Origin of the sequence: Rhodococcus sp. MS13 (assembly GCF_013277835.1) — a bacterium.
Classification (GTDB): domain Bacteria; phylum Actinomycetota; class Actinomycetes; order Mycobacteriales; family Mycobacteriaceae; genus Rhodococcus_F; species Rhodococcus_F erythropolis.
In genome coordinates this window covers 112,281-226,660 of sequence record NZ_VBTL01000013.1, presented here as the reverse complement: position 1 = coordinate 226,660, position 114,380 = coordinate 112,281, and the positions used below count along the sequence as shown (strand labels likewise).

General features: G+C 62.5%; 112 protein-coding genes and 2 riboswitches (2 of these 114 cut by a window edge). Of the genes, 59 read left to right on the top strand and 53 right to left on the bottom strand.

Features of this window, described 5'->3' with window-relative positions:
• The 3 genes from FEZ59_RS26780 to FEZ59_RS26770 form a co-directional block, all read left to right on the top strand.
• Window positions 1–341: the 3' portion of an oxygenase MpaB family protein gene (locus FEZ59_RS26780; RefSeq protein ID WP_019747720.1), read on the top strand. The gene continues 601 nt to the left of window position 1, outside the view; only the last 341 of its 942 coding nucleotides appear in the window; its start codon lies beyond the left edge, outside the window; its stop codon occupies window positions 339–341.
• Window positions 342–358: 17 nt separating this feature from the next.
• On the top strand, window positions 359–895 hold the full coding sequence (locus FEZ59_RS26775) for a hypothetical protein (protein ID WP_019747719.1): 537 nt from the start codon (window positions 359–361) through the stop codon (window positions 893–895).
• A 100-nt stretch (window positions 896–995) separates the two neighbouring features.
• Window positions 996–1,880, top strand: coding sequence for an aldo/keto reductase (locus tag FEZ59_RS26770; RefSeq protein WP_172933443.1), 885 nt, complete (start codon window positions 996–998; stop codon window positions 1,878–1,880).
• A 22-nt stretch (window positions 1,881–1,902) separates the two neighbouring features.
• Here FEZ59_RS26770 and FEZ59_RS26765 read toward each other — a convergent pair whose 3' ends face one another.
• A complete protein-coding gene (locus FEZ59_RS26765) occupies window positions 1,903–2,646 on the bottom strand; it encodes a 3-hydroxybutyrate dehydrogenase (RefSeq protein WP_020907052.1) in 744 nt (247 codons plus the stop codon).
• A complete protein-coding gene (locus tag FEZ59_RS26760; RefSeq protein ID WP_020969173.1) occupies window positions 2,643–4,019 on the bottom strand; it encodes an MFS transporter in 1,377 nt (458 codons plus the stop codon). Before FEZ59_RS26760 ends, FEZ59_RS26765 begins: the two co-directional genes overlap by 4 nt.
• A 153-nt stretch (window positions 4,020–4,172) precedes the next feature.
• On the opposite strand from FEZ59_RS26760, the gene FEZ59_RS26755 reads away from it, so the two are divergent.
• Window positions 4,173–5,120: a LysR family transcriptional regulator gene (locus FEZ59_RS26755; protein WP_172933442.1), complete on the top strand. Its 948-nt coding sequence runs from the start codon at window positions 4,173–4,175 to the stop codon at window positions 5,118–5,120.
• Here the strand turns inward: FEZ59_RS26755 and FEZ59_RS26750 are convergent.
• The 3 genes from FEZ59_RS26750 to FEZ59_RS26740 all read right to left on the bottom strand — a co-directional run bounded on the left by FEZ59_RS26750 (window position 5,089) and on the right by FEZ59_RS26740 (window position 8,240).
• Window positions 5,089–5,805 (bottom strand): GAF and ANTAR domain-containing protein, encoded by a 717-nt coding sequence (locus tag FEZ59_RS26750; protein WP_019747714.1) that lies wholly within the window; start codon window positions 5,803–5,805, stop codon window positions 5,089–5,091. The genes FEZ59_RS26755 and FEZ59_RS26750 overlap by 32 nt on opposite strands.
• A gap of 50 nt (window positions 5,806–5,855) precedes the next feature.
• Entirely contained in the window at window positions 5,856–6,398 is a 543-nt protein-coding gene (locus FEZ59_RS26745) for a hypothetical protein (protein ID WP_172933441.1), read from the bottom strand.
• Window positions 6,399–6,497: 99 nt separating this feature from the next.
• Window positions 6,498–8,240, bottom strand: coding sequence for a glycerol-3-phosphate dehydrogenase/oxidase (locus FEZ59_RS26740; protein WP_047890264.1), 1,743 nt, complete (start codon window positions 8,238–8,240; stop codon window positions 6,498–6,500).
• 108 nt (window positions 8,241–8,348) lie between these two features.
• Between FEZ59_RS26740 and glpK the strand changes: the two genes are divergently transcribed.
• Window positions 8,349–9,839, top strand: a complete 1,491-nt coding sequence (glpK, locus tag FEZ59_RS26735; RefSeq protein WP_172933440.1) for a glycerol kinase GlpK — start codon at window positions 8,349–8,351, stop codon at window positions 9,837–9,839.
• A 171-nt stretch (window positions 9,840–10,010) separates the two neighbouring features.
• Entirely contained in the window at window positions 10,011–11,426 is a 1,416-nt protein-coding gene (locus FEZ59_RS26730; protein ID WP_019747710.1) for an MFS transporter, read from the top strand.
• Here FEZ59_RS26730 and FEZ59_RS26725 read toward each other — a convergent pair.
• Window positions 11,423–12,319 (bottom strand): LysR substrate-binding domain-containing protein, encoded by an 897-nt coding sequence (locus tag FEZ59_RS26725; protein WP_020907047.1) that lies wholly within the window; start codon window positions 12,317–12,319, stop codon window positions 11,423–11,425. The genes FEZ59_RS26730 and FEZ59_RS26725 overlap by 4 nt on opposite strands.
• An 84-nt stretch (window positions 12,320–12,403) precedes the next feature.
• On the opposite strand from FEZ59_RS26725, the gene FEZ59_RS26720 reads away from it, so the two are divergent.
• Window positions 12,404–13,318: a CoA-transferase gene (locus FEZ59_RS26720; protein WP_020907046.1), complete on the top strand. Its 915-nt coding sequence runs from the start codon at window positions 12,404–12,406 to the stop codon at window positions 13,316–13,318.
• Entirely contained in the window at window positions 13,315–14,100 is a 786-nt protein-coding gene (locus tag FEZ59_RS26715; protein ID WP_020907045.1) for a CoA-transferase, read from the top strand. The genes FEZ59_RS26720 and FEZ59_RS26715 overlap by 4 nt, the downstream gene beginning before the upstream one ends.
• On the opposite strand, the gene FEZ59_RS26710 is transcribed toward FEZ59_RS26715, so the two are convergent.
• Both FEZ59_RS26710 and FEZ59_RS26705 read right to left on the bottom strand, forming a co-directional pair.
• Window positions 14,081–15,262 (bottom strand): PLP-dependent aminotransferase family protein, encoded by a 1,182-nt coding sequence (locus FEZ59_RS26710; protein WP_020907044.1) that lies wholly within the window; start codon window positions 15,260–15,262, stop codon window positions 14,081–14,083. The two genes, FEZ59_RS26715 and FEZ59_RS26710, sit on opposite strands and share 20 nt — an antisense overlap.
• A gap of 180 nt (window positions 15,263–15,442) precedes the next feature.
• Window positions 15,443–16,846, bottom strand: coding sequence for an NAD(P)H-quinone dehydrogenase (locus FEZ59_RS26705; protein ID WP_020969166.1), 1,404 nt, complete (start codon window positions 16,844–16,846; stop codon window positions 15,443–15,445).
• A gap of 154 nt (window positions 16,847–17,000) precedes the next feature.
• Between FEZ59_RS26705 and FEZ59_RS26700 the strand changes: the two genes are divergently transcribed.
• The gene (locus tag FEZ59_RS26700; RefSeq protein ID WP_003940753.1) at window positions 17,001–17,471 is read left to right on the top strand and encodes a gamma-glutamylcyclotransferase; all 471 of its coding nucleotides are present in this window, start codon (window positions 17,001–17,003) and stop codon (window positions 17,469–17,471) included.
• Window positions 17,472–17,484: 13 nt separating this feature from the next.
• On the opposite strand, the gene FEZ59_RS26695 is transcribed toward FEZ59_RS26700, so the two are convergent.
• From FEZ59_RS26695 to FEZ59_RS26680, 4 genes are read right to left on the bottom strand one after another with little or no spacing between them, the layout of a single operon-like run.
• Window positions 17,485–18,561 carry a hypothetical protein gene (locus FEZ59_RS26695; RefSeq protein ID WP_020907043.1) on the bottom strand — a complete coding sequence of 359 codons (1,077 nt, stop codon included), beginning with the start codon at window positions 18,559–18,561 and terminating at the stop codon, window positions 17,485–17,487.
• Between the two features lie 55 nt (window positions 18,562–18,616).
• A complete protein-coding gene (locus FEZ59_RS26690) occupies window positions 18,617–19,765 on the bottom strand; it encodes a M20 family metallopeptidase (protein ID WP_099697327.1) in 1,149 nt (382 codons plus the stop codon).
• On the bottom strand, window positions 19,762–20,922 hold the full coding sequence (locus FEZ59_RS26685) for an amidohydrolase (RefSeq protein WP_172933439.1): 1,161 nt from the start codon (window positions 20,920–20,922) through the stop codon (window positions 19,762–19,764). The genes FEZ59_RS26690 and FEZ59_RS26685 overlap by 4 nt, the downstream gene beginning before the upstream one ends.
• A 12-nt stretch (window positions 20,923–20,934) precedes the next feature.
• On the bottom strand, window positions 20,935–21,633 hold the full coding sequence (locus FEZ59_RS26680; protein WP_003940710.1) for an enoyl-CoA hydratase-related protein: 699 nt from the start codon (window positions 21,631–21,633) through the stop codon (window positions 20,935–20,937).
• Between the two features lie 67 nt (window positions 21,634–21,700).
• Here FEZ59_RS26680 and FEZ59_RS26675 point away from each other — a divergent pair, with 67 nt between their 5' ends.
• Together FEZ59_RS26675 and FEZ59_RS26670 are read left to right on the top strand one after the other, a co-directional pair.
• Window positions 21,701–22,498: a purine-nucleoside phosphorylase gene (locus FEZ59_RS26675; RefSeq protein WP_046378310.1), complete on the top strand. Its 798-nt coding sequence runs from the start codon at window positions 21,701–21,703 to the stop codon at window positions 22,496–22,498.
• Window positions 22,495–24,087 carry a phospho-sugar mutase gene (locus FEZ59_RS26670; RefSeq protein WP_092763731.1) on the top strand — a complete coding sequence of 531 codons (1,593 nt, stop codon included), beginning with the start codon at window positions 22,495–22,497 and terminating at the stop codon, window positions 24,085–24,087. Before FEZ59_RS26675 ends, FEZ59_RS26670 begins: the two co-directional genes overlap by 4 nt.
• Here FEZ59_RS26670 and upp read toward each other — a convergent pair.
• Window positions 24,084–24,707, bottom strand: coding sequence for a uracil phosphoribosyltransferase (upp, locus tag FEZ59_RS26665; protein WP_007727319.1), 624 nt, complete (start codon window positions 24,705–24,707; stop codon window positions 24,084–24,086). The two genes, FEZ59_RS26670 and upp, sit on opposite strands and share 4 nt — an antisense overlap.
• An 81-nt stretch (window positions 24,708–24,788) precedes the next feature.
• Here upp and FEZ59_RS26660 point away from each other — a divergent pair, with 81 nt between their 5' ends.
• Genes FEZ59_RS26660 through FEZ59_RS26640 form a run of 5 tightly spaced genes read left to right on the top strand, consistent with a single transcriptional unit; the run spans window position 24,789 to window position 28,024 of the window.
• On the top strand, window positions 24,789–25,103 hold the full coding sequence (locus FEZ59_RS26660) for a type VII secretion target (RefSeq protein ID WP_020969162.1): 315 nt from the start codon (window positions 24,789–24,791) through the stop codon (window positions 25,101–25,103).
• The gene (locus FEZ59_RS26655) at window positions 25,100–26,092 is read left to right on the top strand and encodes a C40 family peptidase (protein WP_092763733.1); all 993 of its coding nucleotides are present in this window, start codon (window positions 25,100–25,102) and stop codon (window positions 26,090–26,092) included. The genes FEZ59_RS26660 and FEZ59_RS26655 overlap by 4 nt, the downstream gene beginning before the upstream one ends.
• 8 nt (window positions 26,093–26,100) lie before the next feature.
• The gene (locus tag FEZ59_RS26650) at window positions 26,101–26,442 is read left to right on the top strand and encodes a hypothetical protein (protein WP_092763890.1); all 342 of its coding nucleotides are present in this window, start codon (window positions 26,101–26,103) and stop codon (window positions 26,440–26,442) included.
• Window positions 26,439–26,738 (top strand): YbaB/EbfC family nucleoid-associated protein, encoded by a 300-nt coding sequence (locus tag FEZ59_RS26645; RefSeq protein WP_020969159.1) that lies wholly within the window; start codon window positions 26,439–26,441, stop codon window positions 26,736–26,738. The genes FEZ59_RS26650 and FEZ59_RS26645 overlap by 4 nt, the downstream gene beginning before the upstream one ends.
• A gap of 47 nt (window positions 26,739–26,785) precedes the next feature.
• Window positions 26,786–28,024: a hypothetical protein gene (locus FEZ59_RS26640; protein WP_020969158.1), complete on the top strand. Its 1,239-nt coding sequence runs from the start codon at window positions 26,786–26,788 to the stop codon at window positions 28,022–28,024.
• 15 nt (window positions 28,025–28,039) lie between these two features.
• On the opposite strand, the gene FEZ59_RS26635 is transcribed toward FEZ59_RS26640, so the two are convergent.
• Genes FEZ59_RS26635 through FEZ59_RS26625 form a run of 3 tightly spaced genes read right to left on the bottom strand, consistent with a single transcriptional unit; the run spans window position 28,040 to window position 30,827 of the window.
• Complete coding sequence (locus tag FEZ59_RS26635; RefSeq protein ID WP_020907018.1) at window positions 28,040–29,125, bottom strand: adenosine deaminase; 1,086 nt, start codon at window positions 29,123–29,125, stop codon at window positions 28,040–28,042.
• Window positions 29,126–29,134: 9 nt separating this feature from the next.
• Window positions 29,135–30,430, bottom strand: coding sequence for a thymidine phosphorylase (locus FEZ59_RS26630; RefSeq protein WP_092763735.1), 1,296 nt, complete (start codon window positions 30,428–30,430; stop codon window positions 29,135–29,137).
• The gene (locus FEZ59_RS26625; protein ID WP_019747693.1) at window positions 30,423–30,827 is read right to left on the bottom strand and encodes a cytidine deaminase; all 405 of its coding nucleotides are present in this window, start codon (window positions 30,825–30,827) and stop codon (window positions 30,423–30,425) included. The genes FEZ59_RS26630 and FEZ59_RS26625 overlap by 8 nt, the downstream gene beginning before the upstream one ends.
• 253 nt (window positions 30,828–31,080) lie before the next feature.
• Here FEZ59_RS26625 and sdhC point away from each other — a divergent pair, with 253 nt between their 5' ends.
• The 4 genes from sdhC to FEZ59_RS26605 are packed head-to-tail and all read left to right on the top strand — an operon-like array spanning window position 31,081 to window position 34,476.
• Entirely contained in the window at window positions 31,081–31,485 is a 405-nt protein-coding gene (sdhC, locus tag FEZ59_RS26620; RefSeq protein ID WP_020969155.1) for a succinate dehydrogenase, cytochrome b556 subunit, read from the top strand.
• 1 nt (window position 31,486) lies between these two features.
• Window positions 31,487–31,942 carry a succinate dehydrogenase hydrophobic membrane anchor subunit gene (locus FEZ59_RS26615; RefSeq protein WP_003940699.1) on the top strand — a complete coding sequence of 152 codons (456 nt, stop codon included), beginning with the start codon at window positions 31,487–31,489 and terminating at the stop codon, window positions 31,940–31,942.
• A gap of 15 nt (window positions 31,943–31,957) precedes the next feature.
• Window positions 31,958–33,709 carry a succinate dehydrogenase flavoprotein subunit gene (gene sdhA / locus FEZ59_RS26610; protein ID WP_019747692.1) on the top strand — a complete coding sequence of 584 codons (1,752 nt, stop codon included), beginning with the start codon at window positions 31,958–31,960 and terminating at the stop codon, window positions 33,707–33,709.
• Window positions 33,709–34,476: a succinate dehydrogenase iron-sulfur subunit gene (locus FEZ59_RS26605; RefSeq protein WP_003940925.1), complete on the top strand. Its 768-nt coding sequence runs from the start codon at window positions 33,709–33,711 to the stop codon at window positions 34,474–34,476. Before sdhA ends, FEZ59_RS26605 begins: the two co-directional genes overlap by 1 nt.
• A 58-nt stretch (window positions 34,477–34,534) precedes the next feature.
• Here FEZ59_RS26605 and FEZ59_RS26600 read toward each other — a convergent pair whose 3' ends face one another.
• Window positions 34,535–35,557 (bottom strand): LacI family DNA-binding transcriptional regulator, encoded by a 1,023-nt coding sequence (locus FEZ59_RS26600; RefSeq protein ID WP_092763737.1) that lies wholly within the window; start codon window positions 35,555–35,557, stop codon window positions 34,535–34,537.
• Between the two features lie 75 nt (window positions 35,558–35,632).
• Between FEZ59_RS26600 and FEZ59_RS26595 the strand changes: the two genes are divergently transcribed.
• From FEZ59_RS26595 to FEZ59_RS26580, 4 genes are read left to right on the top strand one after another with little or no spacing between them, the layout of a single operon-like run.
• Window positions 35,633–36,424: an SDR family oxidoreductase gene (locus FEZ59_RS26595; RefSeq protein ID WP_019747690.1), complete on the top strand. Its 792-nt coding sequence runs from the start codon at window positions 35,633–35,635 to the stop codon at window positions 36,422–36,424.
• Window positions 36,424–37,464, top strand: coding sequence for a Gfo/Idh/MocA family oxidoreductase (locus FEZ59_RS26590; RefSeq protein ID WP_172933438.1), 1,041 nt, complete (start codon window positions 36,424–36,426; stop codon window positions 37,462–37,464). Before FEZ59_RS26595 ends, FEZ59_RS26590 begins: the two co-directional genes overlap by 1 nt.
• Entirely contained in the window at window positions 37,461–38,327 is an 867-nt protein-coding gene (locus FEZ59_RS26585; protein WP_029254998.1) for a TIM barrel protein, read from the top strand. The genes FEZ59_RS26590 and FEZ59_RS26585 overlap by 4 nt, the downstream gene beginning before the upstream one ends.
• On the top strand, window positions 38,324–39,325 hold the full coding sequence (locus FEZ59_RS26580; protein ID WP_172933437.1) for a Gfo/Idh/MocA family oxidoreductase: 1,002 nt from the start codon (window positions 38,324–38,326) through the stop codon (window positions 39,323–39,325). Before FEZ59_RS26585 ends, FEZ59_RS26580 begins: the two co-directional genes overlap by 4 nt.
• 58 nt (window positions 39,326–39,383) lie before the next feature.
• Here the strand turns inward: FEZ59_RS26580 and FEZ59_RS26575 are convergent, their stop codons facing one another.
• The 4 genes from FEZ59_RS26575 to FEZ59_RS26560 all read right to left on the bottom strand — a co-directional run bounded on the left by FEZ59_RS26575 (window position 39,384) and on the right by FEZ59_RS26560 (window position 43,479).
• Entirely contained in the window at window positions 39,384–40,196 is an 813-nt protein-coding gene (locus FEZ59_RS26575) for an ATP-binding cassette domain-containing protein (RefSeq protein WP_007727336.1), read from the bottom strand.
• A gap of 3 nt (window positions 40,197–40,199) precedes the next feature.
• Window positions 40,200–41,258 (bottom strand): ABC transporter permease, encoded by a 1,059-nt coding sequence (locus tag FEZ59_RS26570; protein WP_003940759.1) that lies wholly within the window; start codon window positions 41,256–41,258, stop codon window positions 40,200–40,202.
• Between the two features lie 63 nt (window positions 41,259–41,321).
• Complete coding sequence (locus FEZ59_RS26565) at window positions 41,322–42,323, bottom strand: substrate-binding domain-containing protein (protein WP_172933436.1); 1,002 nt, start codon at window positions 42,321–42,323, stop codon at window positions 41,322–41,324.
• A 160-nt stretch (window positions 42,324–42,483) separates the two neighbouring features.
• Entirely contained in the window at window positions 42,484–43,479 is a 996-nt protein-coding gene (locus tag FEZ59_RS26560; RefSeq protein WP_223258044.1) for a LacI family DNA-binding transcriptional regulator, read from the bottom strand.
• Window positions 43,480–43,601: 122 nt separating this feature from the next.
• On the opposite strand from FEZ59_RS26560, the gene FEZ59_RS26555 reads away from it, so the two are divergent.
• Together FEZ59_RS26555 and FEZ59_RS26550 are read left to right on the top strand one after the other, a co-directional pair.
• A complete protein-coding gene (locus FEZ59_RS26555) occupies window positions 43,602–44,627 on the top strand; it encodes a Gfo/Idh/MocA family oxidoreductase (protein WP_047890273.1) in 1,026 nt (341 codons plus the stop codon).
• Window positions 44,624–45,400 (top strand): TIM barrel protein, encoded by a 777-nt coding sequence (locus tag FEZ59_RS26550; RefSeq protein WP_081098366.1) that lies wholly within the window; start codon window positions 44,624–44,626, stop codon window positions 45,398–45,400. Before FEZ59_RS26555 ends, FEZ59_RS26550 begins: the two co-directional genes overlap by 4 nt.
• Here the strand turns inward: FEZ59_RS26550 and FEZ59_RS26545 are convergent.
• Window positions 45,397–46,437 carry a Gfo/Idh/MocA family oxidoreductase gene (locus FEZ59_RS26545; RefSeq protein ID WP_172933435.1) on the bottom strand — a complete coding sequence of 347 codons (1,041 nt, stop codon included), beginning with the start codon at window positions 46,435–46,437 and terminating at the stop codon, window positions 45,397–45,399. The two genes, FEZ59_RS26550 and FEZ59_RS26545, sit on opposite strands and share 4 nt — an antisense overlap.
• A gap of 80 nt (window positions 46,438–46,517) precedes the next feature.
• Between FEZ59_RS26545 and FEZ59_RS26540 the strand changes: the two genes are divergently transcribed.
• The 4 genes from FEZ59_RS26540 (at window position 46,518) to def (ending at window position 49,880) form a co-directional block, all read left to right on the top strand.
• Complete coding sequence (locus FEZ59_RS26540; RefSeq protein WP_172933434.1) at window positions 46,518–47,651, top strand: Gfo/Idh/MocA family oxidoreductase; 1,134 nt, start codon at window positions 46,518–46,520, stop codon at window positions 47,649–47,651.
• Window positions 47,608–48,792, top strand: a complete 1,185-nt coding sequence (locus FEZ59_RS26535) for a phytanoyl-CoA dioxygenase family protein (protein ID WP_141487485.1) — start codon at window positions 47,608–47,610, stop codon at window positions 48,790–48,792. The genes FEZ59_RS26540 and FEZ59_RS26535 overlap by 44 nt, the downstream gene beginning before the upstream one ends.
• 61 nt (window positions 48,793–48,853) lie before the next feature.
• The gene (locus tag FEZ59_RS26530; protein WP_242459942.1) at window positions 48,854–49,171 is read left to right on the top strand and encodes a hypothetical protein; all 318 of its coding nucleotides are present in this window, start codon (window positions 48,854–48,856) and stop codon (window positions 49,169–49,171) included.
• A 133-nt stretch (window positions 49,172–49,304) separates the two neighbouring features.
• Window positions 49,305–49,880, top strand: a complete 576-nt coding sequence (gene def, locus FEZ59_RS26525) for a peptide deformylase (protein ID WP_242459941.1) — start codon at window positions 49,305–49,307, stop codon at window positions 49,878–49,880.
• Window positions 49,881–49,915: 35 nt separating this feature from the next.
• Here the strand turns inward: def and iri are convergent, their stop codons facing one another.
• The 4 genes from iri to FEZ59_RS26505 all read right to left on the bottom strand — a co-directional run bounded on the left by iri (window position 49,916) and on the right by FEZ59_RS26505 (window position 54,873).
• Complete coding sequence (iri, locus tag FEZ59_RS26520; protein WP_172933432.1) at window positions 49,916–51,343, bottom strand: rifampin monooxygenase Iri; 1,428 nt, start codon at window positions 51,341–51,343, stop codon at window positions 49,916–49,918.
• A gap of 121 nt (window positions 51,344–51,464) precedes the next feature.
• Window positions 51,465–52,850: an MFS transporter gene (locus FEZ59_RS26515; RefSeq protein WP_134998747.1), complete on the bottom strand. Its 1,386-nt coding sequence runs from the start codon at window positions 52,848–52,850 to the stop codon at window positions 51,465–51,467.
• A gap of 30 nt (window positions 52,851–52,880) precedes the next feature.
• Window positions 52,881–54,029, bottom strand: a complete 1,149-nt coding sequence (locus FEZ59_RS26510) for a Gfo/Idh/MocA family oxidoreductase (RefSeq protein WP_046378299.1) — start codon at window positions 54,027–54,029, stop codon at window positions 52,881–52,883.
• Window positions 54,030–54,135: 106 nt separating this feature from the next.
• Complete coding sequence (locus tag FEZ59_RS26505; protein ID WP_003941006.1) at window positions 54,136–54,873, bottom strand: GntR family transcriptional regulator; 738 nt, start codon at window positions 54,871–54,873, stop codon at window positions 54,136–54,138.
• Between the two features lie 199 nt (window positions 54,874–55,072).
• Here FEZ59_RS26505 and iolC point away from each other — a divergent pair, with 199 nt between their 5' ends.
• The 8 genes from iolC to FEZ59_RS26465 are packed head-to-tail and all read left to right on the top strand — an operon-like array spanning window position 55,073 to window position 64,275.
• Window positions 55,073–56,077 (top strand): 5-dehydro-2-deoxygluconokinase, encoded by a 1,005-nt coding sequence (gene iolC, locus FEZ59_RS26500; RefSeq protein ID WP_172933431.1) that lies wholly within the window; start codon window positions 55,073–55,075, stop codon window positions 56,075–56,077.
• Window positions 56,070–56,969, top strand: a complete 900-nt coding sequence (locus tag FEZ59_RS26495; RefSeq protein ID WP_046378298.1) for a hypothetical protein — start codon at window positions 56,070–56,072, stop codon at window positions 56,967–56,969. The genes iolC and FEZ59_RS26495 overlap by 8 nt, the downstream gene beginning before the upstream one ends.
• A gap of 21 nt (window positions 56,970–56,990) precedes the next feature.
• Window positions 56,991–57,863, top strand: coding sequence for a 5-deoxy-glucuronate isomerase (iolB, locus tag FEZ59_RS26490; protein WP_084325076.1), 873 nt, complete (start codon window positions 56,991–56,993; stop codon window positions 57,861–57,863).
• A 14-nt stretch (window positions 57,864–57,877) separates the two neighbouring features.
• Window positions 57,878–59,833, top strand: a complete 1,956-nt coding sequence (gene iolD / locus FEZ59_RS26485; protein ID WP_172933430.1) for a 3D-(3,5/4)-trihydroxycyclohexane-1,2-dione acylhydrolase (decyclizing) — start codon at window positions 57,878–57,880, stop codon at window positions 59,831–59,833.
• Between the two features lie 52 nt (window positions 59,834–59,885).
• Complete coding sequence (locus FEZ59_RS26480; RefSeq protein WP_069145857.1) at window positions 59,886–60,791, top strand: sugar phosphate isomerase/epimerase; 906 nt, start codon at window positions 59,886–59,888, stop codon at window positions 60,789–60,791.
• 26 nt (window positions 60,792–60,817) lie between these two features.
• Entirely contained in the window at window positions 60,818–61,858 is a 1,041-nt protein-coding gene (locus FEZ59_RS26475; RefSeq protein ID WP_019747669.1) for a Gfo/Idh/MocA family oxidoreductase, read from the top strand.
• A 2-nt stretch (window positions 61,859–61,860) separates the two neighbouring features.
• Window positions 61,861–62,745 carry a sugar phosphate isomerase/epimerase family protein gene (locus FEZ59_RS26470; RefSeq protein WP_172933429.1) on the top strand — a complete coding sequence of 295 codons (885 nt, stop codon included), beginning with the start codon at window positions 61,861–61,863 and terminating at the stop codon, window positions 62,743–62,745.
• A 24-nt stretch (window positions 62,746–62,769) separates the two neighbouring features.
• Window positions 62,770–64,275, top strand: coding sequence for a CoA-acylating methylmalonate-semialdehyde dehydrogenase (locus tag FEZ59_RS26465; RefSeq protein WP_019747667.1), 1,506 nt, complete (start codon window positions 62,770–62,772; stop codon window positions 64,273–64,275).
• 62 nt (window positions 64,276–64,337) lie between these two features.
• On the opposite strand, the gene FEZ59_RS26460 is transcribed toward FEZ59_RS26465, so the two are convergent.
• The gene (locus tag FEZ59_RS26460; RefSeq protein ID WP_172933428.1) at window positions 64,338–64,910 is read right to left on the bottom strand and encodes a dihydrofolate reductase family protein; all 573 of its coding nucleotides are present in this window, start codon (window positions 64,908–64,910) and stop codon (window positions 64,338–64,340) included.
• Window positions 64,911–65,108: 198 nt separating this feature from the next.
• On the opposite strand from FEZ59_RS26460, the gene FEZ59_RS26455 reads away from it, so the two are divergent.
• Window positions 65,109–66,422, top strand: coding sequence for a D-alanyl-D-alanine carboxypeptidase family protein (locus FEZ59_RS26455; protein WP_029254980.1), 1,314 nt, complete (start codon window positions 65,109–65,111; stop codon window positions 66,420–66,422).
• Here FEZ59_RS26455 and yhjD read toward each other — a convergent pair.
• The 7 genes from yhjD to FEZ59_RS26420 form a co-directional block, all read right to left on the bottom strand.
• Entirely contained in the window at window positions 66,419–67,453 is a 1,035-nt protein-coding gene (gene yhjD, locus FEZ59_RS26450; protein WP_172933427.1) for an inner membrane protein YhjD, read from the bottom strand. The two genes, FEZ59_RS26455 and yhjD, sit on opposite strands and share 4 nt — an antisense overlap.
• A 51-nt stretch (window positions 67,454–67,504) precedes the next feature.
• On the bottom strand, window positions 67,505–68,539 hold the full coding sequence (trpS, locus tag FEZ59_RS26445; protein WP_003941025.1) for a tryptophan--tRNA ligase: 1,035 nt from the start codon (window positions 68,537–68,539) through the stop codon (window positions 67,505–67,507).
• 26 nt (window positions 68,540–68,565) lie between these two features.
• Complete coding sequence (locus FEZ59_RS26440; protein WP_019747663.1) at window positions 68,566–69,060, bottom strand: barstar family protein; 495 nt, start codon at window positions 69,058–69,060, stop codon at window positions 68,566–68,568.
• On the bottom strand, window positions 69,060–69,608 hold the full coding sequence (locus tag FEZ59_RS26435; RefSeq protein ID WP_021343644.1) for a ribonuclease domain-containing protein: 549 nt from the start codon (window positions 69,606–69,608) through the stop codon (window positions 69,060–69,062). Before FEZ59_RS26435 ends, FEZ59_RS26440 begins: the two co-directional genes overlap by 1 nt.
• A 26-nt stretch (window positions 69,609–69,634) precedes the next feature.
• Window positions 69,635–70,480 (bottom strand): exodeoxyribonuclease III, encoded by an 846-nt coding sequence (locus FEZ59_RS26430; RefSeq protein WP_080726638.1) that lies wholly within the window; start codon window positions 70,478–70,480, stop codon window positions 69,635–69,637.
• Between the two features lie 36 nt (window positions 70,481–70,516).
• Window positions 70,517–71,656: an MFS transporter gene (locus FEZ59_RS26425; protein ID WP_020969127.1), complete on the bottom strand. Its 1,140-nt coding sequence runs from the start codon at window positions 71,654–71,656 to the stop codon at window positions 70,517–70,519.
• Window positions 71,657–71,854: 198 nt separating this feature from the next.
• Window positions 71,855–73,078, bottom strand: coding sequence for an NADP-dependent isocitrate dehydrogenase (locus tag FEZ59_RS26420; protein ID WP_019747659.1), 1,224 nt, complete (start codon window positions 73,076–73,078; stop codon window positions 71,855–71,857).
• 305 nt (window positions 73,079–73,383) lie between these two features.
• Window positions 73,384–73,524, top strand: a riboswitch (SAM riboswitch).
• A 143-nt stretch (window positions 73,525–73,667) separates the two neighbouring features.
• On the opposite strand from FEZ59_RS26420, the gene FEZ59_RS26415 reads away from it, so the two are divergent.
• The 4 genes from FEZ59_RS26415 (at window position 73,668) to FEZ59_RS26400 (ending at window position 78,649) form a co-directional block, all read left to right on the top strand.
• On the top strand, window positions 73,668–74,993 hold the full coding sequence (locus FEZ59_RS26415) for a bifunctional o-acetylhomoserine/o-acetylserine sulfhydrylase (RefSeq protein ID WP_060938831.1): 1,326 nt from the start codon (window positions 73,668–73,670) through the stop codon (window positions 74,991–74,993).
• Window positions 74,990–76,126, top strand: coding sequence for a homoserine O-acetyltransferase (locus FEZ59_RS26410; protein WP_021343641.1), 1,137 nt, complete (start codon window positions 74,990–74,992; stop codon window positions 76,124–76,126). Before FEZ59_RS26415 ends, FEZ59_RS26410 begins: the two co-directional genes overlap by 4 nt.
• Before the next feature lie 118 nt (window positions 76,127–76,244).
• Window positions 76,245–78,074, top strand: coding sequence for a DEAD/DEAH box helicase (locus FEZ59_RS26405; RefSeq protein WP_238076683.1), 1,830 nt, complete (start codon window positions 76,245–76,247; stop codon window positions 78,072–78,074).
• Entirely contained in the window at window positions 78,074–78,649 is a 576-nt protein-coding gene (locus FEZ59_RS26400; RefSeq protein ID WP_172933426.1) for a hypothetical protein, read from the top strand. Before FEZ59_RS26405 ends, FEZ59_RS26400 begins: the two co-directional genes overlap by 1 nt.
• A 5-nt stretch (window positions 78,650–78,654) precedes the next feature.
• On the opposite strand, the gene FEZ59_RS26395 is transcribed toward FEZ59_RS26400, so the two are convergent.
• Window positions 78,655–78,939: a DUF3017 domain-containing protein gene (locus tag FEZ59_RS26395; protein WP_003940740.1), complete on the bottom strand. Its 285-nt coding sequence runs from the start codon at window positions 78,937–78,939 to the stop codon at window positions 78,655–78,657.
• Window positions 78,940–78,944: 5 nt separating this feature from the next.
• Window positions 78,945–79,802, bottom strand: a complete 858-nt coding sequence (locus FEZ59_RS26390; protein WP_007727401.1) for a bifunctional methylenetetrahydrofolate dehydrogenase/methenyltetrahydrofolate cyclohydrolase — start codon at window positions 79,800–79,802, stop codon at window positions 78,945–78,947.
• Window positions 79,803–79,833: 31 nt separating this feature from the next.
• Between FEZ59_RS26390 and FEZ59_RS26385 the strand changes: the two genes are divergently transcribed.
• Window positions 79,834–80,346, top strand: coding sequence for a GNAT family protein (locus FEZ59_RS26385; protein ID WP_069145850.1), 513 nt, complete (start codon window positions 79,834–79,836; stop codon window positions 80,344–80,346).
• Between the two features lie 31 nt (window positions 80,347–80,377).
• Window positions 80,378–80,653, top strand: a complete 276-nt coding sequence (locus FEZ59_RS26380; protein ID WP_020969121.1) for a DUF1905 domain-containing protein — start codon at window positions 80,378–80,380, stop codon at window positions 80,651–80,653.
• A gap of 6 nt (window positions 80,654–80,659) precedes the next feature.
• Here the strand turns inward: FEZ59_RS26380 and FEZ59_RS26375 are convergent, their stop codons facing one another.
• Together FEZ59_RS26375 and FEZ59_RS26370 are read right to left on the bottom strand one after the other, a co-directional pair.
• Entirely contained in the window at window positions 80,660–81,280 is a 621-nt protein-coding gene (locus FEZ59_RS26375) for a pentapeptide repeat-containing protein (RefSeq protein ID WP_003940770.1), read from the bottom strand.
• A 33-nt stretch (window positions 81,281–81,313) separates the two neighbouring features.
• On the bottom strand, window positions 81,314–81,994 hold the full coding sequence (locus FEZ59_RS26370; protein WP_020969120.1) for an excalibur calcium-binding domain-containing protein: 681 nt from the start codon (window positions 81,992–81,994) through the stop codon (window positions 81,314–81,316).
• 136 nt (window positions 81,995–82,130) lie between these two features.
• On the opposite strand from FEZ59_RS26370, the gene FEZ59_RS26365 reads away from it, so the two are divergent.
• On the top strand, window positions 82,131–82,595 hold the full coding sequence (locus tag FEZ59_RS26365; RefSeq protein ID WP_019747649.1) for a tRNA (cytidine(34)-2'-O)-methyltransferase: 465 nt from the start codon (window positions 82,131–82,133) through the stop codon (window positions 82,593–82,595).
• Window positions 82,596–82,601: 6 nt separating this feature from the next.
• Here FEZ59_RS26365 and FEZ59_RS26360 read toward each other — a convergent pair whose 3' ends face one another.
• A complete protein-coding gene (locus FEZ59_RS26360) occupies window positions 82,602–86,786 on the bottom strand; it encodes a bifunctional nitrate reductase/sulfite reductase flavoprotein subunit alpha (protein WP_069146063.1) in 4,185 nt (1,394 codons plus the stop codon).
• Window positions 86,787–86,996: 210 nt separating this feature from the next.
• On the opposite strand from FEZ59_RS26360, the gene FEZ59_RS26355 reads away from it, so the two are divergent.
• The gene (locus tag FEZ59_RS26355; protein WP_172933425.1) at window positions 86,997–87,230 is read left to right on the top strand and encodes a hypothetical protein; all 234 of its coding nucleotides are present in this window, start codon (window positions 86,997–86,999) and stop codon (window positions 87,228–87,230) included.
• Here the strand turns inward: FEZ59_RS26355 and FEZ59_RS26350 are convergent.
• Window positions 87,186–88,349, bottom strand: a complete 1,164-nt coding sequence (locus FEZ59_RS26350) for an NAD(P)/FAD-dependent oxidoreductase (RefSeq protein WP_069145848.1) — start codon at window positions 88,347–88,349, stop codon at window positions 87,186–87,188. The genes FEZ59_RS26355 and FEZ59_RS26350 overlap by 45 nt on opposite strands.
• Window positions 88,350–88,424: 75 nt before the next feature.
• Between FEZ59_RS26350 and FEZ59_RS26345 the strand changes: the two genes are divergently transcribed.
• On the top strand, window positions 88,425–89,105 hold the full coding sequence (locus FEZ59_RS26345; RefSeq protein ID WP_172933495.1) for a TetR family transcriptional regulator: 681 nt from the start codon (window positions 88,425–88,427) through the stop codon (window positions 89,103–89,105).
• A 25-nt stretch (window positions 89,106–89,130) separates the two neighbouring features.
• Here the strand turns inward: FEZ59_RS26345 and FEZ59_RS26340 are convergent, their stop codons facing one another.
• Window positions 89,131–90,042, bottom strand: a complete 912-nt coding sequence (locus tag FEZ59_RS26340) for a LysR family transcriptional regulator (protein ID WP_019747644.1) — start codon at window positions 90,040–90,042, stop codon at window positions 89,131–89,133.
• A 90-nt stretch (window positions 90,043–90,132) separates the two neighbouring features.
• Here FEZ59_RS26340 and FEZ59_RS26335 point away from each other — a divergent pair, with 90 nt between their 5' ends.
• Together FEZ59_RS26335 and FEZ59_RS26330 are read left to right on the top strand one after the other, a co-directional pair.
• Entirely contained in the window at window positions 90,133–91,218 is a 1,086-nt protein-coding gene (locus tag FEZ59_RS26335) for a TDT family transporter (RefSeq protein ID WP_044480105.1), read from the top strand.
• A gap of 74 nt (window positions 91,219–91,292) precedes the next feature.
• Window positions 91,293–91,934: a dihydrofolate reductase family protein gene (locus FEZ59_RS26330; RefSeq protein WP_172933424.1), complete on the top strand. Its 642-nt coding sequence runs from the start codon at window positions 91,293–91,295 to the stop codon at window positions 91,932–91,934.
• Window positions 91,935–91,983: 49 nt separating this feature from the next.
• Here FEZ59_RS26330 and FEZ59_RS26325 read toward each other — a convergent pair whose 3' ends face one another.
• A complete protein-coding gene (locus FEZ59_RS26325; RefSeq protein ID WP_019747641.1) occupies window positions 91,984–92,292 on the bottom strand; it encodes a rhodanese-like domain-containing protein in 309 nt (102 codons plus the stop codon).
• An 85-nt stretch (window positions 92,293–92,377) separates the two neighbouring features.
• Between FEZ59_RS26325 and FEZ59_RS26320 the strand changes: the two genes are divergently transcribed.
• The gene (locus FEZ59_RS26320) at window positions 92,378–93,217 is read left to right on the top strand and encodes a CPBP family intramembrane glutamic endopeptidase (RefSeq protein ID WP_031330946.1); all 840 of its coding nucleotides are present in this window, start codon (window positions 92,378–92,380) and stop codon (window positions 93,215–93,217) included.
• A gap of 33 nt (window positions 93,218–93,250) precedes the next feature.
• Complete coding sequence (locus tag FEZ59_RS26315) at window positions 93,251–94,141, top strand: alpha/beta hydrolase (protein WP_172933423.1); 891 nt, start codon at window positions 93,251–93,253, stop codon at window positions 94,139–94,141.
• Here the strand turns inward: FEZ59_RS26315 and FEZ59_RS26310 are convergent.
• From FEZ59_RS26310 to FEZ59_RS26295, 4 genes are all read right to left on the bottom strand, one after another.
• Entirely contained in the window at window positions 94,128–95,135 is a 1,008-nt protein-coding gene (locus tag FEZ59_RS26310; protein WP_172933422.1) for an NAD(P)-dependent alcohol dehydrogenase, read from the bottom strand. The genes FEZ59_RS26315 and FEZ59_RS26310 overlap by 14 nt on opposite strands.
• A 58-nt stretch (window positions 95,136–95,193) precedes the next feature.
• Window positions 95,194–95,964, bottom strand: a complete 771-nt coding sequence (locus tag FEZ59_RS26305) for a glucose 1-dehydrogenase (RefSeq protein ID WP_172933421.1) — start codon at window positions 95,962–95,964, stop codon at window positions 95,194–95,196.
• 14 nt (window positions 95,965–95,978) lie between these two features.
• Entirely contained in the window at window positions 95,979–96,326 is a 348-nt protein-coding gene (locus FEZ59_RS26300) for a hypothetical protein (protein WP_007727425.1), read from the bottom strand.
• A gap of 216 nt (window positions 96,327–96,542) precedes the next feature.
• Window positions 96,543–99,830, bottom strand: a complete 3,288-nt coding sequence (locus tag FEZ59_RS26295) for an error-prone DNA polymerase (protein ID WP_070386977.1) — start codon at window positions 99,828–99,830, stop codon at window positions 96,543–96,545.
• Between the two features lie 269 nt (window positions 99,831–100,099).
• On the opposite strand from FEZ59_RS26295, the gene phoA reads away from it, so the two are divergent.
• Window positions 100,100–101,632: an alkaline phosphatase gene (phoA, locus tag FEZ59_RS26290; protein WP_019747635.1), complete on the top strand. Its 1,533-nt coding sequence runs from the start codon at window positions 100,100–100,102 to the stop codon at window positions 101,630–101,632.
• Window positions 101,633–101,669: 37 nt separating this feature from the next.
• On the opposite strand, the gene FEZ59_RS26285 is transcribed toward phoA, so the two are convergent.
• From FEZ59_RS26285 to FEZ59_RS26270, 4 genes are read right to left on the bottom strand one after another with little or no spacing between them, the layout of a single operon-like run.
• Complete coding sequence (locus FEZ59_RS26285; protein ID WP_172933420.1) at window positions 101,670–102,440, bottom strand: (2Fe-2S)-binding protein; 771 nt, start codon at window positions 102,438–102,440, stop codon at window positions 101,670–101,672.
• A complete protein-coding gene (locus tag FEZ59_RS26280; RefSeq protein ID WP_020969107.1) occupies window positions 102,437–103,270 on the bottom strand; it encodes an ABC transporter ATP-binding protein in 834 nt (277 codons plus the stop codon). The genes FEZ59_RS26285 and FEZ59_RS26280 overlap by 4 nt, the downstream gene beginning before the upstream one ends.
• Window positions 103,267–104,307, bottom strand: coding sequence for an iron chelate uptake ABC transporter family permease subunit (locus FEZ59_RS26275; RefSeq protein WP_172933419.1), 1,041 nt, complete (start codon window positions 104,305–104,307; stop codon window positions 103,267–103,269). Before FEZ59_RS26275 ends, FEZ59_RS26280 begins: the two co-directional genes overlap by 4 nt.
• On the bottom strand, window positions 104,304–105,299 hold the full coding sequence (locus tag FEZ59_RS26270) for an ABC transporter substrate-binding protein (protein ID WP_029254958.1): 996 nt from the start codon (window positions 105,297–105,299) through the stop codon (window positions 104,304–104,306). Before FEZ59_RS26270 ends, FEZ59_RS26275 begins: the two co-directional genes overlap by 4 nt.
• A gap of 115 nt (window positions 105,300–105,414) precedes the next feature.
• Window positions 105,415–105,561: riboswitch (cobalamin riboswitch) on the bottom strand.
• Window positions 105,562–105,632: 71 nt separating this feature from the next.
• Between FEZ59_RS26270 and FEZ59_RS26265 the strand changes: the two genes are divergently transcribed.
• The 4 genes from FEZ59_RS26265 (at window position 105,633) to FEZ59_RS26255 (ending at window position 110,543) form a co-directional block, all read left to right on the top strand.
• Window positions 105,633–107,753, top strand: a complete 2,121-nt coding sequence (locus FEZ59_RS26265; protein ID WP_020906965.1) for an MMPL family transporter — start codon at window positions 105,633–105,635, stop codon at window positions 107,751–107,753.
• A gap of 129 nt (window positions 107,754–107,882) precedes the next feature.
• A complete protein-coding gene (locus FEZ59_RS30340) occupies window positions 107,883–108,005 on the top strand; it encodes a hypothetical protein (RefSeq protein WP_019747629.1) in 123 nt (40 codons plus the stop codon).
• A 50-nt stretch (window positions 108,006–108,055) separates the two neighbouring features.
• Window positions 108,056–110,050, top strand: a complete 1,995-nt coding sequence (locus tag FEZ59_RS26260; RefSeq protein ID WP_172933418.1) for an SDR family oxidoreductase — start codon at window positions 108,056–108,058, stop codon at window positions 110,048–110,050.
• Window positions 110,051–110,219: 169 nt separating this feature from the next.
• A complete protein-coding gene (locus tag FEZ59_RS26255) occupies window positions 110,220–110,543 on the top strand; it encodes a hypothetical protein (RefSeq protein WP_019747627.1) in 324 nt (107 codons plus the stop codon).
• A 380-nt stretch (window positions 110,544–110,923) separates the two neighbouring features.
• Here the strand turns inward: FEZ59_RS26255 and FEZ59_RS26250 are convergent, their stop codons facing one another.
• On the bottom strand, window positions 110,924–111,913 hold the full coding sequence (locus tag FEZ59_RS26250) for a pyridoxal-phosphate dependent enzyme (RefSeq protein ID WP_172933417.1): 990 nt from the start codon (window positions 111,911–111,913) through the stop codon (window positions 110,924–110,926).
• A gap of 81 nt (window positions 111,914–111,994) precedes the next feature.
• Between FEZ59_RS26250 and FEZ59_RS26245 the strand changes: the two genes are divergently transcribed.
• On the top strand, window positions 111,995–112,909 hold the full coding sequence (locus tag FEZ59_RS26245) for a LysR family transcriptional regulator (RefSeq protein ID WP_172933416.1): 915 nt from the start codon (window positions 111,995–111,997) through the stop codon (window positions 112,907–112,909).
• A 25-nt stretch (window positions 112,910–112,934) separates the two neighbouring features.
• Here the strand turns inward: FEZ59_RS26245 and FEZ59_RS26240 are convergent, their stop codons facing one another.
• Window positions 112,935–113,519 (bottom strand): TetR/AcrR family transcriptional regulator, encoded by a 585-nt coding sequence (locus FEZ59_RS26240; RefSeq protein ID WP_172933415.1) that lies wholly within the window; start codon window positions 113,517–113,519, stop codon window positions 112,935–112,937.
• Between the two features lie 77 nt (window positions 113,520–113,596).
• Here FEZ59_RS26240 and FEZ59_RS26235 point away from each other — a divergent pair, with 77 nt between their 5' ends.
• The gene (locus FEZ59_RS26235; protein ID WP_046378276.1) at window positions 113,597–114,211 is read left to right on the top strand and encodes an NAD(P)H-dependent oxidoreductase; all 615 of its coding nucleotides are present in this window, start codon (window positions 113,597–113,599) and stop codon (window positions 114,209–114,211) included.
• Window positions 114,212–114,225: 14 nt separating this feature from the next.
• Here FEZ59_RS26235 and FEZ59_RS26230 read toward each other — a convergent pair whose 3' ends face one another.
• Window positions 114,226–114,380, bottom strand: the final stretch of a protein-coding gene (locus FEZ59_RS26230) for a GNAT family N-acetyltransferase (protein ID WP_153213046.1). 427 nt of this gene lie beyond the right edge of the window; 155 of the gene's 582 nt are visible here — the last part of the coding sequence; its start codon lies beyond the right edge, outside the window; it ends in the stop codon at window positions 114,226–114,228.

Below are 114,380 nucleotides of genomic sequence, written 5' to 3'. Positions count from 1 at the left end.
TGACGTGGCTACCCGATCCGTTGTGGCGGCTCACGCGGATTCCCCTCGCCCGCGGATTCGTGTGGCTGACAGTGGGCATGTACGACCAACCGGTTCGCGACCTTCTCGGCTACTCGTGGACCAGTCGCGATCAGAAAATTCACAACGCTGTCGGCCGCACCGTCAACGCCGTCTTCCGCCTGGTGCCGTGGCGATACCGGTATCAACCGCGCGCTCGCGCGGGATGGGACCGAGCCAGCGGCAGAATTCCCGCCGGGGCTCCACTGGTCCACACGCCGGCCCGCAATCTACCGCCGCTCGAGCAGCGAGATAATCCGATGCACTACAGCCCGAGGGTCTGATCTGCCATGCTCTGAGCATGGAGTGGGACCTGCGAACACTGCTGAACCGGCCGATCACGTCTCACGGTGCGCCGCTGGGACAAGAACGTGTGGCGGCGAGAACCACCGCGTACATCTACGGCAACATTCTTGTCCTCGCCGCACTCGTCCCGGTGACAAAATCTCAGGAATCACTGGGTGCCGCGATTGTGGTCGGCACGGCATTGTCGACGTACATCGCCCACACATTTGCCGAGAGCGTCGGCGAGAGCATTCGCAACGACCGCCGTCTCACCACCGCGGAGAGAATCGACTCGCTGCGCGATTCTGTCCCGATCCTCACCTCCGCGGTTGTGCCTGTCGCCATTCTCGCGACGGCGTGGTTCAACTTCCTGGAACCACGGACGGCGCAGTTGATCGCGGAAATCGTCTTGATCCTGCGCATCGGATCCACCAGTTACGTGATCAGCCGTCTTCACGGCGAGAAAGTCAGCACGAACACACATCTGGCAGCCTTCGGCCTCGCTGCCGTCGCCACCCTCATAGTCGGCTTGAAGATAGTGCTCACTCATTGACGAGCCACAAGTGCAAATTGCCAGGCCTGAAGGGGTACTGCCGTTACCCGGCTGAGCAGTCACTCCCACCGAACCAGTGGCCGCCGCTACCGTGGACGACATGAGCATCCCGAGCCTGAAACTGAACAACGGCGTCGACATCCCCGCGCTGGGCTTCGGCGTCTACCAGACCCCGCCGGACGAAACTCTCGCCGCAGTCGAGTCCGCGCTGTCGGTGGGTTATCGCCATATCGATACGGCCGCGGCCTACGGCAACGAGAAGGGCGTCGGCGAGGCGATCCGGCGATCCGGTCTCGATCGCGGTGAGATCTTCGTCGAAACGAAAGTCTGGATCACCGACTACGGATACGACGAGACCTTGCACGCCTTCGACAAGAGCGCAGGCAAACTCGGAGTCGAGCAACTTGACCTCCTCATCCTTCACCAGGCGTTGCCGAGCGAGTTCGAGCGCACCATCGACGCATACAAGGCGCTGGAAACACTTCTCGCAGACGGCAAGGTTCGTGCCATCGGAGTCAGTAACTTCATGCCGGATCACCTCACCCGACTATTGGACGCAACGTCCGTGGTGCCGGCGGTCAACCAGATCGAGGTCCATCCGTACTTCAGGCAGTCGACCTTGCTCGAGGCCGACGCCGATCACGGCATTCTGTCTCAGGCATGGTCACCGATCGGCGGAATCACGTTCTATCGCGACGGCTCTCACGGCTCAACCCTCGAGGACGCCACCATCGGCGCTATCGCTTCCTCTCACGGCAAGTCTCCCGCACAGGTGATGCTCCGCTGGCACCTCCAGCAGGGCCGCCAGGTGATCCCCAAGTCGGTGACTCCCTCACGCATTGCGGAGAACTTCGACGTGTTCGACTTCGAACTCACCACCGAAGAACTCTCCGCAATCGACGCACTCGACACCGGAGTTCGCGGCGGTCCCGAACCCGAGGTCATCACTCGCGAGAAGTTCGGAATCGAGATCCCCGAAGCGTGAAAGACCCAGCAGCTCGGGTGGTCTAGCTGGCGCTCCACCCTCCGTCGATGGTGTACGACGCCCCCGTCACCATCGACGCCTCGGTCGATGCCAACCAGCCCACCAGCGATGCCACCTCCGCAGGCTCGACCATCCGTTTGATTGCGCTCTCGGTGAGCATCACCTTTTCGACAACCTCGGATTCACTGATTCCGTGAACCTTTGCCTGGTCGGAGATCTGGGATCGCACCAGTGGCGTCAGGACGTAGCCCGGATTGACGCAGTTGCTGGTGACACCGTGTGGGGCGCCTTCGAGCGCAACAACTTTCGACAGTCCTTCGAGTCCGTGCTTAGCCGTGACGTATGCACTCTTGAATGCCGAAGCGCGGAGCCCGTGGACCGAGGAAATGTTCACGATGCGACCGAAACTGTTGCGGTACATGTACGGCAGGGCGGCCCGAGCGAGGAGGAATGGCGCTTCGACCATGAGGCGCTGAATCTTCCGGAAGTCCTCGACGTCGAAATCCTCGATAGGACTGACCCGTTGTATGCCGGCGTTGTTGACGAGTATGTCCGTCTCGAGTGACAGATCCACGAGTTGGTCGGTGTCGAGGAGATCGACGGCCCACGCAGTGCCGTCGATCTCCTCGGCCAGGGACTTCGCGGCGACGTCGTCGAGATCGGCGACGGTCACGTGCGCGCCGCGGGCGGCGAGGAGTCGAGCACACGCCTCGCCGATCCCGCTGGCACCACCGGTGACCAGAGCAGACTTTCCGGTCAGCGTCATACAGACACACCGGCCCGCTCGTCGGCGAGAACACGGGCGTCAGCGGCGTCGACGGACTCGAGCGAGATTCCCTTGGTCTCCCGCGCGAAAATGACTGCAACGATGGTGACCAGGGATGCCAGCAGGAGATAGATCGCGATGGGGACCGAGGAGTCGAACTTGCTCAGCAATCCGGTCGCGATGATCGGAGCCAGTGAACCCGCCACGATGGACGTGACCTGATAACCCAGGGAGACACCGGAGTAGCGCATCCGAGTCGGGAACATCTCGGCCATGATCGCGGGTTGGCCTGCGTACATGAACGCGTGGAACACGAGCCCGATGATGATTGCCGACAAGATGACTGCATTGTGCCCGCTGTTCATCATCGGGAAGGCGAAGAATCCCCACGTTCCGGCGGTGACGGCGCCGATCATGTACACCGGGCGTCGACCGATCGTGTCGGACAGTTTGCCTACCAACGGAATCACTGCGAAGTGCACGGCATGTGCCATCAGCATCCACCAGAGGATGTGCGCCGTGTCCGCATGAACGACGACCTTGAGGTAAGTGATCGAGAAGGTCACCACGAGGTAGTACATGACGTTTTCGGCGAAACGCAGCCCCATCGCGGTCAACACTCCGCGCGGGTAACGCTTGACGACCTCGAAAACGCTGTACGAGGTTGCCTTGACCAGTTCTGCTTCCTTCTGCGCCGCAATGAAAATGGGAGCATCGGTGACCTTGGTGCGAACGTAGTACCCGACCAGAACGATCACCGCGGAGAGCCAGAAGGCAACGCGCCAGCCCCAACTCATGAAGGATTCGTCCGAGAGCGTCGACGTCAGGATCAACAGCACGACCGTCGCCACCAGGTTGCCCATCGGCACGCCGGCCTGAGGCCACGACGACCAGAATCCGCGCGATCGATTCGGGCTGTGCTCGGCGACCAGGAGTACCGCCCCACCCCATTCGCCGCCGACCGCGAATCCTTGGATGAAGCGCAGCGTGACCAGCATTGCCGGCGCCCAGTAGCCGATCTGACCGTAGGTAGGCAGGCAGCCCATCAAGAACGTTGCGGCGCCGACCAACAGCAAACTGAACTGCAGCAACTGCTTTCGGCCGAATTTGTCTCCGAAGTATCCGAAGACGATTCCGCCGAGTGGCCGGGCGGCGAATCCGACGGCGTAGGTGATGAAAGCCGCGATGATCGCATCCAGCTCGTTGCCGCCGCCGGGGAAGAAGACCTTGCTGAAGACCAGCGTGGCCGCCGTGCCGTACAGAAAGAACTCGTACCACTCGACCACGGTGCCCGCCATCGAGGCGCCGACCACCTTCTTCAGCCCCGATGGTGGGGCTTGGCTCTCAGGTTTCGGCATGTTGTCGACGCTCATCGTGGACTCCCTCGTCTTCAGTTCGCGATTCGCCTGCTCTTCACGATCAGGAATGTGACCGCTCGCACATTTTTTGTGACTCGATGAGTATCAGTGCAGATTGATGGCACGACAATGACAAATCTCGCACCATATAGGTGCAAAAATGCAGATATGACTCTCGGACTGAGCCCGGACGACCTACTAGTGCTTCTCGCGGTCGGTCGCACCGGTCGCTTCAACACCGCCGCCGACGACCTCGGCCTCAATCACACCACCATCTCGCGCCGCATTTCCTCGCTCGAGAAGTGTCTCGGCGGCCGTGTCCTGGTTCGCTCGTCCGGCGGCTGGGAGCTGACCGACCTGGGCAGACAAGCCCTCAGCGCGGCCGAGCGCATCGAGGCCGCGGTGAACGAACTGGCGCTCGACTCCACCGGTCAGCAGCAACTCGACGGCGTCGTGCGAGTCTCGGCGACCGACGGATTCAGCGCATACATCGCGGCGCCCGCCGGCGCCGCGGTTCGCAGACGCCATCCCCGCGTCAGCGTCGAGATTGTTGTCGCAACCAGAAAGGCGTCGCAGATACGCTCGGGCCTCGACATCGAGGTTGTGGTCGGCAAGCCTCAGGTTCACCGCGCCGAAGCAGTCCATCTGGCCGACTACGCGCTGGGTTTGTACGCGTCCCGAGACTATCTACGTCAGAATGCTGTTCCCGAGAGTGCCGCAGATCTGGCCGATCACTCGCTCGTGTACTTCATCGACTCGATGCTGCAGGTCGACGAACTCGATCTGGCTCGCAAGCTCACAGTTTCCATGCCCGAGGCCGTCACGTCCACCAACGTGTTCGTCCACATCGAGGCAACGCGCGCGGGTGCCGGCATCGGCCTTCTCCCCTGTTTCATGGCCGAGCAGCACGACGATTTGATTCGCGTTCTACCGGCTCACATCGAGGTGAGACTTTCCTATTGGTTGGTGGCCCGTTCGGAATCCTTGCGACGCCCGGAGGTCGCAGCGGTGGTGACAGCTCTTCGAGAGACGGTGGATCGCAAGCGATCTCAACTCCTCGGTTCTCCCGGGACGAACGAAGCGCTCAGTCCAGAGTCGAACGATGCTGGACGATGACCTTGCGCGCCAATTCGGCGATCTTGACGTTCATGTTTTGTGAGGTTCGCACCAGAATGTCGAAGGCCTCGTCGTCGGACACACGATGCAGTGCCATCAGCAGACCGACGGCCTGACCGATTTCGCGGCTGCTTGCCAGACCACGTCGCAGCGAGTCGGCATCCTCGCCTCGCGTCAGCGCAGTGACGGCCACGGATGCAAATGACGCCAACATGATCGCGTGGTCGGCAACGGTTTCGGTGAAAGCCCCCGGAGTGTCCGAGAAGAGGTTGAGGGCACCGAACTTCTGACGATCGACCATCAGCCGGAACCCCATCGATCCGCGAATGGGTGTCTCTGCCACTACTTTCCGAGCGAACTCGGGCCACTGATTCGGGGTGCGAAGGTCCGACTCGAGTTGCGGCGCCTCCGTATCGAGGGCGTCGATGCACGGCCCCTCACCGGTGGCACGCTCGAGATCGTCTGCATAATCGGCGATCTCGTCGCTCGCCGCTACGGTGACGTTGGTGTTTCCACGTCGCAGCATCAGACTTGCGTGGTCGCAACCGGGAATCAACTCGACAGCCGCCGAACAGATCGCGGAGTACACCTCGGCGCTGTCTGCCGCGGAGTAGAGGATCTCCGCCAACGCCGCGAACACTGCCTTGGGTTCTGTCAGTGCTTGGTCGCGCTCAGCCATCTCCATACACCTCGGGGTCTACCGTTCATCGAATTCTTCATCGAACGGTACAAACCTTACTTACTCAACCTGATGGGGTCGCCGCCGCTCGCCGATTCCCGCCCGTCCGTCCCCTGAAAAGCCTCCGTAGCTGCGCGGTGATGCAGCGCCGTGACCGTGGTGATCTGCTTGGACACCAGGTCGTTGAGTTCGCGGTACTGCTCCTCGGTCTCCCCGGCCGGAATGTCTCGCAGGACCTCCCACATCGCACTCTTGCCGCACAGCGCGGTCCGCATGATCTCGAGCGTTGCCAACTTCACGAGGCGATTACGCCAGATGGCGTCGACATGGACGAGACGTCTGATCCGATTGACCGTCGCGTCGATCTTGGAGTACCGCGGCAGAGATATGCCCTGGGTGTCCTCGATCAGTTGCAGCAGCTGCTCGATCTCGTACTCGAGCTCACCCGGCAACGAATCCAGCTCACCGTCGGCCCAGACGCCGTACGAGTCCGAGAGTGACCGCGAGAGTTGCAGCCCCACCATCGCCCCGCACAGGTGAGTGACCAGATAGCCGGTAGCTATGTGTTCCTCAGCAGATCGCGACCGATTACCGAACATTGAGATCCTCCTGGGCGACGCTCGACCGGTCTGTGCTGACTCGGGTGGTGATTCGCCATCCGCCTACCCGCGACAGACCGAGAACAAACGACAGGCGACTCAGACCCGATCCGGCACCACGACGACGGGCTCGAGGATCTCGGCCCGCGACTCCGGCGCTGCGGCGCGCAATGCGTCGGCCGACTCGTCGTCCGGCTGGGTCTGAGACTCGATTTCGGCTTCGACACGCGCTCGGTACGTGTCGACCTCGCGTTCGACGGTGGCGGCATCCCAACCGAGAATCGGGGCAACCAATCCGGCGACCTGCTGTGCGCAGTTGACACCACGATGCGGATATTCGATTGCGATACGCGTACGGCGAGCCAGAATGTCGTCGAGGTGCAGTGCCCCCTCGGCCGCGGCGGCGTACACAGCTTCGACCTGAAGGTAATCGGGCGCGTCCGTGATGGGCTGCAACAACTCCGGTGTCTGCCGGCCGAGTTCGAGGACCTCGGTGATGAGCGAACCGTAGCGGTCGAGCAGGTGCTTGACGCGATACGGATGCAAGCCGTACTGCTCGCCCAGTTGCACGGTCTGGTTGATCAACGCGAAGTATCCGTCGGCGCCGACGAGCGGTACCTTCTCCGTGATCGACGACGCAACCCGCGCCGGAATGTCTTCTGCTGCGACGTCGACGGCGTCTTCCGCCATGACCCGATACGTCGTGTACTTTCCGCCGGCGATGGCGACCAGACCTGGAGCCACACGGGCAACGGCGTGCTCGCGCGAGAGTTTCGACGTCTCGTCGCTTTCACCGGCAAGCAGCGGGCGCAGGCCGGCGTACACACCGTCGATGTCGGCGTGCGTCAACGGCGTGACCAGGACGGAGTTCACGTGGCCGAGGATGTAGTCGATATCTGCTTTGGTTGCCGCCGGATGTGCGAGATCCAGGTTCCAGTCGGTATCAGTGGTGCCGATGATCCAGTGACTGCCCCACGGAATGACGAACAGCACCGACTTCTCGGTACGCAGGATGATGGCGGCTTCACTGACGATGCGATCGCGCGGGACGACGATGTGTACGCCCTTCGACGCTCGCACCCGGAACCGTCCGCGCTGACGTGAGAGCGCTTGGATCTCGTCCGTCCAGACACCGGTCGCATTGATGACGACGTGACCCTTGACCTCGGCGGTACGGCCGTCTTCGCAGTCCCGAACACGAACTCCCGAGACCCGATCCGCTTCCCGCAGAAAGCCGACGACCTGCGTCGACGTTCGGACGACCGCGCCGTAGTGTGCAGCGGTCCGTGCGACGGTCATGGTGTGCCGAGCGTCGTCGACGACGGTGTCGTAGTACTGGATGCCACCGGTCAGCGAACTGCGCTTGAGGCTCGGCGACATGCGTAGTGCGCCCGCCCGCGTCAAGTGCTTCTGGGAGGGGACCGACTTTGCGCCGCCCATTCGGTCGTAGAGGAAGATTCCCGCCGCCATGTACGGGCGCTCCCACACTCGGTGAGCCAGAGGGAACAGGAACTTCAGCGGCTTGACCAGGTGCGGAGCGAGCGTGGTCAGCGAGAGTTCGCGCTCACGCAATGCTTCACGAACGAGGCCGAATTCGAGTTGCTCTAGATAGCGGAGACCGCCGTGGAACATCTTCGACGAGCGACTGGACGTGCCGGATGCGTAGTCGCGGGCCTCGACCAACGCAACCTTGAGTCCGCGGGTGGCCGCATCGAGCGCAGCTCCGACACCGACAACACCGCCGCCGACAACGACGACGTCGAATTGCTCGGTCTGAAGCTGTTCCCAAGCAGCTTCACGCTGCTGCGGGCCGAGAAACTGCGCACCTTGCTGCTTACTCAACCCGGTCTCCTGTAAGTCGACGACGAATCCGTTTACAGGCTAGTAGCTTGATCCACATACTGCGACAGCGCACGGATAACTGCGAACGCGCCCGAACATAGGAGCACAGTGAATCAATACATCGCCGCCATCGACCAAGGCACGACGTCGAGCCGCTGCATGATCTTCGATCACGACGGCGCCGTGGTGAGCGTTGCGCAGAAAGAACACGAACAGATTTTCCCGCGTGCCGGTTGGGTCGAGCACGACCCGGTTGCGCTGTGGATCAACACCCGGGAGGTGGTGGCCGGTGCTCTCGCGAAGGTCGACCTCACGCGAGCCGACATCGCGGCCGTCGGAATCACGAATCAGCGTGAGACGGCCGTCGTTTGGGAGCGTTCGACGGGCAAGCCGATCTACAACGCGATCGTGTGGCAGGACACGCGCACGGATCAACTGTGTGTCGAACTGGGCGGCGACGAGGGTCCGGACAAGTACCGAGACAAGACCGGACTGCCGCTCTCGACCTACTTCGCCGGGCCGAAGATCCGGTGGATTCTCGACAACGTGGACGGCGCGAGAGCCAAAGCGGAGGCCGGAGAATTGTGCTTCGGCACCGTCGACACGTGGATCGTATGGAACCTGACCGACGGTGTTCACGTGACAGATGTCACCAATGCGTCACGCACGATGCTGATGGATCTCGAGACCCTTCATTGGGACGAATCGATCTGCGCGGACTTCGGAATCCCGATGTCGATGCTCCCGGAAATCCGTAGTTCGTCCGAGGTCTACGGCACCGGCCGTCCTCGCGGCAATCTCGCCGGTGTGCCGGTCGCCGGAATCCTCGGTGACCAGCAGGCAGCCACATTCGGCCAGGCCTGCCTCTCCGAGGGTGAAGCCAAGAACACCTACGGCACCGGCAATTTCATGCTTCTCAACACCGGAACGAAGCCGGTGCACAGCAAGCACGGACTGCTGACGACCGTCTGCTACAAACTCGGCGAAGCCCCTGCCGTCTACGCACTCGAAGGTTCCGTCGCGGTGACCGGCTCCTTGGTCCAGTGGCTTCGGGACAATCTCGGAATCATTCAGAACGCCAAGGACATCGAGCCACTCGCCGCAAGTGTCGACGACAACGGCGGCGCCTACTTCGTACCCGCGTTCTCCGGACTGTTCGCACCCCGGTGGCGACCGGATGCACGCGGCGTGATCGTCGGCCTGACGCGGTTCGTCAACAAGGGACACCTGGCTCGCGCGGCGCTCGAGGCGACGGCATACCAAACCCGTGAGGTCATCGACGCCATGCGTGCGGATTCGGGAGTCGAACTGTCCGCGCTGAAGGTCGACGGCGGCATGGTGGTCAACGAAACCCTGATGCAGTTCCAGTCGGACATCCTCGGAGTTCCCGTCATCCGTCCGGTGGTCAACGAAACGACAGCACTCGGCGCTGCGTATGCAGCGGGCCTCGCCATCGGTTATTGGGCCGACACCGAAGACATCCGCAACAACTGGGCCGTCGGCCAAACCTGGGAACCGGCGATGGACGAATCCGAAAGGTCACGGCTGTACGCGGAGTGGAACAAGGCCGTCGAGCGGACGTACAACTGGTCCGAGTAATCACCCCGATCCTTCCATACCGGAAGAGCTGATCATGGTCGCCTATTGATACTCCTGAGGTATCAATAGGCGACCAAGTTGGTATTGGACGTGACCTACACCACTCTGCGAATCTCATTCAGGCGCGCCACGTTTCGGCGCCGCGAATGTTGCAGAGAAAGGTCGCCACGCATGAGTTCACCCACTCGCAGTTCCGAGGAGATCAACGCCAAGGCACGAAGAGCCGGTATCGCTTCATTCATCGGAACCACCATCGAGTGGTACGACTTCTATATCTACGGCACCGCGGCTGCCCTGGTATTCGGCGAGATCTTCTTCTCCGACACGCTGCCGAACGGAGTCGGCACGCTCCTCGCCTTCATCACCCTGTGGGCAGGGTTCCTCGCCAGGCCGATCGGCGGGATCATCTTCGGTCATCTCGGAGACCGGATCGGGCGCAAGAACACTCTGGTCATCACCTTGATGATGATGGGCGTCGCCACTGTCGGGATCGGACTCCTCCCCACCTACGCGCAGGTCGGCATGTGGGCCCCGATCGGTCTGGTCACCCTTCGCGTGATCCAAGGAATTGCGGTCGGTGGTGAGTGGGGTGGCGCGGTACTCATCGCCAGCGAGAACGCGCCGAAGGGCAAGAGCATCCTCTACTCCGCGTTCGCTCAGCAGGGCTCCCCCGCGGGAAATCTGTTGGCAACCATCGCATTCTTCCTGCTGTCCTCGATGCCGACGCCGTCATTCCTTCTCTACGGCTGGCGAATCCCTTTTCTCGTTTCGGCAGGCCTGGTCATCCTCGGCATGATCATTCGCCTGAAACTCGAAGAGTCCGACGAGATGAAGGCCGTTCTCGCCCGCAAGAAGGTCGTCAAACTTCCGCTCGCCGAAGTATTGCGCAAGCACTGGGTGCTGGTTCTCCTCGGCGCCGGCGCACTCCCCCTCGCCCAGGTCACCTATTTCAAGAACACCTTCGCATTGTCCTGGGCTACAAAAGAACTCGGATACGACCGCGGCACATTCCTCGCCGCTATCGCGATCGCACTTGTCGTGCAGTTCATCGTCCAACCGTTCGGGGCCGTTCTGGTTTCCAAGATAGACATGCGGAAGGCCATGTGCCTGATGGTGATACCGGAGTTCGTTCTCATGCCCGCGATGTTCTTTGCCATCAGAACCGGGAACTTCACCATCGCAGTCGTTGCGATGTGTCTCGCCACGATCCCGCACTCGATGTTCTACGGCGCCATCGCCGGCGTTCTCGCTCGCGCCTTCCCTGCGAACATCCGTTACACGGGTCTGTCGACGGCGTATCAACTGTGTTCCCTTGTCGTCGGCGGCGGAACTCCGGTACTGGCGCAGTGGATGCTCAACACGTCAGGCAACATCGTCGGGGTCGCGATCGTGTCCGGACTGTACGCACTTGTCTCGCTGATCTGCACCCTTCTCTTGCTCCGACGTACCGGCTACAACGCAAGCGAACTCTCGACGGCCGAGCAAGCGGATTACGACGAGCTCGAACTCGAGAACGCTCTTGCCGATACTGCAAACTCGCCGAAGTCCGAAGCGGGTGAAATTCCTACCGGGAGGGCAACCGTCTAAGCCAGGGACGGCAGCGCCTGCTCGGACAATTTCAACACTTCGAGAAGAGCAGGTCTGTCGTCTCCATCTCGCCAGGCGATACGCAGTTGAAGGGGAGGAGGTGGATCCATGACGGGAACAAAGACAACATCAGGGTTCACGATGCTTTGGGCCACCGACGAAATAGTCAACGAGCATCCGATTTCCGCGGACACCAGCGCGATCAACGACATCGAATCCGGTGCCGTCTGCACGATTCGAGCCAGGAACCCTGCGTTCTTCGATGCAGTGAGCAGAGACTCCCGCAGAATCGAACCCGGCTCCGCCGGAAGCGTCACCCAATTCTCGGACTCCAATTCGATCAACCGAACCGATTCCCTCGACGCCAACGGATGGTCTTTCGACATGGCAACCAGAAAGTTCTCCTCGGCGATCAATCTCGACGTGATCCCGAGCGGCGGGACGGTCCACCGGACCATCCCGATGTCGAGGCGTCGATCGAGCAACATCAACAACGCCTCGTTCGCGAAAGCGGAACTGTCGAGCACGAATTCGATACCGGGATTCGTCTTTCTCACCAATTTCGCCCACCGCCCGACGAGTAGGTGCGACGAGGTTCCCGCGAAGCCCAGGCGAACGCGACCTGTCGTTCCCTGGCCTGCCGCGGATACCGCGATCTCGGCCATCCGGCACGCGTCCAGAATTTCGCGCGCCGGAAGCAGCAGTGCTTCACCGGCAGCAGTCAACCGCACAGTTCGAGTACTTCGATCGAACAACGGCGAACCGAGCTGTTTCTCGAATTGCCTGATCGTTCGACTCAGCGGCGGTTGCGCAATCCGAAGGCGCTGAGCCGCACGGCCGAAATGTAGCTCCTCAGCCACCGCGAGAAATGCGTTGATCTGATGAATTTCCACCCGACATTGTTGCGCCACACCGGCCGACCATGTCAAGTTTCCGAAACCGACCAAGTGCGCGAGAACGTAAGAAGAGGTACACACGTGGACAAGACGCTCTCGATGAAAGAGGCCATCGGTCGATACGTCGGCGACGGAATGACTGTTGCGTTGGAGGGCTTTTCGCATCTCATTCCATTTGCCGCGGCACACGAGATCATCCGGCAGGGCAGGAAGGACCTCACGCTGTGCCGGATGACGCCGGACATCGTTTCCGACCAACTCGTCGCCGCCGGCTGCGTCCGAAAGCTGGTCGCTTCGTTCTTCGCCAGCGGCTCCGCAGGTTCTCTGTACGAGTTACGCAGACGCATCGAGAACCAGGACCCGCTCCCCCTCGAAGTCGAGGAATACAGCCATTACGGCATGGTGTGCCGGTATCAGGCGGGAGCCGCCAGGCTTCCCTTCTTCCCGCTACGGTCGTACGCCGGTAGTGATCTACCCGCACTCAACCCACAACTGAGACTCGTCGAGGACCCGTACGGCGGCGGGAGCGTCTACGTTGTGCCGCCATTGAATCCGGATGTCACGATCATCGGCGCACAGCGAGCGGACACGTCCGGGAACGCGCAGATCTGGGGCATCGCCGGGGTGCAGCAAGAGGCCGTGTACGCCGCGAAGAAGGCAATCGTCGTTGTCGAAGAACTGGTCGACGACGAGGTCATCAGGTCAGACCCGAGCCGAACTCTGATTCCCTCGCATGCAGTCGACGCGGTTGTCGTCTGCCCGCGCGGCGCACACCCGTCGTACGCGCAGGGATACTACGACCGCGATTGCGGCTTCTACCGACGCTGGACCGAAATCTCCAAAGACCCTTCACGGCTGAGAAATTGGCTCGACGAATGGGTGTACGCACTCGACAGTCACGGCGAGTATCTCGCCAAACTCGGAGCCGACTACTGGTCGGATCTCGAGGTCGGACCAAAACTCTCCACACCAGTCGACTACGGGAGCAGACTATGACCACCACGATCGACACCGGTAGCACCACCTCCACCGAAACGATCGTCGCCGTCGCGGCACGCGAATTGGCGGGTAAGCGCCGGGTCTTCGCCGGAGTTGGACTACCCACGCTCGCAGTCGATCTCGCGCGGCACACGTCGAATCCGGACGTCGAGCTGATCTACGAATCCGGAGTGTGCGGTGCACATCCGTCGGCAATGGCCGAGGGTATCGCGGACTCCGTGGTTGTCTCCGGTGCCGAATCCGTGCTGAGCATGGCCGCGCTCTTCGGTTACGTCCTGCAAGGTGGCAACGTCGACGTCGGATTTCTCGGGGCCGCCCAAATCGATCGAACGGGCAGTCTGAACACAAGTTTCATCGGTGACTGGAAGAACCCGACGGTCAGACTGCCCGGAGCGGGCGGGGCCGTCGAGATCATCGCGAACGCCGCCGAGATCTTCGTCGTGATGCGTCGCCACGACCTCAGTTCCTTTCCGGCCGAGCTCGACTTCTGCACCTCACCCAGCCCCGCCCGCGCCCACGCCAGCGGTAAGGGCATCATGCCGGCAGGTGCAGGAGTGACAAAGGTATTCACCAACCTCGGCGTCCTGACACACCAGGGCCCCGGCGGCGAATTGGAGTTGACCAGCGTCCACGAGGGAATCTCCGTCGATCAAGTCCGAGAGTCGACGGGATGGGACCTCGCCGTCGCCGAGCACGTCACCATCACCACCCCACCATCGAGCACGGAGATCGATCTGCTCCGCAACACTATCGACAAGGTCAGGCTGTACCTGCGGTAACACTCTTCCGGAGCCTGCCGACGGCATCGACCAGCAGGGCTTCGGGATACGTCGCGAAACACAATCGAGCGCTTCGACCGAGGTCAGCTTCGACCGCGAAGGCCGAACCTGGGACAAATGCCACGCCATGCTCGAGCGCGGCACCCAGGAGTTCGGTGGTGTCGACGTCGTCGACGAAATCCATCCAACAGAACATCCCGCCGCGGACCTCGGAAAAGCGTGCACGCCCACTCAATTCCGTCTCGGCGGCCGTGACCAACGCCTTCGCTCTGGCGCCGTAACCCTCCCGGAGCTTGTCGAGGTGCGTTTCGAACCATTCGACGTCGGAGAAGAGGTCTGCGGCGATCTGCTGGGTGAGCGAAGACCCGCACAGGTCAGCGCCTTGCTTGATCAGTTCGACCGCCTCGCAGACCTTTCGGTCGCCGTGCAGCCAGCCGACGCGCAGCGCCGGTGCCAACACTTTGGAAGCACTGGACAGCCGAATCACCCTGTCCGACAACGCCGCCAGCGGTGCGGGCGGTTTCTCGCCGAAGTACAGTTCGCCGTACGGGTCGTCCTCGAGAACCCAGAACCCGTATCGGTCCGCCAGCGCCGCCAAGTGCGCTCGCCGCTGCGCCGAAAGCACCGCGCCCCGCGGGTTGTGGAAATTGCTCACGGTGTGCACAACTTTGGGCCGAAGACCGGCGGCGAGTTTCGCCTCGAGCGCGTCGGTGTCCATTCCGTCCTCGTCCAACTGGACGGGAACGAGACGAGCCTGCGCCGTCCGAAAGACCTGCAGCGCACCGGTATATGCCGGTTCCTCCACGACCACAACGTCACCGGCGTCGAGGAGGACCTGCGCGAGCAGGCTCAAACCTTGCTGAGAACCGTGTGTGATCACAACTTCGGACACGTCGAGTGCCCGCCCGATCTTGGAGGATTCGCGCTCGGCAATCACCTCACGGAGGCGCCGCAGGCCTGACGTCTCGCCGTATTGAACGGACGAGGGGTCACCGAGTGCGTCGTGGGCTGCCTTCGAGATTCGTTCCCGCGGAATGAAATCAGGATCGGGTAGTCCGCCGGCCAAGCTGATGACGTCGGGTCGGGCAGTCAAGGTGAGCAGATCGCGAATTGCAGAACTACGGAGTCCGTCCATACGAGCGGACAGCGCGGCGTGTGTCATGTGAAGCTCCCAGGCACGCAGAATGAAGGTCAGAGGAAAACACCCTGAGCCGTCCTGGGTCAACGGGGCGGGAGAGCGCCGAGATACCGACCCTTGATTCGGTCGGTATCTCGACTATCTCACCAATACTTCAGTATGTGAAACAGACTTCTCACATTGTAAGAAGACTCTGGTCCGTTCTCAGTCCAGGTCGTCGTGACGCATGAGCTGACGAGCTGCCTCGGTGATCGATCCGGTCAACGACGGGTACACCGAGAACGTCTGAGCCAGGTCGTTGACCGTCAGGTTGTTCTGCACGGCGATCGCAATCGGCAGGATGAGTTCCGAAGCGGTGGGCGCGACCACAACACCGCCGATGACCACGCCGGTAGCCGGGCGGCAGAAGATTTTCACGAAGCCGCGGCGCAAACCGGACATCTTGGCGCGCGGGTTGGTGTTGAGCGGCAACATGACGGTGCGAGCAGGCACCTCTCCGTTGTCGATCGCGGCCTGCGAAACACCCACCGTTGCAATTTCGGGGCGCGTGAAGACGGCCGATGCGACGGTCTTCAACTTGATCGGGCTGACGCCTTCACCGAGTGCGTGGTACATCGCGATACGTCCCTGCATCGCAGCCACCGACGCGAGCGGGAGCAGTCCGGTGCAGTCACCGGCAGCGTAGATACCGGAAACCGTGGTGCGCGAGACCCGGTCGACACGCAGGTATCCACCCTTGTCCAACTCGATGCCGACCCGCTCCAGGCCGAGACCGTTGGTGTTGGGGACGGAACCGACGGTCATCAAAGCGTGACTTCCTTCGACCGTGCGGCCGTCGGAGAGCTTGACGATGATGCCCTTCTCGGTGCGCTCGACGGCGTCTGCGCGGGCGTGCTTGACGAGGGTGACACCGCGCTCGGCGAGGGCGTCCTCGAGCACGAGCGCCGCATCGGCATCCTCGCCGGGCAGAACACGGTCACGACTGGACACGAGTGTGACCTTGACGCCCATCTCGGTGTACGCGGAGACGAACTCGGCACCGGTGACACCGGAACCGACCACGACCAGGTGCTCGGGCAGCTCGTCCAAGTCGTAGAGCTGACGCCACGTCATGATTCGCTCACCGTCGGGCTCGGCTCCCGGGATGATGCGGGGGCTGGCGCCGGTGGCGATCAACACGACGTCTGCGTCGATGGTCTTCTGCTCGCCGCTTCCGAGCGTCGCGCGAACCTGGTGTGCTGCCATACCGAGGAGCGGATCGGTCAGTTCGGCGGTGCCGGAGAGAACCTCGACGCCAACCGTCTGCAACCGTGCGCGAATGTCCGAGGACTGGGACAACGCGAGACTCTTGACTCGGGAGTGGATCTTCGGCAGTGACACCGAAGCCTGCTCCGGATCCAGAGTGATGCCGAGGTCGGATGCACGACGCATGTCGGTGCGGATTCCGGTGGACGCGATGAACGTCTTCGACGGGACACAGTCGAACAGCACACACGCGCCGCCGACGCCGTCCGAATCGACCAGGGTGACCGTGGCCCCGTGCTGCGCGGCTACCAGTGCCGCCTCGTAGCCGGCGGGTCCGCCACCGATGATCACGATCCGGGTCATGTGTCCTCCAAGTCCTCGCGTGGCCGGCAGGGGTCTCCCGTCGACCAGTGTCACGCTATTCGAGCACCACGTGTCGCGCAGTGCTTGTACCAGATTACTTGCGTCCGGTGGTCCGCTTCGCCACACCCTCGGACCACGGTTTAGGCTTGCGCCCGTGTCGATTTATGCCGCCTACGGTTCCAACATGCATCCCGAGCAGATGTTGTTGCGCTGCCCACACTCGCCCATGTCCGGGACAGGGTGGCTGCGAGGCTGGCGCCTGACCTTCAGCGGCGAGGACCTCGGCTGGGAGGGGGCTCTCGCCACCGTGGTCGAAGACCCCGATTCCAGTGTTTTCGTGGTCCTCTACGACGTCCCGGAAGAGGACGAAGTGAGTCTGGACCGCTGGGAAGGTGCCGAACTCGGTCTGCACCGCAAGATCCGCGTGCGGGTCGACACCGCAGGCGATGCGGTGCTCGCTTGGCTCTACGTCATGGATGCGTACGAAGGCGGACTGCCGTCGGCCCGCTACATCGGCGTGATGGCCGACGCCGCCGAGATTGCCGGAGCGCCGGCCGAGTACGTGCGAGAGTTGCGGACGAGAAACAGCCGCAACGTGGGTCCGGGTAACGGTGTTACCGATTAGATAGCTGTCCTGCTCAAAGCAGCAGGAAATACGCGAGCACTGCAAGTGCTGCGAGTACCACCACAATCGTCAGGCCGATGAGCACACGCTTGGAACCGCGTGACTCCGATTCGCCTGCGGCAACTGCAGTCTCCGGCTCGACTGTTGCCACCCCGGTTGCAGTTTCAGCCGCCACCTTCTCACGTCCGAGAGTGTCGAACACCTCCGTCACGTCGTGTGAAGGCGGCAAACCGATCGGCACGATCGTGTGCGACGTCGAGGTGAATCCGGCAGCCAGAATTGCGGCTCCCAGCGCGGCCGACTGCTCCGGTCCGGGCCCGAGTTCACATCTGACACCGAGCTTTTCGGCGATTCCGGCCGCTATGGACATCATGGCTGCTTTGTCTGTCGCCGGTTCTCCGTCACCGGTGACGACTACGGCGTCCAGGTTCTCCGGCATCCAACCGAACGCACCCAGTGCCGTCGCGAGGCGTGAACTCGGTGAACTCCCGTCGCCGGCGAAGCCGAATGCGCGGCCGGCGGCGACGCCCGAACGCACCAGCGTGACCGCTGCCCCGGTGTCGTCGACGTGATAGATGCCGATGAGTGTGCCGGCGAGTGCCGCGATTTCCGACTCGAACCACGCCGAGACCGCCTCGGCGTCCGAGACGAGAGTGACCCGCTCGAGGCCTGCATAGACCAGTGAATCCTGCATGAGGGCCGCTGTGGACGAGTCCCAGCGCGACGGGTAGGTCGCGACGATGTCGGGCGCTCCCCCACTTCGACCACCACGATCGGGCAGCGGCTCGCATTCCTGCAACAGGCAGCGAATCGACGTCGCCACCAAATCCTCGGCGCGGTAACGGGTATCGGCCGTTCCGGAGACGCCACTCGGGTCCCCCACACGGCCGACAAAACCTGACCATGATTCCGAGAATTCACGGCCGGCACCCAATTGCTCGGTACCGCCGAGCACGGTCGTTCCGTCCTTGCGTTGATTGAGAATCGTGTCCCTGACCAACACCACCGGATCGGCCGAACCCGGATCGTTGGACGCAACTACAGCCGTCGACACCAATGTGCCGATTCGCACTCCCACACCTATGGACATGCCCGTACCTTCACTCGAACGACACGAAAAACGGTACCCCCGACGGGAACCGGAACTATCCCAGAACCAGGCTCGTCAGAACCTTCACACCGACGCCGAGTGCACGCTCGTCGAGATCGAAAGTGGGTTGGTGGATGTCGAGCTGATCGCCTTCACCCGACCACACGCCGAGCCGCGCCATGGCACCCGGCACGGTTTCGAGGTACCACGAAAAGTCTTCGCCACCACCGGATTGCGGGGTGTCCGCCAAAGCATCTTGTCCGACGGTCGCGATGGCGTCCTCGAACATCCGAGTGGACACCTCGTCGTTGACGACCGGTGGCACTCCGCGACGATAGTTGAGTTGGTAGCGAACTCCGGTGGGCGCGAGCAGTCCGTGGACGATTTCTTCCACGAGCGGTTCGAGCAACTCCCACGTGTCGTGATCGCCGGTACGTACCGTGCCCGTCATCATGCCGGTCTGCGGAATCGCGTTGGGCGCCTGACCTGCACTGACCGCACCCCACACCATCACGGTGCCGGTACGCGGATCGATACGACGGCTGAGCATTCCCGGCAGCCCGGTCACGACTGTGCCGAGTGCGTAGATGAGGTCCGTGGTCAGGTGCGGCCTCGACGTGTGCCCACCCGGAGAGTCGAGAACGACCTCGATCGTGTCTGCAGCAGAGGTGATCGCGCCAAGACGCATTCCGACCTGGCCTGCCTCGAGTCGCGGATCGCAGTGCAGAGCAAAGATTCTGGACACGCCGTCGAGCGCGCCGGCAGCGATGACGTCGAGTGCACCACCAGGCATGACTTCCTCGGCGGGCTGGAAGATCAGCCGAACCCCGACGGGAAGTTCGGGCAGCGTGGCCAGAGCCAATCCGGCGCCGAGCAGGATGGTGGTGTGGGCGTCGTGCCCGCATGCATGAGACACACCGGGGACCGTGGACGAGTACGTCGCCCCGGTCGCCTCCTGCATCGGCAAAGCGTCCATGTCGGCGCGAAGTGCGATTCGCGGCCCCTCAGGTCCGATGTCGCACGTGAGCCCGGTGCCACCGGGAAGGAGCTTCGGCGACAGCCCAGCGGCGGTGAGGCGGGTCGCGACGAATTCGGTGGTCGCGTATTCGCGGCGAGCCAACTCCGGGTTGGCATGGATGTGTCGACGCCACGCGACGAGGTCGTCGGTGTGCGCGTGAATCCACGTGTCGATTGCCGCGTTCACCGGCGATCTACCCCTTCCAACAGACGGGTGCGTTGTTCTGGATCGGACGCTACCCGGACAGCAGTGCGGGCCAACGCAATTGCACCGTCGACTACCGCTCGATCTGCGGAGGTGGTGATACACGCGGCCGCGAACTCCGGCTGATGTGTCACTGCCCCCGATGAATCCAAGCCTATGACCGGGTGAATTCCCGGAATCACATTGGTCACATTACCCATATCCGTACTACCCAGTGGACGGGAGCGCTCCCATTCCGCTGCCAGTGGCACCCGCCCGAGGTCGACGATCTGTTCACGGTACGCCGCCGCCAGCCACGGATCGGGGGTCAACTCGGTGTAAGTGGGCGATACCGTGCGGATTTCGTGGGTGCATCCGGTGCCGAGTGCGCCCGAGGCGAAGCAGGCGTCGGCACGCTCGGACAGATTGGCCAACGACGCGGCCGTCTCGGCACGCAGGTAGTACAGCAGTTCGGACCGAGCCGGAACGATGTTGGGAGCAGTGCCGCCATCACTGACGATTCCGTGAATCTGTTGCCCTGGCTGGAGGTGCTGGCGCAACAGTCCGACCGCCACCTGCGCGAGCGTCGCGGCATCGGCGGCATTACGACCGAATTCCGGCGCAGCAGAGGCGTGCGCTTCGCGACCGTGATAGCTGACGGCGATGTCCGCCAGGGCCAGCGAGGTGGCACCGATGATGTCGATCGGTCCTGGATGAACCATCATGGCCGCGCCGACGCCGTCGAATGCACCACGCTCGAGCATCAGAACTTTGCCGCCACCGGTTTCCTCCGCGGGAGTACCGATCACTCGGACGGTGATCCCCAGTTCGTCGGCCACGGTAGCCAACGCGATGCCGGCCCCGACCGCGGCGGCGGCAATGATGTTGTGCCCACAGGCATGACCGATCTCGGGCAGCGCGTCGTACTCAGCGCAGATCGCGATGACCAACTCTCCACTGCCGTAGGTGGCATCGAAGGCCGTCGGCAGATCGACGATCCCGTGAGTGACCGCGAAACCGTGCTGCGCCAGCAGGTCCGACACTTTGGCAGCGCTGCGGAACTCCTCGAAGGCAAGTTCCGGATCGCTGTGAATCGAATGCGACAGCGCAATCAGATCGGCCCCTACGGACCTGACTGCGCTGTCGACATTCTGGTTCACGCGATCATTGTCTCACCCGAAGGAGAAGTTGCTCTTGTCAGTCACCTGAGCGAGGTCCGCAAGCGCATCGCGGTGGATGCCTGCCTTGATTCCCGCCAAGTTCTTGCCGTGAGTCGACGTCAGTGCCGATGCCTTGGCCACTGCTGCGGCGAGTACTCCGTCGCCGTCGACCGTTTCCTGCACGATGCCGGCAGCAAGTGCGTCGGCGCCGCCGAATCGACGCCCCGTCGTCATCGCGTCGACTGCCGTCTGCTTGGGCAGACGACTGTTCAACAGTGCTGACATGCCGACAGTGAACGGCATGTTCAGTCCGACCTCGGGGAGGCAGTAGAAGCCGCGGTCCGCGCGCATGATCTGGAAATCGTGTGAGGACGCGAGCATGGCGCCGGCGCCGAACGCGTGCCCCTGCACGGCCGCGACCGTGGCCATCGGGAAGGTCAACAAACGGCTGTAGATGGTGTGGACCTTGTCCAGGTAGCCGGGCAGACCGTCGAGATTGCCGAAGATCCACGTCGTGTCCAGGCCGTTCGTGTAGAACTTGCCCGTCGCGGTGGTCACCAGGGCTGCGGGCCCCTCGTGCGCTTCGACCTCGTCCAACTTGCTGTGAACAGCGTCGATCCACTCAGGGCCGAAGCGGTTCTCGTTGTCCGTTTCGCCCTCGTTGCCGAGGTACAGGATGAATACGTCGCCGTCGCGTTCGAGATAAGGCATGGATGGGAGAGTAACGCCCGCCAACTCACCCGGCGAACCGACCCGACTCCTCAGTAGGGTTGCTCACATGGGAACGATCGCCGAGGCCGCCGCCGCTGCTCTGTCCGCCATGACTGGCTCTTCGTCACCGTCAGTCGCCATCGTGCTCGGGTCGGGGTGGACCGATGCCGCAGACGTGTTCGGCGACGCCGGTGCGGACGTGACAGCCGAAGTCTCGATGGCGGATCTTCCTGGCTTCGCCCCACCGTCCGCTCTCGGCCATGCGGGCACCATTCGTTCGGTGCGCGTCGGAAACACCGAAGTTCTGCTGCTGCTCGGGCGCGCGCACGCATACGAGGGCCACGATCTCGGTACCGTCGTCCACCCGGTCCGGACAGCCATTGCTGCCGGCGCCGACACGGTCATCCTCACCAATGCGTCCGGCGGTATTCGCGAAAACTACACAGTCGGTCAACCGGTGCTGATCAGTGACCACCTGAACCTGACGGCCCGCTCTCCCCTCGTCGGCGCAGAGTTCGTCGACCTGGTCGACGCCTATTCGCCGGAACTGCGTGCGCTGGCTCGCTCGATCGACCCGGACCTTGCCGAGGGTGTTTACGCCGGGCTTCCCGGTCCTCACTACGAGACTCCGGCCGAGATTCGAATGCTTCGTACACTCGGCGCCGATCTGGTCGGCATGTCGACGGTTCACGAGACCATCGCGGCTCGTGCGCTCGGCGCCCGCGTTCTCGGCATCTCCATGGTCACCAATCTGGCCGCCGGAATCACGGGCGCCCCGCTCGACCATCAGGAAGTGCTGGCGGCAGGCAAAGCATCGGCGGCCCGGATGGGAGTGCTGCTGCGTCAACTGGTCGAGCAGCTGTGACACCACTGAACGTCACCGAGTGGATCGACGCCGATCCGGACCCAGTTACCCGCGCAGAATTAGCAGCCCTTTCCGAACATGAACTGGCCGAACGCTTTTCCGCACCACTGACGTTCGGCACTGCTGGGCTTCGCGGGCCGGTGCGCGGCGGACCCAACGGCATGAACCTCGCGGTCGTCATCCGGACCACGGCCGGTCTGGCGGCCTGGCTGACAGCTCGCTGCCAGGGCGGGTCCCGCGTTGTGGTCGGCCGCGACGCCCGGCTCGGTTCAGAGGCATTTGCTCTCGCCGCCGCCGAGGTCATGGCAGCGGCCGGGTTCGAGGTGACCCTGCTCCCCCGCCCACTGCCGACACCGCTGGTGGCGTTCGCGGTGCGCAGGCTCGGGGCAGCGGCAGGTATCCAGATCACCGCCTCCCACAATCCTGCCGCCGACAACGGTTACAAGGTGTATCTCTCGGGCGGAGCGCAACTCGTCTCCCCCGCCGATCGTGAAATCGAGAGCGAGATCGCCCGCATCGGTGGTGCCGCCGACGTCGCGCGAGCATCGGTGATTCCGGCCGACGATTCTCTGGTCGAGGAGTACATCGCCCGCATCGCGACCCTCCCGCACGGCGACGCCCGCTCGATCCGGATTGCGCTCACGGCAATGCACGGCGTCGGCGGCGAAACTGCGACCGCGGCTCTGCGAGCAGCAGGATTCGAGGACCTGCACGTCGTGGCGGAGCAGTTCGATCCCGACCCCACGTTTCCGACCGTCGAGTTCCCCAATCCCGAAGAGCCCGGTGCCGCAGACCGCCTGCTCGCCCTTGCCCGAAGTGTCGACGCTGACCTGGCGATCGCACTCGACCCGGATGCCGACCGCTGCGCCGTCGGAGTTCGCGACGGTGATCAGTGGCGCATGTTGCGCGGCGACGAAACCGGGGTGCTCCTGGCCGACCACGTACTGCACACGGCGCCCGAAGATTCGTTGGTGGCGACGACGATCGTCTCCTCGACTCTGCTCTCGAAGTTAGCGAAAGCTCGCGGAGCCAGGTTTGCGCAGACACTCACCGGATTCAAGTGGCTCACGCGCGCCGGCGACGGACTCGTCTACGCCTACGAGGAAGCGATCGGGCACTGCGTCGATCCGGATGTGGTGCGGGACAAGGACGGAATCTCAGCTGCCGTCCTTGTGGCCGACTTGGCTGCCACCCTCGCGGGCAGCAACAGAACCCTGTTGGACGTTCTAGGCGACTATGCCGTCGAATTCGGACTGCATCGCGGGGACCAAGTATCCCGCCGCGTCGAGGATTTGAGCGACATCGCCGAAATGATGAAACGACTACGCGCCGATCCTCCTGGCCAACTCGCGGGTGAGCCGGTCACGACCGAGGACTTGTCCCTGGTTCGCGGTGGTATGCGCACCGACGCAGTGATATTCGACGGGCCGTCGATCCGCGTGGTAGTTCGACCGTCCGGAACCGAGCCCAAGCTCAAGTGTTATCTCGAAGTTGTCGTCCCGGTGGCGAACCGCGACGACCTCGCGAACGCACTAGAGCAGGCGAAGGCCCGGCTGGCCGAACTCCGAACCTTCGCCCTTTCGCTCTAGCGGGGTCCGAACTGCCGATCGCCGGCGTCACCGAGACCGGGGACGATGAAAGCGTTCTCGTCGAGTCCGTCATCGATGCTCGCGATGACCAGACGAACCGGGTGGCCGGACGCTGCCAGCGCGTCGACGCCGGCCGGAGCGGCCACGACGCACACTGCCGTGACATCCGTCGCGCCACGCGCAACCAGCAAGTCGATGGTGTGCACCATCGAGCCACCGGTGGCGAGCATCGGATCGAGCACGAACACCGGGATACCGGACAGATCCGCAGGCAGGGATTCGAGGTACGGAACCGGCTGATGAGTCTCTTCGTCACGTGCCATTCCGACAAAGCCGACGCCGGCCGACGGAATCAGCGCACTCGCCTGTTCGACCATGCCCAGACCGGCCCGCAGCACGGGTACCAACAACGGCGGCTTCGCGAGCCGGATGCCCGTCGTCGCTGCTACCGGGGTGTCGACCGGAAACTCCTCGACCTCCGCGTCACGCATGGCCTCGTAGACCAGCATGTGCGTGAGCCTGCGAAGTGCGGAACGAAAAGTTGCGTTCTCACTGCGTGCATCACGCATTGTCGTCAAGAGGGCCGCCGCGAGCGGATGGTCGACTACGTGCGTTTGCATGACCATCAGAATAGTTCCTCGGGAACCGGAGCACCCCGCGCGGCGTCCAAGAAGGAGTAAGCGCAACGGGGGGAAGACAAGTTGACAAATCTGGATCTGGACACTGAAAGCATCGCGGAGTTCGCCACGCGGTTGGGCACTGTTGCCGACAACGTCGCGCAAGCGCGACAGGACGCGGCGGGTGGCGATCACTTGGCTCTGTCCACTGTGCTCGGGCTGATCGGCGGCGACTTCGTCGATGTCGCGAGCCGAGCACAGCAAGCGCACATCGACGACATCGATCGACTGTCCGCTGTGATCTCCAGCGTCCAGTCAGCCACCCGCGACGCTCACGCCGTCTATCTCGACTCCGAGGAATCGGTACGAACGACTCTCGCTGAAGCCGCACGCTCATGATCGACGTCGACGCACTCGCACGACCGATCATCGATCTGGTCGACGTTGTCGGGACTGGCGTCCCCAGCGCAAGTGGACCCGACGTCGGCATCCGAATCGCTACGGACGCCCTCGAGATCGCATACCAATTGGGAAGCGCTGCTCTGAGCGAACTGGCGTCCTCTCAGAGCTCGTCCACGGCACTCACCGCTGCGGTGACCAAAACCGAGCAGACGCAGACGTCGACGCGAAACCTCGCCGATCGTGGGACCGACATCGCCGGCGTCGTGGACGAAGCAACAACGTCCGTGTACGCGGGAATGACCGAACTCGGTGAGATTCTCCAGTCGTTTCTGACACTCGCGATCAAGGCCGGGCCGACGCTCATGACACCGACGGGCCAATTGATGTTGTTGTCGGCCGCGTTGGAGCACCTCGGACGCGCGGTATCGGTTATCGAGCGGGTACGCGGTGAGCTGGCGGGGTCGACCGACAAGATGTCCGCACTCGTCCCGTCCGTCCCGATACCCGATCCCGCACCTGGAGTCTCCGAGTCGGCGGGCGGTTCCGGTTCCGTCGGTGGTTCTGGTTCCGTCGGTGGTTCTGGTTCCGTCGGTGGAGTAGAGGTCGAACTTCCCGACGGCTCGATTGCCACCGCACCGAACGCCGAGGCCGCTGCTGCCGTACGCAACGCGCTTACTCAACAGGGTGTCCCGTACGCCTGGGGAGGCACGACACCCGGAGTCGGTCTGGACTGCAGTGGTCTGACGCAATGGGCATACGGCCAGGCCGGAGTCGATATTCCGAGGTTGGCTCAGGAACAGGGAATCGGGAACCAGGTCGATCAGAACAATCTGATGCCGGGCGACCTCGCGGTCTGGGACGGACACGTCGCCATGGTGATCGGCAACGGTCAGATGGTCGAAGCCGGCGACCCAGTCGAAATCAGTGCCATCCGAACCACGAACAGCGGCATGGGCTTTCACGGTTTCTACCGTCCGACAGAATGACAGGAAACATGAACGAGAACATGCGGGAATCACCGCCGATCATCACTGCCGTCGCCGTCAACCGCGCCGGAACCATCGCGGTCCGCGCCACAGAGCACGCCGTGCCCGTGGACCTGCGGATCAGCCAGGAGGAACTGCGGTACGGCGGGGAACGGTTGGCGCAACAGATACTCACACTGTGCTCGAAAGCAGCGATCGAGGCCGGCGCCCGCCATCGTGTGGAGCTCGAAGAGACCGGAGTCCCGGCAGCGATCCTCGATCGGCTCGGTCTCGCGACCCGAGACGAACTGGCCGATGTCGACGCCGCCGAGGGCCAGAACCTTCCGTCGAGCTGGATGCGTTCGATATGAGCGAGATTGATCGAATCATGGAGCTGGCGAAACACCGGACCGGACTCTTGCAGGACGCCGTCGACGGGGTCGGCGCTCTGCGGGCAGTCGTCTCGAGCGAGGGTGGGATAGTCACGGCGACTGTCGACGGGCTGGGCGCTCTGGTCGACCTACGGATTACCGACTCAATCACCGCGATGAATTCTCGCTCTGTGGCCGCATTGACTGTCGCAACAATTCACCAGGCAGTTCGACAGTCCAACGACGAACGAGAGCGACTGGTCAGTGAGCTCCGAGTGGCACTGAAACAAACGTGACGAACCCCCGCTATGCCTTTCGCTCTGCGGTGGATAGGCTTCCGCCCATGGCTGGAGACATCGTCCCTATCGAAATCGGACTCACCGACGGAGACCTCGTCACTTTGTGGGCACCCCGCTGGCGCGAGGGCGACGACGAGTGGGAAGCGTTCCTCGGCCATGAGGAAGACCTGTACGGGTTCTCCTCCGTCGCAGAACTCGCGGCCTTCATCCGAACGGACTCCGACAACGACCTGGTCGAGCATCCGGCGTGGGCCGTCGTCTCCGGACTGTCGGCAGCCGAGCTCGAACCGGAAGAGAACTTCACCTTCGACTTCGTCGGCGTGCCGGAACTGGCCGCAGGTGATCCTGAGGCACTGGCGGTCTCGGAACTCGAAGACACCTTGAACATGGCTCGCAACATCGGCGAGGTGTGCGAACTGGACGCGGTCATCCGCTTCTTCAGCGGCCATCCGGTTCTCGGCGCGCTTGCGACCGGCGCCGGCACCTTCGAAGGTCGCGAAGGCCTGGAGCTGTGGGACCAGGTCGGCGCTGCGATCGTCAAGGACTGGGACGCCGTTCTCGACGCCATCGACAAGGTGGTCACCTCCCCGAAGGTCGATGCAGCTGCCGTCGCGGTCGCCGAAGCTGAACTGCTCGCTGCCGCCGAGAACACCGTCGACGCCGACGATGTCGCTGAGGAGGGAGAGGACGAGGAATTCGACGAAGACGACCTCGACGAGGAGGAAGACGAAGTCGAGACCTTCTGGGGCGAGGTCGGTGTCGACCCGATCCGCATCATCACCTCAGCCGAGACGTTCTACACTCTGCGCTGCTACATGGGCGATCAGGCGATCTTCCTCGGCAAGGACGGACTGATCACCGTTTTCCGTAGCGAGCGCGCACTCGCTCGCTACCTCGCCGACAACCACGAACACGATCTCTCGCAGGTCAGCACGTACGGCGAAATTCAGAATGCTGCCGTCGACGGTTCACTCGAAATCGAGGTCACGGACGAGAACGTCTACGTTCTGCCCGGCATCGCCGACGACCTCGCCCAGGGCCCGGACGTCGTCGACGCCGAGCAACTGGAACTTGCCGTCGAATTGTTCACCGATGCAGCGGATTTCGCCGACGACGACTCCACCGAGGAGGCTCTGTCCGCGTCGAACGAGCTGGGTTGGTACGTCTCGTACCTCCTCAACCCCGATCCGTCGCGGATGGCTCCGAGTGCGCCGTTCACCAAGGAATCCGAGGCCTGGCGCGAACTCGAGCGTGAGTTCGAGGCCCGGCTGCGATCTGAGTAGTCGGGTGCACGTCAGCTAGCCGATGAGCACGGCGTAACCCGGCTTGATGACGTCGTCGATCAACGCGAGGCGCTCGTCGAACGGGATGAAGGCCGACTTCATCGCGTTGATGGTGAAGCGTTCCAGATCGGTCCAGCCGTAACCGAAGGTCTCGACCAACGCGGCCATTTCCCGGCTCATGCTGGTGTCGCTCATCAGCCTGTTGTCAGTGTTGACGGTCACGCGGAAGCGCAAGTCCGCCAACAGTCCGAACGGATGGTCCGACAGGGCCGCTACGGCTCCGGTCTGCACGTTCGAACTCGGGCACAGTTCCAGGGGAATGCGCATGTCACGGACGTAGTTCGCGAGTCGACCCAGCTCTGCCCCACCTTGGCCGGCTACGTCGATGTCGTCCACGATCCGCACGCCGTGGCCCAACCGATCCGCTCCGCAGAAGGCGATGGCTTCGTGGATCGACGGCAACCCGAACGCCTCACCCGCGTGAATCGTGAAGTGGGCGTTCGCATCACGCATGTATTCGAAGGCGTCGAGGTGCCGGCTCGGCGGGTTACCGGCCTCGGCACCGGCGATGTCGAAACCGACGACGCCGCGGTCCCGGAATCGCACAGCGAGTTCGGCGATCTCTCGTGACCGGGCGGCATGCCTCATCGCCGTGAGAAGACACCCGATTCGGATCTCCCGTCCCGCGACCCTGGCAGCGGATTCGCCGGCCCGGAAACCTTCGAGAACGTGCTCGACGACCTCGTCCAAACTCAGGCCTTGTTCCAGGTGCTGCTCGGGCGCAAAACGGATTTCGGCATAGACGACGTTGTCGTCGGCCAGATCCTCGGCGCACTCGCGCGCGACCCGCGCGAGCCCTTCGGGAGTCTGCATCACGGCGACTGTGTGCGCGAACGTTTCGAGGTAGAGCTCGAGCGATCCGCTGTCAGCGGCAGTTCGGAACCATTGCGCCAGTTCGGATGCCGTAGTCGCCGGCAGCTCGTCGTAGCCACACTGCTCGGCCAGTTCGAGGACAGTCTCGGGTCTGAGTCCTCCGTCGAGATGATCGTGGAGAAGAACTTTGGGTGCGCTGCGGATCGTGGTCAACTCCGGTGCGTTCATTCGCCAACGCTAACGCGAATCACCCACAATTCGCTCGATGAGCAACGGTCGCGAAACGGTGTCGGAATCGGCCCCGATCGACCAGCCTCCGCCGAGGCTCCGCCGCGCAGGATCAAATCTCTCGGGAGTGTCGGTGTGCAGTGTCATCAGCTTCTGTCCGGCGCGGACCACGTCGCCGGGCTTCGCGTGCATCTCGATGCCGGCACCGGCCTGAACGGCTTCGCCCTGTCGTTCGCGTCCGGCTCCGAGCTTCCAGGCCGCGATGCCCACCGCCATGGCGTCGAGTCGGGTCAGCACGCCGTCTCGGTCCGCGGTGACGACGTCGCTGTGCCGGGCCACCGGCAGCGTCGCGTGTGGGTCCCCACCTTGTGCGGCGATCATCGCGCGCCACCGGTCCATGGCCGTGCCGTCGGCCAGTCTGTCTGCGGGGTCGATACCGTCGATCCCAGCCGCGGACAGCATCTCCCGAGCCAGGACCAGGGTCAGCTCGACGACGTCGGACGGCCCGCCGCCTGCCAGCACCTCGACGGATTCACGCACCTCGAGAGCGTTGCCAGCCGTCAATCCCAGCGGGGTGTCCATCCCGGTGATGAGAGCACTTGTACGCACGCCGGCGTCGTTGCCCAACTCGACCATCGTGCGTGCCAACTCTCGCGCGTCGCCGAGGTCCTTCATGAACGCTCCGGAACCGACTTTGACGTCGAGCACCAGGGCGCCGGTTCCCTCGGCAATCTTCTTGCTCATGATCGAACTTGCGATCAGCGGAATGGATTCCACCGTTCCGGTCACGTCGCGCAGCGCGTAGAGCTTCTTGTCGGCGGGGGCCAGGTTCGCTCCGGCAGCGCAGATCACCGCGCCGATTTTCGGGTCCGCGAGAATGTCGACCATCTCCGTCGCCGTGAGCTCGGCTCGCCAACCTGGAATGGCCTCGAGCTTGTCGAGAGTTCCGCCGGTGTGGCCGAGTCCGCGTCCCGACAACTGCGGGACTGCAAGACCACATGCCGCGACGAGGGGTGCGAGCGGAAGGGTGATCTTGTCCCCAACACCACCGGTCGAATGCTTGTCGACGGTGGGCAGCGGCAAGTCCGAAAAGTCCATCCTCCCGCCGGATTCGATCATTGCCTCGGTCCATCGGCCGGTCTCTGCTCGTGACATTCCTCGGAAATAGATCGCCATCGCGAGCGCCGACATCTGCTCGTCGCCGACGACCCCCTCAGTGAACGCCTGAACTATCCAGTCGATCTCGGTTCCCGACAACTCGCGGCCGTCACGCTTGGCGCCGATGATGGAAACTGCGTCAAACATGGCGGAGCCCCTCTGCTTGTTCCGGCCCGAAAGCATCAGGCAACAGCTCGCTCAGCGGCTTGAACCCACTGCTCGTGTCGACAAGCATCTCACCCCCGCCGTGCTCGAGAAGAAGCTGTCTGCACCTGCCGCATGGCATCAGAATCGAGCCCTTCGCGTCGCAGCACGTGAAGGCAACCAGCCGCCCGCCCCCGGTGGCGGCTAAGTTACCGACGAGTCCACATTCGGCACACAGGCTCAAACCGTATGAGACATTTTCCACATTGCATCCTGAGACGATCCGACCATCGTCTACCAGGGCAGCTGCACCCACTGCATAGCCCGAGTACGGTGCATAAGCCTGCCGCATGACCACTTGCGCGTTGTGCCGCAACAACTTCCAGTCGATGTCACCCATGGTTCGTTATCCAATCACGCCGACTGAATGGATGCAGAAACCACGCCGAAACCGACTAGGTGAGATTGGAAAGGCAAACCTTACAAAGAGTTTGGTACGCGTACGAATCCCGCATCTGATTAGTTCCCGGTTTCACATAGGTTTAGAGTCTGAGTCAAGTCGGTTCAGGATCCCGTCGAGCCCGGGCTGAGGTACATCGAAGCTCTCTGCAGGCTCGACGCGTCCACCAATGACGTTGGAGGCACAGCACTCGATGAGTACTACGACTGAAGCCGCTCCTCAGAAGGAGCGCACGAGGTCGCTTTACCGGGGCGACCCCGGAATGTGGTCCTGGGTTCTACACCGGATCACAGGCGTCGCTACTTTCTTCTTCCTATTCGTACACGTTCTCGATACGGCACTCGTTCGGGTCAATCCCGATACGTACGACGCCGTCATCGACACGTACAAGAACCCCCTCGTCGGCCTCATGGAGATCGGCCTCGTCGGCGTAGTCCTCTACCACGCCCTCAACGGCGTGCGCGTGATGTTGGTGGACTTCTGGTCGAAGGGCCCGAAGTACCAGCGCGTCATGCTCTGGACCATTCTGACGATCTGGTTCCTGGTGATGATCCCAGGCGCCGGACGCATCCTCATCAACATGTTTGCGGAGCACTGACATGGCGACTACTCACGGACCCGAAGCCAAGAGCCTGGGCACCTCATACGACCGTCCCGCAAGCCTGGACAACCCGCGGTCCCCGCGCGCGAAGGCTCGGAACAACTTCGAGTTGTACGCATGGCTGTTCATGCGCTTCTCCGGCGTCGCCCTGATCGTTCTGGTCCTGGGCCACATGTTCATCATGCTGATGCTCGACGGTGGCGTTCACCGTCTGAACTTCGCATTCGTCGCAGGTCGCTGGTCCAGCCCGTTCTGGCAGTTCTGGGATCTGACGATGTTGTGGCTGGCACAGCTGCACGGCGGTAACGGCCTGCGCACGGTCATCGCGGACTACTCCCGCAAGGACTCCACGCGCTTCTGGCTGACCACGATCCTCGTTCTCTCGATGATCCTGATCATGGGCCTGGGCACGTACGTCATCTTCACCTTCGACCCCAATATCTCGGCGAGCTAGGGGAGCACAGACTTCATGCAGGAACATCGTTATGACGTGGTCATCGTCGGCGCCGGCGGCGCAGGCATGCGTGCGGCAATCGAAGCTGGCCCCCGTGCCCGCACGGCCGTACTGACCAAGCTCTACCCCACCCGCAGCCACACCGGCGCGGCCCAGGGCGGCATGTGTGCCGCACTGGCGAACGTGGAGGAAGACAACTGGGAGTGGCACACCTTCGACACCGTCAAGGGCGGCGACTACCTCGCCGACCAGGACGCCGTCGAGATCATGGCCAAAGAGGCCATCGACGCGGTGCTCGACCTCGAGAAGATGGGTCTGCCGTTCAACCGCACGCCCGAAGGCAAGATCGACCAGCGTCGATTCGGTGGCCACACGCGTGACCACGGCAAGGCACCCGTCCGCCGTGCGTGTTACGCAGCCGACCGCACCGGTCACATGATCCTGCAGACGCTGTACCAGAACTGCGTCAAGCACGACGTCGAGTTCTTCAACGAGTTCTACGCGCTCGACATCGCCATCACCGAGACCGAGGACGGCCCGGTTGCCACCGGTGTCATCTGCTACGAGCTCTCGACCGGCGAGCTGCACATCTTCCACGCCAAGTCGATCATCTTCGCGACCGGCGGCTCGGGACGTATGTACAAGACGACGTCCAACGCGCACACCCTCACCGGTGACGGCATGGGCATCATCTTCCGCAAGGGCCTGCCCCTCGAGGACATGGAGTTCCACCAGTTCCACCCGACAGGACTCGCCGGTCTCGGCATCCTGATCTCGGAAGCCGTCCGTGGTGAAGGTGGCATTCTCCGTAATGCCGACGGCGAGCGCTTCATGGAGCGCTACGCCCCCACCATCAAGGACCTCGCTCCGCGTGACATCGTGGCCCGTTCGATGGTCCTCGAGGTTCTGGAAGGCCGCGGCGCCGGCCCGAACAAGGACTACGTCTACATCGACGTGACGCACATCCCCGAGGAAGTTCTCGACGAGAAGCTCCCCGACATCATGGAGTTCTCGCGCACCTACCTCGGCGTGGACCCCGTCAAGGAGCCCGTGCCCGTCTACCCGACGTGCCACTACGTCATGGGCGGTATCCCCACCAAGATCAACGGTGAGGTTCTGCGCAACAACGACGAGGTCGTCAAGGGCCTGTATGCCGCCGGCGAATGTGCCTGCGTTTCCGTGCACGGTGCAAACCGCCTCGGCACCAACTCGCTCCTCGACATCAACGTGTTCGGCCGCCGCGCCGGCATCGCTGCCGCCGAGTACGCGAACTCCACCGAGTTCGTCGACCTGCCGGAAACCCCGGCTGCGATGGTCGAAGACTGGGTCGGCGTCATCCTGTCCGATCACGGCCACGAGCGCGTTGCGGACATCCGCACCGAGCTGCAGCAGTCGATGGACAACAACGCCTCCGTCTTCCGCACCGAAGAGCGCCTCACCCAGGCACTCAAGGATGTGCGTGCTCTCAAGGAGCGCTACAACCACATCACGGTCCAGGACAAGGGCAAGCGCTACAACAGCGACCTGCTCGAGGCCATCGAGCTGGGCTTCCTCCTCGAAATGGCAGAGGTCACCGTCGTCGGCGCCCTCAACCGCAAGGAATCGCGCGGCGGCCACGCTCGTGAGGACTTCCCGGATCGCAACGACGCCGAGTACATGAAGCACACGATGGCGTACAAGGAGGGTGACGGCCTGCTCTCCGACATCCGTCTGGACTACAAGCCGGTGATCCAGACCCGCTACGAGCCGATGGAGCGTAAGTACTGATGTCTGCGCCTGCTGTAGATGCACCCAAACTCCCCGCTGTTCCCGAGGGGGCCGTCATGGTCACTCTCAAGATCGCGCGGATGAACCCCGAATCGGGCGAGGGCCAGCACTGGGACAGTTTCCAGGTCCCGGCACTGCCCACCGACCGTTTGCTCAACCTGCTGCTGTACGTGAAGGGTTACCTCGACGGCACCCTCACGTTCCGTCGCAGCTGCGCACACGGTGTCTGTGGATCGGACGCCATGCGGATCAACGGTGTGAACCGTCTGGCCTGCAAGCTGCTGATGAAGGACATGCTGCCCAAGGACGGCAAGCCGGTCACCATCACGGTCGAGCCCATCAAGGGCCTGCCCGTCGAGAAGGACCTGGTTGTCGACATGGAACCCTTCTTCGACGCATTCCGCGCCGTGAAGCCGTTCCTCATCACCAGTGGCAACGAGCCCACTCGTGAGCGCATCCAGAGCCAGCACGACCGTGCTCGTTTCGACGACACGACAAAGTGCATCCTCTGCGCATGCTGCACCACGTCGTGCCCCGTGTACTGGAGCGACGGCAGCTACTTCGGTCCCGCTGCCATCGTCAACGCACACCGGTTCATCTTCGACAGCCGTGACGAGGCTGCTTCCGAGCGTCTCGACATCCTGAACGACAAGGACGGCGTGTGGCGTTGCCGCACCACGTTCAACTGCACCGACGCATGCCCCCGCGGCATCCAGGTGACAAAGGCAATTCAGGAAGTCAAGCGAGCTCTGCTCTTCGCTCGATAGTCAGGCCTTCGGCCCTGTGCGCGGTTAGGGAGTCTCCGGACTCCTTAACCGCGCACAGCTATGTCGGGGGCATGTTGAGCGGTGTCACGACTTGAACCGGTGACGTCGTAAAGCCGAAGTGAGCGCCCATGGCGCCGTGTTCTTTCATGACCACCTGACAGGCAGTGCGAACATCCGCACGCAGATCGTGGTGGAGCACCGCTGATATTCGCCTCTCCCCCAGCAACTTTCGATTGTCACCGTCGAGATCGTGGGCGATGAAGACACTGCACTCCCGGTTCAGTTCTTCGAACGCGTCGACCGTGGCCAGGTTGCCACCACCGATCGAATAGACAGCCCGGATCTGCGGATCGGATTCGAGTGCCGCTCGCACCAGTTTCCTACTCGTCTGATCCAGACCGTCACTGTTCGGAATGTCGATCAACCGTCGATGCGGAGCCGCGACGCGCATGGCGGATCGAAATCCCATCTCCCGTTCTTCCTCCCCGCGAAAGAATCCGCTACTCATGCTGACCAGCACGTTGCCGTCCCGATCCCTCAGCCACTGATCGATCAAGTACGCGGCGGTGGCTCCGGCGGCTCGGTTGTCGATGCCGATGTAGGCGGCTCGCCTGCTACCGGGAACATCGGTCACCAACGTGACGACCGGAATCTTTGCCGCCACCAACCGGTCGATCGCCGCCACGACTTCCGGAGTGTCGGGAGCCTTGACGATGACTCCGTGGGATCCGCGTCGGCGAATCTTGTCGAGCGTCGACGTCATCGCTTCGACCGAACCGGTTTCACGAAAGTGGAACCGGGAACGAACGACAGCAGGCGCAAGGGTCGGCAGTTCGTCCTCGAGCGCGTCACGGACGGCGTCGGAAAACCTTGCGGGGGTTTGCAACACGACGTCGACGATGAACGTGCGCCCGACCAGTTTCAGTTGCGAGCGTTGACGTTCCAGGTCCGTGATCGCCTGGCGAACCTCCGATCGTGTGCCCTCCCGAACTCCAGGACGGTCGTTGAGCACCCGGTCGACGGTGGCCTCACTCAGGCCCGACTGCTGAGCGATCTCCCGTACTTTGAATCGATGCGCCACAACTACCTCACGATGATGGATATTTGATGGTTTTTCGCTGTTGCTCGAGGTCTTCGTCACAGCCAGACTAAACCCATGACTTCTCCGCCGGGCGTAACCAGGCCCGCACTCCTAGCCGACACCGTCGTACTGGTCAGTGGCGGCTCGCAAGGCGTCGGCGCCGGCGTCGTACGCGCCGCAGTCCGTGAGGGCGCTCAGGTGGCTTTCACCGGCCGACGCCCGGACGTCGGAAAGGCTCTCGAGGCAGAACTTTCGGGAACCCACTTCATCGAAGCCGATGTGGCGCAGACCGATTCCGCGCTCGCCAGCGTGGCCGAGACGATCTCACATTTCGGCCGCGTGGATGCCCTCGTCAATTCCGCCGGACTCACCTCGCGCGGCACGCTGCTCGACACCACCGAGGAACTCTTCGACCAGCACATCGCGGTGAACCTTCGCGGTCCGTTCTTCACGATGCAGGCAGCCGTCAAGGACATGCGCGAGCGTGCGGTCCCCGGGTCCATCGTCAACATCATCTCCACGTCCGAACTCGGCGGGCAACCGTATCTCGCGCCGTACGTGGCAGCGAAGGCCGGGCTGGCGGGGCTGACCCGCAACGCCGCCCATGCGCATCGCTGGGATCGTATCCGGATCAACGGTCTCGACATCGGGTGGACACAGACCGAGGGAGAAGACCTCACGCAGAGAGCTTTTCACGACGCTGGTGACGATTGGCAGGAACGTGCGGGCAGCACCCTCCCCATGGGCAAGCTCGGACAGGTCGACGAAATCGCCGACTTCGTCGTCTTCCTGCTCTCCGATCGCAGCGGAGTCGTGACAGGTTCGATCATCGACTGGGACCAGAACGTCTTCGGAGGGCTGGACTGATGGGCGCTCGTATCGGAGTCATCGGCCTCGGACGAATCGGCAGCTACCACGCCCGAAACCTGCTGACGACGGACGGCGTCGACGCACTGGTTGTCACCGACGTCGACGCACGTCGAACCTCGGACGTGGCAAGCGAACTCGACGTGGAGTCCGCTGCCGATCCCGACGCGCTTTTAGCGTCAGGCATCGACGGCGTTCTGATCGCCGCGTCGTCGAGTTCGCACGCCGACCTGATCGAAGCCGCTGTCCGCCGAGACATCCCGACGTTCTGCGAAAAGCCGGTAGCCGACTCGATCGAATCCTCGGTTCGTGTCCTCGCGACTGCCGAGCAGACGTCGGTACCAGTACAGATCGGATTTCAGCGCCGATTCGACCCGTCATTTGTGGCGGCGTACGACGCAGTTCGATCTGGAGAACTCGGTTGGATCCACACTCTCCGATCGACCACCCTCGACCCCGCTCCCCCGCCGATCTCGTACATCGCACACTCCGGCGGCATCTTCCGCGACTGCTCGATCCACGATTTCGACATCGTCAGGTGGGTCAGCGGCCGCGAAGTCACCACGGTTTTTGCCACCGGCTCGAATCAGGGTGATCGCGGGATCGCCGATGCCGGTGACGTCGACACCGCCGCAACGGTTCTCACTTTCGAAGGCGGAACCATCGCGGTCGTGTCAAATACCCGCTACAGCGGCCGCGGCTACGACTGCCGACTCGAGGTACTCGGCTCGGCGGACTCCGTCGTTGCCGGGCTGGACGACCGCTTGCCACTCCGCTCTCTCGACCCCGAAACATCGTTCCCCTCGAAGGAGCCGTACACGTTCTTCATGGACCGCTTCACGTCCGCCTACCGTGCGGAACTCGAAGCATTCCTCGGCGTTGTCGCCGGGCGTCGGGAATCACCGTGCACGCCCACAGATGCGGTCGAGTCGGCGTGGATCTCCGAAGCTGCAACGCACTCTCTGCGCGAGGGTCGGCCCGTCACGATCACCGAAGTCAAAGATCTGTTCCTTCACGACAAGAATGAGGCACACACATGAGCACTCCTCGCATCGCCGGCGCACCGATCTCCTGGGGCGTGTGCGAAGTCCCGGGCTGGGGCTACCAACTCGACCCTGCGCAAGTCCTCCGGGAAATGCGCGAAGTCGGTCTGGCGGCAACGGAAATCGGACCGGAGGGCTTTCTGCCGACAGCACCCGCCGAAATGGCCAAGGTGCTCGCGGATCACGACCTGAGCGCAGTCGGCGGGTTTGCACCAGTACTGCTGCACGATGACGATCATGATCCGGTACCCGGCATCTCCCCCATCCTCGACGGTTTTGTCGCCTCGGGTGCCGAGGTTTTGGTTCTGGCCGCCGCGACGGGTTCCGACGGCTACGATTCACGCCCAGAACTGGACGAGCAGAGTTGGAAAACCCTGCTGCACAATCTCGATCGCCTCACCGACGCCGCCGCCGAGCGTGGAATCAGGGCAGTTGTCCACCCTCACGTCGGAACGATGATCGAGCAGCGCGACGAGGTCCTGCGAGTGCTCGACGGCTCGGCCATCCCACTGTGCCTGGACACCGGCCACCTGTTGATCGGCGGCACCGATCCGGTCGACCTGGCGCGTCAAGCTCCCGAGCGCATCACCCACGTGCATCTCAAGGACGTCGACGATGCCCTCGCATCACGCGTTCGCAGTGGTGAGCTCACCTACACCGACGGCGTGAAGGCGGGAATGTACCGTCCACTCGGTGGCGGCGACGTCGACATCGCCGGTGTCACAGCCATATTGCAGCGCCACGGTTTCGACGGATGGTACGTGCTCGAGCAGGACACCATTCTGACCGAGGCTCCGTCCGACGAGGGACCGGTGCGCGATGTGCGAGCGAGCGTCGAGTATCTGCGGTCGGTTCTGTGACACCTGCCCCGCTGCGGATAGGCATTCTGGGAGCCTCACGCATCGCCGAGAACGCGATGATCAAACCTGCAACGGCCACCGGGCACCGCCTGGTGGCCGTTGCCGCACGCAGCCCCGAGCGGGCCAGAGCCTATGCAGCCCAGCATGGGATCGAACGGGTGGTCGGTTCGTACGCCGAGCTGATCTCGGATCCGGAGGTGGACGTCGTCTACAACGCGCTGCCCAACAGCCTGCACGGACCGTGGAATCTCGCCGCCGTTCAGGCCGGCAAGCACGTGCTGACGGAGAAACCGTTTTCGAGCAACGCGGTGGAAGCGCGTGCTGTAGCCGAGGCAGCGCGCGTGAGCGGAGTGACGCTGCTCGAGGGGTTCCACTACCTCTTTCATCCGGTGAACCGGCGCCTGCTGGATGTGGTTCGGAGCGGCACAGTCGGCGCGGTCACTCGGGTGGAAACCGTACTGCGGATGCCCAAACCATCCGAGAACGACCCGCGGTGGGAGCTCGCCTTGTCAGGCGGGTCACTGATGGACCTGGGCTGCTACGGGTTACATGCTTCCCGGATGCTGAGTGACGTCTGTGGTGGTGCGCCAGTGGTGACCGGGACCCGCCACGAGGAATACGCTCCGGGGGTCGATTCGTGGTTCGACATCGAACTCGAGTATCCCGGCGGAGCGCGGGCATCCGTTGTGACAACGATGTTGGACGAGCAGTACCACTTCACCTTCCGGGTCTTCGGATCCAACGGAGACGTCCTGGTGCACAACTTCCTCCAGCCGGACGTCGACGACCGTGTCTCCGTCACTGTCCATGGGCGCACGAGTATCGAGCAGCTGGGCACGAAGTCGTCGTACACCTGGCAACTCGAAGCGTTCGCCGATCATCTGTCCGGGGTCTCGGCGCTGCCGATCGGACCGGGCGACGCGGTAGCCAACATGACGATCATCGACGAGGCGTACATGCATTCCGGCCTCGGGGTTCGGCCGACGACCATCCTCTGACGAAACGACTACAGCCTCGGTTCGATTCGAACCGAGGCTGTAGTCGCGAGGTTTTGATCTAACGGCGAAGCTCGTGGGTCAGTGTCTCGAGCTCGTCACCGCCCGCCATCTCCTTGGTCAGTTCTTCGAGTGAGATGTCGTCGTACTTGGCGTCGAGCTTCTGCCTGCCTCGGTTGAGGAGCACGAAGTGATCGCCGACCATGTACGCGTGGTGCGGATTGTGCGTGATGAAGATGACGCCGAATCCCTGTTCCTTGGCAGCGGTGATGTAGCGCAACACCATTCCCGACTGCTTGACGCCGAGCGCTGCTGTCGGCTCGTCGAGAATCAGCACGCGGGCACCGAAGAAGATGGCGCGGGCGATGGCAACACACTGACGCTGACCGCCGGAGAGACTACCAATCGGTGCGTCGACGTCAGGCAGTTCGATGCCCATCTTCGACAGTTCCGAAAGAGTCGTCGCGCGCATGGCGTTGGCGTCGAGCGACTTGATCAGACCACCCTTGCGCAGTTCCTGCCCGAGGAAGAAGTTGCGCCACACCGGCATCAACGCAACAACGGCGAGGTCCTGATAGACCGTCGCGATGCCTTTGCCAAGCGCTTCTTTAGGCGAGTGGAACGTTGTCGGTTCGCCGTCGACGAGTAGTTCACCTTCGCTCTGCTGGTGCAGACCGGCGATGATCTTGATCAGCGTGGACTTGCCTGCGCCGTTGTCACCGAGCACACCGGTCACTTCACCCGCACCGACGCGCAGGTTGATTCCCTTGAGCGCGATGATGTTTCCGTATTGCTTACCGACGTCCTTGAGCTCGATCAGTGGCACGTTGCCGCCCGAGTTCGAGAGAGCCGGAACTTCAGCTGTGGTACTCATGTGTCACCTTTTCGCAGCGTAGTTGCGGAATGCGTTGTTGGCGATGACCGCGAACAGCAGCATGGCGCCGAGGAAGAACTTGAACCAGTCCGGGTTCCAGCCTGCGTAGACGATGCCCTGGTTGGTCATACCGAAGATGAATGCGCCGATCGCAGCGCCGATCGCGGTTCCGTAACCACCGGTGAGCAAACAACCGCCGATGACTGCGGCGATGATGTACAGGAACTCGTTACCGACACCCTGACCGGACTGAACGGTATTGAACGAGAACAGCAGATGCATGCCCACGAACCAGGCAGCAAAGCCGACGGTCATGAACAAACCGATCTTGACTGCGGTCACCGGCACACCGATCGCGCGGGCACTGTCCTGATTGCCGCCGACCGCGAAGATCCAGTTGCCGATCTTGGTCTTGAACAAAACAAATGTTGCAATCGCGGTGAACAGCAGCCACCACACGACCGTGATCTTGACGGACACCCCGAAGACCGAGAACGACGACGCGAATACCTTTTTCGCAGAATCGAATCCGGCCATGTCGGAGACGCTGGGTGTGGCAACCTGACCACTCACGAGCTTGGTGACGGCCAGGTTGATTCCGGTCAACATCAGGAACGAGCTCAGGGTGATGAGGAAGCTGGGAATCTTCGTCTTCATGACGAGGTAGCCGTTGAAGAATCCGACTGCGAGCGAGACGACCAGCGCCAGAATCGCACCCACCCACAGATTGAGGTGCAGGTTGTAGGCGATCATCGACGCGGCGAGCGAGGACGTGGTGACTGCGACGCCGGCGGATAGGTCGAACTCGCCGCCGATCATGAGCAGGGCGACCGCGCAAGCCATGATGCCGATCGTGGAGCTGGAGTAGAGCACTGTCGCAAGCGCTTCCGGCGTACGGAACGGTGCCGCGACGATACAGAAGAAGATGAAGATGGCGATGGCGCCGACAAGTGAACCCATCTCCGGGCGGAGCAGTAGGCGCTGAATGCGCTTTTGCTCCTTCACCCGTTCATCGGTCACGACTTTGTGGGCGGCAAGGTCGAGATCTGCCTGAGTGGACATGATTTCCCTTCCGTGCTGGACAGGCGCACGGAGGGCGGACTCTCAGCCCTCCGTGCGCCCGGATCAGCGAGTTCCGTTCTTGGCGTACTCGGCGACCGAGTCGATGTTGGTGTTGTCGATGAACGCGGGTCCGGTCAGGGTCGGCAAGCCGCCACCGATCACGTTGCCGTTGTTGAGGTAAAGCCACAGCGAATCGATGGCGAGGTAGCCCTGCAGGAAGGGTTGCTGGTCCACTGCCCACTGCACGTCACCGGATTTGATGGCGTCGACGAGCGCCGCGTTGGTGTCGAAAGTGACGACCTTCGCCTTGCTGCCCGCATTGCCGACCGACGTCACGGACGTCAAGGCAAACGGAGCACCGAGTGCGAGAACTCGATCGATTGCCGGGTCCTGTTGAAGTTTCGCGGTGATGGTCGATTCCACCGACGGCATGTCCTTGCCGTTGACGTTGAGAATCTCCGTCGTTCCCTTGAACGACTTCTTCACTCCGGCACAACGTGATTCGAGGCTCACGTTGCCCTGCTCCTGAATGACGCACAACACCTTGGTGGCACCTTCGGTGTTGAGTCGCTCGCCGGCAGCTTCACCGGCAATCGACTCGTCCTGACCGAAGTACTCCTTGACGCCCATGTCCTTCCAGGTATCGAGGCCCGAGTTGAGGGCGACCACCGGAATGCCCGCGGCGGTGGCACTTTGGACCGCGGCAACCATGGCGTCGGGCTTCGCGAGGGTCACGGCAATCCCGTCGACCTTGCTGTCGATCGCACTCTGAACCAAGTTGGCCTGATTCGGCGCCTCGGGATCGGCGGAGTACCGAAGCTCGATGTTGTCCTTGGCCGCTGCGGTTTCGGCTCCCTTGCGCACCAGATCCCAGAACGTGTCACCGGGAACTTCGTGAGTGATCATCGCAATGGTGGCGCGGGGCGTGTCCGCCGTACCCGCGCCCATTCCGGATCCGGAAGAATCCGGCTTTCCGCCGGTGCTTGAACAGGCGGCCAGACCCAAGACCACGACTGAGGCTCCGGCCAGTACGGCAACGCTCTTGCGTCCCGTGAGAAACGACATGTGAACTCCCTCTCGACATCAACCAACGGCCCGCGAACGGATGGTGCTCGGTTGTATGTGAAAGATGTAATACCCGTCACAGTCGAATGTCAATAGTTTGTTCTGACATTAGGACTGCTTATCAAAGACCGAACAAACTGATGGAAGTCGAAACTGCAGGTCAATGCCCTGCGGGTCCAGTTGAACCTCGAACCACCAGTTGTGGCTGCGCGACAATGTCCTTGCCCAATGGCCCACTTCCGCCGTCGAGGCGTTCGGAGATCCGCTCCACCGCGGCGCCGCCCAGAAACGCCGTGTCCTGCCCGACACTGGTCAGATCGATGTGCGCCAAACCTGCCAATGCACTGTTGTCGAATCCGATCACGGAAACGTCGCCAGGCACCGAGATCCCGGCACGCAGGAAGACGTCGAGAACTCCGAGCGCGCAGCGATCGTTGAAAGCGAAGACCGCCCCGGGTAACCCACCCTCGACCATCGACCTGGCGGCAGCTGCGCCGAACTCCTCCGTGAGACCGCCGGGAAGAATTCTCGGCTCCAGACCTGCCGCTCGCATGGCCTTGCGGTAGCCCTGACGCCGTTCCTGGGCGCCCGGGCCTCGCCCGCCGTCGACGTGGGCGATCGAGCGGTGCCCGAGTTCGACAAGGTGATTCACGGCCATCACCGCGCCCGCCTCGTCATCTGTTCGGACAACATCCACGTGCACTGACGACATCTTCCGCGCGATTACGACAACGGGAACCTTGTCGGCCAGGTCGACGATCTCTGCTTCCGGCGCCTGTGAACCCAACAGCAAGATCGCCTCACACCGGTCGTCGAGCAGGGTCCGCGTTGCACGAGAATCCGGCCGTCGCTCCGAGACCGCACTGAGGACGACGTCGTAGCGCGACCGTTCGGCGGCCACATAGATTTCGTCGAGCAGCTCCGCGTGAAATGTTTGCGCCGCAACGTAACTGACACCGATCAGGCGGCTGCGATGTTGGCGCAGCAGTCGCGCCGCGTTGTCGGGTCGATAGCCGAGTTCGTCCGCGGCCGCCTTGACCCGTACCCGCGTCGCATCGCTGGCACCTGGGACATCACGAATGACGATGGACACCAGAGCGCGTGACACACCGGCCAGGTCTGCTACATCTTGCAAGGTGGGGCGTCGACTGTTCACCTCCACAGACTAGATCGTTCCAGCGAATAAGCACCGAAGCATTGACGCGCGCCGCATCCGGCGCTTTACTGGCATGGACTAGAACGATCTAGTTCCTCATTCTCACTCCGAACGGAGCCCCCATGTCTGCCTCTGTTGCAGTCGGTCTCATCGGCGCCGGATGGATCGGCCGCTTCCACGGCGAGTCCGTCGCGCTGCGTATCTCCGGCACCCGTCTCGTCGCCGTCGCCGATCCTGCGCCCGGCGCTGCGGCGTCGTTGATCGAACGTGTCAGTCCCGACGCCCGCGCGTACACCGACGCCCTTGAGCTGATTGCCGATCCGACCGTCGAAGCGGTGCTCATCAGTACGCCCGCATCAACTCACACCGATCTCGTGGTGGCCGCCGCGGAGGCCGGCAAACATGTCTTTTGCGAAAAGCCGATGGCCTTGACACTCGAGGACGCCGATCGCGCGATCGGCGCGTGTGACGCGAACAACGTTGCGCTGCAAGTCGGTTTCAACCGGCGCTTCGCCGCCGACTTCACCGCGGCGCACGACGTGATCACCGCCGGCGGGATCGGAACCCCACAGCTACTTCGTTCTCTGACTCGCGACCCAGGAATCACCGCCGACGTCGCCTCCCGAGTCAAGCCGTGGACGATCTTCAACGAGACACTGATTCACGACTTCGACGCTCTGCTCTGGCTCAACCCCGGGGCACGCGTCGTCGAGGTGTTCGCGCAGGCCGATGCTCTCATCCATCCGCAGTACAAGGAGCAGGGGTACCTCGACACGTCGATGGTTCAGTTGCGCTTCGACAACGGCGCCCTCGCGTCGGCCGAGGCCAACTTCCAAGCCACCTACGGTTACGACGTGCGCGGCGAAGTTTTCGGTTCCGGTGGAATGGTGAGTGCAGGCGAGGTCACGCGGACCGCGATGCGTCATTACAGCTCACCGGGCGTTCTGGCCGACACACCTCGGGTGAACATCGAACTGTTTCACGACGCCTATGTTGCCCAGCTGGTGCACTTCGCAGACTGCATCCGCTCCGGCAGTGCGCCGTCGGTCGACGGTCTCGATGCTCGCAACGCCCTGGAAATCGCACTGGCCGCAAAAGAATCCGTGGAAACCGGACTGCCCGTCTCGTTGCTGGCGGTGCCGCAGTGAGCCCCTTCGACTTGGCGGTCTCTGCCGAGATGACGTTCACCGAACTCCCTGTCGTCGAGCGTGTTCGGCGGATCTCGGAGGCGGGGTTCGCAGCTGAGATCTGGAGTTGGCAAGACAAAGACCTCGATGCTCTGGTCGCCACCGGAGCTCGGTTCTCCTCGATGACCGGCTATCTCCACGGCGATTTGTTCGACGAAGCCGGCAGCGCCGAACTGGTACGCACAGCGGCGCTATGCCTCGCTCCGGCAGCGAAACTCGGCGTTCCCCGGCTGAACTTCCATACCGGCGAGCTCATCGACGGACAGGCTGCGCGCCCGCAGTATCGAACTACGGGAGCGATGTGGCTGACCGCCCAACGCGCGCTCGAGAAGATCGCGAGACTGGGCGAAGAAGCCGGAGTCGTCTTCTGCCTCGAGAATCTCAATACGATCGTCGATCACCCCGGCGTACCGATGGCCCGCGCCAAAGACACTCTGGCACTGGTGGAATCCGTCTCACACCCCAACCTCAAGATGATGCTCGACCTCTACCACGCACAGATCGGCGAAGGAAACCTCATCGAACTCGTGCGGCGTTGTGGTGACAACATCGGCGAGATTCAGGTGGCCGACGTACCCGGCCGATGCGAACCCGGAACCGGCGAGATCAACTACCCCGCCATCGCACGCGTGCTCGCCGACCAGGGTTACACCGGCACGATCGGTTTGGAGGGCTGGGCATCCGGAGACAGTGACACCGCACTCACTGCTTTCCGGAAGGCCTTTACGCTCTAGCCCTCACCCGGGAACGTGATCCCCACCTGACGCCGGATCTCGTCGAGGATGTCGAGCGTCGCAATGGCCGCGTCGAGCGGATGGACCGGCGACTCGATATCCCCGGCGGTGATCCGCCGCGCCGCCTCGGCCGCCTCGAACGCGAGACCTCCGACGTATCCGTCGACCGGATCGTCGTAGCGCGCAGATCTTCCGTCACCTAGCCGGACAGTGAAGGCCCCGGGCCGGTAGAACGTCGAGTCCAGAACGATCATCCCCTTGTCGCCGCAGATCGAGGCCGTGTTGGGCGTGTCAGCAAGGATCGTGGTGTTCAGACTGGCCTGAGCAATGCCTGCCCAGGACAGAACCGCTGAGATCTGGCCGTTCACCATGTCATTCGCCGGCTCGCCCAGGGCAGCAACCGCAGTAGGAACACCCAATACCCGATACGCGAGACTGACCGGATAGGTCCCGAGGTCGAGAAGTGGCCCACCCGCAAGCGCTGGATCGTAGATACGATGATCGGTCTCGAACCGTTCGCCGTGATCGGCCAGAACCGTACGTATGGTTCCCAGCAGCCCCGCCTCGAGGATCTGGTCGATCACGTCGAACTTGGGCAGAAACGACGTCCACATCGCCTCCATGCAAAACAGTCCGAGCGCAGTCGCCCGCTCCTGAATCGCCCGTCCCTGCGCTGCGTTCAAAGCCAGCGGCTTTTCGATCACGACATGCTTGCCGTGATCCAATGCCGCCATCGCGCAATCGAAATGAGCAGTGTGCGGTGTTGCGACATAGACGACGTCCACATCCTCGGAGGCAAGCAAAGCGTCGTAGCTACCGTGAGCGCGTCGGATCCCCCAATTGTCCGCGAAGGCCTGAGCGCGGGTGAGTCCGCGCGAAGCGACGGCCGTGACTTCCTGCGCTGTATTTCTCTGCAGTGACTCCACGAAGCGTTGTGCAATCCAGCCAGGCCCGAGGATCCCCCAGCGCAAAGTCGGAGCGTCGACCGGATCGGGGACCCTGGTGCGAGGGAGTTCCAGAACTGTAGAAGAAGTCATGCCTCGAACTGTAGAGTCGAATCTCGAAATATGTAAGGACATTAGGTTGTCCGTTTCAATACCCTGGAAGTAGGAACCTCATGTCGATTCGGGTCGGTGTGATCGGAACCGGCGTCATGGGCGCCGACCACGTCCGCAATCTCCACTCCACGGTCTCCGGGGCAACGGTCTCTGTGGTTGCAGACCTCGATCAAGAGCGAGCAAAGTCCGTAGCGTCCGCAGTCGGCGCACGGTGGGTGACCGATCCGTTGAAACTGATCAACGACGCCGGTGTGGACGCCGTAGTCATCGCTTCCCATGATTCAACGCATGCCGACCTCACGCTTGCTGCTGTCGAAGCCGGAAAACCGGTTCTGTGTGAAAAGCCCCTCGCAGTGACAGCAGAGGACTGCCGACGCGTCGCTGCGGCCGAGAACCCCGAAAGCCCCCTTGTGAGCGTCGGATTCATGCGCCGCTTCGATCCGGGATACGTGGCGCTGAAGGCCGAAACACATTCCGGCCGTATCGGTGACCCACTGATCGTGCACTGCTCGAGTCGGACCGTCAGCGCCTACCCGGGTGGCAGCTCGGAATCCACGGTGACCAACTCCGCGATTCACGAACTCGACATCGTGCCGTGGATCTTGAACTCTCCCGTCGTCGCAGCCAGCTGGCACTGCGGGCGCTCGAGTTCGCTGGTGACCGATCGCCAGGATCCGCAGATAATCATGCTGCGCACCGCCGACGGCGTTCTCACCACGGTCGAGGTCTTTCTCAACGCGCGGTACGGCTACGACACTCGGTGCGAGGTCGTGGGCGAAATCGGCGCCGCTCGTCTCGCCGAACCGGTGGTCATCCACACCGACGCGGATCGATCCCACTCGTACGGCTATGCGGCGGATTGGATTCCGCGTTTTGCCGAGTCGTATCGGCGCCAACTTCAAGAGTGGATCGACGCATTGAGCACCGGAAGACCGTCGACGTTGGCCACAGCCGCGGAAGGCCTGCGGGCAAATCTCGTGGCAGCTGCCGTGATCAAGTCGATGCACTCCGCGGGGCAACTGTCTCGGTCGAGCCCGTGGGGGAAAGTTTCTGATGTCTTTTTGATGGATTTCAGGGGTAGTTTCGATGGGTTCTCCTTGGCAGTCTTTGAGGTACAGCGCATCTTGAACACCGCAGGAAAGGCCCCGAATGACTCCATCACTGACCGACCACACCGTGCCGTCCGCAGGTAGGTTGCACCGAGAAGACTGCAACATCGACGACTTCGCCGCTTTGGTCGCGCACGACACCGCCCTTGCCGATTACCCGTACGCCCATTCAGTGGCCGACGGGGTTCTTCTGTACCGCTCCGAAGCATTGGTAGAGCAATCGTCGAATCCTGAAACCCGGGCCGAGATCCAAGACGAGATCGCCCGGGCGTTACTCACCGGCCCCGGCATCACAGTCTTTCAAGGCGCGTTCGACGCGGAGATACTGGATCGCGCCAGCGCGGTCTTCCGTGAACTCATTGCACGCCAACACGAATCCGGTGCAGCGTCCGGAGATCACTTCGCCAAACCTGGTGCCAATGACCGAATCTGGGGCGCACAACTGAAGTTGGCGCTCGAAGATCCCAAGGCTTACGTCGACTACTACGCAAACAGCATTGTCGCTTTGGCTTCGGAAGCGTGGCTCGGCCCCATGTATCAGGTGACGTCGGACGTCAACGTCGTCAATCCCGGTGGCGCCGCACAGAATCCACATCGCGACTACCACCTCGGTTTCATGTCGAGCGACGTAGCCGCGAAGTTTCGGGCGCATGTGCACCGCTTGACCCCTGCCCTCACCTTGCAAGGTGCAGTCGCCCACGTGGATATGCCGGCCGAGACGGGGCCGACGAAGTATCTGCCGTACTCGCAGCAATTCGAATCCGGATACCTCGCGTTCGAGCGTCCCGAGTTCAAGGAGTTCTTCGAAGCCAACTACGTCCAATTACCTTTGAAGAAGGGAGATGCCGTCTTCTTCAACCCAGCCCTGTTCCACGCGGCAGGCCACAACAAGTCCGCCGACGTCCTGCGTATGGCAAATCTTCTCCAGGTGTCGTCGGCCTTCGGTCGAGCCCTCGGAACCATCGACCGGGAGGCACTCGTCAACGCGATCTATCCGGCACTGCTCGCTCTCAGCGAGGCGGGGTCAGACGAGGCAGTTCGGTGTGCCGTCGCCGCCTCGGCCGAGGGCTACGCCTTCCCGACCAATCTGGACCGAGACCAACCGATCGACGGCCTCGCGCCTCAGACGCAGGCCGAACTCGTGACGGAAGCGGTTCGCGAGCGGATCTCACCTGGTCGACTGGCCGATCTACTGAAGGCACAGTCCGAGAGACGAATGAGCTGAGGGACGGCAGCACTGAAGAGACTTGGGCCGCTTAATGCCGATCGGTCGGTACGCTCGAAGCATGGGGTGGGACTTGTTAGTGCTGTTCGCCATGATCGGCCCGTTGGCGACGTTCGGGTGGGCGGCTGTTCGGGCGAAGCGCCGCGGACTCGGTGGCTCGTTCGTCGGGCCGTTTCAGGAAATGTTCGATCCTGGTGCGGCGCGAGCACAGACGGTCATCGAACAGATCGCGGAACTGCCGGATCCTGCGGACTCCGGCGACCCGGACAACGATGACGATGTGCCGTACACAGTCACCTATGAGGGCGTTCGGCTCCACATCAATCCCGGTACGGCTCGACAGCGTGGAGGCGAAGGGACCGCCAAGCGGGCTGACTGAAAGTTGCACCAGATCCAATGTTCAGACAGCGGTCCGCGCGACGCGGGAGAGTAAACCGGCGCTGCACGGCGGTGAGGAACGTAGCGGTCGAACGCGAACACTCTCGTTGCGTTGGGCAGGAGCAGAGCGGAACATGAACCTCATGCCTGTCTCCGAACTTCTCCGCCTAGGTACCGCGCAACCGATCATTCGCTGGGGCACCCCTGTCCTTCATACGCCAGCTCGGCCAGTGGCTGAATTCGGCAGCGATCTCCAAGATCTGCTGGCAGACATGTTCGCTACCAACACCGCCGCAAACGGCGCAGGACTCGCAGCTCAACAGATCGGCGTCGACCTCGCGGTGTTCATCTACGACTGCACCGACGAGGTAGGGACGCAACGCACCGGCGTCGTCTGCAATCCGGTCGTTGACCTTCCTGAAGGAGTCGACCGGCAGCTAGTCGACTACTGCGAAGGCTGTCTGTCCCTACCCGGTGCCTACACAGACCTCGCGCGACCCGACTTCTCGACCTGTCGCGGAAACGATCAATACGGCAACCCGATCGAAATCACTGCAGGTGGCACCCTCGGGCGCTGCTTCCAACACGAGACCGACCACATCAACGGCATTGTCTTCGGCGACCGACTTCCAACGCGCAAACGCAAACAGCTCTATCGCGACCACGTCGAAGTATCGGATCAATACACAGCCCATTGGCCAGCGTGTTAAGCGGCCAGTCGGCTTAGAGGTGGAACCAGATAGCCCTACGCTGTTGGCCGACCGAACCACTTAGACAGCTGAGTATCCAACTCCGCCTGCGTATCCCCGACCCATGCCACATGACCATCCGGCCGAAGCAGGACGGCCGGAGCTTCCAATTCAGTGCTTGTGTCAACGATATGGTCGGCGCGATCGCTCCAACCGTCGACGGACAGTTGGCCACCCTGGTCGAGAAGAAGTCCGCGGCCGGATCGCATCAGGTCGTACAGGTTGCCGCGGGTCAACGCGATGTTCCGCAGCCTCCGACCGAGTAGGTCGTCGCCTTCGCCGAAATCGTAGCGAATCGAGATCGCAGTGATCTTCTCGGTCAAATAGCGCTTGACGTCTTCGAATTCCATCAGCTCGGAGATCAAGCGCCGCACCGCTTGTGGTCCGGCAGCGGTGGAGATCAACTCGGCCTGGGCGCGCGTGTTGTCCAGCACGTCGGCAGCCACCGGACGCCGTTCCGATTCGTACGTGTCGAGCAGGCCCTCCGGTGCCCAGCCGTTGATCTCGGCGGCGAGCTTCCAGCCGAGGTTGAAGGCGTCCTGCACACCGAGATTGAGACCTTGACCGCCCATCGGTGGGTGGATGTGTGCGGCGTCGCCGGCGAGAAACACCCGGTCGCGCCGGTAGTGCTCCGCCAGACGGGTGGCGTCGCCGAAGCGCGAGAGCCACCGCGGCGAGTGCACACCGAAGTCGGTACCGGCAATGGCCAGTAGCTGTTGTTTGATGTCGTCGAGGGTGGTCGGTGTTGCGCGACCGTCGGCAACTTCGGCCGCAGGAACCACGACACGAAAAGCACCATTGCCGGCGGGACCGACTCCGAATCGTTTGTGCGTTTCCCGGATTTCGGCGACAACGGCGGCCAGTTCATCAGCCGGCATGGTCACGTCCATTTCGCCGATCAACGTGTCGGCGCTCGACGGCTCGCCGGGAAACCCGACGTCGATCAGCTTCCGAACAGTGCTGCGGCCGCCGTCGCAGCCCACGAGGTAACGCGCGTGAAGTGTTGTGCCGTCGGACAATTCCGCTGTGACGTTGTCGGTATCTTGACGGATCGCGACGACGCGCTTCCCTCGCTGAATGTCCGCGCCGACTTCGGTGGCATGTTCGGCAAGAATCCTGTCGATCTCGGGCTGAGGTATGCCCAGGACGTACCCGTGCGCAGTATCGAGGTGCGCGGGTGCCGGCTTGCTGATCCCCGCGAAGAATCCACCGAGCGGATACTTGCGGCCGTGCGCGAGGAACTTGTCCAGCAACCCGCGCTGCTCCATGATTTCGATGCTGCGCACATGGATGCCGAGGGCACGGACGAACTGAGTCGGCTCCTCGTCCTTGTCCACGACGACGACATCGACGCCCTGTAGCCGGAGCTCACCTGCCAGCATCAATCCAGTTGGTCCAGCACCGACAATGATGACGTCACTCATGCGATCCCCTCCTTCGGGCAAGGCTTTTGCTTGCTCGCAGCAGACGAGTGTGCACCATCACCGGGGCCTTGCCGCAAGCCCCGGGTCCCGCGTTATGATGAAGGTGGCGGAAGACGCTTCATTATCGGCGCACCAACACCACAGCACCTGTATCGCGTGGGAGCCGCCAACTCTCGATCACCGTCGGCACCAGCATGGCCCCGAGAACACCCAGCGTCAGAGAAAACGGCACTCCGCCGCTCAGATCCTCCGACTCCGCCAACGGTGTGCAGAGCGTGATCACCAACGCGGACAGTGCAATACCCAGACCGGATGCCAACTCTTGCAGCGTTGCATGCAGAGTATTTGCATCGGTCAGCTCACCCGAGTCGACGTCGGCGAACGCCAAGCTGTTGTACGCGGTGAACCCGATGGATCGCAACGCGCCGCTGACAAACAGTGCAACAGCGATAACGACGTCCGGTGTCGTCGACGAGATCAGTACCAGCGCACCGAAGCACACCACCGACAGAACTCCGTTTCCCACCAGAACTCGTCTGATCCCGAATCTACGCATGAGCGGAGTGGTGAGCGGTTTGATCGCGATATTCCCCGCGAACAGAGCCATCACCAGCAGACCGGCCTTGAACGCCGACATTCCGAATCCCACTTGGAACAACAACGGCAGCACAAACGGCACGCCCATGATCACGAGCCGGTACAGCGAGCCGCTCGACGCGACGAGCCGAAACGATCGAAGTCGGAGGACGCGGAGCGCGATGAGCGGGTGATCCGACCGGATGAGGTGAATGACGGCCAAGCTCAACAAGATCAGAGCCGCAATGATCCCGAGGCCCACTCGTAGCCAGTCGGTTCCGGCACTGTGCACGCTGTCGAGCGCCACGACAAGCACTGCGACGCCTGCTCCGATCACCACCAATCCCAGCCAGTCGAGGCTCCGTTTCTGTGTTTGCCGAATGTCGGGCACCATGCGCAATGCCAGCAGAAACCCGACGATCCCGATCGGAACGTTGATCAGAAAGATCCAGCGCCACGAAGCGATCGACACGATGGCTCCACCCACAGCGGGCGCAAGAACCGGCGCTGTGAGCGCCGGCCACGTCAAGTAAGCGATAGCCCGTACGAGTTCCGCCTTCGACGTCACCCGCAATACTGCGAGCCGCCCTACCGGCACCATCATGGCGCCGCCTACCCCTTGTAGTGCGCGCATCCCCACCAGCATCGGGAGGGAGGTGCTCAGTGCACATCCCACCGACGCCGCCGTGAAAACGGCTATGGCAGAGATGAAGACACGTCGCGTTCCGAACCTGTCGGCCATCCATCCGCTCGCCGGGATCAGGACGGCCAACACCAGGAGGTACGAAGAAACGGCGACATTGACGTCGACGGCGTCAACTCCGAAGGATTGGGCGATCGACGGCAGTGCGGTTGCGAGAATCGTCGCGTCGAGCATCTCCATGAACAGTGCTGCTGCCACGAGCAACGCCAGTCCGCGGGGAAATGTCACTGCACCAGAGCCTTTCGGAGCGATTCTCGATCAGCCGAGAGAAATCCAGCCACCGGAGGAGACCGAGGCAACCATCGCGTCCAGAGCCTGCGCCGACGCGACAGCATCAGCGATGGTCGCGCCCTGCGGCGCTCCGTCCACGATCGAGGAGACGAAATTGCGAGCCTCGATGACCTTCAGGTCGTCATAACCCATGGCGTTGGCCGCGCCGGGTTGGAAGCGGCCGAACTCTCCCGACTCGGGGCCGACCAAAACCGTCGTGACGGATTGGTCCTGATACTTCGAGCCGAGGCTGGTGCCCAGTTCACCCATCCGGCGGTAATCCCAGAACACGGCACCCTTCGTACCGTGAATCTCGAATCCGTAGTTGTTCTGCTCTCCCACGGCGACGCGGCACGCTTCGAGGGTGCAGCGGCCGCCCGAGCCGAGCCGCAGCAGTGCGCTGACGAAGTCTTCGTTCTCGACAGCTCCCATCTCCCCGCCGCTGGCTCGGGCATGTCCACTGGTAGCGGCGGACGGACGCGCACGCTCCGGGATGAAGATCGCAGTATCAGCAACGAGAGCGTCGACGTCACCGAGCAGATGACGAATCAGATCGATGCCGTGCGAAGCCAAGTCGCCCAGGACGCCGGCGCCGCCGCGCTCACGCTCGTATCGCCAACTCAAAGCGCCTTCAGGGTGGGCCGCATAGTCGCTGAGGAAACGAAACCGCGAGTGCGTGATCGTGCCCAACTCCCCTGAGTCGATCAGGCTCTTTGCCAGGGCTACAGCCGGCGCGTTTCGGTAGTTGAAGCCGACGGTCGACTGCACACCGGCCTTCGAGACTGCTGCGGCAACAGCTTTGGCGTCCTCCGTGGACAAGCCGACGGGCTTCTCGATCCAGATGTGTTTGCCGGCTTCTGCCATTGCGACGCCGATTTCACGGTGCAAGAAGTTCGGGGCCGTGATGCTCACCGCGTCGATGGCCGGATCGGCTGCGATATCGCGCCAGTCCTGGGTGAAAGCTTCGAAACCGAATTGGTCCGCCGCTTCCTCCCCTCTGCCAGGCACCTCGTCGGCGACGGCGGCCAGGCGGATCACGGGAAGCTGGGGATAGTGCTGCCGCAGACGCAGATACGCCTGCGTGTGTACGCGGCCCATCCATCCGAATCCGGCAACTGCTACTGAAATGCCTGTCATGAGGCTCCGTTCGGGTCAAATGATCGAAGGATCGCAGAAATGCTGGGATCACAAATCACCCCCACTGACTCGGTCAGGCGGGTACTCGTGTCACCGGGATCGAGGTCTAGCGGTCGACCACGGTGGTGTCGAAGTAGTAACGCGACGCTCGGTAGCAGTGGCTGCCGTACTCGACGGCACTACCTGAATCGTCAAATGCAGTGCGGCTCATGGTCAAGAGGGCAGCACCCACTTTCTCGTCGAGCAATCCTGCTTCTTCGCGAGTCGCCGCCCGAGCGCCGATTCGCTGCCGCGCCACACGGATGTGAACGCCGCGAGTTCGCAAGGTTTGGTACAGCCCTTGCGTCTCCAACTCCTCGGGATCGGGTGCGATGTCCACCGGAATGTAGTTGGTCATCACTGCAAGCGGTTCGCCGTTGGTGCTTCGCAGACGCCTGATGGTGGCCACTTCGGCGTCAGGTTCGAGGTTGAGTTCCGCGGCAACGTCCTCGGCGGGAACTCCCACCGTGAACTCGAGCAGCTTGGTCGTCGGTGCCTGGCCGGCCCTCGCAAGGTCGTCGAACAGGCTGGTGAGCTCGACCGGGCGGTGTACCGGACTTTGCACCACCTGAGTTCCGACTCCCCGCTTACGAACAAGTAGGCCCTTGTCCACCAGTTCCTGGATCGCACGTCGAGTGGTCGGACGTGAGAGATTGAGCCGTTTGGCCAACGCCAGTTCGTTCTCGAAGCGATCACCTGGGGCAAGTTCGCCACCGAGAATAGCGCCCTCGATTGCCTGGGCCAGCTGAAAATACAGCGGCACCGGGCTCGAGCGGTCCAACTCGACGGCGAGTGCTGCGACCACGGTCAACTCCGATCTGTCTTGGGAAGGCGCCGTATCGACGCTACTTCTCTCGGCAGTGTATGCGAACACTAACATTCACTTGACCGCAAGTCATAATGTCCAGACAAACTATTGACAATCGCTGTGTCGCGGCGCACAGTTTCAGTCATACAACGGTGCCCTGCGCGGGCAGCCCACCACGAACTCTCGGGAGTCAGTCTTGACAAGCATCAACACTCACCAGAGCGGGTCACACATCCCTGACGCACCATTCGACGTGCTTGCCATCGGCCGATCGGGGGTGGACATCTACCCACTTCAAACCGGTGTCGGACTCGAAGACGTCGAGACCTTCGGCAAGTTTCTCGGCGGCAGCGCAGCAAACGTCTCGGTGGCGGCTGCACGCCTCGGCCGGCGAGCAGCACTGATCTCCGGCGTAGGCAGCGATCCCTTCGGAAAGTTCGTCACACGCGAGTTGGCACGTCTGGGCGTCGACAACAGGTTTGTCGTCACCAATTCCGAGTACCCGACACCGGTGACGTTCTGCGAGATCTTCCCCCCTGACGACTTCCCGCTGTACTTCTACCGCAAGCCGCATGCGCCCGATCTTCGGATCACCCCGGAAGATATCGACCTCGACGCCGTTCGAACAGCGTCCCTCTACTGGTCGACTGTGACAGGGCTGTCCGAAGAACCGAGTCGCAGTGCACACTTCGCTGCCTGGGAAGCCCGCGAACGACGCCCGCTGACGGTCCTCGATCTGGACTACCGCCCGATGTTCTGGTCGACACCCCAAGAAGCGACCACTCAGGTGCAGCGCGCTCTCGCGCACGTGACGGTAGCCGTCGGAAACCGCGAAGAGTGCGAGATCGCGGTCGGTGAGACCAATCCGAACAAGGCCGCCGACGCGCTTCTCGACCTCGGAGTCGAACTGGCCATCGTGAAGCAGGGCCCGAAGGGTGTCCTCGGCAAAACACGAAAGCAATCGATCACCGTGCCGCCCAACGCCGTCGACGTGGTCAACGGGCTGGGTGCCGGCGACAGCTTCGGCGGGTCACTGTGCCACGGACTGTTGGCCGGGTGGCCACTGGAGAAGGTACTGCGCTACGCCAACGCGGCCGGTGCCATAGTCGCATCTCGGCTCGAATGCTCCACTGCGATGCCAACCGCTGAAGAAGTCCACGATCTCGCCGAAGCCACAGCCACGGAGGCAGTCAATGTCTGACAAGCTCGCCGCCCGCCCCCTCGCCACCACCTACGCCGACGTGACGGAACTGCGTGCGAGCGATCCGCAGATCATCGAAAAGTCCTGGGCAGCAAGAACTCCTCGTGCCACCGTTCGAGGCAACGGACGACTGATGATCGTCGCTGCCGATCATCCAGCGCGTGGGGCACTCTCTGTCGGCGGCAAGCCGACAGCGATGAACAGTCGTACCGATCTGCTCGACAGATTACGCACGGCGCTCGACAATCCCGGAGTCGACGGCGTTCTCGGTACCGCGGACATTCTCGACGATCTGCTCCTCCTCGGGGCCCTCGAGGACAAGGTCGTCTTCTCGTCGATGAACCGCGGCGGCCTGGCGGGCGCGAGCTTCGAACTCGACGACCGCATGACCGGATATACCGCGGCGGGCACCGCGAAGTTCGGAATGAATGGCGGAAAGATGCTGCTGCGCATCGCCCTCGACGACGCGGGCACCCTGCCCACCATGACGGCATGTGCCGAAGCCGTTGACGAACTGGCCGCGGCCGGACTGATCGCGATGCTCGAGCCGTTTCTCTCCAGCCGCGTCAACGGCAAGGTCGTCAACGATCTCAGCCCCGACGCCGTCATCAAGTCCATCCACATCTCCCAAGGTCTCGGCTCCACCTCGGCGTACACGTGGATGAAACTACCGGTCGTCGACGAGATGGAACGCGTCATGGATGCGACCACCCTCCCGACGCTCCTCCTGGGCGGCGATCCGCAGATCGCGCCGGAAGAAACGTACGCAAAGTGGGACGCTGCCCTTCAGCTGCCGTCCGTGCGCGGACTGATCGTCGGGCGCGCGCTGCTCTACCCACCGGACGGCGACGTGACCGCGGCCGTCGACACCGCAGTCAAACTCGTCCACTAGAACCGACCTGGCAGGAGCAAGATGTTCAGCAAGTACTACGTCCCCGCCGGATCGTCCGCCGACGGTGATTTCACGACAGTGGTCACGCCGGAGTCCGCGGGTTGGACCGAATCCAGCTTGTGGACACTCGAACTCGCCCCTGGCGCGAGCGTCCACCTGCAGTCCGGCGAGAACGAGATAGTCGTCGTTCCACTGTCGGGTTCGGCCGTGATAGTTGCCGAGGGGACGGAGATCGCCCTGACCGGCCGCGCGTCGGTCTTCGACGGACCGAGCGACTTCGCCTACGTAGGACGCGATTCCGACTACACAGTGGCCAGCGCAGGTGGAGGCCGCTTCGCCCTGTGCGGAGCGCGCGCCGGAGCCAAGCTGCCCCATCGCTACGGCCCGGTGTCGGGAGTTGCCGTCGAACTCCGAGGTGCCGGTAACTGCAGCCGACAGGTTCACAACTTCGCCACCGCAGACACCTTCGAGGCCGACTCCATCATCGCGTGTGAAGTCATCACCCCCGGCGGGAACTGGTCGTCGTATCCCAGCCACAAGCACGACGAGAACAGCGACGTCGAATCGGCTCTGGAAGAGATCTACTACTTCGAGATCGACCGAAGCCCCACCGGGACCGAAGGTTTCGGCTACCACCGCGTGTACGGAACCGCCGAGAGACCTATCGAGGTGCTCGAGGAAGTCCGCTCGGGCGACGTCGTCCTCGTGCCGCACGGCTATCACGGCCCGTCCATCGCAGCGCCGGGCCACCACATGTACTACCTCAATGTCATGGCAGGTTCGGACGAGATCCGGGCGTGGAACATCTGTGACGATCCGCAACACACCTGGCTACGTGGAAGCTGGGATCACCAGGACATCGACCCTCGACTGCCGTTGCAGTCCCACAACTGACGGAAGTGAAAGCTGTGGCACCCACCAACAACGCAACCGGCAATCGTCTACCTCGCGACGAGCCGACCGTACACCTCACCGTTTCTCAAGCTGTCGTCCGCTTCCTCGCCAACCAGTACACCGAACGCGACGGCCAGCGCACCACGCTGTTTGCCGGCTGCTTCGGAATCTTCGGGCACGGCAACGTCGCCGGACTGGGGCAGGCACTCTTGCAGGCCGAGATCCAGGATCTCGATGCCGGCCGTGAGCCGACACTCCCCTACGTGCTCGGCCGCAATGAACAGGCGATGGTGCACTCGGCTGTCGCGCACGCCCGCATGAAGGACCGCCTGCAGACGTGGGCAGTCTCGTCCAGCGTCGGCCCCGGTGCCACCAATATGATCACCGGCGCGGCACTGGCCACCATCAACCGTCTACCTGTATTACTCCTTCCCGCAGACACTTTCGCGACCCGCGCCAGTGCCCCCGTCTTACAGGAACTCGAACTCCCGTCGAGCGGCGACGTCACAGTCAACGACGCTTTCAAGCCGGTCTCACGATACTTCGATCGGGTATGGCGCCCGGAGCAGTTGCCGAGCGCTCTGCTCGCCGGGATGCGCGTTCTCACTGATCCCGTCGAGACCGGCGCAGTCACCATCGCCATCCCGCAGGACGTGCAGGCCGAGGCTTTCGACTGGCCCGAGTCCTTCTTCGCCGAACGGGTGTGGCACGTGGCCCGCCCGCTCCCCGAGCGATCGGTGATCGAACGCGCCGCCGCGATCATCCGCTCGGCTCGCAAGCCACTGATCGTCGCCGGCGGCGGCGTGATCTACAGCCAGGCCACCGACTCTCTGGCAGCGTTCTGCGCGCAGACCGGAATCCCCGTGGGGCAGAGCCAGGCCGGCAAAGGTTCATTGGTCTACGACCACCCACAATCCGTCGGGGCGGTGGGGTCCACCGGCACTACGGCTGCAAACGCACTGGCCACCGAGGCGGACGTCGTCATCGGAATCGGCACGCGGTACAGCGATTTCACGAGCGCGTCCCGCACCGCATTCACCAATCCCGACGTTCGCTTCGTCAACATCAACGTCGCTTCACTGGACTCCGTGAAGCAGGGCGGAGTCAGCGTGGTCGCCGACGCACGTGAGGCACTCGACGCGCTGGCGATCGCACTGAACGACTACCGGGTGGACGACGAATACGCGTCCAGGATCGGTGAACTCGCTCGCGATTGGGATGCGATCGTCGAATCCGTCTACAACCCAGCCGAACCCGCTGCCGACGGGTCACTGAATCAGAATCAGGTGATCGGCCTGGTCAACACTCTGTCCGATCCACGTGACGTCGTCGTGTGCGCTGCCGGGTCCATGCCGGGTGACCTCCACAAGCTGTGGCGAACCCGTGATCCCAAGGGGTATCACGTCGAATACGGGTACTCGTGCATGGGATACGAAGTTGCCGGCGGTCTAGGCGTCCGCATGGCGTGCCCCGATCGCGACGTGTTCGTGATGGTCGGCGACGGTTCCTATCTGATGATGGCCACCGAATTGGTCACCGCCGTACAGGAACGCCTCAAGGTCATCGTCGTCCTGGTGCAGAATCACGGATTTGCCTCCATCGGTTCGCTGTCCGAGTCGCTGGGTTCCCAGCGCTTCGGCACGCAGTACCGCTACCGCTCGAATGACGGACGTCTCGACGGAGGTGTTCTCCCGGTCGATCTGGCCGCGAACGCCGCCAGCCTCGGTGTCGACGTCATCCGCGCCAACACCGCCGCCGAGTTCGCCGACGCGATCAAAGTCGCCAAAGCAAGCGACACCAGCACGGTCATCCACGTCGAAACCGATCCGCTGATCGGCGCCCCGGACAGCGAATCCTGGTGGGATGTACCGGTATCGGCTACCTCCGAACTGGAATCGACCAAGAACGCCCGGACAACCTACGAGTCCTGGAAGAAGATCCAGCGACCGTATCTACGTCCATCCGAATGAAATTTCCGCACAGACACACCCCAAAAAGCTTGCCCGCGAAAGGAATCTAGACATGAGCGCGATTCGCGTCGGATCAGCCCCCGACTCCTGGGGTGTGTGGTTTCCGGACGACCCTCAGCAGACCCCGTACACACGATTCCTCGACGAGGTGTCCGCGTCGGGATACGAATGGATCGAACTCGGCCCGTTCGGATACCTTCCGACCGATCCAGCCAAGCTGACTGACGAACTCGGAGCACGCGGCCTCAAGCTTTCGGCCGGTACCGTTTTCGAACACCTGCACCAGGACGATTCCTGGGATGCCGTCTGGAATCAGATCAAGGACGTCGCCAAGTTGACCGCAGCCGTCGGTGGCAAGCACGTAGTCGTCATCCCCGAGATGTGGCGCGATCCTTCCACCGGAGAAGTACTCGAAGATCGAAATCTGACTCCCGAGCAGTGGCGCAAGAAAACCGACGGCATGAACGCTCTCGGCAAGGCGATGCTCGAGGAGTACGGCGTCATGGCGCAGTACCACCCTCATGCCGACAGCCATGTCGACATCGAGGACAACGTCTACAAGTTCCTCGAAGGTACAGACGAGCGTTTCGTGAACCTGTGCCTCGATACCGGCCACATCAGCTACTGTGGCGGCGACAACCTGGCCATCATCAACAAGCATCCGGAGCGCATCGGGTACCTGCACCTCAAGCAGGTGGATCCGGCGATCGTCGCCAAGGTGGAGGCGGAGGACCTGCCGTTCGGCGAAGCGGTCAAACTCGGCGCGATGATCGAACCACCGCGCGGAATCCCGGACATGCCGCCGCTTCTGGAGGCCATCGAGAAGCTCGGCATCGACGTGTTCGCGATCGTCGAGCAGGACATGTATCCCTGCCATCCCGACACACCGCTGCCCATCGCACAGCGCACTCAGAAATACCTGTCCACCTGTGGCGTTCCCGCCGTCCGTTTCAGCTGAGCAACACAATCGAGGAGTACCACCGCATGTCTGACAACCAGGATCTCCGGATCGCAGTGCTCGGCGTCGGCATCATGGGGGCCGATCACGTCGACCGCATCACCAACAAAATCGGCGGTGCCCGAGTCACTGTCGTCAACGACTACTCTCTTGCCCGCGCCGAGGAAATCGCAGCATTGACGCCGGGGTCACGCGTCGTCGTCGATCCGTTCGATGCCATCGCAGCCGAGGACGTCGACGCCGTTGTGCTCGCAACCCCGGGCCCGACCCATGAGAAGCAGGTACTTGCCTGCCTCGAAGCAGGCAAGCCGGTTCTCTGCGAGAAGCCGCTGACCACCGACGCGGACAGTTCGCTGGCGATCGTCAAAGCCGAAGCAGCGCTGGGAAAGAAACTGATCCAGGTTGGTTTCATGCGCCGGTTCGACCACGAATACACCCAGCTCAAGGATTTGATCGACAGCGGCGATCTCGGTCGCCCTCTCGTTGTGCACTGCGCGCACCGCAATCCTGCGGTTCCGAACGGCTTCGACAGCGCGATGATCGTCAAGGACTCGCTCGTCCACGAGGTCGACGTGACGCGATTCCTGCTCGACGAAGAGATCACCTCGGTGCAGATAATTCGGCCGTCTGCGAATTCGCTTGCTCCCGAGGGCATTCAAGACCCACAGATCGCGATATTCGAGACCGAGTCCGGTAGACACGTCGACGCCGAGGTGTTTGTCACCACCGGAGTTGCCTACGAAGTGCGCACCGAAGTTGTCGGCGAACTCGGAAGCGCGATGATCGGACTCGACGTGGGACTGATCCGAAAGACCAAGCCCGGCAACTGGGGTGGGCAGATCACCCCAGGATTCCGCGAACGCTTCGGGCAGGCATACGACACCGAGTTCGCCCGGTGGATCAAGGCAGTGAAGACGGGCGCCGGCACCGGCAACTACATCGACGGACCAGGCGCCTGGGACGGGTACGCCGCGGCCGCTGTCTGCGCCGCTGGCGTGAAGTCTCTGGAGACGGGTCAACGCGTCGTCGTGGACATGGTTGCGCGCGATTCTGTGGCCGGAGCGTAGCGATGAAGGTCGCTCTCGATCCCACACCGTTCCGTCACGATTACTCGCTGCTGGAGCTTCCCCGAGTTGTTGCCGATCTCGGGTACGAGTATCTGCAGCTCACACCGCACGTCGACATGATCCCGTTCTTCAATCACCCGAAAGCCGACGACGCGCTCGTCACCGAGTTCCGGAAGGCCTGCGCGAGTGCGGGAGTCGGCATCGCGTCGGTGCTCCCGGTCCTTCGGTGGTCCGGCCCGGACGAGGACGCTCGCGAAGCAGCAGTGCGTTACTGGAAGCGGGCCATCCAGATCACGGTCGATCTCGGTGTCAACGTCATGAACACCGAATTCTCCGGCCGCCCCGAGAAAGCCGAAGAGTCCGAGCGTGCGTTCTATCGTTCGATGGAGGAACTGCTTCCGATCATCGAACGCGAGGGGATCGACGTCCTGATCGACCCGCACCCGGACGATTTTGTCGAAGACGGACTTGCCGCGATCCGCACGATCCGTGGCGTGAACTCCAAGAACCTCGGCATGGTGATCGTGGCGTGCCACCAATTCCACATGGGTGGGGACCTTCCCGCCATCATGGAGGCCGCCGGCGACATGGTCCGTCTCGTACATGTGGCAGACACCATGGATCATCACCGTTCGCACGGACTTCGCTACATCACCAATCCGCCAGGCAATGCCGTTCGAGTGCATCAACACCTCAAAATCGGGGACGGAGACGTCAACTGGGACGAATTCTTCGGCGGCCTCGGCAAACTCGGCTTCTACGATCGTGACAACACCGTGATGGTGTCGAGCGTCTTCGCCGAGAACGAAAACGCACACGAGGTTTCCCGGTACCAGCGCGAGACGATGAACGACTATGTCGCCAAGTACACCTCCCCGAACTCCTGAGCCACCAGACCACTAGGAAATACCATGACCAGCACTGATACTCGTGTCATCGCGCACTGGTTGGACGGCAAGTCGTTCGCCGGAACATCCGAGAACACCGCCCCCGTCACCAACCCCGCCACCGGACAGATCACCGGCCGACTCGCCCTGGCGAACCTCGAGGACGCTCGCACCGTCATCGACGCTGCTGCGGCGGCCTTCCCCGCCTGGCGTGACACCTCCCTGGCCCGGCGCACACAGATACTGTTCAGCTTCCGCGAACTCCTCAACGCTCGCAAAGGTGAACTCGCCGAGATCATCACAGCCGAGCACGGCAAGGTTCTCTCCGACGCCCTCGGCGAAATCAGCCGCGGACAAGAAGTAGTCGAATTCGCCTGCGGAATACCGCATCTCCTCAAGGGCGGATACACCGAGAATGCATCGACCAAGGTCGACGTCTACTCCATCCGCCAACCTCTCGGCCCCGTAGGCATCATCTCCCCCTTCAACTTTCCCGCGATGGTCCCGATGTGGTTCTTCCCGGTCGCCATCGCCGCCGGGAACACCGTGATTCTCAAACCCTCGGAGAAGGACCCCACCGCGGCGATCTGGCTCGCCGAACTCTGGGCCGAAGCCGGTCTGCCCCCCGGCGTCTTCAACGTCCTCCAAGGTGACAAGCTCGCCGTCGACGAACTTCTGGAAAACAAAGCAGTCAAAGCGATTTCGTTTGTCGGATCCACCCCCATCGCCCAGTACGTCTATGCCACCGGCACCGCCAATGGCAAACGCGTGCAAGCACTCGGCGGCGCCAAGAACCACGCCATCGTTCTGCCGGACGCCGACCTCGACCTCGCCGCCGACGCAATGGTCAACGCGGGATTCGGCTCCGCGGGCGAACGATGCATGGCGATCTCCGCCCTGGTCGCAGTCGGCGACATCGCCGACGAACTGGTCGCCAAGATCGTCGAGCGCACCACTCCCCTCGTCACCGGTGACGGCACCAAGAACTCCGACATGGGTCCGCTCGTCACCAAGGCCCACCGCGACAAGGTCGCCTCATACGTCGATGCAGGCGAGAAGGACGGCGCCACCATCGTGGTCGACGGACGTACAGTCCAGGCCGATGGTGGACCGGACGGCTTCTGGCTTGGACCCACCCTCATCGACCACGTCACCACCGACATGTCGATCTACACCGACGAAATCTTCGGGCCTGTTCTCTCCGTCGTGCGCGTCGATACCTACGACCAAGCCCTCGAACTGATCAATAACAACCCGTACGGAAACGGCACCGCCATCTTCACCAACGACGGCGGCGCTGCCCGACGCTTCCAGAACGAGGTGGAGGTCGGCATGATCGGCATCAACGTCCCCATCCCGGTTCCCATGGCCTACTACAGCTTCGGCGGCTGGAAGAACAGCCTCTTCGGTGACACCCACGCTCACGGGACAGAAGGTGTTCATTTCTTCACCCGAGGTAAAGCCGTCACCAGTCGCTGGCTCGACCCCAGCCACGGCGGCATCAACCTCGGCTTCCCCGAAAACAGTTAGCCGGCAAGACATCTGTGGCCGAGACTTTCGAAGAGGCTCGGCCACAGATGTTTTCGAGAGGTCTACGCGACCGTGGGGTGGTACGTCAGCACCTGAACTCCGGATTCGTACCGACGATCGTCCTTCAACTCGAGGTCGATCTTGTCGGCCGATTCGGGGAACACTCTCCCGCCGGACCCGAGAATGACCGGGAAGACCATCAGCCGTAACTCGTCGACCAGACCGGCCAGCAACAACGCGTGGACGAGCGTCCGACTTCCCGCGACCAGGATTTCGCCGTCGATCTGTTCCTTAAGCTTCGGAACGGATTCCTCGATGGGGTCGGTGAGCGCCGTCGAGTTGTTCCATTCAAGCGGCTCCGTCGAACTCGTGACGACGTACTTGGGCATCTCGTTCATCTTGTCCGCAACGCCTTGGTCGTCTTCGCGCTCAGGCCAGGCACCGGCGAAGCTCTCGTAGGTCCGTCGACCGAGTAGAAGCACGTCCGCGGCGAGGGTTTCGTCGAGTTTGAACTTCATCTGATCGCCCTCCTGGTACGGAAAGACCCATCCAGTGTGCGCATAACCCGGTTCGCCACCGGGCGCTTCCATGACCATGTCCAAAGACACGAATTCTGTCACCACGATCTTGCCCATACCGATCCCCTGTCGTCAGTGCGTGTGCGCCATTCGAGTAGTCGACTACACCACTGTTACAGACTCTGCGTGGTGGTGGAACTCATCAGCGGCGATCGTCCACTATGACCGATGTACAAACCGAATCGCCTGTTTTCGATCCCTCTGCTTGCGTGGCGATTCGGACGTTCCCTCAGGTTCGCATACCCTCGTATATCGATGATGTGGCGTCGAAAGTGTGCAGTGGCAGTGGCCGGAACAGTGCTCTCAGGGAGCATTGCGTTTACCGGTGTCGTAGGGACCTCGGGAGTGGCCGGCGCCCAACCGGCCCCGCCGCCGCCCACCACCACCACCGAGGCACCGTTCACAACACCCAACACCGACAGCTGCCCGTTCACGAGTAGCCCGGCGCCGGCGATCGATCTCTCCGAAGCACCCGCGCCCGGATCCACGGCCCCGACTGCCGTCCCGATTCCGGAAAGCCCCGTCGGTGGAGACAAGCTCGGCGAGTGTGGCGTCGTACTTCCTGACGGCGCTCCCCCGCTCCCGGCCGACATCGCGGCATCCGGATGGGTACTCGCGGACGCCGAAACCGGTGAGGTCCTCGCCGCGAAAGATCCGCACGGTCGCTACCGACCGGCCAGCACCATCAAGATGCTGTTGGCTCTCGTCGCGCTCGACGAACTCGATCTCGACACCGAAATCACCGCAACTGCCGAAGACGCGGACGCTGAAGGTAGCGCTGTCGGCATCGGCAAGGGCGGCAAGTACACCAACCGGCAACTGATGCAGGGTCTGGTCATGGCATCGGGAAACGATGCCGCGCACGCTCTTGCCCGCCAACTCGGCGGTGACGCTGCAGCCGTGTCGAAAATGAACGCGCTCGCGGCCGAACTCGGCGCCCTCGACACCCGCACGGCAACTCCATCCGGACTCGACGGCCCAGGGATGAGCAGCTCACCGTACGACCTGGCCGTAATCTTCCATACAGCCCTCCAGAATCCGACGTTTGCCGGACTGATCCATACCGAAACCGTCGAGTTTCCCGGCTTCCCCAAAGATCCGACGATTCCTGACGATCAGGACCGCCCCGGATTCACTCTCGCGAACGACAATCAGTTGCTCTACAACTACGACGGCGCATTGGGCGGCAAGACCGGCTTCACCGACGACGCCCGCCACACGTACGTCGGTGCTGCGGAGCGCAACGGCCGGAAACTACTGGTGACATTGATGGGCGGCGAAGCCAAGCCGATCCGTCCGTGGGAGCAGGCTGCCCGTCTACTCGACTACGGATATGCACTCCCCGCGAGCACAACCGTCGGCTCGTTGACGGACCGATCGACCGACGATGCCACGCCCGACGTCACTCGCACACCGTCTGCCGCTGCACCAGGCTCGATCTCGGCAGCACCCACCGCTACCGACACCGAGTCGGACACCACTGACCGCATCCTCATCGGTGCTGTCGGCGGAGTTGTGGTGATCGCACTGGTGGCGGGAGCCGTTGCTCTGAACCGTCGAAGGCGCTAGCGCGGCCGACGGCGCATGAAGCCCGAAAGACCCAGGCCGGCAACCGCACCCGTGGCGATCAACGCAGCCATGCGAGACGGTGAAGCTCCGTCACTGACAACGATTCGCGGCGAGATCACGGCCGGATCCGGCGGCGGAACGAAGGCGAGAGCCATACTTTCCTTTGTCGTCGCCGCCCACGCCGTGCAGAACAGCAGCATCCTCGACGCAGTGAACACGAACACGAGCAAACCGATGATCGGGCCGAATGCCACCCCCGCCGGGCCACTGGTGACGGCCGCGAGGTAGATCGCACCTACCTGCTTGAAGATTTCGAACACGACCGCGGCGATAAGCGCTGCCTGCGCGGCGCTGCGCAGCGTGACAGGCTCGCGCGGCAGCCGGGCAATCACCCACAGGAACACCGCCCACGTCGCCAGGAGTGAAAGCAACAGTGAAACGACTCTGAGCCCCACGCCGACACCGGTGATGTTCTCGAGGTTGAGCCATTTCACGATCTGAGTCGCAACCGGCCCGCTGCTCAGCGCCGACATTCCCAGTGAGACGACCATGGCGAGAGCCAGACCGATGAGGGCCCCTGCGTCACCGAGTTTGGTACGAACGAAACCCTTCGGCTCGCGCTTGCTCTCCCACATCGCCGTCAGCGCGTCGCGAACATTTGCCATCCAACCGAGACCCGCGTACGCGGCACCCAGGAGACCGAAGATTCCGACGCTCGCGCGCGAGTCGATAGCCGAATCGATCAGCGTGTTGATGGTGTCACCCAAGCTGCCCGGAATGCTCTTGGTGATCTGCTCCTGAATCGACTCCAGGTACTCGGGATGCCCGGCCAATACGAAACCGGCCACTGCAAACGCGACCATCATGATCGGAATCAATGCGAGAACACTGAAGTACGTGATTCCCGCAGCGTAGTAATCGCCCTTTTGCTCTTGGAAACGTCCTGCGGCGCGAACCAGATGATCGAGCCAGGGTCGCGCTGCTCGTTGCTTCTCGAGAAAGCTCGGTGCGTCGTCGTCCGTGTCAGCCATTGCCGTCCCCCTCATGTTCGGTCAGGCGTCGTGAGTCCGAATTCGCGTAAGTCAGCCCTTCGGTGCCAGGAATCCGACCTTGTCATAGACAGCGGCGAGAGTGCGTGAAGACACCTCACGGGCGCGGTGCGCTCCAGCCGCGATGATGCGATCCAGCTCTGCCTCGTCGGCAAGGTAACCGTCGACCTTCGCCTTGAGTGGGGTGACGAACTCGGTCAGCACATCAGCGGTATCGGTCTTGAGGTCGCCGTACCCCTTGCCCTCGTAACCGGCCACCAGAGTCTCGATCGGTACTCCCGAGAGAGCCGACTGAATGGTGAGCAGGTTGCTGACGCCCGGCTTGGCCTGCGGGTCGAAACGAATCTCGCGCTCGTTGTCGGTGACGGCCGACTTGATCTTCTTTGCCGACACCTTCGGATCGTCGAGCAGATTGATCAGTCCGGCCGCGCTGGCGGCGGACTTGCTCATCTTGGCGGTCGGATCCTGCAGGTCGTAGATCTTTGCCGTGCCCTTGATGATCTGCGGCTCGGGAACAACGAACGCCTTGCCGTAGCGGGTGTTGAACCGGCCGGCCAGATCGCGTGCGAGTTCGAGGTGCTGACGCTGATCCTCACCCACCGGAACTCGCTGCGGGCGGTACAGAAGGATGTCCGCGGCCATCAGAACCGGATACGTGAACAAACCGACACTGGCGTTGTCGCTGCCTTGCTTGGCGGACTTGTCCTTGAACTGCGTCATACGGCTGGCTTCACCGAAACCGGTGATGCAGTTCAGGACCCACGCCAACTGTGCGTGCTCGGGAACCTGACTCTGTACGAACAGCGTCGCCCGATCCGGATCGATCCCCACCGCAAGGAGCTGAGCCACCGCAACCTTGGTGCGACGACGCAATTCCTTCGGGTCCTGCGTCACCGTGATGGCATGAAGATCCGGAATGAAGTAGAAAGCGTCGAAATCGTCCTGCAACGGAACCCACTGCTGCAGCGCACCCAGGTAGTTGCCGAGGTGGAAAGAATCCGACGTCGGCTGGATTCCGGAAAGCACGCGAGGCTTTGCGGTGGGCTTCTGTTCTGCAGGGGTCGACATGGTTCCGATCTTTTCACGAGTGGAAATCAGTGCAGTGGCGTGGTGCCCGGGTAGTCGAGTTCGACGAGGTCTTCACCGTGGGTGGTGAGGTCCTCCGCACCGAACTGGTAGACGGTCCGGAAAACGACGGGTTCCCATTCTTCGGTGTAGAAGTCCATCGTTTCGCGGAACCACTCCAACTGATCCTGTTGCTCGGACAGTAGAGAACCCGCACCTCGGATCACAACTACATATCCGGCGCCGAGTCCGAGTACGTCGTCGAGATCGCGCATGACATCGTCGAAAGCGTCTTTGTTGCGCCCGAAGTGGGACGGAAACTGGAAGGCTGCCGCGAACTCGTCGAAGACCTGCGCCGTTGTTCGCATGTTCTCTCCGCGAACCACCCGAACGACAAAATTCTCGCCACGAAGTTCACGTGCAAGATCATCCGCAACGGCCGGGTCGCTCTGCAGGGCCACCGAAGCCACATCCGAAGACGGATCCAGCCACTGCGCCACGCTGACCGTAGACGAGTCCGACATCAGCGAATCCTCACAAACGTGTCGTAGTGATCGAGGGTGTACCACGCCGAACCGTCGTTACCGGTGACGATTCGCTCGGCATCACGACCTTGGCCGTTTTTCTTCGCGTTGACGTCCCATTCCTGATAGACGACACGTCCGCCACCGGCACCGACAGCGGGCAGACGCCCTTCGCTGTTGCGGAAGGTGATGCCGCCCTTGGTGCCCGGCGCATTGGCGGAATCCGGCCACCGCCCGGCGTCGATCTCCACGAGCGTGGCGAGAACGCGCGTCGGCGCATCGCTGTTCGTCTGCTGCGTTGTCTTGACGGCGGAGCTGGAGGGCGCGGAGCTGGAGGGCGCGGAGCTCGAGGGCACGGAACTCGACGGCGCGGCCTTGGTGGTAGCACCCGGCTTGGCTTGAACAGTCGAGGACTGGGCACTCGAGGACTTCGCAACCGACGACGCCGAACTGTCGGAGTCACGTGAAGAAAGGGTTACCGCCAGTACGAGCGCCACCACAGCCACCACGACGGTGATGATGGCGTTGCGCGTCTTTGCGCTCGGCATTTTCAGACCTTCAGACACGAGCGCTCCTACCGGTACGAGACAGTGACAGGTGCGTGATCCGACCAACGGAGGTCGTAGGACTCAGCGCGTTCCACGAGCGCAACCTTGGCCCGCTCGGCGTATCCGCGGGTGGCAACCTGGTAGTCGATACGCCAACCCGAATCGTTGTCGAATGCCTTGCCGCGGTACGACCACCACGAGTACGGACCGTCGACACCCGGATGGAGGGTGCGGAAGACATCGACCCACGCGGAATCTTCGGCGAACAGGAGATCCATCCAGGCGCGCTCCTCGGGGAGGAATCCCGAAGACTTCTTGTTGGTCTTCCAGTTCTTGAGGTCGAGTTCGGTGTGCGCGATGTTCCAGTCGCCGCTGACCACCACGTGACGATCGGCAGCCTCGGCCGCCGCAGCGGTGGTAGCGAGGTGAACTGCGAAGGACGCCATGAACCGCTCCTTCTCCTCCTGCTTCGGCGTGAGCGCCTCACCGGAGGGCAGGTACAGGCTCGCGACGGTCAGATCCGCGAAGTCGGCTTCGATGTATCGACCGGCGTCGAGAAACTCGTCGTCCCCGTGACCGATCCGCACCGCGTCAGGTTCCGTGCGTGAGAGCACCGCGACTCCGTTGCGTCCCTTCGCGGACGGCTCGGCGGAGACGAGGAACCATCCGTTGCCGAGCGCTGGTTCGAGAGTCTCGCGAAGCTGATCGTCCGACGCACGCGTTTCCTGAAGGCAGATGAAATCCGCCGACGTCTTCTCCAGCCAGTCGAGCATGCCCTTGCGGGCAGCTGCTCGAACGCCGTTGACGTTCACGGACGTGATGGTGTGGGGCGCAAGAATGTGGGAGTCAGCAGTTTGTGGCACGGCAAGCACCGTAGCCGATTCCACCGACGCGGATGGGCGCCCAGGTCAGCGCACGGCCCTACGCTGCAGAATCACCGCAACCGCCAGCACGACGAGACCCGCGACGGCCAGCAGCGACCCAACCGCTGCCGGTGCGGTGTACCCGTAACCGGCCGCGATGACGACGCCGCCGATCCACGCTCCGAAGGCATTGGCGATGTTCAGCGCGGCGTGATTGAGAGACGCCGCCAAGGTCTGAGCGTCCTCGGCGACATCCATCAACCGTGTTTGAAGGCCAGGAACCATCGAGGACCCGGCAAGCCCGATGAGGAAGACGAAGACAAGCGCCGTGTACGGATTGCGCACGGCGATCACGAAGACCGCGAGGATCACCACGAGGGATCCCATCGACAGGAACAAACCCTTCATCAGTGCGCGATCCGCGAGGTATCCACCGACGAAGTTGCCGGCGACCATGCCCAGTCCGTACAGCATGAGCGCCAGAGGAATGAACGAAGCACCGAGACCGGACACGTCGGTGAGCGTCGTACTGATGTAGGTGTAGACGGCAAACATCCCGCCGAATCCGACCATTCCCACGATCAGGGTCATCCACACCTGAACGCGGCCCAGCGCCCCGAGTTCGGTGATCGGATTCGTCACCGGCATACCGTCCAACCGCGGAATCCAGACGAACAGCGAAGCAACGGTTGCCACCCCGATCACGGCGACCAAGGCGAAGGCGCTGCGCCAGCCGAGTGCCTGGCCGATCCAGGCCGCGACCGGCACCCCGATCACATTGGCCACGGACAGACCCATCATCACCATCGCCACGGCCTTCGCGCGTTTACCTGGTTCGGCCAAATGAGCGGCGACCAGTGCGGCGACTCCGAAGTACGCGCCGTGCGGCAATCCGGCGACGAATCGAGCCATCATCAGCGTCGTGTACGAGGGCGCAAAGACCGAAGCGGCATTGCCGACGGTGAATGCGACCATGAGTGCGATCAACAGGGTGCGGCGCGGTACCCGTGCGGTGAGAGCAGCGATCAGCGGAGCACCGACGACAACCCCGAGCGCGTACGCCGAGATCACGTGACCCGCGATGGGTTCCGAGACGCCGAGCCCGGATGCCATTTCCGGGAGCAATCCCATGGCGACGAACTCGGTTGTGCCGATACCGAAACCGCCGAGGGCAAGAGCGAGCATCGCTGGACCTCTGGCGGAACGAACCCCGGGTGTCGAGGTGTCAGAACGGGAGAGGGTAGACGAAGTCACTGATCAATTGTGGTCTCACACCTGGTTGAACTTCCAAGTGAGAGCGGGTGAGTTCACTCACGTGAGACCGCGAACACAAATGGGACGCCCGGTTTCCCGGACGTCCCATCAGAAGGTGAAACAGTGAATCTACTTCGCGGCCATGGCCTTCTGCAGGTTCACGTCGAGTGCGCCGAGGAACTCCTCGGTGGTCAGGTAGCCCTGATCGCCGCCGACCAGCATCGAGAGGTCCTTGGTCATCTGGCCGCTTTCGACGGTCTTGATGACAACGTCTTCGAGCGCCTGCGCGAAGCCGATGACCTCAGGGGTGCTGTCGAGCTTGCCACGATGCTCGAGTCCGCGGGTCCACGCGAAGATGGACGCGATCGGGTTGGTCGAGGTGGGCTTGCCCTGCTGGTGCTGACGGTAGTGACGCGTCACGGTGCCGTGAGCAGCCTCTGCCTCACAGGTCCTTCCGTCCGGTGTCAGCAGAACCGACGTCATGAGGCCGAGCGAGCCGAAGCCCTGGGCCACGGTGTCGGACTGGACGTCGCCGTCGTAGTTCTTGCATGCCCAGACGTATCCACCCTCCCACTTGAGTGCGGAAGCGACCATGTCGTCGATGAGGCGGTGCTCGTAGGTCAGACCTGCGGCATCGAACTCAGCCTTGAACTCGGTCTCGTAGACGTGCTGGAAGATGTCCTTGAAGGCACCGTCGTACGCCTTGAGAATGGTGTTCTTGGTGGACAGGTACACCGGGTAGTTCTGCTGCAGTCCGTAGGTGAGCGACGCGCGAGCGAAGTCACGGATGGACGTGGTGAAGTTGTACTGCCCCTGGACGACGCCGCCCTCTTCGGGGAAGTTGACCAGTTCGTGCTCGATCGGTGCGCTGCCGTCCTCAGGCGTGTAGGTGATCATCACCTTGCCGGGGCCGGGGACCTTGAAGTCTGTGGCGCGGTACTGGTCGCCGAATGCGTGACGGCCGATGATGATCGGCTTGGTCCAGCCCGGAACGAGTCGCGGAACGTTGGAGATGATGATCGGTGCGCGGAAGATCGTGCCGCCGAGAATGTTGCGGATCGTTCCGTTCGGGGAACGCCACATCTTCTTGAGACCGAATTCCTCGACACGTGCCTCGTCCGGCGTGATCGTGGCGCATTTGACGCCGACGCCGTGCTTCTGGATCGCGTGCGCTGCGTCGATGGTGACCTGGTCGTCGGTCTCGTCGCGGTACTCGATACCGAGGTCGTAGTACTCGAGGTTCACATCGAGATACGGATGGATCAACTTGTCTTTGATGAACTGCCAGATAATGCGCGTCATCTCATCGCCGTCGAGTTCGACGACGGTGCCCTCAACCTTGATTTTGGACATGGGTGCTTCGCGTCCTCCTAGGAAGTTTCCCTGGTTACACGGTTGCGGTCACACTTTGTGAGTGGGTCCGCGAACGGTTCGATTATCAAACCTAGACGGTGTGGACTGATCTCGGGAGATGAGTCCCAAACAAGACAAGCGTACTGCTAACCCGTGAGGCCGCAACCGGCAGGTCCACCCATCGGTCTCTACTCGCGAGTAACTTTTGCCTGCTAGTGGGCTGCGTCGCTCTGTCTCGCGTGCGGTTGCGGCTCACAATTCGCCCCGCGTCAGGACTGCGCTCACTTCCCGGTAGAATCCGACTTGGTCATGAGTGCCAGCGTCAAGCCCCGGCTCGCTGGACGGCAACCCTCCAACCGCGGTGGGGTGCCCCGGGTGATGACCAGGTTTCCCGACGTGGATCTGCTCACGCAGTTCCACCGCAATTCGGGTGACAAGCGCGGGTCCGACAGGGACGGACCCCAGACCGGGCCGAGCCCCACGGAGGTAACTCAGTATGTGTCGCACTTGTAGATAGACCCCAGCACGGGGCGGCGATCCTTCGCCCCCGTCCGACATCTATCCGTCAGACCACTGGAGTGAACAAATCATGACCGACAACACAGCCGACGCCTCAGCAACTTCTGATCCGACCGCGAACTGGTCGTTCGAGACCAAGCAGGTGCACGCCGGGCAGACAGCGGACACCGCCACCAATGCGCGCGCTCTGCCGATCTACCAGACCACCAGCTACGTCTTCGACAGCACCGATCACGCTGCGGCACTGTTCGGCCTCGCCGAGCCTGGCAACATCTACACGCGGATCATGAATCCCACACAGGACGCCGTCGAACAGCGCATCGCCGCCCTCGAAGGCGGAGTCGCCGCACTCCTCCTCTCCTCGGGCCAGGCTGCCGAAACCATCGCGATCCTCAACATCGCCGAAGGCGGCGACCACATCGTCTCGAGCCCGTACCTGTACGGCGGCACGTACAACCTCCTGCATTACACCCTTCGCAAGCTGGGCATCGAAGTCACCTTCGTCGAAGATCCCGACAACCTCGAGCAGTGGCGCGAAGCCATTCGCCCGAACACGAAGGCGTTCTACGGCGAGACGATCGCTAATCCCAAGAACCACATCCTCGACCTCCCCGGCATCTCGTCGCTGGCCCACGAGAACGGTCTTCCGTTGATCGTGGACAACACAGTCGCGACGCCGTACCTGCTCCGCCCACTCGAACACGGCGCCGACATCGTCGTTCACTCGGCCACCAAATACCTTGGCGGACACGGCACCGCGATCGCCGGCGTGATCGTCGACGGCGGCACCTTCGATTGGACGCAGGGTCGCCACACGAACTTCACGACGCCTGATCCCAGCTACCACGGCGTCACCTTCGCAGACCTCGGCGCGCCGGCATTCGCACTCAAGGCGCGCGTCCAACTGCTGCGCGATCTCGGCTCCGCCGTGGCGCCGTTCAACGCGTTCCTCATCGCGCAGGGCATCGAAACCTTGAGCCTGCGCATCGAGCGTCACGTGTCCAATGCCCAGAAGGTCGCCGAATTCCTCGACGGCCACGGCGAGGTGGCCTCCGTTTCCTACGCGGGACTCCCCTCCTCGCCATGGTTCGAACGCGGAAAGCAGCTGACGCCCAAGGGAACCGGCGCCATCGTCACCTTCGAGCTGCCCGGAGGTATCGATGCGGGCAAGACGTTCGTCAACGCCCTGACGCTGCACAGCCACGTCGCCAACATCGGTGACGTTCGCTCACTCGTCATCCACCCCGCCTCGACGACACACTCGCAGCTCACCCCCGAAGAGCAGCTCGCCTCCGGTGTCACGCCCGGACTCGTCCGCCTCGCGGTCGGTATCGAAGGAATCGACGACATCCTCGCCGATATCACCGTCGGCCTGGCTGCGGTGGCAAACTCGTGACCGTGAACGAATTGGAGCCCAGGATCGACCTCCTTCCCCCGCCCGACGGCCAGGTGGGGTTCGTCGACATCGGCGCCCTGGAACTCGAGAGCGGCGCGGTACTCCCCTCGGTTTCGCTCGCCGTTCAGCGGTGGGGTGAGCTGTCCCCGAACCGCGACAACGTCGTACTCGTCGAGCACGCACTGACCGGAGACTCACACGTCACCGGACCGATCTCCGCAAATCAGCCCTCCCCCGGCTGGTGGAACGGGATGGTTGGGCCGGGCGAACCGATCGACACCGGCGAATGGTGCGTCATCGCAACAAATGTCCTCGGTGGTTGTCGCGGCACGACCGGTCCTAGTTCGCTGGCCGACGACGGCAAGCCGTGGGGCAGCAGGTTCCCGGAGATCTCCATCCGGGATCAGATCGCGGCGGAGAAGAAGCTCGTCGATCTCCTCGGGATCGACCAGTTGGCCTCGGTAGTCGGCGGATCCATGGGCGGGATGCGCACCCTTGAATGGGCAGTTTCCTACCCGGACAGCATTCGCTCCGCGTTGGTTCTCGCAACCGGTTCACGGGCCACTGCAGATCAGATCGGCACCCAGACGACGCAGATCGCTGCCATCGTCTCCGATCCGGATTGGCAGGGCGGTGACTACCACGGAACGGGGCGGGCACCTCGCGCCGGACTCGGGATCGCCCGTCGCATCGCGCACCTGACGTACCGCACCGAGTCCGAACTGGATGCACGCTTCGAGAACTCCGCTCAGAACGACGAAAATCCTTGGAACGGTGGACGATACGCCGTCCAGAGTTATCTGGAACATCAGGCAGACAAGCTGGTCGACCGCTTCGACCCGAGCACGTACGTCCTCCTGACCGAAGCCATGAACCGGCACGACATCGGTCGTGGACGCGGCGGCGTTGCAGCGGCGCTGGCATCGATCACGGCGCCGGTCGTCGTGGGCGGCGTGGACTCGGATCGACTGTATCCCCTTCGTTTGCAGGAGGAGATCGCGGACGGCATTTCGACGTGCACGGGCCTCGAGATTCTCAAGTCCAGAGACGGCCATGACGGCTTCCTGACGGAGGCGGACGCTGTCGCCGGACTGCTTCGCCGAACGATGGAGTTCGCACGCACGGCCCGCTGATCCGGCACAGAGGCACAATTTCAGGATCCGTCAATGTCGGGAAAACCACAGCTGATCTGCAGGTTTCCCCGACATTTTCATTGGCATACCTGAGCCGGCGCGGCTAGCATCGGCGAACGTGAATCAGCCATGCTCGACGCGCCTGCAGGCTACGTACATTCCCGAGCACATGTCCTTCGCGTTCTGGGGTGACCCAGATCCGACAGCGCGCCTGTCGGCGCTGGGGATGCCGACGGGATCGCCGGGCATCTGCCGGCTGGCGATCCCGGTCGACGAGTCGATCACAGCGACCGACGTCGAAGCGCAACTGCTCGACCTCGCCACCGCGATCGACGCCTTGCACACCCTCGATGCACGTCGCGACGACCTCGGACCGTCGTTGCTCGCATGGAAGCGCGTCATCGACACCGGCGCACATGACATTCCGACTGCAGCGCATGCCGCGATCGAGCGCGACGACACGAAAATCAGAAGCGCCCGGTCCACGGTGCGGTTGTTCACGGAAGCGCGCGCAGCCGTGGAGAGTCTTCGCCGAGCAAAGATTCAGGCGACATTGCGCCCGTATCAAGTGCACGGAGTTGCCTGGCTGACTGCACTGTCGGGTTCGGGCGGTGGAATCCTCGCCGACGAGATGGGTTTGGGCAAGACACTGCAAGCGATTTCGATGATCGCGATCCGCGCCGACGACGGTCCACACCTGGTTGTGTGTCCCACCTCGGTCATCGGAAACTGGCGCCGCGAGATCGAGCGATTCGCTCCGCATCTGCCACTGCACGTTCATCACGGGACCGCTCGCGCACTTCCCACTCGTGTTCCTGCCGGCACCACGGTGCTGACCAGCTACAGCGTCTTGCGTTCCGACGCAGACCAATTGGCCCCGATCCATTGGAGTTCAGTGGTCTTCGACGAGGCACAGCAGATCAAGAACCCCTCTTCGCTGGCAGCGAAAGCAGCAATGCAGTTGTCGGCCGACGTCAAGGTAGCGATGACCGGCACGCCGGTGGAGAACCGTCTCGAAGAATTGTGGTCGCTCTTTCGCGTCGCCAATCCCGAAGTCCTCGGAACTCGCGCACGGTTTCGTCAACGCTTTGCCGTACCGATCGAATCCGGTCGATCGGCCACCGCGGCGACCAGGCTTGCCGCGGTCATCGATCCGTTCATTCTGCGCAGAACCAAAGACACAGTGGCCAAGGATCTTCCGCCCAAGCAATTTTCCACCGTCTCGTGCACTCTGACGTCGGAACAGGCGCGCATCTATCGGTCTGCAGTTGCAGATGCTTTCGACACCGGTTTGGGTACGGGAACTGCCCGGCGCGGCAATATCCTCGCGCTGCTGACCACCCTCAAGCAGGTATGCAATCATCCGGCGCAGGTCACCGGCGATACGGATGACCTCTACGGAAGATCCGGAAAGCTCGACCGCGCAACGGAAATGATCGCCGAGATCGTCGACGACGGCGATCGCGCGCTGATATTCACGCAGTACCGGACGATGGGCGAGATGCTTTCGCGGCACCTGGGCTCCGAGTTGGGAATCGGCGCAATCCCCTTCCTTCACGGCGGCCTGAACACCGACAAGCGCGACGCGATGGTCGACGCATTCCAGAACGACACGGATTCACCACCGGTTCTGATTCTGAGCTTGCGCGCCGCCGGCTTCGGCCTCAACCTCACGCGCGCAAGTCACGTCGTGCACTACGACCGGTGGTGGAACCCAGCCGTCGAGGATCAAGCAACCGACCGGGCACACCGCATCGGCCAGAAGCGCACCGTCAACGTCCACACCTTGGTGACGGGCGGTACCGTCGAGGATCACATCGCAGCGATGCACGAGTCCAAACGAGCTGTGGCCGATGCTGTTTCCGGGAACGTCGAGGCCGCCCTGGCTGATCTACCCGACACCGAACTGCGTGAACTCCTCGAACTCGACGGCGCGGTGATCATCTGATGGCCAACGAATTCGGTGTCACCGCTTGGGGTCGAGCATGGCTGCGCACGGTGGAGCGGACCGCGGCATCCGGTCCGAACCCGTCCCTGCCGACGGCCCGTACCCTCGCACGCAACGGTTCCGTGGAGTTCACCGTGGTCTCATCGGGGACCGTCGTCGCGGAGGTGAGCACCAAAGCAAAAACCTCGTCGGTGACAATTGGTGTCCCGCTCTGGACCAAATCCGAAATCGCCGCAGTGAAGAGCCTTCTCCGTTCGGCTGGAAAGGCCAACAGATCCGTCTCCACCGGCGAACTGCCGGACAGCATCGTCACCGAACTGCAGGCTCGAAATATCGCAGTAGCCGTTGATCTTTCGGAGTGCGCTGCCAGCTGCGACTGCTCAGGTCGACGCTCGCCGTGCGTTCACCATCTCGCCGCGATCTACGCCCTGGCCGGGCGAATCGACGAGGAACCTGCACTTGCGGTGACGTTGCGAAGTGCACCGGTCAAGGCTGGAAAGAAGTCGACATCTACAGATTCACCGGAGTGGATCCCCTTGAGTGATATCGACATTCGCTCGTTCTACGGGGACTGATCTTCTCAGTCGGTGCCGAGCGGATCGATGGTCAGGGCGAGCGTCGCGATCAACACACCCATCACACCCATCGCCGCAGTGTCGAAGACCCTTCCACGCACCGCGAGCAACCCGACACGATTCTCGGGAACGAACCACCGAGCGGCAGCTCCGATGATGACGGCAACACCGAAGACGAGGGCGCCGCGACGCCACCGGTCGGCCAGCACGAGAACCACGGCCGCCGCGATCACGGCGAGGACCGCGAGCATGGGCAGATTCTTCTTCGCGAGACCGACCAGTGAGGACATCGGACTCAGACTCCGGCCAGAACCCGCTCGGCGCGCTCGACCACGTTGGTGATCAGGAACGCGCGGGTCAGCGGTCCGACACCACCGGGGTTGGGTGAGACGAAGCCGGCGACCTCGTTCACGTCGGCTGCGACGTCGCCGCGCAGGCCGTCGTCGGTGCGACTGACGCCGACGTCGAGAACCGCTGCCCCGGGCTTGACCATGTCTGCGGTGATGAGGCCGGGAACGCCGGCGGCAGCGACGATGATGTCGGCGCGGCGAACCTCGGCCGCGAGATCGCGGGTACCGGTGTGGCAGAGCGTGACCGTCGCGTTCTCGCTACGACGCGTCAGCAGCAATCCGATCGGACGACCGACCGTGACGCCGCGTCCGACAACCACCACGTGTGCACCGGCAATCGGGACCTCGTAGCGACGCAGAAGGTGGAGGATTCCACGTGGGGTGCACGGCAGCGGGGCTTCCTTGCCCAACACCAGTCGACCGAGGTTGACCGGATGCAAGCCGTCGGCATCCTTGTCGGGGTCGATACGCTCGAGGGCCGCGTTCTCGTCGAGGTGCTTGGGGAGCGGCAACTGCACGATGTAGCCGGTGCACTCGGGATTGGCATTGAGCTCGTCGATCGTCGCGTTGAGCTGTTCCTGCGTGATGTCGGCAGGCAGGTCGCGTCGCAAAGAATTGATACCGACCTTGGCGCAGTCGTTGTGCTTGCCGCGCACGTAAGCCGCGGATCCCGGGTCGTCGCCCACCAGGATGGTGCCCAAGCCGGGTGTGATGCCCTCTGCCTTCAGAGCGCTCACCCGCACCTTCAGGTCTTCGAAGATTTCGTCGCGGGTAGCTTTGCCGTCGAGGATCGTTGCAGTCACGGCGACCATTGTTCCAGGTTAGGGTCGATGAGTGACAACGGCTCCGGAACTACGCGGCCCGAGGGTGCTCCTCTCCCCCGTCGCGCCCGATCATCACGCCCGTCTGCGGGCAATTCACCTGCACCCGGACGTCGTGCAGTGGTGGCAAAATCCCGACGACGACTGGCCTGCAGCGCCGGAGGCCGGCACCACGCGCTACAGCATCTTCTACGGCGACCGCCTGATCGGCTTCATCCAGTGGTACGAGGCGGAGGACAACCCCGACTTCCGCCACGCCGGGCTCGACTTGTTCCTCGATCCCGACTTTCACAGCCAAGGGTTCGGTCGCGAATCGATTCGGGTGCTGTGTGCCCACCTGATCGACGACCTCGCATTCCACCGTCTGGTCATCGACCCGGAAGTCGACAACTCCGTCGCCATCGCTTGCTACCGATCGGTGGGGTTCAAAGACGTCGGGGTGATGCGCGAGTACTCGCGAGATCGCCATGGTGTGTGGAAGGACGGACTGCTGATGGATCTGCTCGCACGGGAATTCATCCGCTGATCACAAGGTACGACCCGAAGGGACAGTCATCATGTTGCTGGACAAGGAATTCACGGCCACCTTGCAGAAGAGTGACGCCAAGGGTGGGTGGACCTACGTGATCTGGCCGGAGTCCGCCGAGTTCTTCGGCACCCGCGGCCTGGTCAAGGTACGCGGGACGATCGACGGACATCCGTTCCAGAGTTCGTTCATGGCGCTGGGAGACGGCAACCACAAGCTGCCGGTCAAAGCCGATCTTCGCAAGGCCATCGGCAAGGAGACCGGCGAGATGGTGACAGTGCGCCTCGAGGAGCGCGTGGAGAGCTAGGCGCCTCTACTTCATGTCTACGACAAGACCGTGCGCCGACGCATAAGCCACCGCCTGCATCAACTCGATCTGCGCGTTTCCGACGGATGCGGACGTCCACAGGCTCGGATCGATCCGCGCGCCGCGCAGATCTGCACCTTCGAGTTTGAGTCCACCCGTACGAGCACCGGACAGATCCGCCGACGCCAGCACCGCGCCCCGCATGTCGGCCCGAACCAGGTTCGCTTCACGGAATCGGCATGAGGTGAAGTCGATCTTCCTCAGGTCCGCCCCACCGAGTGAGGTCAACGAGAAGTCGACTTCGTCGAGCGTCAACGGCCGGATACGGCAACCGTCGAACGTCGACCCGAGCAGACTGCAGTTTCGGAACGTACTGTGCCACAGGCTGGTCCGAGCAAAATTGCAGGAGCGAAACGCCGTTCCCGTGTGCACGGACTCCCCCAGATCGGTGCCGGTGAAATCACAATCCGTGAACACCACCGACTCCGTCGTGAGTCCGGTGAGGTCGGCATCTCGGAAATTGCAATTGGTGAAAGTGCGCTGACGCCACTTCTGCCCGGCCAGCCGCGCGTCTGAATAGTCTTCGCCGACGACGTCGTCGGATTCTTCGGGGAGCATGCCGTCCATACTGCCCCGCCGCACCGACACCGCTTCGATCGCCTAGGTCTCGCAGGCCACGCCGTCACCGTCACGATCAAGCTTGGACGAATAGCCGGGATCGCCGCGGTAGATCGGGGCAGCACCAGCCGCTCGCACCGCTGAGCAGTTGGCGTAATACACCCCTGCATCAGGCACCTTTGCCGGCGGCGGAACGTACGCGGGTTCCGTTGTCTTCGGCGGGGTGTACGCCGGGGCGGGCGGAACGTACGGCGTAGTCGTGGTTACCGGAACCTGCGGAACCAGCGGCACGATTGCCACGGTTGTCGTCGTTGGTGGCGGCACGATCGTTGTCGTCGTCGGCAAGAGGGACGACGTCGTGGTCTTCGTCGTCGACGGGACCGTGCTTTTGGTTGTCGTCGCCGCCGCTGTCGTGGAAGAGGTCACAGCAGGCGTCGTTGATTCTTCCGACTTGCCCGCGCCCGTCGCCGCGGCGATGGCAACCAGCCCCACGACTGCTGCGCCGGCGATCCACGGCCACTTACGCCGCGTCTTGCCTTCCTCGGCGTTTGCGTCCGGCACCGGCGAACCGGGAGCACCGAAGACCTGGGTGGGAGTGCCGAAGGCTTGAGTGGGTGCGTCGACGCCCTTGGGCCGTGTCTGTGCAGTCCACTGCTGACCGTCCCAGTAACGGTCGATCGTGGGGTCGAAGGGGTCGGGGTTCCAACCGGCGGGAGGGTTCATCAAAATGTCCGTTCTGCGAAGAGTGCCGGAAATAGATTCGCACGGACTGGCCGGTTTGTTACCAATTCGCCCACACTTCCCGACCGGTCTTCTCACGGACGCGGGCACCGATACGACGCCCGGTACAGTTCCTCGAGTGTTCCGAGTGATGTTCCACGAGCCCCGCATCCCACCCAACACCGGAAACGCGATCCGCATGGTCGCGGGCACCGGTTGCGAACTCCACCTGGTCGGGCCTCTCGGGTTCGACTTGTCGGAGCCGAAACTCAAGCGCGCAGGCTTGGATTACCACGATCTGGCGACTGTCACGGTCCACGAGAACCTTGCTGCGGCGTGGGAAGCCGTCACGCCCGCGCGCGTGTTCGCCTTCACCGCGCACGCGACCACGTCCTATGCCGATATCGCCTACCAACCCGGCGACGTCCTGCTGTTCGGGCCCGAGCCCACCGGACTGTCCGAAGAGGTATTGGCGGACGAACACATCACCGAGCGCCTGCGTATCCCGATGCTTCCCGGACGCCGGTCCCTCAACCTGTCCAACGCTGCCGCCCTCGTGACGTACGAGGCGTGGCGTCAGCACGGGTTCAAGGGCGCCGTCTGATCGACGTCAGTAGACGTCTCGGACGTACCGCTTCTCGGCCGAGAGTGCCTTCACGTACGCCTCCGCACTACGAGGTGCCAGTTTTCCGTGTTGAGCGACCACCCCGTTGAGGGCACTGTCGACGTCCTTGGCCATCCGGTTGGCATCGCCGCAGACGTAGAAGTGGGCGCCCTTCTGCAACCACTCCCACAGCAGCGCACCGCGCTCACGCATCCGGTCCTGCACGTAGACCTTGTCGGCTTGATCCCGGGAAAATGCGAGGTCGAGTTCGGTGAGGAATCCGTCTTTCCGCAATTCTTCGATTTCTTCGCGGTAGTAGAAGTCGGTCGCGGCGTGCTGTTCCCCGAAGAACAGCCAGTTCGGGCCCGTGTGCCCCAATGCCCGACGCTCATGCAGGAAAGCACGGAACGGCGCGATGCCGGTTCCCGGACCGACCATGATCATCGGGGTTTCGGGATCGGACGGTGGCCGGAAATGGGTCGACTTCTGCACGAAGATGCCGATGTCATCATCGTGGGCGTGGTCTGCGAGGTAGGTCGAGCACACCCCACGCCGTGGGACACCCGCGACGTTGTAGCGCACCGCGGACACCGTCAGCTGCACTTCGCGTGGGTTCTCCTTCGGACTGGAAGATATCGAATACAGCCGCGGCTGAAGCGGTTTGAGGAGGGAGAGCCATTCGTCCGTCGAGGCACGAACGGGCGACTGCGCAAGTACGTCGACGGACTGTCGTCCCCACGACCAGTCTTTGAGCGTGGAGATGTTCTCCGGCTTCATCAACTCGGCGAGGTCCGCGTCGCGAGTTCGTTGATGCACGAACCGAATCATCTCGCTCGAGATTCGAGTGATCTCCAGGCGTTCGGTGAGCGCGGCACGCAGGGTCATATCGCCGTACTGCCCCAGTTCGACGACCTCCTCACCGTCGAGGCCGGTGAGGGTGAGCCACTCGTCGACAAACGGAGAGCTGTTTCGGGGCCAGACTCCGAGAGCGTCGCCAGCTTCGTAACTGACCGTGTCGTCCGGAAGGTGAAAGCCCAACTGCCGCACGTCTTTGGAAGAGCCTGGCCGGTTGAGCACGACATTGCGCGTCAAGGCTGTGGTCAGCGGCGCCTTCTTGTTGTACTGCAGCGGCGCCGACATCGCCGGTGAAATCGGCGTGGCCGCAACGGTTGTCCCAGAATTCTTCTTTGCAACGACGACGTCGGCCGTCTCACCAGCCGCCGAGCGCTGAAGTTCAGCCGTGACAGAGTCCAGCCAACCAGCAGCGGTGTCCTCGAAATCGGGCTCGCAGTCGGCGCGATCGACGATACGACTGGCCCCCAGTTCACCAAGGCGGGCGTCAAGCTTTCGTCCATGCCCACAGAAGTCGTCATAGTTCGAGTCACCGAAAGCGATGACTGCATACCGTGTCTCGGCCATGCGGGGCGCCGTGTCAGCAGCCAACGCATCCCAGAAACCGCTGCCGTTGTCCGGGGATTCGCCGTCACCGGAGGTACTGGTGATCAACAGGACCTCTCGGGTGGCCGCCAGGTCGGCGGCCGGGAACTCGTCCATTGCATGCATCACCACGGGCAAGCCAACTTCCCCAAGGCGAGCAGCGCAGGCGGCGGCAAATTCTTCCGCGTTTCCGGTCTGCGATGCCCAGAGCACCACGATCGGCGCGCGTTCTGTCGCAATGCTCGGAGCCGAGGACAACGCGGGCCCGTCGGTGTCAGGGAGCGAGGTTCGCGAGTACAGGCCGGCCAATACCCCGTCGACCCACATCCGCTTTTCGGCATCGAACGGCGCCGTCGACGGCAACGTCGGTACCCCGGCAGTGCGATCAGCGTCCGCACGCAACGCGGCGAGAAGACCGGCCAGGTAGCTCTGCTGGAGCGCATCGAATACCACTGCAGGTGTTCCTGTTTGACCGATGACATCCGCGAGGACATCGGTTCGCGACAAAGCCCGATCAGCTGGCGCGGAAGCCACCAGCGGCGCCTCGGCGAGCACTGTTTCAGGTGTGTTCACGGCGACCTTCGTCATAGTGACAGCACAGGCTTTGAACTCCGGTTGCTGCGAGGCTGGATCGATGGCGTCGTTGGTGACAGCGTTGATGGACAGATATTCGCCGAAGGCGTCGTTCCAGTGAAATGGGGCAAAGCAGTTCCCCGGACGCACTCGGTCGGTGATGACGGCGGGAAGCACAGCGCGACCGCGGCGTGAGGCAACCTCGATCGCATCCTGGTCGACGACGCCGAGCCTGGCGGCGTCGTCGGGATGGATCTCGACGAAGGGACCTGGGTTGAGTTTGTTCAGCTTGGCGACCTTGCCCGTCTTGGTCATGGTGTGCCACTGGTGCGCGAGACGACCGGTGTTGAGCAGGAATGGATAGTCGTCGTCGGGCATTTCGGCGGGAAGCATGTGCGGCCGTGCGAAGAACATCGCACGGCCAGTGGCGGTGGGAAATGCGAGCCGCGGAGTGCTGCCGTCCTCGCGGATCAGGAGCCTTTGACTGACACCGTTATTGACGTATCGGATGGGATGACGGTCCTGATCACTGTCTGGCGGGCACGGCCACTGGATTGATGTCTTGCGGAGGCGCTCGTAGGTGACGCCGCGTAAGTCGTAGCCGGTCTTCGGATTCCAGAACTGCTTGATCTCTTCGAACACCTCTTCGGCACAGGTGTAGGTGAACGCCTCGACATACCCCATCTCGCAGGCGATCCGGGCGATGATCTGCCAATCAGGCAGCGCCTGCCCGACCGGATCCAGTGCCTGCTGAAAGAGCGTCAGGTTGCGTTCGGAATTGATCATCACTCCGTCGGACTCTGTCCACAGTGAGGCGGGCAGCAGAACATCGGCGTATTCGTTGGTCTCGGTGCCCAGGAACGCATCCTGGGTGATGACGAGGTCAGCCTTCTCCAAGCCGTCGATAACGGTCTTTCGGTTGGCTACCGTTGCAACGGGATTGGTGCAGATGATCCAGCATGCCTTGATGTCACCCGCCGCCATGCGGGAGAACATGTCGATGGTGCCACCGCCGATGTCGGTGCGCAGCGAGCCTTGCGGGATCCCCCACCTCTCCTCTACGAATTCGCGATCGGCGTCGACCATCACTGCACGCTGGCCGGGCAAACCTGGACCCATGTAGCCCATTTCACGCCCACCCATGGCGTTCGGCTGCCCGGTCAGCGAGAACGGACCGCTGCCGGGCTTGCAGATCGCACCGGTCGCAAGGTGAAGGTTGCAGATGGCGTTGGTGTTCCACGTGCCGTGGGTGCTCTGGTTCAAACCCATTGTCCAACAGCTCATCCAGTTTGCAGCCTCACCGATCCACTGCGCTGCAGTGCGGATGTCGGCTTCGGGGATACCGGTGATCTCACTGACCTTCTCCGGGGTGTACTCCGCGAGGAAACTGGGCATCACCTCCCAGCCTTCGGTGAAGTCGGCGATGAAGTCAGGGTCGGTGTGGCCGTTCACGACGAGCAGGTGGAGTAGTCCGTTGAGTAGCGCGAGATCGGTGCCGGGAGCGATCTGCAGGAACAAGTTCGCCTTGTCGGCGGTGGCACTGCGTCGAGGGTCGACGACGATCAACTTCGCGCCTGCCTTGATCCGCTCCTGCATCCGCAGAAAGAGGATCGGATGGCAGTCCGCCATGTTCGCGCCGGTCACGAAGAACACGTCGGCGTGTTCGAAGTCCTGATAGGAACCGGGCGGTCCGTCGGCCCCGAGAGACTGTTTGTAGCCGGTGCCGGCACTCGCCATGCACAACCGGGAATTCGATTCGATCTGATTGGTCCCGATGAATCCCTTGGCCAGCTTGTTCGACAAGTACTGGGCTTCGAGAGACATCTGCCCGGACACGTACAACGCAAATGCGTCGGGGCCGTGCTCGTCGATGATTGCCCGTAGACGCTGGGCGGTGTCAGTGATGACGGCGTCCATGTCCGCGGCTTCGATCGCATCCCCTCGGCGCGGACGGCGATATGCAGAGTCCATTCGCCCTGGACCTGCGAGCATGTCTGCGGTCGTGGCCCCTTTGGTGCACAGACGCCCGAAGTTGGTGGGATGTGTCTTCAGACCGGAAGACTTCGCAGCCTTCCGGCGTCCCGTCTCCGGATCGGTGATGATGTCGAGGACAAGACCACAGCCGACCCCGCAGTACGCGCAGAGTGTGTCGACACTGGTGGTGGTGAGTTGAGCGCCCATCGATTCATGCATCCCTTCGACCGAGGATCAAGGTCGACTTCTATCTTCGGATGCAGTTGTTTCGGGAGTTCATGCTCGATGTTGCGTATCAATCACTCTTTCCTCACCGCGCCCTTCGGACCGATGTGCGGTCCCGGAACCGGCGGTCGTCGACGGGCAGCGATACGCGAATGCCCAGTTCTACGCCCTGCCGCCGAATCGAGCAATGTAGTGCCAGACCCTTTTGACGTCCTGCGGATCGAAGGACGCGCTCCGTGCGAGCCCCAGTACGGCAGGCGTCAGTCGCCTGCCGCGGGCAATTTCTCGGGCAAGGTCGACGACGGTCGCTCCCCGGTATTCGGGATGTTCGGCTATCGCTTCGACATCGACCGCGTAACCGTCGTGCCACAGAACTGCCCATTATCCGGATACGGAAGCAGCGCCGGTGAAGAAGTCGACCAGTGAATACGGTGCGCCTTCACCGAGGCAGAGATCAAGGATCACGTGCGAGTCAGCGGCCTCGGATGCACTGCGCACGAACATCGCTTCCTCGTAGCCGCTCAGTGCCGCTTCGATGTCGTCCGGGTGCGCGGCGATCGCCCTTCCCAGTTCGGCGCCGTCGAACATGGCCAAGTTCGCACCCTCACCGGACGGAGCCATCAGATGTGCCGCGTCACCGAGGAGCGTGACCCCAGGCACGCGATCCCATCGGTGCTCGTCGGGAAGTGCATGGATCGCGCGCGGAATCGGAGCGGTTTCGCCGTCTGTGATCAGCGCAGTGAGTTCCGTTGCCCAACCGTCGAACTCGGCCGCGACCCGCGCTGTCGCAGCAGCGCCGTCGGTGAAATCGATACCGGCAAACCACTCCGCCGTACGGTTCAACTGGACGTAGGTGTGCACGATATCTCCCGCCTCTCGATGCGCGGCGATCGCTTTTCCTGGTGCGGGCGCGTACATCGCCCCGTCACCGACTGCCTCGGCTGCAGCCGAATGCTTCTCGTCGACGTCGTACAGATACGTCTCGACGAACGTCGTGCCGACGTATTCGGGCTTCGCATCGGAGAGCAACGGGCGGATCTTCGACCAGGCACCGTCGGCGCCGACGAGGAGGTCGGTAGTCACCGTCGAACCGTCGGCAAAGGTCAGTTCGTGTCGGCCGTCAGCGCGCTCGTCGGCGGTGTTCCGTGAGCCGAGCGAGCGGACACTGTCGACCTTGCGTCCCCATTCGATCATGCCGTCCGGAAGGGATTCGAGCAGGATCCGTCGGAGGTCTCCGCGCAGCACTTCAGGACGGACTCCCGTGCCGTCATCGGGTTCGTCGAGGAGTACAGCGGCGTGTTGATCGAGTACGCGCGACGCGGCACCGCCCTCGTGGATGATCGCGCGGAACTCGTCGATGAGGCCGGCAGCATCGAGCGCCGCCTGACCGTTGTGTTCATGGATGTCGAGTTGGCCGCCCTGCGTGCGAGCTTCTGCCGACGGTTCCGCCTCGTAGATCTTCGACGGAATTCCGTGAACGTGGAGGACGCGCGCGAGGGTCAGACCGCCGAGGCCCGCCCCGATGATCGTTATCGAGTTGCTCATGTTTGTTTCCTTTCAGCCTTCTATTGGAACGTCGTTCCAGTGACCATCTTGGAACGGCGTTCCAGATATGTCAAGATGGTGCGCATGGCGACCAGGAATCAGCGGACCGAACGACGTACGGACGCGCTCTCGAAGGAGCGAATCGTCGAGGCTGCGATCGAGATCCTCGACGACGAGGGCGAAGCTGCGCTGACATTTCGCGCACTCTCCGCACGCCTGGCAACAGGTAGCGGGGCGATTTACTGGCACGTTGCCAACAAGAGCGAACTGCTCGCCGCGGCGACCGACGACGTCATCGCCCGCGTGACCACCGAAGGAACCGAAAGCGCAACCCCACGGGAGGCGATCCGGATCATCACTCTCGGTGTGTTCGACGCGATCGACGCGCACCCGTGGGTCGGCACCCAACTCTCTCGCGAGCCGTGGCAATCAGCGGTGATGCAGATCTTCGAGAGTCTGGGAGGGCAACTCCAAGCACTCGGCGTTCCCCAACCGGCACAGTTCGATTGCGCGTCCGCACTCCTGAGCTACGTGCTCGGCCTCGCCGGACAGTATGCCGCGGGCGCCCGCCTCCTCCCCCGCGAGACAGATCGGTCCGCCTTCCTCGCCACCGTCGCGCAGCGGTGGGAAGAACTCGATTCCGCGAAGTACCCGTTCCTCAATCAGGTGACGGCGCAATTGCGCGACCACGACGACCGAGAACAGTTTCTGGCAGGCATCGATCTCATCCTCGCGGGGATCGACACCGTCCGATAGCAGCCGTTCCCGTCAGCCGCAGCCGTCAACGCGAGTGAACAGCGGTGTTGGAGCCGAGCGCTATGTCGAGGAAATCTCTTGCCGCACCGCGCAATCCGCGATCGGGATCCCAGACGGCTTGGAGTCGCCTCGGCATCCGCAAGCCGTCGACGTTGACCGCGACCAGTCGGCCGTCCGTCAGGTCGGCAGCAACGGCCAACGACGACAGAACGGCGGGCGCGTTGCCTGCCACCACCGCAGCCTTGACTGCGGTGCACGAGGTGAGCTCGAGCAAAGGCGGCACACAATCGGGAACAGCATTCTCGAGCGTCAGACGCGTCCCTGACCCTGACTCGCGCTGAATCAGCGGCGTGCGTGCGAGGTCCGCAACCGGAACAGGCACACCATTGGCCCAGTCGTGTCCCGGCGGCACAACCACGACGAGGTGATCACGCGCCACCTCGCACGACGCGAGCGCCGACGGCACATCCGGACCTTCGACGAATCCGATATCGGCCTGGCCTGCCTGCACTTGAGCAGAGACATCCGAGGAATTGTGCAAGCTCACCGACGCCACGACGTTGGGGAACTTGTGCCGCATCGCGACCGTCCATCCGGGAACCAGATACTCGGCGATGGTCATGCTGGCGGCAACTGTGACGGCAGCGTCGCGTTCACCGCGAAGTGCGGCAACTCCCGATGCCATTTCCTCGGCACTGACGAGGATGTGACTTGCCCACTCGAGAATCAGACCGCCCTCGGCGGTGGGACGAACACCGGTCGCCGCTCGATCGAAAACCTTGATTCCGAGCTGCCGTTCGACCGAACGCACCCGGGCGCTGACCGCTTGCTGACTGAGTCCGTGCTCCCGGCCGGCAGCGCCCATGCTGCCTAGACGCCCTACGGAAAGCAGGACGTCGAGGGCACTGAGTTCCGGCACCCGAGGAGACAACGACATAGACCAAGATTAGACCCACAAGGCGAGATTGTGGGCATTCAAGGACAACCGGCCTACCGGTACGAACCGGATGAGACGACAGTGAAATACATGACCACCACAACGAGTCCCACCTTCGCCCACATCACCCCGAACTGGTTCGCGGCAGCGATGGGAACGGGAATCGTCTCGGTGGCCGCAGCTTCGCTCGAACCGGAGATCGAAGGCTTGAAGCTGGTCTCGGAAATCTTCTGGGTTCTGGCGGTTCTCGTACTGTGCGCCTTGATCGGCGCATTTGCCACCCATTGGTCACAACATCGATGTCAGGCCCTCGCCTACCTGCACAGTCCCGCGATGTTCCCGTTCTACGGAGCCGTCGCCATGGCCCTACTGACCGTGGGATCGGCAACCGGCATCACCGGGCCGGACTTCCTCGGCCACGACGTGGCGATCACCGTCTCGCTGACTCTGTGGATACTCGGCACGGCACTCGGCCTGGTCACCTACGTCGTGATGATGATTCGTCTCGTTCGAGATGCTGGGATGGCGACGGCAATGCCGTTCTGGCTGATGCCCGTCGTACCACCGATGGTCTCGGCCACCACCGGCGCAGCGGTCAGCACCCACATGCCCGAAGGCGCTCCGCGCATCGCGGTACTGATCTTCTGCTACATCCTGTTCGCTCTGGCACTGACCGCCGCTATCGGCATTCTGATAGCCGTCGCGAGGCAGTTCGCACGCAACCGCTCGGCCGGCGTCGACGTGATCCCGTTCAATGCCATTCCCTCGCTGTGGATTCCGTTGGGCGTGATCGGACAGTCGATCGCAGCATCCAACCTGTTGGCCGCCGCCTCACGGCATGCACTCAGTACCGAGCACGCCGACACCCTGCACGAATTCGGAATCGCATACGGAACCGTCGTCGGAATCATCGGCGTCATCGCATTTGTCACCGTCACCACCGTGACCATCCACGCACTGCGCCGCGGCTTGGACTTCTCGCTCGGTTGGTGGAGCTTCACCTTCCCCATCGGAGCATGTGCAGTCGGAGCGAATGCCTTCGGAGTCGCCACCGGTTCGACACTGATTCTGGGAATCGCACTTGCCCTGCTGACCGTGCTGATCCCCATCTGGGCAACCGTCGCGGTGCGGACCGTCCGATCGATCCGCAGTGGAGCTCTTCCCGCGGCTGCATGAATTGGCACCGATGAGTTTTGCCTCGCCGTACGGTCTGTACTCACGTAGACCATTGTCGAGAGCGGGAGTACATGGTGAGTCAGTTATTACGAGTACAGAATTTCAGCGTTTCCAGTGACGGAATAGCCTGCGGTCCGGACCAAAGCTTCGAGAGCCCGTTCGGCCTGGACCACGGTGAAATGTTTGCGTGGGCGGGAGCTACAGCGAGCTGGCCCAATCGCACCGATCCCGGCGGCAGCCGAGGCATCGACGACTATTTCACGCGGGACTTCTCCAACAACATCGGTGCCGAAATCATGGGCCGCAACAAATTCGCACCATACCGCGGCCCTTGGGAGAATCTCGAGTGGCAGGGGTGGTGGGGCGACGAGCCACCGTTCCACACCCCGGTTCTTGTCTTGACCCACCACGTGCGGCCGTCGTTCACGCTATCGGACACGACATTCCACTTCGTCAACGCTGACCCGGCGACGGCCCTCGAGCAGGCACGTGAGGCAGCGCAGGGCAAGGACGTTCGACTCGGCGGCGGGGTCAGCACTATCCGTGAATTCCTCGACGCCGATCTGGTCGACACGATGCACATCGCTGTCTGCCCGATCGAATTCGGATCCGGTCTACGCCTGTGGGAGACACCTGATGAGTTGCGCGACCGCTTCAACCTCGAAATCGTGCCGAGCCCGAGCGGCGTGACGCATCACCTGTTCTGGCGAAAGTGACCGGTGGGGGGCGGCTCCCGAAACGGGAACTGCCCCCATCAGTTGTGTCTTAGGCTCCGGTCTCGACCTGGCGCCCCGACTGGTACCACGCCATTGTTCCACCGGCCACCGAAACGGCATTGATGCCACGGGCCTGCAGATACTCCGCGGCCTGCAGGCTACGGCCACCGACGGCGCAGATGATGTACACCGTTTCCGCGTCCGGAATTTCACCGACGCGAGAGACGAATTCGCTGAGCGGAATGAGCGCCGCACCGGGAACTCGGACCTGAGCGAACTCGTCGGGCTCACGGACGTCGATCAGCGGCTCACCTGCCGCCAATGCCGTGTCCAGTGCATTCAAGTCGACTTCCAACATGTCTTCTGCGTCCTGCCTTCGTGTTCGCTGCTGTCCGAATAGACGGTACCGCGTGATTTCGTGTGGTTGCCTTTACGATCTGACAATGACCAATACTGTTCCCGAAAAGTCGGGTTTTTGGAGTCGACCCACTTTGTGGAAGTTGCTCCTTCTCATCGTTGCCTATTTGGTCTTCTACCTTGCCGCCGGGCAGGTGATCTCGCGTGTTTTCGCCGACCAGATCGACACGGACAACGTGGTCTCGAGTGCCTCGAGCATCATCTTCGGCGTCATGTTGCCCATCGCGATCGGTGCAGTTGCGTTGCTGATCTTCACGGTCAAGGTCGGCTGGCTCAGCAGTATCTTCGGTCCTCAACCGGTACGCGGACGCGGCTGGATGTGGATCGGGCCGATTATCGTCGTTGCCGCCATCGCTGCCCACCTGGCCGGAACCGACTGGAGCGCGTGGTCGGCCGGCGAAATCGTCTCGTTGATCGCCCTCGGTGTATGTGTCGGTCTCGCAGAGGAATTGGTCACCCGAGGTATTGCAGTGAAGATGCTTCGTGATGCCGGCCACCGAGAACGCTTCGTCGCTGTTGTGTCGTCCCTACTGTTCGCACTCATGCACACGGTGAACTTCATCGCGGGAATGGAACTGGCAACAGTCCTTGCCACCGTCGTCTACACCTTCGGATTCGGAATGTGCATGTACTTGACCATGCGCGTGACGGGCACGATCTGGGCCGCAATCGTGTTGCACGGCCTCACCGACCCCACCACCATTCTCTCGACCGGCGGGCTCGACACCTCGGTGACGACGGGTGCCAGCGGAGCCACCACGATCGCCACACTGCTCACTGTCGTGCTGGTCGCCTTCGGCGTAGTTGCCATCTTCTTCATCCGCGGCCGGGTCGGCGAAGAGCAGCCCACGCGCGTCTCGGCCTGACTGATCGCATGGGTACAAGACATACTTGTACCCATGCCTTCTCGGACCACACATTCGATCACCGTCGTGACCGCATCTTTTGTTCTGGCACTATCGGGCGCCGTCACACACGCCAGTGCGGGGGTTCCGGCCGCTCCCGAAGCCGCGACTACCGAATCCATCGCATCGGAGTCGATCAGCGATCTGTACGCAGCCCAGGGTGCGCACGAGGTCGCGGCCAATTCGGTTCCCGGATACCAATTGTTCTACCCAGCCGACTTGTCCGCTGATGGCAAGCGGCATCCCGTCATCACGTTCGGCAACGGCAGCTACGCGACGTTCGAAGAGTACGAGGCCCTCCTCCGACACTTTGCGTCGTGGGGTTTTGTTGTTGTGGTGGCCGACAGCAGTGTGACCGGCGACGGTACTGAAATCTTGGGCGCCGCTCAGTACCTCGTCGATCAGAACACCAACGCTGAGAGCATTTTTCACCAGAGGATCGATACCGACAACATCGCCTCGGTCGGGCACTCCCAGGGGGCAGGCGGCGCGATCAACGCTGCAACGCAGTCGGCGAATCTGATCACCGCCACTGCGGTGCTCGACCTGCCGGACCCGTGGTGGGCTTCGCGACCTGTCGATGTCATCGACGTGGCGAAGTTGACCGGGCCGACGTTCTTCATGACCGGCGCCGACGATCCGGTCTCCACCGCCGATCCACAAGCTGAGTACTTCGACAAAACCGCAGCACCGGCGGTCCGGGGCAGATTACTTGGCGTCGGCCACAATTGGGCCGCCGACGGCGAAGGATTCCGGGGTTACCTGACCGCGTGGCTGAGGTTCGCCCTCAGCGGCGACCAGACTGCCGGACGTGCGTTTGTCGGCGACTCGGCGGAAATCCTCACCGATCCCCATTGGGACCGGCAAGCGATCAAGGGTTTGTGATGACGATCTTGCCGTAGGCCTGCCCGGATTTCTGCTGCTCGAACGCCTCGGCAAGATCGTCCAGACGGTACGACGAATCGATGACGGGACGAAGCGCGAGGCTCTCCAGCCCTGCAACCATCTCCTCCTGATGTGCACGACTGCCCACCAGAACACCTTCGATGGTGACCTGTTTGGTCAGTAGCGAAGTCAGGTCGATCGACGACGACGGGCCGTTCATGATGCCCAGCGCGCAGATCCGGCCGCCTGGTCGGACTGCCGCCAGAGATTGACCGAGGGTGGACGGCCCGCCCACGTCGAGCACAAGGTCGATCCCGCCGCTGAGCCGCATCGCTTCCGATCCCCAGTCCGGGCGCTCACGGTAGTTGACCACGTGATCGGCACCGAGCTCGGTCAATCGAGCCATCTTGTCGGCAGCCGAGGAGGTTGCGATCACCTGAGCTCCAGCAGCTTTGGCAAGCTGGACGGCAAACAGCGCTACCGTGCTGGTCCCGGGAATCAACACCGACGAACCTGGGATGATCGGGACGCCGGCAAACAATGCACGCCACGCGGACAAGCCCGCAGTGGGCAAGGTAGCGGCTTCTTCGTACGTGTAGTTTCGCGGCATCGACGTCACTGCCGATACCGGCACGGTGAAGGTGTCACGGGCGAACCCGTCGACGCCGTCACCGGGTGAATTTCCGAATCCGTCGAAATCCGGTGCACCGCTGCGCCAATGCGGCAGATAGGTGCTCATCACACGGTCCCCGACCCCGAACTGTGTGACGCCGTCGCCGACGGCAACTACCTCACCCGCTGCGTCGGACAACAGAATGCGAGGGCCGTCGGTCGGTATCTCGCCGGTCGCCACGAGGTAGTCGTGGTGGTTGAGCGAATTCGCGCGGATCGCGACCGTCACCTCACCCGCACCTGGCCCTGGCGTCTCGATCGTCCTCGATTCGAGGTTGTTCAACCCTCCAGGCGGAAGTACGTATACAGCACGGTTGGTCATGGTGTGGATCCTCGCACGATTGACGATTTCGGGTGACGTTCGGAAAGGGTTCCGCTGCTCAGAGGAGAGAAGCGGTGAACCCTCCGTCGAGAACCAGGCTGCTGCCGTTGCACCACGACGACTGGTCGCTCGCAAAGAACACTGCTGCGGCGGCAACTTCCTCGGTCCGGCCGTAGCGGGTTTGCTTCGTGACCATCAGGTCGTCGAAGCCGCCGGACTCGAGGCCGAGTGCGTTCTCGAAATCCTGTTGGTGACTCTTGACCAGGTCTGTGTCGATGAATCCGGGTAGCAGGGCATTGGCTCGGATTCCGTGGAAGCGAAGTTCGGCTGACAGGGTTTCGGTGAGATTGCGAACTGCTGCTTTGGCGGCGGCATAGCTACCGATCAAGGGCGACCCGGTGGTCGACGAGATCGACGAGATGTTCACGATCGAACCGCCTCCGGATGCGACGAGCGCGGGTAGCGAATGACGGATGGTCAAGAACACTCCATCGAGGTTGACCGACATGACTTTCCGCCAGTCCTCGAACGAGGTCTCGATCAGCGGAGTCGTGGTGGCGATGCCGGCGTTGGGTACTACGACGTTCAGTCCGCCGAACTCGTCGACCGCCCTGGCGACGAGATCCTTGACCTGCTGTTCGTCGGTGACATCAGTGGTGACAGCGATAGCTCCGTCGATCGAGTCCGCCACTGCCTGTGCTGCGTCACCGTTGATGTCGGAGACTACGACGCTCGCGCCCTCCGCCCCGAATGCCCGGGCAATGGCGGCGCCGATTCCGGCACCTGCGCCGGTGACAATTGCAACTTTGTTCGCGAGAAGATCGGACATGTCAGCGTTCCCCTTCAGTTCTCGGTCGGGACGTAGAAAAGCAATTCGGGTCCGGTGTCGCCGGTAGTCGCGATGGCCTCGGACATGTCGAGAGTCCCGTCGCCCAAAGCACTTCCCAACGCCTGCGCCGTGCCCGCGAGATCTTCCGTGTCGAGTTGATAGATGCTCAGGTAGCGGCGCGCGGGCAATGCATCCTCGGGCAGCAACTGCACATCCGCCAGGAAGAATCGGGAGGCGGAGACAACTCCAGGCACTCGTTCGACGACCTGCGGAATATGCACGTCGTCGTACCAGCGGTTGAACGCGTCCTCCGAAGACGGATCGGCAGGGTGTACGTGTGCGACGAGAATCGCTGTGCTCATGGAGTTCCTCTTCAACTCGAAGTGCTTTGGATTCAGCATGTTTGGAAGGCGACAATATTCACCAGCGAGGCCACTGGTCGTGGCCGTGCCAGGCGATTCGATGGCCGCTCAAGCGACAACCCTAGGCAGGGATTGTGACCCGCGCCATATGCTCGGAGGTCAGAGTTGAGCTCCACATTTGTCCTCTCGGCACAAAACTCCGAGCAGAATCGGGCATTAGCGAAAGTCTCGCGACTTGGCTGTGACTCGCAGATCCATCAGCTGCATCCGGTCTGCCACGACAGTGACAGCGCCTTCCGCATTTTGCACCTTTCCTCGAATAAGCAACGCCGGCGCCGTATTTGCCAGTTTTCGGTACTTTGCCCACAACCCCACCGAACACACGACATTGACCATGCCGGTTTCGTCTTCGAGGTTGATGAACGTGACGCCCGCAGCTGTGGCCGGACGCTGCCGGTGTGTGACCGCTCCCCCTACCAGCACACGGTCGCCGTCCGGGATGTCGAGCAGCCTCGAAGCCGGCACCACGCCGAGCGCGTCGAGCTGTGGGCGAAGAAACTGTGTCGGATACGTGTCGGGAGATACTCCTGTCGCCCAGACATCCGCTGCCGCCAATTCGACGTCGCTCATGCCGGGAAGGGTGGGAGCTGTGACCGACGCACCGATACCGGGCAAGCGGTCCGGACGCTCCCCTGCCGCAGCGCCCGCAGCCCACAGCGCTTCTCTACGCGAGATGCCGAAGCTGGCAAGCGCGCCGGCAGTCGCCAACGATTCAGCTTGCGCGGTAGTCAGTTCCACCCGACCGGTCAGATCGAGAAACGACGTGAACGGTCCACCGAGGTCGCGCTGTTCGACAATTTTCTCGGCGAGCGCATCGCCGATGTTGCGCACTTCCCCCAGTCCCAGCCGAACCTCGAATCCACCTGCCTCGACGGTGGCATGCGCGAGGCTGACATTGATGTCTGCTCCGTGTACCTGCACTCCGTGCCGGCGCGCATCGGCGACCAGGGACTGTGGTGAGTAGAAACCCATCGGCTGCGCTCGCAGAAGCCCGGCACAGAACGCGGCGGGGTGATGAAGCTTGAACCACGAGGAGTAGAAGACCAGTGCGGCAAAACTCTGTGAATGACTTTCCGGAAAACCGAAATTAGCGAATGCGTACAGCTTTTCGTAGATTCGGTCGGCAACCTCGTCGCCGATGCCATGTAGGTCTCGCATGCCCTGGTACAGCCTCGCTCGCAGTTGCTCCATCTTCTCGGTGGAACGTTTCGATCCCATTGCCCGACGCAATTGATCGGCCTCGGACGGCGTGAAACCCGCAACGTCGACGGCCATCTGCATCAACTGTTCCTGAAACAACGGAACCCCCAATGTGCGTTCGAGTGCCTTCTCGAGCGACGGATGGTCATAGGACACAGGTTCGAGTTTGTTGCGCCGGCGGATGTACGGATGGACTGATCCGCCTTGAATCGGCCCGGGACGGATGAGCGCGACTTCGACCACCAGGTCGTAGAAATTTCGAGGCTTCAGACGCGGCAGTGTCGCCATCTGCGCACGTGATTCCACTTGGAACACCCCTACCGAATCTGCCCGCTGCAACATCTCGTACACCGCTGTTTCCGACAGATCGAGTTGCGCCAAATCGACTGTGATGCCTTTGTGTTCGGCCACCAGATCCATCATGTAATGCAAAGCCGAGAGCATGCCGAGCCCGAGTAGATCGAACTTGACCAACCCAGCGGCAGCACAATCGTCCTTGTCCCACTGCAGGACACTGCGATTGGCCATCCGCGCCCACTCCACCGGGCAAACGTCGGCGATGGGACGATCACAGATGACCATTCCGCCGGAGTGGATACCGAGGTGCCGTGGATAGCCTTCGATCTGCGCCGCCAGTTCGAGTACCGGACGCGGAATATCGGTATCCGCATTCTTGTCGATACCACCCCACCGGCCGACCTGCTTACTCCACGCATCTTGCTGGCCCTGCGAAAAGCCAAGCGCGCGGGCCATGTCCCGCACCGACGACTTTCCTCGATAGGTAATGACATTGGCTACCTGCGCGGCATACGTACGCCCGTATTTCGCGTACACGTGCTGGATCGCCTCTTCCCGGCGATCCGACTCGATGTCCACGTCGATATCCGGTGGGCCGTCGCGCTCGGGCGCAAGAAACCGCTCGAACAGCAATTTGTTGCGAACCGGATCGACGTTGGTGATGCCGATCGCGTAACACACCGCAGAGTTCGCAGCGGAACCCCTTCCCTGACAGAGGATGTCGTTGTTCTTGCAGAACGACACGATGTCATGCACGACCAGGAAGTATCCGGGAAAGTTCAATCCCTCGATGATGGCAAGTTCATGTTCGAGCTGTTTGTATGCCTTCGGTGCACCTTCCGGGGGTCCGTAGCGTTCCAGCGCCCCGACCATGGTCAGCTCACGCAACCACGACGCCTCGGTATGCCCGGCAGGAACGTCGAACGGTGGCAATTTGGGCGCGATGAGCTTGAGATCGAAAGCGCACTCACGACCAAGATCGGCGGCACCACTGACAGCCTCGGGATAGAGCGAGAACAGCGTCGCCATCTCCGCGCCGGACCGCAGGTGTGCTCCGCCGGTCGGAGCCAACCATCCAGCTGCCTCATCCAAGCTTTGACGCGCCCGCACAGCTGCCATTGCCATGGCGAGGCGTCGACGCGGAGGAGCGGCGAAGTGTGCGGCGGTGGTCGCCACCGTACGTAGTCCACGTTCTCTCGCCAGTTCTGCCAGAACGGCATTGCGCTCGTCGTCCTCCGCCAACCCATGATGAGTGAGCTCCACCGACACTCGCTCCGCCCCGAAACGCTCGACCAGATCCTGCAAGGCCTCCGCCGCGGCTTCGCGACCACCCGACGTCAAGGCTTGCCGCACATGACCTTTGCGGCACCCGGTCAGGATCTGCCAGTGCCCACCGGCGGCTTCGGTCAGCGCGTCGTAGTTGTACTGCAGTTTGCCCTTCTCACCGCCCGCCAGATGTGCGGCGGCTATCTCCCGCGAAAGACGGCGATATCCTTCCTGCCCACGGGCAAGTACCAGAAGATGCGTTCCACCGGGATCTGCCGTCCCGGTTCTGGGTACCGAATCGAGCGACAACTCGGCCCCGAACACGGTCCGCATTCCCCATTCACGCGCAGCCTCCGCAAACCTCACCACGCCGTAGAACCCGTCGTGATCGGTGACGGCAATCGCCTCGAGCCCGAGACGCACAGCTTCCTCGACCAGCTCTTCCGGCGGTGATGCGCCGTCGAGGAAGCTGAAGGCCGAGTGAGCGTGCAGTTCTGCGTAAGGAACCACGCCGGTGCCACGAGTGAGTTCGCCTGCGTGATACTCGCCGCGCTTTCGTGACCAGGCGGGACTGTCACTTCCGTCGCCCGGGAACAAATCCTCGTGTTCCACGCGGCCTGGCCGTCCGGACAGCACCCGTTCCATCTCGGACCACGTCGGCGGCCCATTTCCCCAACCCACACTGACCTCGCACCTGATCGAGCCGGCCGTCACGGGACGACCGACTGCTCGAGGATGCCGAAAGGGAAGACGCACCACATGCATCGAACTGATGTTCGATGCAGATTCAGTCTGACAGGTCACTCACCCGCAGTCAACAGAGCGAATCTCAACCCTCACCGTCTAGTCACATTCAGATGTACGCATGTCTGCACTCCGTTCACTTTGGCCCCAGATCATTAGCGGCGTTCATAATCTCCATCCATACTGTTTCCAGGAGTACTACTCGTATGTCGTTCTCGCGCAACACACGTAGGTTGACGGCCGTCGCCGGCGCCGTCGCCGTTCTGGCCGCTGCCGGCTGCAGCAGCAGTGCCGACGAGGCAACAGGCTCCAACGGCACGACCGTCGATCGCGCCGCGACCGGCGAACTGTCCTCGAACGGTGGTGCTCGCCGCATCGACGGTGATCAGTCGGCTGCAGTGCGTGACGCCGTCAACGCTTCCGGCGCGAAGAACGTCATCCTCCTGATCGGGGACGGCATGGGCGACTCGGAGATCACCGCCGCGCGCAACTACGCCGAGGGTGCTGCTGGCAGCTTCGCCGGCCTCGACGCCCTGCCGATCACCGGCCAGTACACGCACTACGCACTGACCAAGGACGGCAAGCCCGACTACGTCACCGACTCCGCTGCCAGTGGATCGGCATGGTCCACCGGCACCAAGACCTACAACGGCGCGATTTCCGTCGACATCAAGGGGCAGGCCCAGTCGACCGTCCTCGAGATCGCCAAGGCGAACGGCAAGGCCACCGGCAACGTCTCCACCGCCGAGGTGCAGGATGCCACCCCCGCAGTGCAGGTCGCGCACGTGAGCGGCCGCAAGTGCTACGGACCCGAGGCGACGTCCAAGTCCTGCCCGGAGAACGCCATCGAGAACGGCGGCAAGGGATCGATCAGCGAACAGCTCCTCGACACCCGCGCCGACGTCACCTTTGCCGGCGGCGCCAAGTCCTTCGCTGAAACCGCGAAAGCCGGTGACTGGCAGGGCAAGACCCTCAACGAGCAAGCTGCCGCTCGTGGCTACCAGCTGGTGAAGAATGCCGCCGAGATGAACGAGGTCGGCAAGGCCGATCAGGACGCACCCGTGCTCGGACTGTTCGCCGACGGCAACATGCCCGTCCGCTGGGAAGGCTCTGTCGCCACCCGCGACGGTTACCTGCAGCCCGCCGAAACCTGCGTCGACAATCCCAAGCGAACCTCCGACGTACCGAAGCTCGCGGACATGACGCAGAAGGCGATCGATCTACTGAAGGTCAACGACAACGGATTCTTCCTCCAGGTCGAAGGTGCCTCGATCGACAAGCAAGACCACGCAGCCAACGCGTGCGGTCAGATCGGTGAAACCGTCGACCTCGACGAAGCTGTGCAGAAGGCACTCGAATTTGCGAAGACCGACGGAGAAACCCTGGTCATCGTCACAGCCGACCACGCTCACACCAGCCAGATCGTCACCAACGTCAGCGCAGACGACATCGCCACCATCGCCAAGGACCAGAACATCCCGGTCGAGCGCGCCCAGGAAATCGTCTACCCCGGTCTGACCCGCAAGCTGACCACGAAGGACGGCTCGGAGATGACGATCAGCTACGGAACGTCCGAAGATCCGGCCGTCGAATCCGAAGGGCATACCGGAACTCAGTTGCGCGTAGCAGCTTTCGGCCCGCACGCGGCCAATGTCAGCGGCCTCACGGACCAGACCGATCTGTTCTTCACGATGACCGATGCGCTGGGACTCGACCGTTCCAAGGTCGCAGCTCACTGACCTGACAACACCCGACCCGGTAAAGGCCTGGGTCCAGTCACACCAGAGCAGCCAAGGCGCGCACCCGATCTTCGGGTGCGCGCTTCGGGCAACTGGTGCACTTACCTTCACCGGGCACCTCGTAAATCAGGCAGCACGACGCGCGCTGCGTGAATCTGCGTCGCCCGGATGCCACCGGTGTCAACGGATTAGAAACGCGCACAACACTTTCATTGCGGTCGACATCGACGAAACGCGGAACCGGAATGCCCGGGTTCTCACCGCGGAGAACATCGATCAGGCCGGCAGCAAATACACTTCCGCGCTCCCTCGCGCTAGCGGCGGCGTCGAGGCTGCGATTGGCGATGGAGTCCGTCGCGATCGCCCACAGCGCCTGCTGCCGAACGCCGGACACCTCGGCGAGTACCTCGATCACGGGACTGAGTGAGCGGAACATCGCGTGGCCCAACTCCGCCACACTCCGCGAGATCGGAATGACCGACCCGGCAGCAAACCCTCCCAGATAGCCGTTGTCACGCAAGAAGATCCGCCCACCGTCCAACGATGGATCGGCCGCGAACCCGGTCACCATTCCGGTTCCGATCGGAATGCCAGTCAGCGTGGAACTGGCCGAGTACCACCACAACGTGCCGTTCACTCGGTTGTCCGAACTCCCCCATCGCTCGGCCGTATCGGCGACACGTGCTGCCAACCACTGGGGGTCGGTCATCAACACCGCGGGCACCGTATCCGGATACGCGCTCAGGTTGTCGAAGAACGGCACCGCTACTGCCATACGGGCGTAGATCCCGGCTACCGATTCCGTCATGCCAGCCCCAATATCTCCATCCGCGGACGTACTCCGCGTTCGACTCGCGCCTTGATGCCGAAAACCTCGGCCAACAACGGCTCGTCCAACACCTCGACCGTAGACCCACACGCGCGGAGTTCACCTTCGGTGAGCACGGCAAGGTTGTCGCAATACTCGACTGCCAACCGTAGATCGTGCATCGTGACCACAACCGCGAGCCCCGCCGACGCAAGTTCGGCGAGCAATTCCATCACGATCAACTGGTGACGAAGATCGAGATGATTGGTCGGCTCGTCCAACAACAGAACCTTGGGCTCCTGAGCCAATGCGCGCGCTATCGAGACACGTTGCCGCTCACCACCCGACAGGGTGGACACGTCGCGTCCGGCAAGCTCGACCAGACCAACCTGCTCGATGCACCGGTCCACGATGGCGGTATCTCGCTCAGTGCTTCGGTCCAACCAGCTACGGTGCGGAGTTCGTCCGAGCGCGATCGATTCACGAACCGAAAGTCCTGCCGAGACAGTAGGTTCCTGGACGCTCGCCGAGATGGTTTTGGCGATGTCCTTACGCGAGAGCGTCGTCGAGTCGGCTTGATCGATCAGAACTGCGCCACCTGTCGGAGTCAAAGCGTTGTAGCAGCAGCGCAGCGCCGTCGTCTTGCCACTGCCGTTGGGTCCGACCAAGCCCAATATTTCACCGGACGTCACCGCGAAAGTGATGCCGCGCAGGACTTCGCGGTTGCCAAGCCGCGCCCGGGTCTCGACGAGTTCGAGCAGAGGCGCAGCTTCGGCGTCCTTCGGGAGTGTCTCTGTTCTGGCCTGTGTCACTGTTCTGGTCTGCGTCACTGTTCGAGCCTCCGATACTGCCGGTAGAGCATCCAGACGAAGATCGGTGCACCCACGAGGGCGGTGATCACTCCGACCGGAACTTCGGTGGATTGTGCCACCGAGCGCGCAGCGGTATCCGCGGCAACCATCGCGACGGCGCCCAGAAGGGCTGCGGCAGGGAGCAGTCGAATTGCTCTGGTGCCGACGATGAAACCGGCCAGATGTGGGATCAGGAGGCCGATGAATCCGATTCCACCGGCAACGCTGACTGCCGCGCCCGCCAGTACGGAGACCGCAAGCAAGGACAACACACGGAACCGTCGGACGTTCATACCGAGGGCAGCAGCCCCGTCGTCACCGGTCTGCAAGACGTCCATCCACCGCGAACTGAACAGAAGGGCGGTACCGACGACGACCAGCGTGATCGTCGGGAAGATCAGCGTCGACCATCGCGCATCACCGAATCCGCCGGCAATCCAGTGCATCACCGACGTCACGTGCCGATCATCGGCCAACACCAGGATGCAAAAGGTGATGAGCGCCGAGAATATCTGGGCGAGCGCTACACCCACCAAAATGATCGCGGTCGGCTGCGGATACCGGCCGCCGATCAGCAGTGCGAGAAACAACGGGATCATCGCCCCGACGAATGCTGCGACCGGAATCGTGAAAACCCCGAGGAGGCCGGCGCCGAAACCCAGCACCGACACGAGCACCACCATGAATCCCGCACCCGACGAAACTCCGAGCAGATACGGGTCGGCAAGAGGATTCCGTGTGACAGCCTGAGCAACGGCACCCGACATCGCCAAGGACGCACCCACCACCGCAGCCGTCAGGGCGCGCGGTAGGCGAGAATCGATCACGATCGACTCCCGCGCCGCGGTCCACCACGTCTCGAAAGTCCCTGGTGCCAAACGGGCTCCGACTATCGCCCAGACGTCACCGACGGGGATGCGAACCGATCCGAAGGAGACAGCCAACCCCAGTACGATCGCCAAGGCGACCAACAAGGCGACAAGCAGGGCGCCGTACCCGTAACGCGTGCGGGTCACTTCGCCGCGTCAGCGCCCGGATGGAAGGCTGTTGCGATGGTCTGTGCCGAACGCACCAACCGTGAACTCTCGAACAGGTCAGCGAGAGGAACCACGACGAACCGGTTCTGCTGCACAGCAGGGGTGGTCGCCATCAACGGCTGGGCACGGAGGAAGTCGATCTTCTGCTCGGCCGTCTTGTCGCCGTAGTCGATGACCACGATCGCCTGGGGTGCACGCTCGGCAACAGCTTCCCACGATGCGTCGATGTAGGGCTTTGTCCCTTCGGCGAAGATGTTCGAGACACCGGAGTATTCCGCGACCAATTGACCGACGCCGACTCCGCCGATAGTCGTCGGAACCTGGTCACCACTGTCGTAGAAGAAGGTCGGTACCGGCGCCGCGTCCCCGACCGAAGCGCGGACGGAATCGAGACCATCGCTGATCTCCTCTGCGACCTCGCGGGCGGAATCTTCAACGCCCAGGACTCGACCGAGTTGCGTGTAGTCGTTCTCGAGCAATCCGATGTCGGGGAAGCCGGTGCCACAGTATTCGGAGAACAAGAAGGTGTTGATTCCGCGCTCGCCGAAGGCGTCTCGGGAACGGCCTTGCTTCTCGTTGAAGGCACTGGTCATTCCTCCGACCACGAAGTCCGGGTCGACGTCGAGAACCTGCTCCATGCTGGGGAACGTATCGGAGAGGCTGGGAATCTTGTTGAATACATCGGCGGTCTCGGCAGTTGGCGGGTTGTCGCTGTACGCCCGACCGACGATCCGGTCACCCGCACCGATTTCGATGAGCGCCTCGGTGACATGCCCGTTCAAAGACACGATGCGCTGCGGCGGCGAGTCGAAGGTCATCTCTCGATCGCAGTTGGTCACGGACACAGGCTGTGCGAAGGATTCCGCAGCAGACGCGGACTCTGATTCCTGGCCTTTGGAACAACCTGCCGAAACCAAGGCGACCGCGATGAGAACAGCGGCGGCGCGGGACGGGGAGAACTGAAGTGACACGGGGACCTCGTAAGGGCTCTGAGCCACGAATGAGAATCCGACAGACAACTCCGCCCGCACACTGATACTCGGCCAGAGCTCCTGCTGGACTTCCTTTTCGTAGACCACGACGAATGGATGTCGCACACCGCGCGGTGGGTAATCGGGCTTGCCGACGCTCGGTGACTACCGAGAATCGACCTACCGTTGCGGGTCAGCGCCGGATTCGGACCGGCTTCCCCCACACGCGTGGCTTGCAAGTGCTTCGAGCAGTATGCATGACGTTTCCGATTCAAGACCAAACGCCCACTACAGTCGATCTGGCCAGACGCCCCCACACACCGGAGTTGATACATGACACGCTGGGCCCAAACCGTCGTCGCCCGGAAATGGTGGGTACTGAGCCTCGCGGTTCTGATAGTTCTCATCAGTGGGGTGTGGGGACTCGGAGTGTTCGGCAAGCTCAGCCAGGGCGGCTTCATCGATCCGGGCAGCGACTCCGCGAAGGTTGCGGACATCATCGAAGACAATCTCGGGCCGCAGACCCCGGACATCATCGCGATCTACTCACCCACCGACGGTAAGACCCTCGACGACATCGGGCCGGCAGTAACGGCCGCCGTCGACCAGTTCAAAACGGAAGTGCCGACCGCGTCGGTGAAGTCGTATTGGGGAACAGACGCCGCGGCCAAGGCCAGCCTACTCTCGAACGACGGATCCATGGCGGCCGTTGCGATCACGTTGGCACCGGACTCGGGCGTCACACCGGCCACTTTCGCCGATCTCTTGCCGAAGCTCGAAGTTGAAGGTGCCGAGGCACAATTCGCGGGCAATACCGTCGTCGGCGTTGCCTTCAACACCAAGCTCGAGAAAGACCTGGTGGTCGCCGAAGCCATCGCCATTCCGATCACTCTGGTGCTGTTGGTCTTCATCTTCGGCGGCATCGTCGCTGCGGCGGTTCCGGTATTCGTGGGTGTACTCAGTGTCTTGAGCGCCTTGGCGGTTCTGCGAATCCTCACGTTGATCACCGATGTGTCCTCGTTCTCGATCAACGTCGCTTCTCTTCTCGGGTTGGGACTTGCAATCGACTACGGACTGTTCGTGGTCGGTCGGTTCCGTGAAGAACTGAATTCGGGCTCGGACCCGGGAGCGGCTGCGCAGCGGACAGTTCTGACCGCGGGTCGCACCGTCATGTTCTCGGGTCTGCTGCTGATCTGCGCGTTCAGCGGCATGCTCGTTTTCCCGCAGGCCGTCATCCGGTCTTTGGGTTTCGGTGCGATCGCAGCAGTACTGAGCGCGGCAGTTCTGTCGCTGACCGCTGTGCCTGCGCTGCTTGCCATTCTGGGGCATCGCATCAACGCCCTGACGTGGCGCAAGGATGCGGCGCAACGCGGCGAGGAACGCTCGCGCAAGTTCTGGGGCCGCGTCGTCACGTGGGTGATGAAGCGTCCGGTCGCGGTCTCGGTGACGATCGTGGCCGTGCTGCTCGTGATGGCCTCGCCGCTGCTCGGTGCCCGTTTGGGAGAACTCTCGTACACCGCACTCCCGGACAACGACCCCGCTCGCGTCGCAATGGACACGTTGGTCAACGACTTCCCGCAGACCGGCAACGGCGCGACGATGATCCTTCAGGCCGAGGACGGGAACACTCTCACCCCGGCCGAAGGTGCAGCGATCGCCGAGTCCGCCGGTCAGGTCGAGGGCATCGGTCAGGCGACCGTCGTCGCGAGCACCAATCAACTCATCGCGGTTCAGGCTCTCTACAGCGAGGGCTCTACACCCCAATCACAGAGCACCGCAGTGACAGATCTGCGTGCGATCTCCGCTCCTGACGGAACAGTGCTGCTTGTCGGTGGCGGTCAAGCCATGGTCGACGACGGCAACAACGCCGTCCTGCACTGGTTGCCGGTGATGATCCTCATCATGGTCGGATCGACCTTGATCCTGTTGTTCCTCGCGTTCGGTTCGGTGGTCCTGCCCATCAAGGCGGTACTGATGGCCGCGCTGAGCCTCGCGACCACCTTCGGTGTCCTCACCTTCGTCTTCCAGGACGGTCACGGCGTCGAACTCCTCGGGGTCAGTCAAACTCCGCTGGAGGCGACGTTCGTCGTGCTCATCCTGGCGGTGGTGTTCGGATTGTCCACGGACTACGAGGTTTTCCTGATGTCCCGGATGGTCGAGGCCAAGAACGCGGGAGCGACGACGGAGGAAGCAGTCAAGTTCGGAACCGAACGCACCGGCCGAATCGTGACGGCCGCCGCCCTACTCCTGATCGTGGTGACGGGGGCATTCGCGATGTCCGGGTTGTCGGTGATGAAGTTCCTGGGCGTCGGCATGATCGTCGCGCTGATCGTCGACGCGACCATCATCCGCATGTTGCTCGTGCCCTCGCTGGTGAAGTTGATGGGCGAAGCGAACTGGTGGGCTCCGGCCTGGATGAAAAAAGTTCACGCGAAGGTCGGCATCGGCCACTGATTTCGGGCCACTGATCACGCACTAGTGGATTTCCCTGATCGGGCAGTCGTCCTCGAGGATGACTGCCCGATCAGGGAAATCGCTCCGCAGGGCGATGTTCTCCGAAGCTGATTTCGTCAAACTTGGAGCATGACAATTTTCGAATGGATCCTTGCAATCCCCGCTCTTGCACTTGCCGTCGCGTTCCTGTTTTCCGGAATCATCACTGCGGGCATCGACTTCGACACCGAGGATGGCGTCATGACGCACTGATGTCCGGTTCCCTCTAGCCGTCGATCTTACTTTGGAGTAAGTTACCGACCATGGCCACATACATCGTCACTGGCGGTACCGGGTTCCTCGGACGAGCTGTACTACCGCTCCTGCTCGAGCATGATGAAACTGCTCAGATCCACGTGCTGGTCAGAGCGGGTTCTGTCGCAAAACTCGAAGCACAGGTGTCGGCAATTCCCGGCGGCGATCGAGTGCATCCGCTCGTTGGCGATCTGACCGAGCCCGAGCTGGGCATCGACTCTCCCCCGCCGGCCGACCATGTCCTTCACCTCGGCGCGATCTACGACATCACGGCCGGAGACGAGCAGGCTTCGACGAATGTCGAGGGCACACGCTCCGTGGTCGAACTTGCTGCGAAACTGGGAGCCACCCTTCATCACGTGTCATCGGTCGCAGTCGCAGGCGACTATCCGGGCACGTTCAGCGAGACCGATTTCGATTGCGGCCAAGGCTTTCCGACGCCGTACCACCGAACCAAGTTCGAGGCCGAGAAGCTCGTTCGAGAACGAGAAGGCCTCACCTGGCGTGTTTATCGGCCGTCTGCCGTGGTCGGCAACTCCGTCACCGGAGAGATGGACAAGATCGACGGACCGTATTACTTGTTCCCAGGTCTGGCGCTACTCGCGAAACTACCTGCAGCACTACCTGTCCCGATCCCCAACCTCGGGGCAACCAACGTGGTGCCGGTCGATTATGTGGCCGCTGCCCTCGTCGAGTTGATGCATGTGCCCGGCCGTGACGGCGAAGCATTCCATCTCGTCAATCCGAAACCTCAACCGGTACGCGAAATCTATGCCGGCCTCGCCAAGGCCGCCGGAGCACCGCGGCCCGCGCTCAGCCTGCCGGGCGTGATCGCCAAACCCTTTGTCTCGCCATTGCCGATGGACTCGGCAGAATCGGCACGAAAAGTCTTCCTCGATCGCATCGGCATGCCTGCGGCGTTGCTCGACAACATGACGATGGCGCCGACCTTCACCTCCGAGAGAACCGTTGCCGCCCTCGCCGGATCAGGCCTGACGGTCCCCGAGTTCGGCTCCTACTCGACGGTCTTGTGGAAGTACTGGCGCGCAAACCTCGATCCCAATCGCGCACGTCGCAACCATCCCGAAGGACCACTTGTCGGTCGGATAGTCCTGATCACCGGTGGCTCGTCCGGAATCGGGAAGGCCTCTGCCATCGCCGCCGCCCAGAAAGGCGCCACAGTTCTCCTGATCGCACGCCGCACCGACGAACTCGATGCCGCGGTACAGGAGATTCGATCAACCGGAGGCAAAGCGTTCGGCTATCCCTGCGACATCACCGACGACGAGTCGGTCCAGCATACGATCAAAAGCATTCTGACAGAACATGATCACGTGGACATGTTGGTCAACAACGCCGGCCGATCCATTCGGCGCGGCATTTACCATTCCACGGATCGTTTCCACGACTACGAACGAACAATGGCCGTGAACTACTTCGGCGCTGTGCGATTGGTGCTCGCATTGTTGCCCACCATGCGTTCTCGCCGCTTCGGTCACATCGTGAACATCAGCAGCGCGGGAGTCCAGGCGGCAACGCCTAGATTCTCGGCCTACGTGGCGAGCAAGGCCGCGCTCGACGGTTTCTCCGACGTAGCTGCCTCCGAAACCCTGGCGGACGGAATCACTTTCACGACCATCCACATGCCGCTGGTCGAAACGCCGATGATCGCTCCGACCGGCGAATACAACAACGGCCCGATCACCAGCCCGGAAAAGGCTGCGGCAATGGTGATCCGCGCGCTGATCGAACGCCCCAAGCGCATCGACGTGCCACTGGGCACTCTGGGTGATCTGGGAACCTTGTTCGCACCGCACACCAAGGACCGGATTCTCAACCAGATGTACCAGGCCTTCCCAGACTCCCCGGCGGCAAAGGGGCAGGTAGACAAAGAAACTCCGTCAGACGTTTCGGCAACACCGTCGCGTCAGCGCCATTCACGCTCACGCATCCGCAAACTCGGCCGACGCGCCGCCCGGCTCGTGCCCGGAACGCACTGGTGACCGGTGGTGTGACTTCGCCCCGGAGCGTGTTGGCCACTGCAAGGGATCTGCAGTGCTAGTCATCAGAATCTATCCTGACCATGGTCATCCCAGTTCACTATGGTCGTCGAAGGAATTGATTGTCGTCCCGCCGCAACGGTTCCCGCAGGCATACGTTCTCCCGAGCCAAATGGGGATCGACGACGAACTCGGAGAGAAGATACTGGCGTGGACTGATCGCTTCCAAAAGTTCTTTGTGACTGAGATCGACGGCTTCGCGATGCGACCGAGGTGGCGTCCAGGGATCAATGTTTTCGACTGGTACGACGAGGGCTATCGGATCGTGGGCGAACTTCGCGCACGGTTTCCGGACGTGCACGTCAAACCTGAATTTGCCCAGTATGTCTTTTCGGTCAACGAGCGTCGGGAAAGCATGGGGCTTGTGCCGGTCAGCCTTCCGAACGAACCCAAGGCCGGACACATAAGCATCACTGAACTCCTGCACCCCAAATGAGTTTCAGAGCCATGGCGATGAATGCGATCGATACTGCGGCAGTGATCGAGTTTTCCCATCCGAGGGCGAAGTAAACTGCGGAAGAATCGAAATCCACTGCCTCGCAAAAGGCTACGGGAAACGGGATCCAGGCCCATCGTGTTTCTTCGAGTAATCCGATTCCATACGAACTTGATCTACAAAGCTCCGATGCGGACGCTGGGAACCCCCAACGTGAGGTCACTCCGAAACTCACGATCAATCCAAGAACACCGACGACCAGCATGAGTGCGCAAATATTGAGAGTACGTGACTTTTCTCGGGGTGAAGTCATTGGCACACAGTACTTCGGCTTTCCGTCAGTTCGCTGACACTGCACATTGTTCCGAATACGAGATCAATTAGCTGACGACCCTGCGGATCTCACTCTCGGAGGCATTGGCGCCCGTACAGACGACGGCAACACGCTTACCCGCGAAGGTGTTCGGATGTGCGTGGACCGCAGCAAGTGCGGCCGCACCGGCGCCCTCACTCAAAGTGTGTGCGTCGAAGAGGAGAGCCCGCTGAGCGAGGGTGATGTCATCGTCCGTGACGAGCAAGAAACCACCTAGCCGTTCTCGCATGACACGTTGAGTCAATGAGAATCCGGCCCCGGTCGCGAGCCCTTCGACACGAGTGGCGTTCGGGCGCTCGACACAGGTGCCGGAAGTCCACGAGTCGTGCGCCGCTCGTGCGGCCTCCGACTGCACCGCGAACACCTCCAGGTGCGGTGCAAGCGCACTGGCGACGAGGCAAGCGGCCGCCGCACCACTGCCACCACCGATGGGGACGACCACGGCGTCCAGATCTGGCTGCTGCTCGACAAGTTCGACGTACGCCGTGGCAACACCGGCGAGGATTGCCGGCTCATTGGCGGCGCTGACGAGACGCAGGCCGTCACGTTCGCTGATGAACTCTGCGTGAGCGCGTGCCTCGTCGAAGTTTGCGCCGTGCTCGATGAGCTCGGCCCCAAGCATGCGGACAGCGTGAGCCTTGACCGGATTCGCCCCAGCCGGCATCACAATTACGCACCGCACGCCCGCATCCGCTGCGGCATACGCCAGGGACTGAGCATGATTTCCCGTCGAGTAGCCGATGATGCCTCGGGCCCGCGTCGGCTCATCGAGTCCAGCCACCAGGTTCAGTCCACCGCGAACCTTGAACGCACCTGTGGGTTGCACGTTCTCATGTTTGACGAACAACTGGCTGCACGAGCCCGCTCCCAAGGTCGGGTGCGATATCAGGGGCGTGACCGGTAGGTGGCGTCGGACAACCTGACTTGCACGCTGAATGTCCGCCCATGTGGGTGGTTGTAGCCCGGTTGTTGCCGCGAGATCAGGTGCCTGTGCCATGTGGATCACCCTGTCAAACACTGATTCATAGGTCTAATACATGTTTTCGTCGAAAGCATCGAAATCCTCTATGATTTCGTCATGCTCGATCTAATTCGACTTAGGGTCTTGGTCGCTGTCGCGCAGGAAGGATCGGTGACAGCCGCCGCCGATTCGCTCGGTTACGCGCAGCCCTCCATCAGTCACCACCTTCGACAGCTCGAATCGGAAGTCGGAGTTCCGCTGTTCCAGCGAGCCGGTCGTGGGCTACGTCTGACGGATGCCGGTGCGGTACTGGTTCGGCGCGCCACGGAAATTCTCGGTCACGTCGACGCTGCCGTAGCCGAAGTCGAAACGTACGCGGGACTGAGGGCGGGGCGGGTACGACTTGCCGCATTCCCGTCAGCCCTGGCGAGTTTGATTCCGCAGGCGATGGCAGCGTTCACGTCCCAGTACCCCGACGTGTCCATCAGCCTCGTTGATGCAGAACCACCCAAAGCACTTGCAATGCTTCGTAACAACGACGTCGACGTAGCTGTCGTTTTCGCACACGCGGATACCCCGGATGTGGGGCTGAAGCACGTCACCCTAACGACGTTGCTGGACGATCCGTTGTACCTGATCACCTCTGCGCGGAATGCAGATGCCGCCAACGAGATCACGGACTACGCCGGTGAGACCTGGATTGCAGGCTGTCCGAGCTGCCGCGCCCACCTTCTCACCGCCTGCAATCGAGCTGGGTTCGTTCCACGGATCGAGTTCGAGACCGACGACTACGTCGCGGTCCAAGCGCTGGTCGCCTCCGGAAGCGGAGTCAGCACCCTTCCCACCCTCGCTCTCCATGCACATCAGAACCCGGGTATCCGCGCACACCGCATTCGCGGCGAGCGACGCACTGTCTCCGTCGCAACCTTCGGGAAACCTCCGCTCGCTCCTGCCATTGACGCGTTCGTCAGCACCCTGGCGGCGACATCCGACTCCGTGCGTGAGCGGTTCGAATTGGATGGGCACCTGTAGGCGATGAGATCACGGCTGCACCGCACTACCCAGTCAGTGATGGCCTGCCGACAACCGCGACGATCAGCGCGGCAAGTTCACCTTTGGCGTCCTCGGGCGAGAGCACTCCGACGACCGCCGCGTGCGAGAGGGCCTCTGCAGCACCGAATATCGCAGTCATCGATGATCGCCCAAGCCCGTCGGCACTGAAAGGAGCCAGCACCTCGCGACAACGCTCTGAATAGGCGCGTTCCGACTCGCGCTTGACCTGCTCCAGCTCGGGCGAGCCCTCCAGCGCTGCAAGCACTCCCGTCAGTTCACGCCCCTGTGCCAGTGAACATCCGACATAGGAGTCGGCGATGGCATTCGCCCGCCCGTTCACAGACTCCTCCGCAGCTTCGAGGTATTCCCCGAGCATCACCGTCTGACGATCGTCGAATTCCTTGAAGAGGGCCGCCAACAGCGCAGCGCGGGAGGCGAAATGGCTGTAGACGACCGGCTTTGCAACGCCGGCACGTTCAGCCAACCGGCCGAGGGTCAGCGCATCCGCGCCCTCCTCTCGCACCAGTGCCCACGACACCTCCACGAGTTGTTCGTACCTGTCGGCCCGCGACAGTCTCGGTCGTGCCATCGGACACCTCCTTGCGCTATATACCAATAGTAACCTACTCTTAGTACATAAGCGCACCATCTACCGAAGGAACGCTCATGACCACACTCGTCGTAGTCTCCCACTCCGATCCACAGTCACTTACCCAGCATGTCGCCCGTTCTACCTCCGACGCGATCCGCAACCTGGGCGGCGATGTCGACATCGCGGACCTACATGCCGAGAATTTCGATCCCCGATTCTCCAAAGCCGATGTGAACCTGTTCCGCGGCAAGGGAACTCCCCCGGCCGACGTTGTAGCCGAGCAGGACCGAATCGATCGAGCAGACGATCTGATTCTCGTGTTTCCGATGTACTGGTGGTCGATGCCCGCACTACTCAAAGGTTGGATCGATCGAGTCTTCGTCAGCGGATGGGCGTACGAGTTCACCCCGGGAAGCGAATTCGTGAAGAAACTGGACCGACTCACGGTCCACCTGATCCCGGTCGCGGGTGACGACGCGGAGAGTTTCGAACGCCACGGTGTGTACGAGGCCTTCCAGACACAGATCGAGCGCGGCATCATCGAATACTGCGGTGCCACACTCGGATCGACAACATTCGTTCACGAGTCGGACACGAAGAGCCGCGATACCCTCGCCGCAGAAATCCAAGACCTCAGCGAAAGCATCGCTGCCCGTGTCGCCTACCCTGCGACCGTGGCTTCCCGTTGACGGTCAGACATCGGTCAACTGACGCTTGACCGGCCCGTGACTGCCCAGTAGCGAAGCGTATCCCCCGTGTGACCGAGGTTGCGCGACAACTGATCAGCTGGGCGCACGCTGTCGAGTAGACCACCACACCCTTCGATTGCCTTACGTGAACCCGCGTTCGTTTCGTCGC

Bases quoted from the DNA above. Each gene is read 5' to 3' on its own strand.
- FEZ59_RS26775 (WP_019747719.1), top strand. From the start codon at position 359: ATGGAGTGGGACCTGCGAACACTGCTGAACCGGCCGATCACGTCTCAC.
- FEZ59_RS26770 (WP_172933443.1), top strand. From the start codon at position 996: ATGAGCATCCCGAGCCTGAAACTGAACAACGGCGTCGACATCCCCGCG.
- FEZ59_RS26765 (WP_020907052.1), bottom strand. From the start codon at position 2,646: ATGACGCTGACCGGAAAGTCTGCTCTGGTCACCGGTGGTGCCAGCGGG.
- FEZ59_RS26760 (WP_020969173.1), bottom strand. From the start codon at position 4,019: ATGAGCGTCGACAACATGCCGAAACCTGAGAGCCAAGCCCCACCATCG.
- FEZ59_RS26755 (WP_172933442.1), top strand. From the start codon at position 4,173: ATGACTCTCGGACTGAGCCCGGACGACCTACTAGTGCTTCTCGCGGTC.
- FEZ59_RS26750 (WP_019747714.1), bottom strand. From the start codon at position 5,805: ATGGAGATGGCTGAGCGCGACCAAGCACTGACAGAACCCAAGGCAGTG.
- FEZ59_RS26745 (WP_172933441.1), bottom strand. From the start codon at position 6,398: ATGTTCGGTAATCGGTCGCGATCTGCTGAGGAACACATAGCTACCGGC.
- FEZ59_RS26730 (WP_019747710.1), top strand. From the start codon at position 10,011: ATGAGTTCACCCACTCGCAGTTCCGAGGAGATCAACGCCAAGGCACGA.
- FEZ59_RS26715 (WP_020907045.1), top strand. From the start codon at position 13,315: ATGACCACCACGATCGACACCGGTAGCACCACCTCCACCGAAACGATC.
- FEZ59_RS26710 (WP_020907044.1), bottom strand. From the start codon at position 15,262: ATGACACACGCCGCGCTGTCCGCTCGTATGGACGGACTCCGTAGTTCT.
- FEZ59_RS26705 (WP_020969166.1), bottom strand. From the start codon at position 16,846: ATGACCCGGATCGTGATCATCGGTGGCGGACCCGCCGGCTACGAGGCG.
- FEZ59_RS26695 (WP_020907043.1), bottom strand. From the start codon at position 18,561: ATGTCCATAGGTGTGGGAGTGCGAATCGGCACATTGGTGTCGACGGCT.
- FEZ59_RS26680 (WP_003940710.1), bottom strand. From the start codon at position 21,633: ATGCCTTATCTCGAACGCGACGGCGACGTATTCATCCTGTACCTCGGC.
- FEZ59_RS26675 (WP_046378310.1), top strand. From the start codon at position 21,701: ATGGGAACGATCGCCGAGGCCGCCGCCGCTGCTCTGTCCGCCATGACT.
- upp (WP_007727319.1), bottom strand. From the start codon at position 24,707: ATGCAAACGCACGTAGTCGACCATCCGCTCGCGGCGGCCCTCTTGACG.
- FEZ59_RS26655 (WP_092763733.1), top strand. From the start codon at position 25,100: ATGATCGACGTCGACGCACTCGCACGACCGATCATCGATCTGGTCGAC.
- FEZ59_RS26650 (WP_092763890.1), top strand. From the start codon at position 26,101: ATGAACGAGAACATGCGGGAATCACCGCCGATCATCACTGCCGTCGCC.
- FEZ59_RS26645 (WP_020969159.1), top strand. From the start codon at position 26,439: ATGAGCGAGATTGATCGAATCATGGAGCTGGCGAAACACCGGACCGGA.
- FEZ59_RS26640 (WP_020969158.1), top strand. From the start codon at position 26,786: ATGGCTGGAGACATCGTCCCTATCGAAATCGGACTCACCGACGGAGAC.
- FEZ59_RS26635 (WP_020907018.1), bottom strand. From the start codon at position 29,125: ATGAACGCACCGGAGTTGACCACGATCCGCAGCGCACCCAAAGTTCTT.
- FEZ59_RS26630 (WP_092763735.1), bottom strand. From the start codon at position 30,430: ATGTTTGACGCAGTTTCCATCATCGGCGCCAAGCGTGACGGCCGCGAG.
- FEZ59_RS26625 (WP_019747693.1), bottom strand. From the start codon at position 30,827: ATGGGTGACATCGACTGGAAGTTGTTGCGGCACAACGCGCAAGTGGTC.
- sdhC (WP_020969155.1), top strand. From the start codon at position 31,081: ATGAGTACTACGACTGAAGCCGCTCCTCAGAAGGAGCGCACGAGGTCG.
- FEZ59_RS26615 (WP_003940699.1), top strand. From the start codon at position 31,487: ATGGCGACTACTCACGGACCCGAAGCCAAGAGCCTGGGCACCTCATAC.
- sdhA (WP_019747692.1), top strand. From the start codon at position 31,958: ATGCAGGAACATCGTTATGACGTGGTCATCGTCGGCGCCGGCGGCGCA.
- FEZ59_RS26605 (WP_003940925.1), top strand. From the start codon at position 33,709: ATGTCTGCGCCTGCTGTAGATGCACCCAAACTCCCCGCTGTTCCCGAG.
- FEZ59_RS26595 (WP_019747690.1), top strand. From the start codon at position 35,633: ATGACTTCTCCGCCGGGCGTAACCAGGCCCGCACTCCTAGCCGACACC.
- FEZ59_RS26590 (WP_172933438.1), top strand. From the start codon at position 36,424: ATGGGCGCTCGTATCGGAGTCATCGGCCTCGGACGAATCGGCAGCTAC.
- FEZ59_RS26585 (WP_029254998.1), top strand. From the start codon at position 37,461: ATGAGCACTCCTCGCATCGCCGGCGCACCGATCTCCTGGGGCGTGTGC.
- FEZ59_RS26575 (WP_007727336.1), bottom strand. From the start codon at position 40,196: ATGAGTACCACAGCTGAAGTTCCGGCTCTCTCGAACTCGGGCGGCAAC.
- FEZ59_RS26570 (WP_003940759.1), bottom strand. From the start codon at position 41,258: ATGTCCACTCAGGCAGATCTCGACCTTGCCGCCCACAAAGTCGTGACC.
- FEZ59_RS26565 (WP_172933436.1), bottom strand. From the start codon at position 42,323: ATGTCGTTTCTCACGGGACGCAAGAGCGTTGCCGTACTGGCCGGAGCC.
- FEZ59_RS26555 (WP_047890273.1), top strand. From the start codon at position 43,602: ATGTCTGCCTCTGTTGCAGTCGGTCTCATCGGCGCCGGATGGATCGGC.
- FEZ59_RS26545 (WP_172933435.1), bottom strand. From the start codon at position 46,437: ATGACTTCTTCTACAGTTCTGGAACTCCCTCGCACCAGGGTCCCCGAT.
- FEZ59_RS26540 (WP_172933434.1), top strand. From the start codon at position 46,518: ATGTCGATTCGGGTCGGTGTGATCGGAACCGGCGTCATGGGCGCCGAC.
- FEZ59_RS26535 (WP_141487485.1), top strand. From the start codon at position 47,608: ATGACTCCATCACTGACCGACCACACCGTGCCGTCCGCAGGTAGGTTG.
- FEZ59_RS26530 (WP_242459942.1), top strand. From the start codon at position 48,854: ATGGGGTGGGACTTGTTAGTGCTGTTCGCCATGATCGGCCCGTTGGCG.
- def (WP_242459941.1), top strand. From the start codon at position 49,305: ATGAACCTCATGCCTGTCTCCGAACTTCTCCGCCTAGGTACCGCGCAA.
- iri (WP_172933432.1), bottom strand. From the start codon at position 51,343: ATGAGTGACGTCATCATTGTCGGTGCTGGACCAACTGGATTGATGCTG.
- FEZ59_RS26510 (WP_046378299.1), bottom strand. From the start codon at position 54,029: ATGACAGGCATTTCAGTAGCAGTTGCCGGATTCGGATGGATGGGCCGC.
- FEZ59_RS26495 (WP_046378298.1), top strand. From the start codon at position 56,070: ATGTCTGACAAGCTCGCCGCCCGCCCCCTCGCCACCACCTACGCCGAC.
- iolB (WP_084325076.1), top strand. From the start codon at position 56,991: ATGTTCAGCAAGTACTACGTCCCCGCCGGATCGTCCGCCGACGGTGAT.
- FEZ59_RS26480 (WP_069145857.1), top strand. From the start codon at position 59,886: ATGAGCGCGATTCGCGTCGGATCAGCCCCCGACTCCTGGGGTGTGTGG.
- FEZ59_RS26475 (WP_019747669.1), top strand. From the start codon at position 60,818: ATGTCTGACAACCAGGATCTCCGGATCGCAGTGCTCGGCGTCGGCATC.
- FEZ59_RS26470 (WP_172933429.1), top strand. From the start codon at position 61,861: ATGAAGGTCGCTCTCGATCCCACACCGTTCCGTCACGATTACTCGCTG.
- FEZ59_RS26465 (WP_019747667.1), top strand. From the start codon at position 62,770: ATGACCAGCACTGATACTCGTGTCATCGCGCACTGGTTGGACGGCAAG.
- FEZ59_RS26460 (WP_172933428.1), bottom strand. From the start codon at position 64,910: ATGGGCAAGATCGTGGTGACAGAATTCGTGTCTTTGGACATGGTCATG.
- FEZ59_RS26455 (WP_029254980.1), top strand. From the start codon at position 65,109: ATGATGTGGCGTCGAAAGTGTGCAGTGGCAGTGGCCGGAACAGTGCTC.
- yhjD (WP_172933427.1), bottom strand. From the start codon at position 67,453: ATGGCTGACACGGACGACGACGCACCGAGCTTTCTCGAGAAGCAACGA.
- trpS (WP_003941025.1), bottom strand. From the start codon at position 68,539: ATGTCGACCCCTGCAGAACAGAAGCCCACCGCAAAGCCTCGCGTGCTT.
- FEZ59_RS26440 (WP_019747663.1), bottom strand. From the start codon at position 69,060: ATGTCGGACTCGTCTACGGTCAGCGTGGCGCAGTGGCTGGATCCGTCT.
- FEZ59_RS26435 (WP_021343644.1), bottom strand. From the start codon at position 69,608: ATGCCGAGCGCAAAGACGCGCAACGCCATCATCACCGTCGTGGTGGCT.
- FEZ59_RS26425 (WP_020969127.1), bottom strand. From the start codon at position 71,656: ATGCTCGCTCTTGCCCTCGGCGGTTTCGGTATCGGCACAACCGAGTTC.
- FEZ59_RS26420 (WP_019747659.1), bottom strand. From the start codon at position 73,078: ATGTCCAAAATCAAGGTTGAGGGCACCGTCGTCGAACTCGACGGCGAT.
- FEZ59_RS26415 (WP_060938831.1), top strand. From the start codon at position 73,668: ATGACCGACAACACAGCCGACGCCTCAGCAACTTCTGATCCGACCGCG.
- FEZ59_RS26400 (WP_172933426.1), top strand. From the start codon at position 78,074: ATGGCCAACGAATTCGGTGTCACCGCTTGGGGTCGAGCATGGCTGCGC.
- FEZ59_RS26395 (WP_003940740.1), bottom strand. From the start codon at position 78,939: ATGTCCTCACTGGTCGGTCTCGCGAAGAAGAATCTGCCCATGCTCGCG.
- FEZ59_RS26380 (WP_020969121.1), top strand. From the start codon at position 80,378: ATGTTGCTGGACAAGGAATTCACGGCCACCTTGCAGAAGAGTGACGCC.
- FEZ59_RS26375 (WP_003940770.1), bottom strand. From the start codon at position 81,280: ATGGACGGCATGCTCCCCGAAGAATCCGACGACGTCGTCGGCGAAGAC.
- FEZ59_RS26370 (WP_020969120.1), bottom strand. From the start codon at position 81,994: ATGAACCCTCCCGCCGGTTGGAACCCCGACCCCTTCGACCCCACGATC.
- FEZ59_RS26360 (WP_069146063.1), bottom strand. From the start codon at position 86,786: ATGGGCGCTCAACTCACCACCACCAGTGTCGACACACTCTGCGCGTAC.
- FEZ59_RS26350 (WP_069145848.1), bottom strand. From the start codon at position 88,349: ATGAGCAACTCGATAACGATCATCGGGGCGGGCCTCGGCGGTCTGACC.
- FEZ59_RS26345 (WP_172933495.1), top strand. From the start codon at position 88,425: ATGGTGCGCATGGCGACCAGGAATCAGCGGACCGAACGACGTACGGAC.
- FEZ59_RS26340 (WP_019747644.1), bottom strand. From the start codon at position 90,042: ATGTCGTTGTCTCCTCGGGTGCCGGAACTCAGTGCCCTCGACGTCCTG.
- FEZ59_RS26335 (WP_044480105.1), top strand. From the start codon at position 90,133: ATGACCACCACAACGAGTCCCACCTTCGCCCACATCACCCCGAACTGG.
- FEZ59_RS26325 (WP_019747641.1), bottom strand. From the start codon at position 92,292: ATGTTGGAAGTCGACTTGAATGCACTGGACACGGCATTGGCGGCAGGT.
- FEZ59_RS26320 (WP_031330946.1), top strand. From the start codon at position 92,378: ATGACCAATACTGTTCCCGAAAAGTCGGGTTTTTGGAGTCGACCCACT.
- FEZ59_RS26315 (WP_172933423.1), top strand. From the start codon at position 93,251: ATGCCTTCTCGGACCACACATTCGATCACCGTCGTGACCGCATCTTTT.
- FEZ59_RS26310 (WP_172933422.1), bottom strand. From the start codon at position 95,135: ATGACCAACCGTGCTGTATACGTACTTCCGCCTGGAGGGTTGAACAAC.
- FEZ59_RS26305 (WP_172933421.1), bottom strand. From the start codon at position 95,964: ATGTCCGATCTTCTCGCGAACAAAGTTGCAATTGTCACCGGCGCAGGT.
- FEZ59_RS26300 (WP_007727425.1), bottom strand. From the start codon at position 96,326: ATGAGCACAGCGATTCTCGTCGCACACGTACACCCTGCCGATCCGTCT.
- phoA (WP_019747635.1), top strand. From the start codon at position 100,100: ATGTCGTTCTCGCGCAACACACGTAGGTTGACGGCCGTCGCCGGCGCC.
- FEZ59_RS26285 (WP_172933420.1), bottom strand. From the start codon at position 102,440: ATGACGGAATCGGTAGCCGGGATCTACGCCCGTATGGCAGTAGCGGTG.
- FEZ59_RS26265 (WP_020906965.1), top strand. From the start codon at position 105,633: ATGACACGCTGGGCCCAAACCGTCGTCGCCCGGAAATGGTGGGTACTG.
- FEZ59_RS30340 (WP_019747629.1), top strand. From the start codon at position 107,883: ATGACAATTTTCGAATGGATCCTTGCAATCCCCGCTCTTGCACTTGCC.
- FEZ59_RS26260 (WP_172933418.1), top strand. From the start codon at position 108,056: ATGGCCACATACATCGTCACTGGCGGTACCGGGTTCCTCGGACGAGCT.
- FEZ59_RS26255 (WP_019747627.1), top strand. From the start codon at position 110,220: ATGGGGATCGACGACGAACTCGGAGAGAAGATACTGGCGTGGACTGAT.
- FEZ59_RS26250 (WP_172933417.1), bottom strand. From the start codon at position 111,913: ATGGCACAGGCACCTGATCTCGCGGCAACAACCGGGCTACAACCACCC.
- FEZ59_RS26245 (WP_172933416.1), top strand. From the start codon at position 111,995: ATGCTCGATCTAATTCGACTTAGGGTCTTGGTCGCTGTCGCGCAGGAA.
- FEZ59_RS26240 (WP_172933415.1), bottom strand. From the start codon at position 113,519: ATGGCACGACCGAGACTGTCGCGGGCCGACAGGTACGAACAACTCGTG.
- FEZ59_RS26235 (WP_046378276.1), top strand. From the start codon at position 113,597: ATGACCACACTCGTCGTAGTCTCCCACTCCGATCCACAGTCACTTACC.